At 58.2% G+C, this 97,251-nt stretch carries 80 protein-coding genes and 1 pseudogene (1 of these 81 only partly in view); 41 read left to right on the forward strand and 40 right to left on the reverse strand.

From position 1 onward, the window contains the following. The 3 genes from ACSQ13_RS19135 to arsJ all read left to right on the forward strand — a co-directional run. On the forward strand, positions 1–126 hold the 3' portion of the coding sequence (locus tag ACSQ13_RS19135; protein WP_435988135.1) for a metalloregulator ArsR/SmtB family transcription factor. It extends 729 nt beyond the left edge of the window; 126 of the gene's 855 nt are visible here — the last part of the coding sequence; the start codon falls outside the window, past its left edge; the stop codon is at positions 124–126. A 5-nt stretch (positions 127–131) separates the two neighbouring features. Beyond that, on the forward strand, positions 132–1,139 hold the full coding sequence (locus tag ACSQ13_RS19140) for an ArsJ-associated glyceraldehyde-3-phosphate dehydrogenase (protein WP_435988136.1): 1,008 nt from the start codon (positions 132–134) through the stop codon (positions 1,137–1,139). Positions 1,140–1,217: 78 nt separating this feature from the next. Then, positions 1,218–2,462: an organoarsenical effux MFS transporter ArsJ gene (arsJ, locus tag ACSQ13_RS19145; RefSeq protein ID WP_435988137.1), complete on the forward strand. Its 1,245-nt coding sequence runs from the start codon at positions 1,218–1,220 to the stop codon at positions 2,460–2,462. 188 nt (positions 2,463–2,650) lie between these two features. Here arsJ and ACSQ13_RS19150 read toward each other — a convergent pair whose 3' ends face one another. The 5 genes from ACSQ13_RS19150 to ACSQ13_RS19170 are packed head-to-tail and all read right to left on the reverse strand — an operon-like array spanning position 2,651 to position 5,256. Then, complete coding sequence (locus ACSQ13_RS19150) at positions 2,651–3,319, reverse strand: hypothetical protein (RefSeq protein ID WP_435988138.1); 669 nt, start codon at positions 3,317–3,319, stop codon at positions 2,651–2,653. Continuing rightward, a complete protein-coding gene (locus ACSQ13_RS19155; RefSeq protein WP_435988139.1) occupies positions 3,316–4,326 on the reverse strand; it encodes a helix-turn-helix domain-containing protein in 1,011 nt (336 codons plus the stop codon). Before ACSQ13_RS19155 ends, ACSQ13_RS19150 begins: the two co-directional genes overlap by 4 nt. Then, on the reverse strand, positions 4,323–4,748 hold the full coding sequence (locus ACSQ13_RS19160; protein ID WP_435988140.1) for a VRR-NUC domain-containing protein: 426 nt from the start codon (positions 4,746–4,748) through the stop codon (positions 4,323–4,325). The genes ACSQ13_RS19155 and ACSQ13_RS19160 overlap by 4 nt, the downstream gene beginning before the upstream one ends. Further along, the gene (locus ACSQ13_RS19165; protein ID WP_435988141.1) at positions 4,745–5,014 is read right to left on the reverse strand and encodes a hypothetical protein; all 270 of its coding nucleotides are present in this window, start codon (positions 5,012–5,014) and stop codon (positions 4,745–4,747) included. The genes ACSQ13_RS19160 and ACSQ13_RS19165 overlap by 4 nt, the downstream gene beginning before the upstream one ends. Then, the gene (locus ACSQ13_RS19170) at positions 5,011–5,256 is read right to left on the reverse strand and encodes a transcriptional regulator (protein WP_416914247.1); all 246 of its coding nucleotides are present in this window, start codon (positions 5,254–5,256) and stop codon (positions 5,011–5,013) included. The genes ACSQ13_RS19165 and ACSQ13_RS19170 overlap by 4 nt, the downstream gene beginning before the upstream one ends. Positions 5,257–5,857: 601 nt before the next feature. Here ACSQ13_RS19170 and ACSQ13_RS19175 point away from each other — a divergent pair. Further along, entirely contained in the window at positions 5,858–7,123 is a 1,266-nt protein-coding gene (locus tag ACSQ13_RS19175; RefSeq protein WP_435988142.1) for a tyrosine-type recombinase/integrase, read from the forward strand. Positions 7,124–7,137: 14 nt separating this feature from the next. Here the strand turns inward: ACSQ13_RS19175 and ACSQ13_RS19180 are convergent, their stop codons facing one another. After that, the gene (locus ACSQ13_RS19180; protein ID WP_375568456.1) at positions 7,138–7,734 is read right to left on the reverse strand and encodes a hypothetical protein; all 597 of its coding nucleotides are present in this window, start codon (positions 7,732–7,734) and stop codon (positions 7,138–7,140) included. A 239-nt stretch (positions 7,735–7,973) separates the two neighbouring features. On the opposite strand from ACSQ13_RS19180, the gene ACSQ13_RS19185 reads away from it, so the two are divergent. Then, complete coding sequence (locus tag ACSQ13_RS19185; RefSeq protein WP_435988143.1) at positions 7,974–8,966, forward strand: helix-turn-helix transcriptional regulator; 993 nt, start codon at positions 7,974–7,976, stop codon at positions 8,964–8,966. Positions 8,967–9,210: 244 nt separating this feature from the next. Here the strand turns inward: ACSQ13_RS19185 and ptuB are convergent, their stop codons facing one another. The 7 genes from ptuB to ACSQ13_RS19220 all read right to left on the reverse strand — a co-directional run bounded on the left by ptuB (position 9,211) and on the right by ACSQ13_RS19220 (position 17,425). Next, positions 9,211–9,861 (reverse strand): retron Ec78 anti-phage system effector HNH endonuclease PtuB, encoded by a 651-nt coding sequence (gene ptuB, locus ACSQ13_RS19190; protein ID WP_435988144.1) that lies wholly within the window; start codon positions 9,859–9,861, stop codon positions 9,211–9,213. 4 nt (positions 9,862–9,865) lie between these two features. Continuing rightward, entirely contained in the window at positions 9,866–11,218 is a 1,353-nt protein-coding gene (locus ACSQ13_RS19195; protein ID WP_435988145.1) for an AAA family ATPase, read from the reverse strand. Positions 11,219–11,653: 435 nt separating this feature from the next. Then, positions 11,654–13,339, reverse strand: coding sequence for a recombinase family protein (locus tag ACSQ13_RS19200; RefSeq protein ID WP_295511673.1), 1,686 nt, complete (start codon positions 13,337–13,339; stop codon positions 11,654–11,656). Between the two features lie 28 nt (positions 13,340–13,367). Then, on the reverse strand, positions 13,368–13,640 hold the full coding sequence (locus ACSQ13_RS19205) for a hypothetical protein (protein ID WP_295511672.1): 273 nt from the start codon (positions 13,638–13,640) through the stop codon (positions 13,368–13,370). Between the two features lie 713 nt (positions 13,641–14,353). Further along, a complete protein-coding gene (locus ACSQ13_RS19210; protein ID WP_295511670.1) occupies positions 14,354–14,932 on the reverse strand; it encodes a TRAP transporter small permease in 579 nt (192 codons plus the stop codon). Between the two features lie 64 nt (positions 14,933–14,996). Then, positions 14,997–16,268, reverse strand: a complete 1,272-nt coding sequence (locus ACSQ13_RS19215; RefSeq protein ID WP_295511669.1) for a TRAP transporter large permease — start codon at positions 16,266–16,268, stop codon at positions 14,997–14,999. 116 nt (positions 16,269–16,384) lie between these two features. Next, the gene (locus tag ACSQ13_RS19220) at positions 16,385–17,425 is read right to left on the reverse strand and encodes a TRAP transporter substrate-binding protein (protein ID WP_295511667.1); all 1,041 of its coding nucleotides are present in this window, start codon (positions 17,423–17,425) and stop codon (positions 16,385–16,387) included. Positions 17,426–17,601: 176 nt separating this feature from the next. Between ACSQ13_RS19220 and ACSQ13_RS19225 the strand changes: the two genes are divergently transcribed. The 5 genes and pseudogenes from ACSQ13_RS19225 (at position 17,602) to ACSQ13_RS19245 (ending at position 23,819) form a co-directional block, all read left to right on the forward strand. Beyond that, entirely contained in the window at positions 17,602–19,062 is a 1,461-nt protein-coding gene (locus tag ACSQ13_RS19225; protein ID WP_295511665.1) for a PLP-dependent aminotransferase family protein, read from the forward strand. A gap of 13 nt (positions 19,063–19,075) precedes the next feature. Then, a complete protein-coding gene (locus ACSQ13_RS19230; RefSeq protein WP_295511663.1) occupies positions 19,076–20,404 on the forward strand; it encodes an epoxide hydrolase family protein in 1,329 nt (442 codons plus the stop codon). Then, entirely contained in the window at positions 20,401–21,885 is a 1,485-nt protein-coding gene (locus ACSQ13_RS19235; protein WP_295511661.1) for an aldehyde dehydrogenase, read from the forward strand. The genes ACSQ13_RS19230 and ACSQ13_RS19235 overlap by 4 nt, the downstream gene beginning before the upstream one ends. A 130-nt stretch (positions 21,886–22,015) precedes the next feature. Next, positions 22,016–23,044, forward strand: a complete 1,029-nt coding sequence (locus ACSQ13_RS19240) for a YeiH family protein (protein WP_295511660.1) — start codon at positions 22,016–22,018, stop codon at positions 23,042–23,044. Positions 23,045–23,186: 142 nt separating this feature from the next. Beyond that, positions 23,187–23,819, forward strand: a pseudogene (locus tag ACSQ13_RS19245) (tyrosine-type recombinase/integrase). A 204-nt stretch (positions 23,820–24,023) separates the two neighbouring features. On the opposite strand, the gene ACSQ13_RS19250 reads toward ACSQ13_RS19245, so the two are convergent. Next, a complete protein-coding gene (locus ACSQ13_RS19250; protein ID WP_295511659.1) occupies positions 24,024–24,572 on the reverse strand; it encodes a hypothetical protein in 549 nt (182 codons plus the stop codon). Positions 24,573–24,587: 15 nt separating this feature from the next. After that, entirely contained in the window at positions 24,588–25,148 is a 561-nt protein-coding gene (locus tag ACSQ13_RS19255; RefSeq protein ID WP_295511657.1) for a TetR/AcrR family transcriptional regulator, read from the reverse strand. A 70-nt stretch (positions 25,149–25,218) separates the two neighbouring features. On the opposite strand from ACSQ13_RS19255, the gene ACSQ13_RS19260 reads away from it, so the two are divergent. Beyond that, positions 25,219–26,268, forward strand: a complete 1,050-nt coding sequence (locus ACSQ13_RS19260) for an alcohol dehydrogenase family protein (protein WP_295511655.1) — start codon at positions 25,219–25,221, stop codon at positions 26,266–26,268. Between the two features lie 264 nt (positions 26,269–26,532). On the opposite strand, the gene ACSQ13_RS19265 is transcribed toward ACSQ13_RS19260, so the two are convergent. Together ACSQ13_RS19265 and ACSQ13_RS19270 are read right to left on the reverse strand one after the other, a co-directional pair. Then, positions 26,533–26,970 (reverse strand): hypothetical protein, encoded by a 438-nt coding sequence (locus ACSQ13_RS19265; RefSeq protein WP_295511653.1) that lies wholly within the window; start codon positions 26,968–26,970, stop codon positions 26,533–26,535. Next, a complete protein-coding gene (locus ACSQ13_RS19270; RefSeq protein WP_295511651.1) occupies positions 26,967–27,527 on the reverse strand; it encodes a hypothetical protein in 561 nt (186 codons plus the stop codon). Before ACSQ13_RS19270 ends, ACSQ13_RS19265 begins: the two co-directional genes overlap by 4 nt. Positions 27,528–28,375: 848 nt before the next feature. Here ACSQ13_RS19270 and ACSQ13_RS19275 point away from each other — a divergent pair. The 6 genes from ACSQ13_RS19275 to ACSQ13_RS19300 all read left to right on the forward strand — a co-directional run bounded on the left by ACSQ13_RS19275 (position 28,376) and on the right by ACSQ13_RS19300 (position 35,115). Next, complete coding sequence (locus ACSQ13_RS19275) at positions 28,376–31,033, forward strand: SMEK domain-containing protein (RefSeq protein ID WP_295511650.1); 2,658 nt, start codon at positions 28,376–28,378, stop codon at positions 31,031–31,033. An 11-nt stretch (positions 31,034–31,044) separates the two neighbouring features. Then, positions 31,045–31,407: a hypothetical protein gene (locus tag ACSQ13_RS19280; protein WP_295511648.1), complete on the forward strand. Its 363-nt coding sequence runs from the start codon at positions 31,045–31,047 to the stop codon at positions 31,405–31,407. Further along, positions 31,391–31,789, forward strand: a complete 399-nt coding sequence (locus ACSQ13_RS19285) for a hypothetical protein (protein ID WP_295511646.1) — start codon at positions 31,391–31,393, stop codon at positions 31,787–31,789. The genes ACSQ13_RS19280 and ACSQ13_RS19285 overlap by 17 nt, the downstream gene beginning before the upstream one ends. 134 nt (positions 31,790–31,923) lie before the next feature. Further along, entirely contained in the window at positions 31,924–32,829 is a 906-nt protein-coding gene (locus ACSQ13_RS19290) for a radical SAM/SPASM domain-containing protein (protein ID WP_295511686.1), read from the forward strand. Positions 32,830–33,139: 310 nt separating this feature from the next. Beyond that, on the forward strand, positions 33,140–34,486 hold the full coding sequence (locus ACSQ13_RS19295) for a plasmid recombination protein (RefSeq protein WP_295511645.1): 1,347 nt from the start codon (positions 33,140–33,142) through the stop codon (positions 34,484–34,486). A gap of 152 nt (positions 34,487–34,638) precedes the next feature. Then, the gene (locus tag ACSQ13_RS19300; protein WP_295511644.1) at positions 34,639–35,115 is read left to right on the forward strand and encodes a hypothetical protein; all 477 of its coding nucleotides are present in this window, start codon (positions 34,639–34,641) and stop codon (positions 35,113–35,115) included. Between the two features lie 497 nt (positions 35,116–35,612). Here the strand turns inward: ACSQ13_RS19300 and ACSQ13_RS19305 are convergent, their stop codons facing one another. Further along, positions 35,613–37,028, reverse strand: coding sequence for a sensor histidine kinase (locus tag ACSQ13_RS19305; protein ID WP_295511642.1), 1,416 nt, complete (start codon positions 37,026–37,028; stop codon positions 35,613–35,615). Positions 37,029–37,196: 168 nt separating this feature from the next. On the opposite strand from ACSQ13_RS19305, the gene ACSQ13_RS19310 reads away from it, so the two are divergent. Then, entirely contained in the window at positions 37,197–37,904 is a 708-nt protein-coding gene (locus ACSQ13_RS19310) for an acyl-homoserine-lactone synthase (RefSeq protein WP_295511640.1), read from the forward strand. A 139-nt stretch (positions 37,905–38,043) separates the two neighbouring features. Here the strand turns inward: ACSQ13_RS19310 and ACSQ13_RS19315 are convergent, their stop codons facing one another. The 9 genes from ACSQ13_RS19315 to ACSQ13_RS19355 all read right to left on the reverse strand — a co-directional run bounded on the left by ACSQ13_RS19315 (position 38,044) and on the right by ACSQ13_RS19355 (position 47,146). Further along, positions 38,044–38,496 (reverse strand): CoxG family protein, encoded by a 453-nt coding sequence (locus ACSQ13_RS19315; RefSeq protein WP_176251264.1) that lies wholly within the window; start codon positions 38,494–38,496, stop codon positions 38,044–38,046. Positions 38,497–38,606: 110 nt separating this feature from the next. Next, entirely contained in the window at positions 38,607–39,218 is a 612-nt protein-coding gene (locus tag ACSQ13_RS19320) for a nucleotidyltransferase family protein (protein ID WP_295511638.1), read from the reverse strand. Next, positions 39,211–39,990 carry an XdhC family protein gene (locus tag ACSQ13_RS19325; protein ID WP_295511637.1) on the reverse strand — a complete coding sequence of 260 codons (780 nt, stop codon included), beginning with the start codon at positions 39,988–39,990 and terminating at the stop codon, positions 39,211–39,213. Before ACSQ13_RS19325 ends, ACSQ13_RS19320 begins: the two co-directional genes overlap by 8 nt. Then, on the reverse strand, positions 39,987–41,174 hold the full coding sequence (locus ACSQ13_RS19330) for a vWA domain-containing protein (RefSeq protein ID WP_176251267.1): 1,188 nt from the start codon (positions 41,172–41,174) through the stop codon (positions 39,987–39,989). The genes ACSQ13_RS19325 and ACSQ13_RS19330 overlap by 4 nt, the downstream gene beginning before the upstream one ends. After that, entirely contained in the window at positions 41,171–42,046 is an 876-nt protein-coding gene (locus tag ACSQ13_RS19335) for an AAA family ATPase (protein WP_176251268.1), read from the reverse strand. The genes ACSQ13_RS19330 and ACSQ13_RS19335 overlap by 4 nt, the downstream gene beginning before the upstream one ends. A 52-nt stretch (positions 42,047–42,098) precedes the next feature. Further along, a complete protein-coding gene (locus ACSQ13_RS19340) occupies positions 42,099–44,525 on the reverse strand; it encodes an aerobic carbon-monoxide dehydrogenase large subunit (protein ID WP_176251269.1) in 2,427 nt (808 codons plus the stop codon). After that, positions 44,522–45,016: a (2Fe-2S)-binding protein gene (locus ACSQ13_RS19345; RefSeq protein ID WP_176251270.1), complete on the reverse strand. Its 495-nt coding sequence runs from the start codon at positions 45,014–45,016 to the stop codon at positions 44,522–44,524. The genes ACSQ13_RS19340 and ACSQ13_RS19345 overlap by 4 nt, the downstream gene beginning before the upstream one ends. Before the next feature lie 13 nt (positions 45,017–45,029). Further along, the gene (locus tag ACSQ13_RS19350; protein ID WP_176251271.1) at positions 45,030–45,884 is read right to left on the reverse strand and encodes an FAD binding domain-containing protein; all 855 of its coding nucleotides are present in this window, start codon (positions 45,882–45,884) and stop codon (positions 45,030–45,032) included. 134 nt (positions 45,885–46,018) lie between these two features. After that, complete coding sequence (locus tag ACSQ13_RS19355; protein ID WP_176251272.1) at positions 46,019–47,146, reverse strand: MHYT domain-containing protein; 1,128 nt, start codon at positions 47,144–47,146, stop codon at positions 46,019–46,021. A gap of 311 nt (positions 47,147–47,457) precedes the next feature. On the opposite strand from ACSQ13_RS19355, the gene ACSQ13_RS19360 reads away from it, so the two are divergent. Beyond that, positions 47,458–49,236 (forward strand): CHASE domain-containing protein, encoded by a 1,779-nt coding sequence (locus ACSQ13_RS19360; protein ID WP_295511633.1) that lies wholly within the window; start codon positions 47,458–47,460, stop codon positions 49,234–49,236. A 13-nt stretch (positions 49,237–49,249) separates the two neighbouring features. Continuing rightward, positions 49,250–49,666 carry a response regulator gene (locus ACSQ13_RS19365; protein WP_176251273.1) on the forward strand — a complete coding sequence of 139 codons (417 nt, stop codon included), beginning with the start codon at positions 49,250–49,252 and terminating at the stop codon, positions 49,664–49,666. Positions 49,667–50,154: 488 nt separating this feature from the next. Here the strand turns inward: ACSQ13_RS19365 and ACSQ13_RS19370 are convergent, their stop codons facing one another. Then, positions 50,155–51,348, reverse strand: a complete 1,194-nt coding sequence (locus tag ACSQ13_RS19370) for an ROK family transcriptional regulator (protein ID WP_176251274.1) — start codon at positions 51,346–51,348, stop codon at positions 50,155–50,157. A gap of 181 nt (positions 51,349–51,529) precedes the next feature. Between ACSQ13_RS19370 and ACSQ13_RS19375 the strand changes: the two genes are divergently transcribed. From ACSQ13_RS19375 to cysG, 14 genes are all read left to right on the forward strand, one after another. Further along, positions 51,530–52,549 (forward strand): sugar ABC transporter substrate-binding protein, encoded by a 1,020-nt coding sequence (locus tag ACSQ13_RS19375; RefSeq protein ID WP_176251275.1) that lies wholly within the window; start codon positions 51,530–51,532, stop codon positions 52,547–52,549. Between the two features lie 129 nt (positions 52,550–52,678). Beyond that, on the forward strand, positions 52,679–53,764 hold the full coding sequence (locus ACSQ13_RS19380) for an ABC transporter permease (RefSeq protein WP_295511628.1): 1,086 nt from the start codon (positions 52,679–52,681) through the stop codon (positions 53,762–53,764). 29 nt (positions 53,765–53,793) lie between these two features. Continuing rightward, positions 53,794–54,555: an ATP-binding cassette domain-containing protein gene (locus tag ACSQ13_RS19385; protein ID WP_176251312.1), complete on the forward strand. Its 762-nt coding sequence runs from the start codon at positions 53,794–53,796 to the stop codon at positions 54,553–54,555. 228 nt (positions 54,556–54,783) lie between these two features. After that, positions 54,784–55,368 carry an ANTAR domain-containing response regulator gene (locus ACSQ13_RS19390; protein WP_176251277.1) on the forward strand — a complete coding sequence of 195 codons (585 nt, stop codon included), beginning with the start codon at positions 54,784–54,786 and terminating at the stop codon, positions 55,366–55,368. Continuing rightward, entirely contained in the window at positions 55,365–56,540 is a 1,176-nt protein-coding gene (locus ACSQ13_RS19395) for an ABC transporter substrate-binding protein (protein WP_295511625.1), read from the forward strand. Before ACSQ13_RS19390 ends, ACSQ13_RS19395 begins: the two co-directional genes overlap by 4 nt. 270 nt (positions 56,541–56,810) lie before the next feature. Then, on the forward strand, positions 56,811–58,178 hold the full coding sequence (locus ACSQ13_RS19400) for a CmpA/NrtA family ABC transporter substrate-binding protein (RefSeq protein WP_176251279.1): 1,368 nt from the start codon (positions 56,811–56,813) through the stop codon (positions 58,176–58,178). A 91-nt stretch (positions 58,179–58,269) separates the two neighbouring features. Continuing rightward, on the forward strand, positions 58,270–59,352 hold the full coding sequence (locus ACSQ13_RS19405; protein ID WP_176251280.1) for an ABC transporter permease: 1,083 nt from the start codon (positions 58,270–58,272) through the stop codon (positions 59,350–59,352). A gap of 5 nt (positions 59,353–59,357) precedes the next feature. Next, positions 59,358–61,061, forward strand: a complete 1,704-nt coding sequence (locus ACSQ13_RS19410) for an ABC transporter ATP-binding protein (RefSeq protein ID WP_176251281.1) — start codon at positions 59,358–59,360, stop codon at positions 61,059–61,061. A gap of 68 nt (positions 61,062–61,129) precedes the next feature. Further along, positions 61,130–62,074, forward strand: coding sequence for a GAF domain-containing protein (locus tag ACSQ13_RS19415; RefSeq protein WP_295511620.1), 945 nt, complete (start codon positions 61,130–61,132; stop codon positions 62,072–62,074). Positions 62,075–62,086: 12 nt separating this feature from the next. Beyond that, complete coding sequence (gene nirB / locus ACSQ13_RS19420; protein ID WP_176251283.1) at positions 62,087–64,531, forward strand: nitrite reductase large subunit NirB; 2,445 nt, start codon at positions 62,087–62,089, stop codon at positions 64,529–64,531. After that, positions 64,528–64,860 carry a nitrite reductase small subunit NirD gene (gene nirD, locus ACSQ13_RS19425; RefSeq protein ID WP_295511618.1) on the forward strand — a complete coding sequence of 111 codons (333 nt, stop codon included), beginning with the start codon at positions 64,528–64,530 and terminating at the stop codon, positions 64,858–64,860. The genes nirB and nirD overlap by 4 nt, the downstream gene beginning before the upstream one ends. After that, entirely contained in the window at positions 64,860–67,490 is a 2,631-nt protein-coding gene (locus tag ACSQ13_RS19430) for a nitrate reductase (protein ID WP_295511682.1), read from the forward strand. Before nirD ends, ACSQ13_RS19430 begins: the two co-directional genes overlap by 1 nt. Further along, the gene (locus tag ACSQ13_RS19435; RefSeq protein WP_295511616.1) at positions 67,487–68,461 is read left to right on the forward strand and encodes a glycosyl transferase family protein; all 975 of its coding nucleotides are present in this window, start codon (positions 67,487–67,489) and stop codon (positions 68,459–68,461) included. The genes ACSQ13_RS19430 and ACSQ13_RS19435 overlap by 4 nt, the downstream gene beginning before the upstream one ends. Beyond that, a complete protein-coding gene (cysG, locus tag ACSQ13_RS19440) occupies positions 68,458–69,894 on the forward strand; it encodes a siroheme synthase CysG (RefSeq protein ID WP_295511613.1) in 1,437 nt (478 codons plus the stop codon). The genes ACSQ13_RS19435 and cysG overlap by 4 nt, the downstream gene beginning before the upstream one ends. Positions 69,895–69,985: 91 nt before the next feature. On the opposite strand, the gene ACSQ13_RS19445 is transcribed toward cysG, so the two are convergent. The 6 genes from ACSQ13_RS19445 to ACSQ13_RS19470 all read right to left on the reverse strand — a co-directional run bounded on the left by ACSQ13_RS19445 (position 69,986) and on the right by ACSQ13_RS19470 (position 80,403). Continuing rightward, positions 69,986–73,348, reverse strand: a complete 3,363-nt coding sequence (locus ACSQ13_RS19445) for a Hint domain-containing protein (protein ID WP_295511610.1) — start codon at positions 73,346–73,348, stop codon at positions 69,986–69,988. A 385-nt stretch (positions 73,349–73,733) separates the two neighbouring features. Next, the gene (locus ACSQ13_RS19450; RefSeq protein WP_176251288.1) at positions 73,734–75,161 is read right to left on the reverse strand and encodes a DUF6880 family protein; all 1,428 of its coding nucleotides are present in this window, start codon (positions 75,159–75,161) and stop codon (positions 73,734–73,736) included. Between the two features lie 63 nt (positions 75,162–75,224). Continuing rightward, a complete protein-coding gene (locus ACSQ13_RS19455) occupies positions 75,225–76,172 on the reverse strand; it encodes an alpha/beta hydrolase (RefSeq protein ID WP_176251289.1) in 948 nt (315 codons plus the stop codon). Positions 76,173–76,236: 64 nt separating this feature from the next. After that, positions 76,237–77,229 (reverse strand): hypothetical protein, encoded by a 993-nt coding sequence (locus tag ACSQ13_RS19460; protein ID WP_295511607.1) that lies wholly within the window; start codon positions 77,227–77,229, stop codon positions 76,237–76,239. After that, entirely contained in the window at positions 77,226–78,293 is a 1,068-nt protein-coding gene (locus ACSQ13_RS19465; protein WP_295511604.1) for a phosphatase PAP2 family protein, read from the reverse strand. The genes ACSQ13_RS19460 and ACSQ13_RS19465 overlap by 4 nt, the downstream gene beginning before the upstream one ends. An 85-nt stretch (positions 78,294–78,378) precedes the next feature. Then, complete coding sequence (locus ACSQ13_RS19470) at positions 78,379–80,403, reverse strand: BTAD domain-containing putative transcriptional regulator (protein ID WP_295511602.1); 2,025 nt, start codon at positions 80,401–80,403, stop codon at positions 78,379–78,381. 226 nt (positions 80,404–80,629) lie between these two features. Between ACSQ13_RS19470 and ACSQ13_RS19475 the strand changes: the two genes are divergently transcribed. From ACSQ13_RS19475 to ACSQ13_RS19490, 4 genes are all read left to right on the forward strand, one after another. After that, positions 80,630–81,133, forward strand: coding sequence for a hypothetical protein (locus ACSQ13_RS19475; RefSeq protein ID WP_176251293.1), 504 nt, complete (start codon positions 80,630–80,632; stop codon positions 81,131–81,133). A 67-nt stretch (positions 81,134–81,200) separates the two neighbouring features. Beyond that, a complete protein-coding gene (locus tag ACSQ13_RS19480) occupies positions 81,201–82,217 on the forward strand; it encodes a trypsin-like serine peptidase (protein ID WP_176251294.1) in 1,017 nt (338 codons plus the stop codon). 202 nt (positions 82,218–82,419) lie between these two features. Further along, complete coding sequence (locus ACSQ13_RS19485) at positions 82,420–84,084, forward strand: phosphoethanolamine transferase (protein WP_295511597.1); 1,665 nt, start codon at positions 82,420–82,422, stop codon at positions 84,082–84,084. Next, positions 84,081–84,482, forward strand: coding sequence for a diacylglycerol kinase (locus ACSQ13_RS19490; RefSeq protein WP_295511594.1), 402 nt, complete (start codon positions 84,081–84,083; stop codon positions 84,480–84,482). Before ACSQ13_RS19485 ends, ACSQ13_RS19490 begins: the two co-directional genes overlap by 4 nt. 31 nt (positions 84,483–84,513) lie before the next feature. Here ACSQ13_RS19490 and ACSQ13_RS19495 read toward each other — a convergent pair whose 3' ends face one another. The 5 genes from ACSQ13_RS19495 to rfbC form a co-directional block, all read right to left on the reverse strand. Beyond that, positions 84,514–85,317 (reverse strand): DUF2189 domain-containing protein, encoded by an 804-nt coding sequence (locus ACSQ13_RS19495; RefSeq protein ID WP_373028515.1) that lies wholly within the window; start codon positions 85,315–85,317, stop codon positions 84,514–84,516. 76 nt (positions 85,318–85,393) lie between these two features. After that, the gene (gene rfbA / locus ACSQ13_RS19500; protein WP_295511676.1) at positions 85,394–86,296 is read right to left on the reverse strand and encodes a glucose-1-phosphate thymidylyltransferase RfbA; all 903 of its coding nucleotides are present in this window, start codon (positions 86,294–86,296) and stop codon (positions 85,394–85,396) included. 17 nt (positions 86,297–86,313) lie between these two features. Continuing rightward, the gene (rfbD, locus tag ACSQ13_RS19505; RefSeq protein WP_295511591.1) at positions 86,314–87,180 is read right to left on the reverse strand and encodes a dTDP-4-dehydrorhamnose reductase; all 867 of its coding nucleotides are present in this window, start codon (positions 87,178–87,180) and stop codon (positions 86,314–86,316) included. Then, a complete protein-coding gene (rfbB, locus tag ACSQ13_RS19510) occupies positions 87,177–88,214 on the reverse strand; it encodes a dTDP-glucose 4,6-dehydratase (protein WP_295511588.1) in 1,038 nt (345 codons plus the stop codon). The genes rfbD and rfbB overlap by 4 nt, the downstream gene beginning before the upstream one ends. After that, positions 88,215–88,781: a dTDP-4-dehydrorhamnose 3,5-epimerase gene (gene rfbC, locus ACSQ13_RS19515; protein ID WP_295511585.1), complete on the reverse strand. Its 567-nt coding sequence runs from the start codon at positions 88,779–88,781 to the stop codon at positions 88,215–88,217. It abuts the gene before it with no gap. Positions 88,782–89,023: 242 nt separating this feature from the next. On the opposite strand from rfbC, the gene mnmH reads away from it, so the two are divergent. Next, positions 89,024–90,070, forward strand: coding sequence for a tRNA 2-selenouridine(34) synthase MnmH (gene mnmH, locus ACSQ13_RS19520; protein WP_295511583.1), 1,047 nt, complete (start codon positions 89,024–89,026; stop codon positions 90,068–90,070). On the opposite strand, the gene selD is transcribed toward mnmH, so the two are convergent. Next, entirely contained in the window at positions 90,063–92,231 is a 2,169-nt protein-coding gene (selD, locus tag ACSQ13_RS19525; protein ID WP_295511581.1) for a selenide, water dikinase SelD, read from the reverse strand. The two genes, mnmH and selD, sit on opposite strands and share 8 nt — an antisense overlap. Before the next feature lie 141 nt (positions 92,232–92,372). On the opposite strand from selD, the gene ACSQ13_RS19530 reads away from it, so the two are divergent. Beyond that, positions 92,373–93,602: a metallophosphoesterase family protein gene (locus ACSQ13_RS19530; protein ID WP_295511579.1), complete on the forward strand. Its 1,230-nt coding sequence runs from the start codon at positions 92,373–92,375 to the stop codon at positions 93,600–93,602. Then, positions 93,599–97,033 carry a YhaN family protein gene (locus ACSQ13_RS19535; RefSeq protein WP_295511577.1) on the forward strand — a complete coding sequence of 1,145 codons (3,435 nt, stop codon included), beginning with the start codon at positions 93,599–93,601 and terminating at the stop codon, positions 97,031–97,033. The genes ACSQ13_RS19530 and ACSQ13_RS19535 overlap by 4 nt, the downstream gene beginning before the upstream one ends. The last annotated feature ends 218 nt before the right edge of the window (positions 97,034–97,251 follow it).

The following is a 97,251-nucleotide window of genomic DNA, read 5'->3' on the forward strand; positions in this document are numbered from 1 at the left end:
CAGACCTACGCTGGCCTGCGGCGGCGCATCATGACCTTCGTCGAGTTGCCTTTTGAGTCCCTCAGCCGGATATCTCTCCAATCCCGTGTTGATGCTATCGGCACTGACGCACAAGCAAAGGCCTGACCCTCATGACCCGCATTGCCCTTAACGGCCTTGGCCGCATTGGAAAGCTTGTCCTGCGCGACCTGATCGACACCGGTGCTGGCGGTGAGATCGTGCTGCTAAACGATCCCGTCGGCGATGCCGAACAGCATGCCCTGCTGATGGAATTCGATTCCGTCCATGGCCGCTGGCGCACGCCGGTTGACCATGCCGATGGCGCCCTCATCCTGAACGGTCAGACCATCCGGCTAACGCAAGAGAAGTCCATCGAAGCGCTGCCATTGGCGGAATTGGATGTCGATCTGGTCATCGACTGCACGGGGGTCTTCAAGACCGCCGCAAAGGTGGCACCTTACTATGCCGCCGGGGTCAAGAAAGTGGTCGTCTCGGCCCCTATCAAGGATGGTGGCGCACTGAATCTGGTTTATGGCGTCAATCATCACCTTTACGATGGCTCGCAGTCTCTTGTCACGGCGGCCTCCTGCACGACGAACTGCCTCGCTCCGGTGGTCAAGGTGATCCACGAGGCGCTTGGCATCCGTCATGGGTCCATCACCACGATACATGACGTGACCAACACCCAGACAATCGTGGACCGCCCCGCCAAGGACATGCGCCGCGCGCGGTCGGCGCTTTTGAACCTGATCCCGACCACCACCGGATCAGCCACAGCCATCACCCTGATCTACCCCGAACTCAAGGGCCGTCTGAACGGCCACGCCGTGCGGGTGCCGCTCTTGAATGCCTCGCTGACCGATTGCGTCTTCGAGGTGGAGTGGGCGACCACGGTCGAGGAAGTGAACGCGCTGTTCAAAGCCGCCGCAGAGGGTCCGCTCAACGGCATTCTCGGCTATGAAACGCGGGCTCTGGTGTCATCTGACTATACCAACGATCGCCGGTCTTCGATCATAGACGCGCAATCAACCATGGTCATCAATGGCACGCAGGTAAAGATCTACGCATGGTATGACAATGAATGGGGCTATGCCTGTCGTCTGGCCGATGTGGTCCGCATGATGTCGACCCCTGTCTGATCCCTTCATCTGTTCATAAATATCCCGGGGGGTCCGGGGGGCTGGCCCCCCGTTCCTCACACCGGACAGGAGCCGAACATGTCCGCCCCAAACCCGATCCGCGCCTATGCCGCTGTCACTGCGGCCTATTGGGCCTTCATGCTGTCGGACGGTGCGCTGCGGATGCTGGTGCTGTTGCACTTCAACAGCCTTGGCTTCACGCCTGTCCAACTGGCCTGGCTGTTCCTGCTGTATGAAGTGGCGGGGATCGTGACAAACCTTGCAGCAGGCTGGCTGGCCGCCCGCTTCGGGCTGGCTGCAACGCTCTACGGCGGTCTCGCACTCCAGATCGCGGCGCTGGTCGCGCTCGCCCAGCTAGATCCCTCGTGGGGAGTTGCGGCTTCCGTCGCCTTTGTTATGGCGGTACAGGGTATTTCGGGCGTGGCCAAGGACTTGGCCAAGATGTCGTCAAAATCCGCCGTGAAACTGCTCGCGCCAAAGGAGGACGGTGGCCTTTTCCGCTGGGTGGCGGCTCTGACTGGGTCGAAAAATGCGGTAAAGGGTCTGGGCTTCTTCCTCGGCGCGGCGCTTCTGGCGTTGGCAGGTTTTCAGACAGCGGTCTGGGGCATGGCGGCGGTGCTTGCGGTCATCCTGATTGCGGTTGTTCTGTTCTTGCCAGCGGGCTTGCCCGGACGGATGAAATCCGACGAAGCCTGGGGCGGCTGGCGGTCGAAGGACTCCAAAGTGAACCGCCTGAGCCTCGCCCGCATGTTCCTTTTCGGTGCGCGCGATGTGTGGTTTGTCGTTGGCATCCCGGTTTACTTCCAATCCGTCCTGTCCGACGGCACGGCCGAGGGGCGGCGCGAGGCGTTCTTTCTGATCGGCAGCTTCCTTGCGCTCTGGATCATCGCCTATGGCGCGGTGCAGGCTTTTGCCCCACGGCTTCTGGGTGGCAAAGGGCAACCCGAGGCCGAGACTACCCGCAAGGCCATTCTCTGGGCCGGACTTCTGGTGCCGATCCCATTCCTGCTGGCAGGGGCGGCTTGGGCGGCCGACGGACCCGCGCCTTGGCTTACCGCCACGCTGATCGCGGGCCTTTTGCTGTTCGGCTTTGTCTTTGCGGTCAATTCTTCGGTCCATTCCTATTTGATCCTCGCCTTCGGATCGGCGGAACGGATCACAAGAGATGTGGGGTTCTACTACATGGCCAACGCAGCGGGCCGGCTCATCGGAACGTTTCTATCTGGACTGAGCTATCAGGTCGGTGATTTGCCGCTTTGCCTCACCACAGCGGGCTTGATGGCACTCGCCTCCTGGCTGGCTGCAAGGCGCCTCAGCGCGTGAGGAGTATCAGTGCGGCCGAGGCTAACACCTCGCTCGCTGCCCTCAGTCAGATCGCGTTTTGCCAACATAGCAACTCATCATAGCCTGTAAGTTCGAACATGGTGAGCGAAAGGTTGGACACTATCACTGAGGTGGAGAGGCCATCTACGACGGCAGCAAACGTACGCTCCCCACCTCGCTTATTGTGATCACCGCGGCACCCATGGAGCGGCCTTTGGCAACCCGCTGGACAATACAACCTCGATAAGCATGCCGCCACCGACAAGCCCGTCCAGTATCCACACCAGCGCGTGCCACCATTCCTGATACGCGCGCCTTGCTGCCTCGATCTGCCTTGCATCAGGCCGAAACGTCACCGGGCAGGCGCGAACCTCCACGCTGCGCCATTTCCCTTTGATCAGCACCCGCTCGGTGCCGACAACCACGCTGACAGCGCGATCGCCATGCCGGTTGCGCTTGATGTCGGCCGGCACGCAGCGAGGCACAGCGCCCGGCATCCAGTCCGGTGTCAGCCCTGCGCGTGCGAGCTCGGCCACGCGGATCGCCATGCGTTTGCCGCCAAGGCTGTCGGGCAAGCCTGCCACTGTGGCAGCGATCACCTCTGCGTCCTCGTGGGTGTAGCCACCGATCTTATGCTGGCCGCCGTCCACTTTGCATCCGAGGGTTGCCCGCTGTAGCAGCACGTATTCCAGCCCGAAGCCAAATCCGTGCACACGCTCGGGATCGGGTGGCATGGGCAGTTCAAGCTGGGCATGTTCAACGCGGAAGGCCCATTCCAGCGCCTGCTGGACAGACATGGTACGGCGCGGGCGTCCGGTCCTACCGGCGTTCGCGTTCAGTTTACGGTCATGGTTCATCGGATTCCTCGCTCACGGAGGCGCTCAACTGTTGCCAGCCCACGGGCAAGCATGGTGTCGCGCATCGTGTTCGAAATTGCGCTGACGGGCAGGTAGCGATCGGAGTTGACGATCTCGGCGTAAAAGGCTGGCAAATCGATGATTGGCTTGGCCACAGGTGCAGCGCCTTGCTTTGGCTTTCGCCGTTTCCTTGCCGCATCACCCACCTTGCGCTGGGCGGCGCGCTGCATGACGCGGTCTAACGCCTTGGGTCCATCGGGCGGTTCAGGGTGTTTCTGTCTTGACGCTTTCGCCGCTTCGAGCAACTCCGCTTTGGTGAGCCCGAGTTCGTCGCACCAGCGCTGAACATGCTTGCGTGGTGGCCAGCCTTGCCACCAGCCGGGCAGGGCGCTGTCGGGGGCAAAACCGAGCACGGCCAGCAACTCTTCGAAAAATCTCTCGCTGATGCCGTCGCGCGCCTGCGCGTCCTCCTCCTCCTTTACTGGTTTACTTAAGGGTTCTCTTACAAGGTTAGTGTCCGGATTCCGGACACGGCTCGGGTCATTTTCCGGACACGGGTCGCGGTCAAAATCGGACACGGCTCGCGCCTCGCTCCCGAGTCCGGATTTCGGACACGGCTCTAGGCGTTCCGGGCTTTCAACCTCAGAAGTTGCTGTATCCAAACAGCTTTCTTCGACGTCTGTCGCACCGTGTCCGGTTTCCGGACACGGCTCGCCCTCATCCTGTGTGAAGCCGGGCTCGAACCCCAGAATATAGCGGGTGGGCATCTGGCGCTTGGTGACGGGATGCAGGCGCGGGACACGGCGCAAGAGGCCTGCCGCTTCGAGCTGGCCGAGATGTTCATTCAGGGTCGATCGGCTGATCTCGCAATCCTCGGCCAGCCGGTCTTGCGAGGGGAAACAGCCATAATCCGGGTTGTAGCGGTCACATAGATGCCAGAGCACGATCTTCGTTGCGGGTTTCAACCCCCGCTGCTTGATTGCCCAGTTGGTGGCGGCATGGCTCATGGAGCGGCCCTCCGCGCTGGGCTGGAGCCGTTGCCTTGTGCCGCTTCTGGTCGCGAAACACGGCTGGTGAAGCCATGGTCGGCGAGCGCGCCCAGCGCATCGTCCAGGGACCGCACCAGTGCCCAGCAAAAACCCTGCGCCAAGACGGCATCGCGAAACGCCTCCTGCGCAGGACTGAGCCTGCCCTTGAGGGATTTCAGCTCCAGAAAGAGTACGCGCCCTTCGCAGAGCAGCATCAAATCGGCAAAGCCGGGATGGAGGCCCATGCCAACGAGGATAGCCTGGCGCTTGGCCCCGCGAGGCCCGGGCTCAGTCACTTCATTGGCGCAATGATGAATGATGGCCGTACGGGGCAGTGCAAAGCCCAGGGCTGTGACCACAGCGCGTTGCAGATCAGCTTCGGGTGTGCCGCGGCGTTTCATGACCGACCCTCCGGCTCTGATCGCGTGCGATCGCTGCGCCCAGGGGATTTGGCTTCAAGAACCACCAACAGGATCCGCGCGTCCTCGCGCTCTGCCTGGGTCTCGCCATGCTGGACCAGAACATTGCAGGCCAGCCGGATCAGATGATCCGAATGGTTCACCACATCGGCGACGACAATGCGCGCCTCGCGCCGTCTTTCGTCAATCCAGTCCTGACGGACCTGATCGCGCCTTGGGTGCTTGCGGAAGGGCAGGGGGATGCTCATCGCCGCGCCCCCATGCGACGGGGGGCAGGTGCTTCCTGCTGCATGAGCCAGTCCTGCACAGCATCGCGGCGATAGTAGATCTTTCGCCCAGCGCGCACACAGGGCGGCCCGAAGCGCAGCTTTTCCCAACGATGCAGGGTTTCGACGGTGACCTCGAGTTCAAGGGCGAGGTCGAGGCGGCTAATCCAGCCGCACATCAGGCGGGTCGTCCCAGATCGGGGGGAGGTGCCAAGTTCTGTCATCCGGTCTCTCCTGGTTATCGCCCGACACGGGCGGAGTTCAGGTCTTCAGAAGCGCAGAGACGGAGGGGTGGCGGGAAGGCAGTGACCGGCGGTGATGCTCCAAAAGCTTGCCGGTCACTGATATTGCTGGATTTTTCCGGAGAGGTGGGGTGGTGACACCAATAGTAAGCAATTGCCCGGAAGGCACGTGCGCACCGTGAGATGGCGTTCGAGGGCGTGTCACGCAGCCGATTTACAAGATTTCGCAGTGTTTCCCTGACATTGACGCGCAATCGCGTGGATTGAACCAACCGGCAAGGGGTTCGGACCCTTGCCGGTCATTGATTTAAAACGAAATTTACAGATTTGGCGGTCGCTGAGAGCGGATCCCAGCGCTCAGATCGTCTCTGGCACTGTCCCCACGACGCTCGTGCCGCGGATTCTGCCACAGATTCGCAGGGCGCGGGCTGCGGTTGCCCGGGATATTTGCTTTGATTTCAACGACCGGCAGCCTTTTGGCGCATCAATGCCGGTCACCGCCTATGCGCCGGTCTGGTGCTTATGCTTCGCTTGATAAGCCTGCGTATCTACGCCTGTGTCATGCGCAAAAGGAGACGATAACATGGTCAACCGATTGCGATTGAATGATAAAATTGTGCGTGAGCAGATTCCGGAAGAGGATCGTGACTTCCAGGTCTTCGACACGGAAATCCGCGGGCTGTCCATCCGCGTCATGCGGTCGGGCGAGAGGTCCTTCGTTCTGGACTATCGCTTCGCAGGGCGGCAGCGCCGCATGGTGATCGGACGCTGGCCGGAATGGAGCGTGACAGCAGCCCGCGAGCGGGCGCGCGAACTGCGCCGCGTCATTGACGAAGGAAGCGATCCTCTGGGTGAACGTGGCGCTCTGCGCGAGGCACCTCGGTTCAAGGACATGATCGAACGCTATCTGGCCGAGCATGCATCGACATTGGCCCCCTTAAGCGCATCCGATCAGAAATCATTCCTGACCAAGCTGGTGGCACCGCATTGGGCCAACAAGCTGGTGACGGAAATTACCCCGCAAGACGTCGTGAAACTTCTGAACATCATCGCCCAGGGTCGAGCGCGCCCATCGAAGGCGAAGCCCAACAACCGTGCGCGCAAGCTGCAAGGCAAGAAGCCCACCCCGATCCGGGCCAATCGCGTCGGAGAGACGCTGCGCAAGATGTTCAACCTTGCCGTCCAGTGGGGCTGGCGGACCGACAATCCGGCGTCAGGGTTCAAGAAACGCATCGAGACGGCGCGGGAGCGCTTTCTGTCTCATGAGGAAATCGCGCGGCTGGCCGAGGTTCTGGATGCGGCCGAGGATCAGCGCGCCGCCAGCATTATTCGGATTTGCATGCTGACCGGCGCCCGCGTCGGCGAAGTGCGTCAGGCACGGTTCGAGCAATTCAATCTCGAACTCGGGATCTGGTCAAAGCCAGCAGCTACCACCAAGCAGCGCAAGGTCCACAGGGTTCCAATCTCGGCCGATGTGGCCGCGATCGTGCGGCAACGGGCACTGGTCGTGCGCAAGAAGAACCCATGGCTGTTTCCGGGCGATGTGCCGGGCCAGCCCGTCAAAGAAATTCGCCGCTTCTGGATCAACGTGCAACGAGAGGCAAATCTGCCCGACGTTCGCATCCACGACCTGCGCCACACCTTCGCGTCGCTTCTGGTCAGCGGTGGAGCCTCGCTCGAAATGATCGGTAAACTGCTCGGGCACAGCCAGATCCAGACGACCCTGCGCTACGCGCATCTGATGGACTCGCCCCTGCGCGCAGGCGTCGATGCCGTGGCCGGTATGTTCCGGCCGCGCCCGAAGATCGTTCATGATGCGGATGCCGCGGTGGAAGAGAAGTGCGCCTGAGATATCTGGGCTGCTTACTTCTCGTCGCGCAGGGCACGCCAGAAAGGCCGCAGGCGGCGGCGGATGGTGCTCTCGTCTGGCACGTCGCCGTTTTCGGCAACATCGGCAAACCAGTCCTGCAGTTCTCCAATCAGTTCCGCCTGAGTGTCGGGGATGCCATGCTCGTGGATCCGCTTTAACAAAGTCACATACATGCCCTCCCAATCATAGGGTGAGAGCGCGCCGGTGCCGCCACCAATGCGGCGCAACAGATCGTACTCGTCCTCGAAGCGCAGCACGTCTTGGCCGCTGATCAGCAGGTCCGCGATTGAGACTTCGACGCCATCGGCAGGTTCGGTGATGTAACACCACTCGTCTGAATGCTCTGGCTTGATCCGCTGCAGCTTGATGACCGTTGGCCCAGTTCCTGTGCGGCGAAAGAGGGGCAACATGTCCATCGGCGAGATCGTGATCTTGCCGGAGACCTTTTCGTTTTCGCAGGTCGCGATCGGAATGCCCGTCACGATGTCCAGCTTGCCCTCGGTGGCCCAGCCGCCAATGTCAGCAATGGTGCAGCCCCAACGCGAGGCGGTTTCGTGAAGGGTGAAAAATGCTCTGGGTGGTAACGCCATGTAGACTCCTTTTCTCGTTCTGAGCTGACGCGGCATGCCGCCATGGGATGATGGGGCACCGTCAGGGGGTGATGTGAGGAAGGAGGCGTCCAAGCAGTCGAGTGATGAAGGCGTGCTTTGACCAAGGTGCTCCAGGCACCTGTCAAATTCTTCAATCGTTCAGCATGATTACGACGAATCGCCCTCAAATACTCTATAACGCAGGTGCTACGTCAAAAACTGTCGGGGAGGCGCGCGCCATGTCGTTTCAGAAGGCACAAGACTTGTTGAAGCTGGCTGGTATGTCAGCCGGAAGGCATCGGGGCATCAGCGTGAAGGAGGTCGCCGAGGAATTCGGCGTCAACGAGCGCACGGCCCAGCGCATGATCTATGCCCTGAAAGAGGTGTTCCCGAGTATATCGCACCAGACCGACACTGAACGGCGCCGAAGATGGAAGCTGCGTGACACAAGCATGCTGGGCATGCAGGGCATCTATGAACGTGAACTGATCGCGCTCGAGATGAGTATCCGGCGGGCTGAGCGTGAAGGGGCCCCGGTAGATGCCAGCGCCCTGCGTACTTTGCGCGACCGATTGGTGGCGACGCTACCTTCCACCCATGCGCGAAAGACCGAAGTGGATGCAGAGGCGATCCTCGAGGCAAAGGGTTATGCCTGTCGCCCGGGACCGAAGGTAAAAACCTCCTACGACGCTATGCTGGTCATCGCGTCAGCGCTGAGAGGACCCTTTCGACTCGTCATACGGTATCAGAGCGCGCAGGATCCTGAGCCGCACCGCCGTGTGATCGAACCCTATGGTCTTCTCCTGGGGACGCGGCATTACCTGATCGCGCGTGACACGGCAAAGGATGGGCCATTGCGCCGTTTCCGTTTAGACCGGATCGCGCACGTCGAGATCACGAATGACTGGTTCGAGAAAGACAAGGATTTCAACCTCGAAGCCTATGCAGCGCAATCCTTCGGGTCGTTTCACGCGGATGCAGAGGTTTCCCGCGTCGTGTGGCGTTTTAGCCCGGCCGCCGCGGCCGCCGCGCGTGAGTTCGAGTTCCACCCGAAGCAGGAGATTGTCGAACAGGACGATGGCGGCCTGCTTGTAATTTTCGAGGCCAGTGGACTGGTTGAAATGGCCTGGCATCTCTACAAGTGGGGCGATGCGGTCGATGTGATCGAGCCGGCCGTGCTGCGGGAGATGGTGGCGAGTTTTCAGAACAGTAGGATTACCGTGTTGCCTTGAGTGGATTGGCTGTGCTTCGTCTGGTGGGCCGCCACGTGTATGGTCGCAGAGGGCGGTGAGCTGCCCTTTGCTGCGGCGGCTACAGACGGCGGCTGTGTGCAGGTAACGGAGTTTGCAAAGTCAGAAAGATGCACTTTCACATTCGGAGGTTTTCCGCGTCGTCAATCCGTCTGTGGCCCACGGCGCGGCGTTATTACGTGGATGCAAGGGTTAGCTCTCCCCAAAAGCAAGTCTCACCACCCAATTAGCAATCCACAAACGACTGAAACATATGCCTTATGGCGGTTGAAAACGGAAGGTCAGCTACTTTGCTCAACTCTTTATCCAGCTCTTCTCGCCATTCATACTCATTTTCAGGATCCTCATCAGCAATCGCCGCAATGCCTTCTGCCGTTTGGATATATCCCAATACCGCCTGCCTTCGCATGTTGCGCAGCTGACCATTTTGATAATGTAAACCCAGAACCGCTAGAGTAGTTTTTGCTCTCACTTCTTGCTCAGCAGTCAGACCTTCCAAAGGCTTGATTGTTCCGTCTAAAACAAACAGTAGAAAAGCGTCAGGATCATCAATATCCGGTTTGAGAACGTGCGCGTGAACATATGCGCCGACTCGATCCTTAAGGCTTCCACAAGTACCGCTTATGCAGCACGATCCAAATAGGTTTTCCCAGTTGAAGGTCTCCGACGGAAATCTTCCCTTCTGAATGAAGTGCTCGATATGGCGGTCGCAGTTTTCAATATTACATTCACAATATGCACAACGGTTCCCCTGCATTGCCAGAAGGCTCTCCCAAATATCGGCCTTCTGCTCAGCGCTAACATTGTTCCAATTGTCTCGACCGTGTCGAAAGGAGCTCAAACAAGCTGGGGCTACCCCTCTAGTTAGTTTTTTCAATGGTCTACTCCGAAATACGCGTTGCCTTTTTCATAGCAAGGCGTTCTTTCATTTCCCAAAGTCTGATCAAACGGTCAACCTCAAGGATGACAGGATGATCCTCACCAAAATGATTGATCAACTCGCGACGCAATTCCTCGCCTGTCGGTGTTTTCCCTAGCCCCTGTTGCACCAACGCAGTGTACTCGGTTAATTGCTCGGCTGGTTCAACTTCAGGTATAGGATCAACGGCAAAAACATTCGCCAAAATTTCAGAGCTTGCGACACCCTGCGTTTGCAGTGAGGGCATTTCGGCTTTGCCATGTCCGCCAGTCAAAATTCCGTCGTTCTGCCATGTTATCACTCGAATTTGATCGTTCTTAATCGTAGACACTACTTGCGGGCTATGAGTGGTTACTATGAACTGTATCTCGGGAAATGAGCCCAGAAGTGTATTTAAGATGCGCTGCTGCCAAGCGGGATGTAGATGGAGATCAACTTCATCAATCATCACGATTCCGGGTGTTTTTGTTGGAGCTTCAGCGCCTAATGGGCTGTTCAACTGGGCACACCGTAGCGCGAGATCAGCAACAAGCATTACAGTCGCACGAACTCCGTCACTAAACAGTGATGCTGGCAGTATACCGTGATCATCGTGGAACATTGCCAGTTCGTCGAGCGTTACACTGAAATGAAAATTGCGCCAGCCTTCGTCCTCAAGTACGGTTTCTACCGCAGTTGATATGCCTCTCAAAGCATCGGCAGTTCCAGCATGTCCGTAACCTTCTTGTTGGCTTTGCTGAATGGAAGCATAGGTGGCAGTCTTGATCCATTGTTCCACCTGCCCAAAATTTGAAAGATTGGATAGGCAGTCGCTGTACCCTGCTGATCTGCTACGGGTTAGATCCTGCCGTCGAACTGTTTTCCTGTGCGTGTTCCAAAGTCGGCTGGACGCATAGTAACAGATGACAGGCAGTGTTGTTTCCGTTCTATCCTTTAGGCATTTTGAAAGAGTGGCCCCATATTCGGAAAGCGGTTTCGCTTCCCTAATAGTTGTTTTGCTTTTTGTCGAATTTAATGAACGGCTCCAATCCAGCTGTGGGGTAAATGAGGAAGCCGAAACAGTAACGGGAAATGCTTGCTCATTTTCAAATCCTGATCCGACTCTATAGTATCTAGCGTCGCTTTTTTGGATATGCTTTGAGCTAGAACTATCAAAACTTCCCACGAACGGCCCGAGGGCCGAAACGACCCCCTCCAATACAGTCGTCTTACCGTGCCCATTTCTGGCGGCGATAACTGTGAGGCGTTTGTCGAATTCAATTGAAAACGAGGTGAACCGCCGAAAGTTCTCCAATTTTAAACTAGATATCTTCATTTCGTTTCACCTGCCCATAGTGCTTTTTTGAAGTCCTCGCACTCAAATGGCCAAAGCTGGAGGGGCTCGACTAATGGGGACTAGATTCTCAGTGTACACCTTACCGCTAACTGATCCTGGAGAGAAGAGCACTCTAACAAAGCGTCCGGTTCGGGTTGGCTGCGGCCCTCCGCTGCGCCTTGCACGAAGGTTGGCTCTGGGCCGATTTCGACATCAGAGCGATCATCATTTTCGCTCGGCGGTGGAAGTCCATGTCAACGCCATGTCAACGAGCGTACGTCATTTTGCGCCGATCTGTGACGACGAATGCATGTCAATGTCGGCCAGTGTAAGTATTGAAAATTTGTAAAATCAAAGGCTTGTCGGATAAGCCATTGGTTTCCTTAAGCTATTGGAATCGTGGAATTTTAGGCTCATAACCTGAAGGTCGTAGGTTCAAATCCTACTCCCGCAACCAACTGAAACGAACTTTGTTAAACCAACATAGCCCGCCCTTCCGGCGGGCTTTGTTTTGTCCAGCATCTCCAGGAACTTACCTTCCAGCGTGATGGTGTGCCCTCCCGCCTTTGCGGGGTGGACGTTCACGGCGGAAATGAGTTCTCGCAGCTCCAAACCGGCGCGTCCGACGACATCCTCCTGTGACAGCATCCCCACCAGGTCATCGACATACTCCCGATAAAGCTCCGGCAGGTTGTCCGGCAAATCCACGGGCGCGGGCGTAGCTGCGACTCGTTGCGCTGTCATCTGCGTCAGCTCCACCTCCACATCATTAAGGAACTTGATGACTGCGGACGAGTAGTCTCCGTCGGCAACGGCCTTCAGGAGGTTGTCCCGCTTGCGCTCCTGCTCCGCGATCATCTTGTCCCGGTGCTTCAGCTCCTCGCCGACGGACTTTCCCTGCGCGTGGGTATGCCGCTCGAAATCGACTTTGAACTTGGCGAACGCGGCGTCCTGCATCAGTCCATCGCGCAACTCCGTCAGCGTGATGTGCTCGACATCGGTTTGCAGGATGCCCTTCATCCCCGCGCAAATGGACACGCCCTTCTCACGGGCATTGGCGCAGTAGTAGCGTCTCTTCCCAGCCGTGGCGTTGCCGCCGGCCACGGTCATTGGGCCGCCGCAAAGTCCGCAGCGAACAAGCCCCGACAGCAGATACTTCCGGCGCTTGTTCTGTCGTGTCACGGCGAGCGTACCGCCGTCGGCAGCGACGGTCTTGCGCTCCTTCGACATCGCCTCCTGGCGCGCCTTGGCCGCATCCCAGAGCGCTTGGTCGACAAGCCGCAGCTCTGGAAGTTCGGTCAGCGTCAGCTTCTCAGATGGGTTCAGCCGCGACACGCGGCGCCCCGTTTTCGGGTCCTTGGAATACCGCAGTCGGTTCCAAATCCGCCGACCGACATAAAGCTCGTTGTTGAGAATGCCGGTGCCGCGTTCGCGATTCCCGTTGATCGTGTTCTGCTTCCAATGCCCACTCGTCTTGCGCTTGGTGCCGACTGCCGGGGAGGGAATAAGATCCTGGTTCAGCCCTGTGGCGATCTTCAATGGCGATTTACCTTCGGCATACTCCTTGAAGATCCGCCTTATGATGATGGCCTCATCCTCGTGAATCACGAGGTCGCCTTTCTCTGCGCCAGGACGGTAGCCATACGATATTCCGCCCGCACTCTTGCCCGCTGTGATGCGACCGCTCAGTCCCCGCCGCGTCTTGAAGGCCAGCGCCTCCAGAAAGGCGGCTGCCATCGTCGATGAGAAGCCCAGCTTGATGGCGTCGACGTAGCCACTGTCGAGCGCGTAGAGCTCGACCTCGTTGTGCGTCGCAATTTTGTAGAAGCGCGCCGAGTGCTCCTGATCGCGCGACAGACGGTCGACGCTCTCGAAGAGCACAAGGTCGCAGCGCCGTTGCTCAAGATCATTCATGAGCGCTTGGTAGCCTGGCCGGTCGTCCCGGGTGCCGGTGATACCTTCGTCCGATCGCACATCGACGACGGTCCAGCCGTTGGAGATCGCCTCTCGTTGACACTGGTCGATCTGGTCTTTGACCGATGTTGGGCTCTGCATGTCTGACGAATATCGCGCGTAGATGATGACCTTGCGATGTTGTGGAAATGTAGCGTGTCGGGTCATTGGTCATCCTCCAGTCTTCATAGTTGGATCAAATAGATGACGCCGGGCCTTCTGGCGTCAAACAAAGGTGTTGGGCAGGGTTAATCGTACTCCGTTCTTTGAAATCTATTCGGTGAAAAAGCATACCGCCAACTATCTCAACGAAATATAAACGATAAAGACGAAAAAAGCGTGACCAGACAAAGGCATAAGGGTAGCCTGAACATCCGTCGTCAGGCGTCGCCGTCTCTGCCTCCCGCTTCTGCGAGAGCTTCCGGACTGCGGCTTCTGCGAGGAGGTCGATCAGTTTGTCGAGTGGCATTGGCGGTTCCTTTCCTGTTGGGCATCAAGCAACCGGCAGCGTGGAACCCCCGAGACCCCGCACAAGGGTGACCATAACGCCCGCAGGGAAATCCCTGCGGGCGTCTTTACGTCAACGGATGCAAAATGCAGCGGAAATACACAGGCATATTGATGCCGACCGCGTCCTCAAAACGCAGACCAAGCGTCGTAGGGCTACCCTCACGCATAGCAGACACTGAAGCCTGTCGCGGCGAAAGGCAGGAACGAGCCCACACCGGACCTGTTGATTTTGTGCTGCGTGCGCTCGCAGCGTAGTAATTGCTGCGGCAGCGTAAATTACTACGCCGCTGCGCGGCAGGAAAACCGGTCATTCATGCGAACCGCAGTGGAAACGACACGCTCAAGGATCAAGTCGCGGACTTTGTTGCCGTTCGTCCTGAAAACCCAATGACTGCTTCATTTGTAGACCCCATCATCGAGGCGTAGTGGAAAAGTTGAAACACAGTTCTGGGACCTGATCCTCCGCTTACTTGGTGGTCACCTGTTTGATCACTTAAATCAGCCTACAGTGAACTGGATTGAGTGCTGCAAATCAAACCAGTGTCAGTTGTTTCTGGTCCAATTTTGTGGCGACCTGCAGCTGTGCAATCTCCCTCCAGTAGCTACAAGCGCGATGGTTTCCTACGTACGATCATCGCGGAAGCAGTCGGACACTCCCCAAAAAGCGGCAAGTCAACTGGGGTCGGGCGCTTCGGAGGCATCGAAGTCGCTGGCGTGTTCATAGGTACCAGCCTTTAATCGAAGGCTATCCTCCAAAATGGATGCCAAGGCCGCGACGCTGACAAGGAACCCTGAGATTGGGACAATGCTGATTGCATAGCTCTTTGGCATGTAATTCGGCTTGTAGACAAAGCTGCCATCTTCCCAAGCGAAGTACCACATTTCCCAATATTTGCCGCCCATCGTGGAAACAGCTTCAACCCCGTAGATGATCATCACGATACCCAGCCCGAAGATCACCACAGACCAAAACTGTTGAATGACGAAGGCGACTCTGATCGGTAGCCAAGAATATATCAAGTCTAGGGCGATATGGTCCCTGTCGCGAACTGTCAGCGCAAGGGCGATGAAAACCAGCCAGATATTGCTAAGAACCGTCAAAAGGTCCCCCCAGACAGGCGGATTTTCAAATACATAACGCATGACGACGGTGTAGACCGTGAAAGCAACCATCAGCAGCAGCAGAACAGCGCAGAAAGCAGTGAGGGTTTTCTTGACAGCGCGGTCGATGAACTTGAAGGCGGTTAGCATCGGGAAGCCCCCAAGATCAAAGCTGTGATGGCGATAATGGTGGGCATATAGACGTGATTAAGTGTCATTTCACGAACCCCAAAGCTTTCGGCAGGAACATCGTAATGTCGGGTACAACAATCAGCACGAATAGCAGCGCGAAGAGCGCCACGAGGTAAGGCAGCATCGCAACTGCGACCTTCTCAAGTCTGACGTTCGCGATTGCTCCGGCCGTGAAGAACGCCACTCCGACAGGAGGCGTCACCGAGCCGATCAAGAAACCGACAACCACGACCAGTGCCGCCTGCACATCCGGATAACCTGCCTTCACCATGACATCTACAAGCACCGGCCCTACGACGATGATATTAGCCGCTGAGTCCATAACCATGCCCAAAAGACAGATGAATAGAACCAGGACGAGCGCGAACAATAGTGGGTTGTGAGTATAACTCAGAAGCCATTGTTCGAGATCGTTGATCGCCCCCATTGAGGTCAGCAACCAGCTGAATGGACCAGAGGCCGCGATGATGATAAACACCATTGCCGAATTGCGAAAGGCTCGGACAAAGGCGCTCTTGCAATTTGTCCAGGTAATAGTGCGATAGACGAAAAGCCCAACAGCCAGCGCAATGGTTGCCGTCAGTGCACCTGCTTCGACCACCCCCGCAATACCAAACACGACAGATCCGACCAGAACAACCGGAATAAGCAGCGCAAAAGAGGACTTGTAGCCCACGACCATCACCGCTTTGAGGCTGAATGGCTCCTCGCTCCGCTCAAAATTATTGCGGCGCGCGATGATGTAGTTGATGACCATCAGCAGCGCGCCGATCAGGAGGCCCGGAATGATTCCAGCCGCAAAAAGGGCACCTACGGAAATGCCTCCCGCATTCGCGAGCACGATCATCATGATCGAGGGCGGGATAATTCCACCGATGGTGGAACTGACCGCCGTGATCGCCGCGGCAAACGCTGGAGGGTAGCCTGCCTTTTTCATCGCGGGCACCAGCAGGGACCCGACGGTAGCTGTGTCAGCGACGACCGATCCGTTCATGCCTGCAAAAAACATGCTGACCAGGACATTGACTTGCGCCAAGCTACCCCGTGCACGCCCGATCAGGCGACGGCTTAGCTCGACCAACCTGTCCGTGATCGTAGCACTGGTCATTAATTCACCAGTCAACATGAAAAACGGAATGGCTGTAAGTGGAACCGAGTCGATAGCGCTGAACATCTGACTGGGGATAAGGATCATCGGCGCTGCGTCGGTGAGCAGGATGTAGACCACCGGGATCATGATCAGTGTGAATCCAACAGGTGCACCGAGCAATATCAGCATCACCAGAACGATCATGAGCACTATGCTTTCCATCGGGGCCTTGTTCCTGTTCAGTTTGGCGAATTGAAATGTGGTGAGCGAATTTCGCGGCGCAGAATTAGGGTCCCACGCCGCGTTTATTGTGGAATGCCCTAGAGCGCCCCGGCTTCTTTCAATTGAGCGATGAAATCATTCATCCCCTGCTCTTCGAGAACACGAGTGGCCGTTTCAGGATCGAATGTGCCTTTGGCATTGATCCAAGCATCGACTGCACCTGCGCGCCACAACGCGATTTCTTCCTCGGTTGGAACATACCACTCCGTAACTGCTGCCTTGATTATGGCCTCGCCGTCGGCAACCCACTTGCGGTCAAGTTCCTGCTGGCTTTGACCAAATGCATCAGCGGCGGTGTGAAGCCATTCGCGCTCTTGATCGGTCAGCGCGTCATACTGGCGTTTGTCCATCGACAACTGGTTGCCAGACCACGAACCATTGATTTCGGTAAAGAACTTGGCAACTTCGTGTAGCTTCGCGATTTCCTGCCAAGGAGTCGCCACATACTGACCCGAGACAACACCGGTCTGAAGGCCTTGATAAAGTTGGGTCCAGTCATATGGGACCGGCACGGCACCCCAATTGCTGATCAGAGTGTATTCAATCGGGCTTTTGGTGACGCGCCATTTGATGCCCTCCATGTCCGAGGGCACATGCACGGGACGCAGGGCATTTCCGAGCTGACGAAATCCACCGCTTGAATAGACTGTCAGGCAGACATGGCCTGACTCTTCAGCGGCGATTTCACATTGCTTCTTTGCCAACCACTCGGAAGAAATTCTGTCTGCGTCTTCTGCGGACTTAAAAATGTAGGGCAAATCAAAGATCGACAGCGAAGTACCAAAGCTTTGAAAGTTGGCGGTCGAGCTGGTCCAGAGTTGTATCAGCCCTTGATTGGCCTGCTCGCCACAAGTCTGCTCACCGCACAGCGAACTGCGATAGTGTGGCTCAATCCGCATCTGACCGCCGGACACTTCTTCCAGTGTCGGCATCAGCGCCTGTTCGATCCCATCGCCGATGGGCATGCCCAACTGACCAACGGTGCCCAGCTTCAACACCATTTCTGCGCTAGCACCCTGCGCCGATACAGCCATGGCAGTTGCAATTGCAAAAAGTTTTCCTACGGTTTTCGTTTTCATGTTTTCACCTTCCTTTGACAGAGATTTCTTGGGTGCACTGTTTACCGCCGCGGTCTTCTTTGAAAGTGACAGATGAAGTGAATGAAGAGGACAGAGCGGCGTAAATTTGAGCGGAAGCCAGAAAGTCGGGTAAGGTGCAAAGCCATGGTAAGCCACTTTGTCAGGGAGTCGCCTCGTTGAGTTTAACCGCCCCAAAATTTCTAAGGCTACCGAAGAGTTCGACGCTGAGCCTGCGCGATCAAATTTGCGAGGTAGTGAGCGCCGCGATTACCGCTGAGTCGTTGGCACCGGGGCGTCCACTTCCCTCTTGCCGCGAACTCGCAGAGCAGTTTGGTGTTTCACGAAACACGGTTTTCGCGGCTTACAACCGTTTGATCGACTTGGAGCTTCTGATTTCCCGCGACCGCTCTGGCTATTTTGTGAATCCGCAAATGGTCTCTTTGAAAAAGGCAAGCGAGATCAAAGCAGACGACAACACTGCCGCTCTCTGCCCAGTTGTTTTTCAGCCCAATAACCTGATGCCGGTGGTCAATCCTCTGGACTGGAACAGCTATCCGTACCCATTTATCTATAACCAGATCGACCCTGAACTGTTCCCCGTCGATAGCTGGCGCGAGTGCACAAGACAGGCTTTGGGACGCAAACAGATGCCTACTTGGGCCAACGATTCTGTCGAAAGTGACAGCCCCCAACTTATCCAGCAACTGCGGCAAAGGTTGCTGAACACACGTGGCATCTATGCCGAAGAGGACGAGATCCTGATAACGCTTGGCTCGCAAAATGCACTCTTCATACTTGGCACCATATTCGCGCCGAACAGGAAGCCCGTGGCGCTCGAAGATCCCGGCTTCTTTGGCGCGCGCAACGCCTTCCGTTTGTCTGGCAACGAATTAATTGGCGTTCCTGTCGACAAGGATGGGCTGATCCCATCGGCCATCCCCAAGGGATGTCAACTGGTCTTCACCACACCAAGCCACCAGTTCCCGACCATGGTAACCATGAGCCAAGGACGTCGCGAAGAACTGATTGCATCGGCGACAGAGAAAGACTTCATGATCATCGAGGACGATTACGAAGCAGAGATGAACTATGTCACCAAATCTTCACCGTCCTTGCGTTCGATGGATCAATCCGGCCGTGTTATCTACGTCGGTAGCCTGTCAAAAACTGTATCTCCTGGTCTCAGGCTTGGTTTCATAGTCGCCCATCGGGACATTATTCGCGAGGCACGCGTTGCACGCGGTGTAATGATGCGGCACCCGCCGACCATCGTTCAGGAAATCCTAGCTCTGTTCTTCCGATTGGGCCACTATGATGCCCATCTGCGCAATATCGAGCGGCGTTATGAAAAACGCTGGCACGCAATGACCACAGCCCTGAGCAATCATCTTGGCATGTTGCAGCGAACCGCGTCCAAGGGTGGGACATCGTTCTGGCTGACGGGTCCTGAGGGGTTTGATGCAGCGGAATTGGCTCTGCGCCTGCGCGCACGCGGAGTCTTGGTTGACAGGGGGCGGGACTACTTCCTCAACTATGACAATAACAGAAGCTTCCGCTTGGGATTTGCCTATGTCCCGGTGTCAAAACTTGAAGCGGGCGTCCGGATTATCGCTGATGAAGTTCTGGCTGCACTGTAGCTTCCTTTTTTAGGTGAAATCCAACTGTCCCTTCGAAAGGCCGCACCTGTCTCTCGTGGCAAGTCCTCGTTTCCAGTTAACTGGGTTTCTATATGCAAGGGCAAAAAAGGCCTTTGACCTAATTAACTCGGTTCTAGGAGGCAGCCTTTTGTTGGATCGAATAAAGACCAATCCCAAGTTGATACCGTTCACCTTCCAAGTCTCAGATGAAGCTCTTGAGAGCATCCTTAAGCGGGTCGCTAATTATCCATGGCACTACATGCCGGAGGATGGCGGTTGGAACTACGGTACCAACATGAACTATCTCAAAGAGCTTTGCGCCTATTGGGTCGATGGCTTCGACTGGCGCGCGCAGGAGGCGCGCATCAACAGCTTTTCGCATTTCAAGACTCCGGTCGACGACATCGACATGCATTTTATCTGTGAGCCGGGCAGCGGGCCTAACCCGATGCCCCTGATGATCAGCCATGGCTGGCCCGGGTCAGTGGCCGAGTTCTTTCATTTAATAGAACCGCTGGCCCATCCTGAACGGTTTGGTGGCGATGTCAGCGATGCCTTCACCGTCATCGCGCCATCCTTGCCCGGCTTTGGTTTTTCCGAACGCCCCCAGCGCCCCTACGGCCCGCGAAAAATGGCGAGCGTCATCAATTCCTTGATGACCGACACTTTGGGCATCGACGGCTATCTCGCACAGGGCGGTGATTGGGGCGGCGCGATCTGTTCCTGGCTGGGCTATGATCACGCGCCAGCCTGCGCGGCTATTCACATCAATGTCTTGACAATGCGCCATCCCGACGGGCCGCAAACGCCCGAGGAGGTGGCTTGGGAAGAACAATTCGACCGTGATCAGATCATGCAGAACGGCTATCGCACTCAGCAGGCGACCCGTCCGCAAACGCTAAGCTATGCGATGATGGACAGTCCGGTGGGCATTGCGGCTTGGCTGGTGGAAAAGTTCCATGACTGGTCGGATGTGCCGGTAGGAGACATTGAAAACGCGCATTCCAAGGATGAGCTCCTGACCAATATTATGATCTATATCGCCACGCGCACATTCAATTCCGCATCCTGGATCTATTATGGTCGGCGCGAAGAAGGCGGGCGCATTCTCTCGCCCGATGGTGCCCGCGTCGAAGTGCCGACCGGCTGTGCCGTCTTCCCGAAGGAAATGCTGCGCTGGCCGCCAAGGTCCTACGCCGAGCGCATTTATAACATCCAACATTGGACAGAAATGCCCCGCGGCGGCCATTTCGCAGCGATGGAAGAACCCGAAATGCTGCTCAACGACATTCGCAAATTCGCGCGCAGCCTGCGCAAACAAGACAACGGAGCCACCCGATGACCATGACACATGCCGACTTCCAAGCCATCGCCGCCAAGCTGAACCCTAACGGGCGGGCCTATATCGACGGCAAATTCTGCGATGCAGCCGATGGCGACAAATTCGAGACGATCAATCCGGCAACCGGGAAGGTTCTGGCCGAGGTTGCGCATTGCAAAGCGGCGGATGTTGACCGTGCCGTTGCCGCTGCCCGCCGGGTGTTCAACCAAGGTACCTGGTCGCGGGCAGAGCCGGAACATCGCAAGGAAGTGCTGTTGAAAGTCGCCGCCCTCGTACGCAAACACACTAATGAACTGGCGGTTCTTGAAAGCCTTGATACCGGCAAGACCATCACCGACTGCCTGCATGAGGTGGGCACCGAAGTGCCGAAGTTTTTCCAGTGGTACGCAGAACTTGCGGACAAGACCTTTGGCAAGATCGCACCCACCGGTCCGGGCGCGATGGCGCTGATCACCTATGAGCCTGCCGGTATTGCAGGCGCGGTTCTACCCTGGAATTTCCCGCTGGTTATGGCCGCCTGGAAAATTGCGCCTTCGCTTGCGGTCGGATGTTCTGCAATAATCAAACCAGCCGAACAAACACCGCTGACCACCCTTCGTCTGGCTCAGTTGATGGAAGAGGCCGGCGTTCCGTCGGGCGTCATCAATATCATTCCGGGCTATGGCCATACCGCAGGCCAGGCAATTGGCTTGCACAATGACATCGATACCTTGTCCTTCACTGGCTCGACCGAGGTGGGCCGGATGTTCATGCGCTATTCCGGCGACAGCAACCTCAAAGGCGTTGGTCTTGAGATGGGCGGCAAGAGCCCTTTTATTGTGTTGGATGATGCGCCGATCACCGATGATCTGATCGAACACGCCGCCATGTCGGCGTTTTGGAACGGTGGGCAGAACTGCTCGGCTAATATGCGCCAACTTATCGCAGCACCTCTGGTCGAAGAATTTACTGCCCGCGTCTGTGAGAGGGTCAAAACCTTCCGTCTTGGCGATCCGCTGGACCCGTCAACCGATATCGGCTCGATGATCACCAAGGATCACAAGACCATGGTGATGGATTATATCCAGAGCGGTATGGACCAGGGCGCGCGCAAAATCATGGGCGGCAACAGCGACCTGCCCGGCTTTTTCATTGAACCGACCGTGTTTGAAGCTGTTACACCCGACATGAAAATCGCTCGCGAGGAAATCTTTGGCCCGGTGCTTGGGATCATGTCGGTCAGATCGGATGCCGAAGCGCTCGCGATTGCGAGCGACACCGAATACGGCCTGCACGCGACTGTATTTACGCGCGATATCGACCGAGCGCTACACATGGCCCGTTCGCTGCCTTGCGGCACAGTGTCGGTCAACGGCTTTTCCGAAGGCGATATCAAAACACCGTTCGGCGGCTACAAAATGTCAGGTTCGCTAGCCCGCGACAACGGCACCGAAGCATTGGCGCAATATATGCAGACCAAGACGATCTGGATCACTACTTAGTAGGAACCTGCTTCCAAGATTGTTTTGTCCAACTATTGGGCTGCCTCGCAGATCGAGGTGGCCTAATTTCTCATTCTAAACCATGTGCCTTCAGCCTTGGGAAAACGCACACTAGACAAAGGTTTTACCAATGCAGCCCGTTGTTCCTGCCCTTAAGCTTCTTCAGCGATTTAGCGCCTTTACGCGTGAGAATGGCCAAGGGTTTCTTGTGTCCTTTGTCGTCGCCGCGGCCGCCCAATTTCTGTCAGAGCACTACGGCGCGCCCGCCATGCTCATGGCGTTGTTACTGGGGATAGCATTCAACTTCCTGGGCGAAGATGGAGCCTGCAAAGCCGGGGTCGCATTCACCTCCCGCACGGTGCTGCGCCTTGGCGTAGCGTTGATGGGCGCTCGGATCAGTCTCGACCTTATGGTCGGGCTCGGATTTGAGCTGATTGCGCTCGTTGTCGTAGGGGTAATCGTGACCATTTTCTTCGGACTCCTCGGCGCGCGGCTTCTGAATCGCGGTTGGCGCTTTGGCCTGCTGACAGGTGGGTCAGTGGCAATTTGCGGAGCCTCCGCCGCGATGGCAATCTCGGCAGTTTTACCCAAAAACGAGCAGTCCGAACGCAACCTGATCTTTACCGTTCTGTCAGTTACGGTTCTGTCAACCATCGCAATGATCGTCTATCCGATCCTGTGCGAGCTTTTTGCGTTCAGCCCCGAGGTCGCGGGCGTGTTCCTTGGCGGAACCATTCATGACGTGGCACAAGTGGTTGGCGCTGGTTTTTCTGTTTCGGATCAGACTGGCGAAGTCGCCACTCTGGTCAAGCTGATCCGCGTGGCCATGCTTGCGCCAGTTGTGCTTGTCATTTCCGTTCTGGTCCGCCGCAGTGCTGCTGCGCAGGAGAGTGACGAGAAACGCCCGCCCATCCTGCCCCTGTTCGTCATCGGGTTTCTGATCTTCGCGGCGATGAATTCGGCGGGTCTGATCGCAGCATCTATCGTTAACGCCATGTCCAGTTTGTCTCGCTGGGCACTTTTGGTTTCGATTGCTGCAGTGGGCATGAAAACCTCACTCAAGCGCATCCTTGATGTTGGCAGCCAAGCCATTATTTTGATTGTCGCTGAGACGATTTTCATAGTTGCATTCGTGTTACTTGGAGTATTATCGCTCTGAACGTTGTCGATTAGCCGCCTTTTGCTTTCGCAGAAACGCATGGTGGTGCTTCAGCGGCGAAGCCGACCTTCGTTTTCAAGCTATAATACTTCGTCAGCGCTACGTTGATGTTTGGGCTGGAGGGTTGGATGGAGGGCAAACCATGCCGAGAGTCTAACTTCCCGCCGTCACCCCGAAACGCAGAGCTTGGAACAAGGGGCGCCTTGTCGGGCAAAAGCGACCGTTGCTTCCCAAGCAGGTCTGGGCCATCCGCGCGCGCTTAGAACTCGCGGGCAATCTTCGCGATCTAGCTTTGTTTAACGTCGCAATCGACAGCAAATTGCGCGGTTGCGACTTGGTCGCGCTCAAGGTCGATGATCTTATCAGGGATGACAGAGTGCGGGAACGCGTGTCGGTCGTTCAAAGCAAAACGAAAAAGCCCGTGCAGTTTGAACTGGTTGAAAACACGCGAGAAACTGTGACCAACTGGATCGATTCTCCGGAAATGATGGGATGCCAATTTATGTTCCCCAGCCGTTTTCATGATCGCCCGCACATATCAACACGCCAGTATGGGCGCTTGGTTCAGGATTGGGTTGTTTCGATCGGTCTAGAACCAAGCGGCTATGGCACCCACTCCATGCGCCGAACGAAGGTGGCGGAAATCTACCGCAAAACTGGTAACCTACGTGCTGTTCAGCTTTTGCTTGGCCACACCAAGGTCGATAGCACAGTCCGTTATCTGGGGGTCGAATTGGAAGACGCCTTGAGTATAGCTGAACGGATCGACATCTAAGAAACTTGACGAACGGTAGGAGCCGTTCGTCATTTCGAAGCGGTCGTGATCGTTTGATACTGACAACGGCAGCGCTGAGCCCACTTTACCGACTTTCTGCATCGCGGCGAATGCCTGCTATGTAGCCAGAGGCCAAAACCGAACGTTATTTAAAAGAGACTCATCTACGTACATGGGCGGTAGTATGGCCAATTATACGATGCGTCAGCAGAATTCATCCATATCCACTTTCCGGCGGGCCATGGCGTAAAAGTTCTCCATGCTAAACTCTACCTCCTCACCGGTAGTCCAGTCGAAGAGCGAGCGTTCTATTTGCGTCAGTGGGCCTTCATAGACGTGAATGGCGATGCTTTGTTCACTACCATCCGCCGTGATCGCATGGATGGCATCGGGGCCAAGGCGCACGACGTCTCCGGCTTTGACCAGTGTGTTACCGCCGTGGCGTAGCTTGCCGGGCGCGCGTTTGTAAAGCACCTCAACCTCGGTGCCGCGGTAGACTGCAATATGCACGCCCATGCCATGTTCATGCGGTGCAAAGACGACATTGGGGTCATACCGGCAAGTCCAGATCGAGCAGGTCTCGTCTTCGAAGAACATGACTTCATCCTCCTCCAAGGCGGCGATTGCGTCTGCCATCAGAACCTTGCGGGACTGGCTATCTTGCAGCAGTTCGCGAATGGCCGATTTGCGATCCTCGGCTGCCGCTGCTTCACGAATCTGCACGACAAAGTCTTTCAGTATTTTCTGCGTCATCTTTACTCTCCCGTATCAGGTTTGGTGCCAGCTCTCTAATTCAGAATGTTGCTGGCCATCGCCTCGGCAAATGAGCGCGCCCAGTACTTTTGCCGCTCTCACAGCCTCTTCGCCACGCAGGGGCCAGCTTTGCATCAATCCCTCTACAATGACCGAGATTTCGCCTTCGCGGCCAATCAACCCTGATGCATTGGCGGCGCGGTCGGCCATCTCTGCCTTATGACGATTCAACAGCCTAAGCAGATCTTCATCTTGAGGTGAGGAAGCGACAGCTGCGTGGAACAAACAGCCGTGCGTTGTTTCCGTCTTCATCCACTGCGCAACGCGATCAACGATGGTTGCTAAGGGCAATCGGTCCGCGTTCTCGGTTTCGGAGAAAACATGCGCCATATACCGGCAGTGCCGATGCTGCAACGCCCGAAGGATCATCACGTCGCGCGAGGGAACATATTTATAGAGTGTGCGAAGGCTTACCCCCGTCGCTTTGCGAAGGGTCTCGATATTGGGTTCGGCGAAACCATGCCTTGCGAAAGCCTGCTCCAGCCCGGCATCTATCTGGTTTTGAATATCCGTCATCCTTGACTTAGTAGAGTGATCCCTCTACGTCAGCAAGTAGAGTTATCATTCTACCCAGAGGAGCCCACCCATGTCATTGCCTTCCAAAATGAGCGGCGTCGTGTTGACCGGACACGGCGGACCGGAGAAACTGGAATGGCGTGACGACCTGTCCGTGCCGACGCCAGGTGCGCGGGACGTCGTGGTCAGGGTCAGTGCCGCCGCCGTCAACAATACCGACATCAACACCCGATTGGCGTGGTATTCAAAGGGCGACGGCGAAACCGACGATGCAAGTTGGTCGGGCAAGGCGCTGTCCTTTCCCCGCATTCAGGGTGCGGATATGTGCGGGCACATCGTCGCCGTGGGCGATCAGGTCGATCCTGCGCGTGTCGGTGAACGGGTGTTGATCGAACCCTGCATTCGCGAGGCTGACGGCGAAATTTTGCAAACTCCCTGGTATTTCGGGTCCGAATGCGATGGCGGTTTTGCCGAGTTTACACGGGTCGCGGCGCGGCACGCTTACCGCGTTGAAAGCAACCTTAGCGACCTCGAGTTGGCTTCGTTCCCTTGCTCCTATTCCACCGCCGAAAACATGCTGACACGCGCCGCCGTCAAGTCAGGCGAAACCGTGCTGGTGACAGGGGCTTCCGGCGGAGTGGGATCGGCGGCTGTGCAACTGGCGTCGGCCCGTGGCGCGCGGGTCGTAGCGGTCACGAGCGCCAGCAAGGCCGACAAACTGAAAGCTCTCGGCGCGGATCAGACTCTTGACCGGGATGCGGATTACCTGTCCGCCCTTGGCGCGGGACAGGTCGATGCGGTAATTGACCTTGTCGCCGGCCCGAAATGGCCGTCGCTTTTGGACGTACTGCGCCCCGGCGCCCGCTACGCCGTCGCCGGGGCGATTGCAGGACCGATTGTCGAGTTGGACGTGCGCACGCTCTATCTCAAGGATTTGAGCTTCTTCGGTTGCACTGTTCTGGAACCGGAGGTCTTCGGAAACCTTGTCAAACTGATAGAACGCGGCGACATAGCCCCGCTGGTCGCCGAAACCTATCCACTCCGCGAGATCAATGCTGCTCAGGACGCCTTCGGCGAGAAGGGGCACATCGGTAAGATCGTTCTGAAATTGGACCAATAGACCGCCGTATCGGTAAAGCCGACCTTGGCGGTTGGTTGCTGAACGGCAGTTAAGTCCCGCACACTCGCCGTCCAGATCGTCCGCAGCGGACGTCTGCAATTTTCGCTTGTCTCCCATTTCTATTGCAGCTTGTAATTCGGACGCGCCGACCTCTGTAGCAGCAGAAGGGTCGTCGGCGCGTCCTGACTTTGCTTGATCCGGGCAAAGCCGGGGCCGGTGTGTCCAGCCTCAAGGGGCGGCGCGCGGGATGCGCGCCGTCCAGGCTCAGGGTTTTCGCTTGCTGAACGGCAGCACCTTACCGATGGTCTCGACGTCGAGGACCGCGTCGATCCGCTCGCACAACGTAGTCAGCTCGGTTCGCACGGCCGCCATGTTGACGGCGTCCTGCGTCCAGACCGTTTCGACCCAGCTGTTGCCCGTCACATCGCAATCGTGATCGGACCACAGTTCCACGCTGACAGTTGCGTCGTCGATCTCGGCGTCGAGATGTCTGATGAGATCGGACAGGTCCCAGGATACGCAGGACTTGAGAATATCCCGACGTTCGATGGAGCCGATGATCGCCTGTGCTTGCGCCTTGGCGTCGCCGAAGAGTAGATCCTGCGTGATCTGGCGGAGTGCCGGCAACGCCAAGCGGCTTTGGGCCAGCGCGTCGGCAGCGAGCGTCTCCACCGACAGGTCAGTTTTCGCCAACGCGGTCATGTCGCGGCCCCTTTACGAACTGTCCGCGGTGGCAATTCCCGATACTCAACCGTGACCCCGCGCATCGGGCGGAGGCCCAGCCGCGACCGGCGTCGCCGGGTGCTGAGCCGCTCGGTCGCGATGTCGCGCAGGGCGTGGATGCGACCGCGCACGGTGTTGAGACGCTCCAACTCGCTGCCCACCAGGCGGCCCATCACCGGCGATCCGCTGTCGGCGATGGTCACGAAAGCTGAGTGCGTCAGCGGCACCAGGAGACGTCGCGCGCCGACGAACCGGGTGGGCTCATCGAGGCCGGCGGCGACGTAGGCGTCGCGTCTGCGGACGTGGATCTCCTCGCCGACATTGGCTTTCCGACGCGACGTCGTGCCGTAGGCGATGACGGCGTAGCGCGCACCTGCGATGGTTTCGATGTCGAGCACAAGGCAGGGCCGCGCCTTGACCTCGGCGTCCTCGCCGCCCTCGGACAGCGGAAAGCGGAACAGGACGATGTGCCCGTGGCTGAGGTGATCGCGCCAGGCGTCGGTCATCACGGCGGGGAAAGATACTGAATCAAGCATTGGAAGCTCCTTTGGATTTGGGTTTGCGCCGCGCCCGTTTCCGATCCCTTCCGTCTCCGGCCGAGGTCTTTCGTCGTGCGCGCCACCCGGCACGCGCACGTCGAAAGAGCCTTGGCCCCTTTCCTGAATGCTCCCGGTCTCGATCATTCCCCACGCGTCATCGGGAAGAGCGTCGAGAAGGGTGTCCCGTCTCGACCCCTCGCGCGGGCAGCGTGCGCGAATGGGGGTCCCGGGGGAGAGGTGCGCAACATCTCCCCCGGGTCGTCGGGGCCTTGGGGGTGGGCGAAACCACCTTCCCAAGTCCGTCGGAAGACGCCGGCAATGATAATGGGGGGTGGAGGGGGAGTGGCGAACGGTCCCCTGCCGCGAGGGGATGCAAGGGGGCGTGCGCAGCGCTCTCTTGCTCGGGCTGAAAGCCTCCCGCGGAAGGCGCCCTCGGAGAGCGGGGTTCGGGGCGGCGCCCCGACGAACGACAGCTGGAATGCAGGGGCCGCAGGCGCCGGAATGCCAGCTAATTAGTGAGTACGTACCTGTGCGGAAGTTTGAACGGTTTTAAGTTCGGACGTTCGATGCGTCTCACTTGCGCAAGCCATTTCCGGCCCATTGCTGCCGTTGAACGCCCAGCTTAGATGCCGCAGTTGCAGCCCGCATTGCAGCCATTCGCAAAACACGCGACTTTTTTGTACCTCGGTAACGTATAGTTGCTGCCAGAGGTTCCGAACTCCACGATTGGAAATTGACGTTTGCCGACCAGTGATGTTCCCTGAGACAGGATGACGGAGCGATCTGAGACCAGACCCTCGCTCAAATTGCTAAGTGCCTTAATTTCGAAAGGTAATTATCCCCCCATGAGAAGACAGGAACTCCTGATAAAATCAAGCGGACTACTAGCGCGATTCGCCTATGATGTGCGCGTGAAAAACTCGATGGGCCTTTTTGACATAAACACAATAGCAGAAGACCTGTTGGTACCAGTCTTTTCTGTCGTGTTCGATTGTCCAAATCTCCAGAACCAAAATAAAATCCAGATGAATTTTCCGGCGGTTGATCTGGGCTGTTCAAAAAGCAGAGTTTCGCTGCAAATTACTTCCGACGGCTCGAGTGGAAAGGCTCTGAAGACGGTGGAGAAGTTTGAAGAGCACGGCTTGGGAAGTGAATTTGACCGCTTGCTAGTCTACGTTCTGACAGAGAAGCAGGCGAGTTATTCGTCTAAAAAGCTAGCAAAAGCTGCAAGAGATTGCTCCATAGATTTTAGCCCTGAGCGGGATATACTGGATCATCAAAACCTATCTAATCTATTGAGCGAACTTCCGGAAGAAAAATTGGAGGCCGTCGCAGACATTCTGGACCGCTTTTTTGCCGCCGAAGATACTGGCCGCAAATTTCGGGCAGAACTGAACGCCTTCTTAGAAGTCAGCGTAAAAAAGATCGAAGATGAAAAAATCTCCAAAAAGTATATTCCATCTGTTTTTGTCGAAACCACGAAGACAAAGGAAGAGATGAGATACTTCGCAAACCCGTTGTTTTTTTGCGAGAAAATCGACGATGCCCTGTCTGACTTCAATTTGGCAGAATACAATAGAATTCTTCAGCTTTCGCACCTGAAGCCAATTAATTTCGACCTAGCAACTACCATTTCATCTCCTTATCCAAACACGCTCTCGGATCTTTTTGGACGTCTGGCAACTCAGCTTGATGGCATTTCCCAGATGAAGGCGCACTTGCTTCCATACACTCACGAAGGACAAGCAGAGAAAACGTTCGGATCGCATGACTACTTGAGTGGTTATTGGGAGGTATTTAGGCACAGTCTGACATATGGCAGTATGGGCTTGGTTCGGTCCCTCGAAGGCATCCAAAAGATGGTTGAACTTGCACACGCAAAGATTTTCCTGGTCACAGGTATGGCGGGTCAAGGCAAAACGAATTTTATTTGCGACCTAGTTGAAAACCAATTCCGAAAGTTTGAAGTCCCAACGATATTTATACCCGCAAGAAGGCTGAACGATTATCCTGGACCAAATCGTCTGCTGTCCTACATCGCAAATAATCGTTATTCTCCTGAGTTCGGTGACCCGCATGAGCTCTTTCAACTACTTAATGCTGTCGCCGCCGACTTTGGAAAGCCATTCATAATCGCTATAGATGGTATCAACGAGGTTGGTGACCTGGATGGGTTTGTGTCTGAGCTCAGAGTCTTTTTGGAGGCCCTATGCCAGTACGAGTACATAAAGGTTATTATTTCCTGTCGAAGTGAATTCTTTGATCATAAGTTCTCAGGCCTATTTGAACCTCAGTTCTTAGGATTCATGCACCGTGTGCGAGATCTGAGAAGCAAAATGTCTGACGAAAACAAACTTCAGCTGCTTGCGTCCTATTTGGAGCACTTTAAGGTACGTGGTCGTTTGTCGACTTACGCTGAAAGGGTGCTACAAGACGACCTAATCTTGCTAAGGATTTTCTGTGATATCAACGAAGATCAGAAGGTTGGTTTCGTACCGGATATTTATAAGGGCGAAATCTTTGAGCGATACCTTATGACAAAGATTCAGGAGTTCCCCAAAGACAAGCAACAAGAGGCTATTTCAACACTCTACCAGGTCTGCGCGAAAATGTTGTCGGTAGGGGACTTCGCCCAAATTGCTCTGGACGGCTTTAGTATGGAGCAAAGGCAGATCATTGACGCTTTTGTGGGAGAAGATATCGTTCTCCGGAGGGAAGTTCCTCCGACTGGGCTCTCCTCTTTGGGCCTGTCCAACATCTCATTCACTTACGATGAGATGAGGGATTTTTTGTTGGCCCACTTTGTGATCAACCAATTGTCAAAGGACGACCCAGATGCAGTCACTACCATGTTTGGCAATATCAAAAAATGGCCGATCTACGAGGGCTTCTTTCGGTACGCGTATATTTTATCTCGCAAGGAGCTCAACGACCATGTGATAGCTCTCTGCGAAGCTAACGACGATTTCCAAACCCACTACCTTAACAATCTGCCAGTTCTGTCACCGGACATACAGTCTGAATCCGACGTCTCGACGGTGCATGAGCTGCTTGCCAAACCAGCCGCAGATCGTCAGCTTCGGAGACTGTTTTGGTTCCTTTTCAGGAAACGCGTCCTAACTGATCCTATAAATATTCAGATACTCTTGGATCATTTAGCTGGCCTCGAAGACGCGGGGCTAGAGGCATTTGCAAAGGCAGCTTTCTCAAGATCTGAAGGCTATCGAGATGATGAATGGCGGGATCAAATCGGCAGTTTATTGAAGTCTCTTCTTGGTTTAAGTCGCGAGGAACAAATCGGCGTTGGCGAGGCGGCCCTTGCAGTGTCGCTGTTCTTTGCTCCTCATGCGCGTTGGGACGAAAGAGAAGCGGTCAAGAACCTATTTTCCGAGAGATCCGAAGTACCAGAGTTTTCTGGTGCGTTAGACCGATGCGCTAAAACAAGTTCAGTGCGTGTCCGCGAATGCCTCGCCGAGATAGCAGAAGGCATCAGTTCGCAATGAGGGATCATGTATTGTTAGTATTACCCACCTCTTGGGAGCCAAACAGGCAGGCATTTCTTACGCAACTTGGGGTATCGGAAGGAGGTCTCGGCGAACAACTTTTCGGAAAGGTGTACAATGCTCTTTTTGTACACTCGACAGAGATGAGACGGGAGTTTGAACGCTACTACGCTGTCGAGTATGGCTCACCTGAAAACTATGCTCGAATTGTGCACGGGCTCGAGTTAGATGACGAAGAACTGGCCCATGATCAGATTTTTTTGGTTACCTGGTTGCCGCAGATTGTCGATGGAGATTATGAAGAGAACCAACTAGACACGGTTCTCGCCTGCATTGAAGAGCTTGAAAGGGCCAACAATGAAGCTAAAACTTGATTTTGTTTCAAATAGTTCGTCGACGTCCTTCGTCTATATCTCAGATAACGACTTCACTGAGGAGGTTTTCATGAAGGCCGTAGGTGTTGATCCGAACGGTCCTTTGGGAGAACTTTTCCGCGAAATGCATTATGAGATAATCTCCGGAATGCAATACGGTGAGACTATCGCGACGCCCGATCAAGCAGAACAGCTGGCAAACAAACATGAATTCACACCAGACGTAATTGACCGAATGAAAGAGGCCATAGCCCAAGGAAAATCGGTCTACACAGGCTCTCTCAGCAGCGATGGTCCGTTCGCAGAGTCCTTATTGTGTATGGAAATGTTTGAAATCAGATCTGATGAATTTTTCATTAACGCATTCAACAACTATTGGTAAATAAGATGCTCAAGTCTGTTCGTTACAGTAGTTTAGGCTACACGTCGTTCTTCAACCCAGAGACCGGATTCTTTGCAAGAATGCCCGACAAAGGAGAGCCTGATCCATTTTGGTCACCTCACGGCCCAGAGCTAATGGACATATCGATAACCAATTGGTGCGATAAGGGTTGTGTCTTCTGTTACAAGTCGTCGACTAAACACGGGCAGCACATGGCGCTGTCAGACTATAAAAACATCATCGATCAAGCTTCCGAAATGGGTGTCTTTCAGGTTGCCTTGGGAGGCGGAAACCCAAACCAACATCCTGATTTTATCGAGATATTAGAGTACACTGCTTCAAAGGGAGTTGTGCCGAACTATACGACCAACGGGCGCGGTCTAAGTCGTGAAATCCTGGAAGCGACCCGCAAACACTGCGGTGCCGTTGCTGTATCTGCCTACGAACCGTTCAATGAAACAGCTGAAACCATTGAGACGCTGACAAAGTGCGGTATCAAGGTCAACGTTCACTTCATTTTGGATTCGGAGAGCATTGACCTTGCAATTGCATGGCTTCAGGAGCCGCCAGCTTTTTTGTCAGGCATCAACGCCATAATTTTCCTAAACTACAAACCGTCTGGCCGGAAAGTCTTTGAAAAGAAGATGTTGCGGAACAGTGATCGTTTGGATGAGTTTTTCAAGCTGGCAACTTCAAGCCAGCGAAAATTAAAAGTTGGTTTCGACGCTTGTTGCGTAAGCGGGGTCTTCGCTCGAACTAATTCTAATACCAGCATGGTGGACGCATGCGATGCCGGGCGTTTTTCTATGTACGTCTCTGAAGACCTTTCGGTTCATCCATGCTCCTTCCAGAGCGGCCTTGCAGAGGGCGATAAGCTGACAGATAGCACTTCACTGCTAGAGATCTGGACGAAGTCAGAGAACATGTCATCATTTCGTAGTTACTTCGCTTCTGAACGCTGCGGCGGTTGCTCTCATCGCTCCACTTGCATGAACGGATGTCCCTTGTTCGACGACCTAGTTGTGTGCGGCAACCGTTGAGCTAGGACTTCGCGGCCAAGCCAAAATCTTGCAGTCGATGAACGTCAGCATATTTGTTTGTCGGAAGTTTCTTCGCACCTGCAGCTAATGACCGCTTCCCGCCCGCTCTGGTCATTTGTGCCGGGCGCTGCGCTTGTTTCATATTGGGCCGCAACGCATTCCAAACTTACCATCCTGTTCTGCTCCTTGGATTCAATCTTACGAACCATGAACGCTCCATCGTCACGACGCTATCCAAGTTCAGCTCCGGCGTTTCCCGATCCGTCGACATCCACCCAACTTCTGATCTCACATTTATTGGAGATCAAAGATGGATGGCTCAAGTATCAGGACAGACTACCCTGTCGTGCTTCGGTTCGAAGGGCTCTACCCGCATCAGCTTGCGGGCTACGAGAGCCACAGACTGAGAAAGGGGGGAGACCTCAGCCATATCGACCGGTCGCGGACGAAGCTGAACGGTCCGCCGCTGATCGGATCAGAGGATTGGGCGGCGCGGGCGCTCGCAGAGATCCGGGAGATGACGGCCGAGAACTTCGCCGCCGAGCTCGAGTCGCTCGAGAAGCGTAAGCGGAAGAAGGACGTCGAGCGGCGCCTTGTGGAAGGGCCGAAGCAACCTTGGCGGGCCACGCGGCACGGGCCAATGCGTGAAGTGATCCTCACGGTCAACAAGGATTGGTTCGACGGCGACGCTGTGTTCTTCGGCGACAATCAAGGCCAGCGCGAGGAGGATTTCGGCAGCCGGGCCATCACGTGGCTGAAGAAAAACTTCGGCGACGATGTGATCCACGCCCGAGCCGACCGGGACGAGGCCGCATACCATATTCACGCGGTGATCATGCCGCGGGCGACGGTGGAAATTGCCAAGCCGAAGGCGAAGATACCGACGGCGACGGCGACGCGACAGATGCTTCAGCCCTCGATCCATCCACTTATAAAGGATTACGAGGCCGCTCAGGACAGTGTCGGTCAGTGGTTCTCCGACCTCGGTTTGGTGCGGGGGGAGCGCCGTGCGGCCGCCATAAGAGAGGCCCGAGAGAACGGAGAGGAGCCGCCGAAACGTCGGTATCACGCGAAAACCTGGAAGTGGCGAGCCGAAGAAGAGCTTCGCCTGAAAGCCGAAGCAGAGGCGATGGAAACGGATAGGACGGCTCTGGATGATCGTGCCGTGCAAGTTGCCGAGAGAGAGGCTGAGGCAGAAACCGTGCTCGCAGTCGCAGAGGGCATAACGTCTGGCGCGTTCGTGGCAGGCGTCGATGGCAGCAAACCAGAACTCATCGACGCAGTCGAGCATCCGGCGTCCCCGACGCCGCATCCGACGCTCGAAGATCTTCGGAAGAAGTCGTCCAAGGGCGTCGCGAGGGCGTCAAACGCGTTTGCGCGCGCGTGGCAGCGTCTGTTCGGGGACGCCCGTGAGAGGGCGGAGGCCAAGGCGCGGGAGGGTGTGGCGACTGCGATGATGGAAATCGCCGAGGCCGACGACGTAATCGTCGAGGCGGCACTTCATCTGCCGAAAAAGACTCGATCGCTGGTGGCAGGCATTCGGCGGACGATCCCATCCATACTTCGCCGGTTGGAGCGTCGGACAAAAGGGTGGTCTGAAGGCTCGGAACAGACCCACAGCGAACTCCCAAAATCGGGAGATGAAGAAAAGTTTTGAGCTGTATCAGTCGGATACGCGATCACTGGAAAAAAGTTCGCGAAAACGACGACTCGATCAAAACGGGTCGCAACATATTCGGGTCAGCCCGAGAGGGTGCCCTCGAAACCCGGACCTCTGCGGAGGCCATCAAACCAAAGAAAGACACTGCCATGACCAAGTTTATCAATTCCGAATTCGCCGCCTCCAAAGCCACGCGCAACGAGCGCAAGCAGATCGCCCGACCCGAGGAATCCTCGGCGACGGAGCGCGCCGTAGCGTCTCTGAGACGATCCCTGGGGAAGGACCTCAAAAAGTCCGACAACAAGGAGCGCCAGATCACGAAGGCCATCAATGACACGATGCCCGAGTTCATCGCGGCAATGGAGGAAGAGGTGTTGGCCCCGTTCTTCTTTTCTTTGGAGCGTCTTGCGACATCGGCGAACCGCCGTCGCATCGCGTCGCACCCGCTTCGTTCCGACATCGTCGACGAGATGCACGAAGAGGCGGACGAGGAAGACGCTCTTGCCGCGGAAGAAGCGGAGCGGGTAGCCGCCGAGGAGGAAAAGCGCAATGCTGCTCACGATGAGAAAAAGACCGTGAAACCTACACCGCAAGCTGAAGCATCGGATGGCTCTTCCTCAGAGTGAGCGACACAGATGCGTCGGGACGCGCTCGGCGCCCTCTCCACAGGCCCCGTGGATCACTCAGCCAAGGAAAAGTTCGTGTGAGTCCAAATCCCCCTCCCGCAACCAAATACAGAAACACCCGCAGCTGAAACGCTGCGGGTGTTCTTGTTTGTGCCAGACGCAATATACAGCCGGTCCGAATGGTGAGCCGTCGAGGTCGAGCCGGATACTGGATATTCGTGTTTTATGAATCAAAACCGACAGCGCCCCGTTGAGGCAGAGCCTCGCAATGACCTGCTTTGGGAGAATGCTGCCGACAATCAGGCAGACCGGATCATCAACGGCAGATATCCTCGGGGGCAGCATATTCACCTTTGGTGACGGCCCGCGCCTTTTGCCATGACCGATCATTCTGACACGCCACCAACCTGACCTTCACAATTTGCCCGGGCGGCCCCTTAGCTCTGAGGGCAGGAGCCATACAGGCATAGCGTATCCAACTTGTATCGAGGTCGGTGTCACGCGGCTGTATGATAGGCTTCTGTTTCAGGTTCTTCGGCCAGTTCCTCTGCCATTGACTTCACAGTCACCTTAAAGGTCGTGCCGACGCCAAGCTCGCTCTCATAGCAGATCCGGCCTCCGTGCCCTTCGACGATACGTTTTGAGATGGCGAGACCCAAACCCGTCCCTTGGAACTTTCGCTGATCGCTTGAGTCAATTTGACCGAACTCTTCAAAAATCTGACGCTCACTGCCTTCTGGAATCCCGATGCCCTGATCCGCAACCGAGAGAACCAGGTTCTCGTCTTCACGTGTCAGCGTCACCCTGACAGTCCCGCCGGAGTCGGAAAACTTGGCCGCATTTGAAAGCAGATTGGTGATGACTTGCCCCAGCCGGTTTCCATCCCCTTTGACAAAGAATTGCTCTTCGTCAATTTTTGCTTCGACATCGACGCCCAAGGTTTTTGCATAAGGCTGGAAATTGTCGATAGCACCCGTCACGACCGAACCCAGATCAACGGGGGCGAGTTTTAGGGTGAATTTGCCTGCTTCCGAAGATTGCAGCAAAAGCAAATCCCCGACCAAATCAATAAGCCGGCTGCTGTTGCTGCGTGCAATGCCAAGAAGCCGGGCCATTTTTTCAGGAACTTCACCGATGGACCCTGCGTGAATAAGGTCAAGCGCGCCCTTGATCGATGTCAAAGGGGTGCGCAGTTCATGGCTGACCGTAGACAGGAAGCGCGTTTTTGCCTCGCTTGCTGCCAATGCGTTCTTGTTCTCTATCTCCAAGGCAATCTGGTTGTTGAGAAGGACGGAATACCCCTTGATGAAATTGCGGGCGAGTTCAACGATAAAGCCCAATACGAACACCACGGTGAACAGATTAAGCCACGTCTCGGATGCCAGAGGGGGGCGCAAAATCCAGACGTCACGGACGGCGATAAACATGATTGCGCTGACATAGATCGCCAGACGCATACACAACACAGGGATGAATTGATGGTTGTTCATGGTTGCGAAAATGGAGGCCGAGACGAGCAGGAACAGCGGAAGAAAGTGCCCGCCGTCCGTCCCTTGTTGAACTGCGATTGCGATACAGAAAAGCGATATCGTTACCGCGCTCAGGAAGGTCGTGGCATAGATCTGGTGCAACATCTTGCGTGGTTTGATCGTCCTTGCCTGACCCGTCGCGAGCATATGACGGAACAAAAGAAGGTCATAAACTTCACACAATGCAATTGCGCCAAGGAAAAACAGCGCGACGTATGTGTTATAGTAAAACCCTGCAAGGCTAATGGCCGCCAGATAAATGACCGCCCTTTGAACGAACAGGCTCTGTCCGACAGCGGCGTAGTCCTGCAAGCGCTTTAAAATCGAGCGCTGCTCTCCCAGACCGCTTGTCTTTATCGAAACGATGTTTTTCAAATTTTTCATAACGTGACGTCCCATCAGCCAACTTGGGCCATGCCGAGATAAGGTTCGATTTCATACTACTATGAGTGGAAAATTTGTTGCTATCATGGCAAAAGCATGTCTGAATACAAATTGTTAACCTTTGTTAACACTCTAAAAATTTGTGATTAAGGCACTGGGCAGCAACTGATGGGTTTCCAAACAATAAAAGCGTCACAAGGGACATCTTCCGTACAAAGTGGCGTCTCATACGAAGAAAACGTGAAGTCGCAAAATGCAATACCTGCGGTTCCGGCTGTTTCCGGCCGGATAGAAGAGACTGTTATCTCTGTGGGGAATCAGCATCGTTACGGTCAGCTTTTTATTGATAATCTGAAAGCCCGTAAAACGGTGTTCATCGACCAGAAGTCCTGGGATCTACCCCATACCGAAGGCATGGAATTCGACCAGTACGACACCCCCCAAAGCCGATCCGTCGTGATCCATGAATATGGTCGCGTTCTGGCGGGCGTCCGGCTGTTGCCGACAACAGCGCGCTGCGGGTGCTATTCGTATATGCTTAGGGATGCCCAGCTAGGTATGCTGCCCGATATTCCCGACTATGTTCTTTATGAAAAAGCCCCGGTTATGCCGCATGTCTGGGAAGCAACATGGCTGTTCGTCAACCACAACGAACCCGCCGACCGGCGACTGGTCATTCAAACCAAACTGATCAAGGCAATGGCGCGGGCAGCCACTGAGCAGGGGGCAACCCATGTGATCGGCATCGTCCCGGCGGTTTTTCAACGGTGGATGAACAGGCTGGGGCTCAGTGCTTTGCCGATGGGCCCGAAGCTTAACATCAGCGGCGACAACACCCAGGCTGCGGTTATGCATGTCGCAGGGCAGGTCGGTTAGGCTAGGTCGGGTGGCGCAAGGGAATGCCGTGTCGGGCCCCTAAAAACTGGCCTTTGAAATTACATCAAACCGCCGCGTTCTGCCAAAAGCCTGAGCCTTTGCCAGAACGTCGGTGTCGTGATGCGAGTCGTGGCCCCGCTTAGCCGACTTTCTCGGCATCCAGTACATCTGCAAAGCTCTTGAAGAATTTCGCCGCCAGCTTTTTGGCCGTGCTTTGGATCAGGCGGCTGCCCAGTTGAGCAAGTTTTCCGCCGATCTGCGCCTTGGCATCATAGGTCAGGATGGTTGTGTCACCATCTGCGACCAGCGTGACATCCGCCCCGCCTTTTGCATGTCCGGCAGCCCCGCCATTGCCCTGTCCTGTCAGCGAAAACGCATCGGGGGCGCCGCTTTTGTCCAGTTGAACGTCCCCGCTGAACCGCGCCTTTACCGGCCCGACCTTCAGCACGATCTTGGCCTCCAGCTCGGTGTCGGAATGCTGGATCAGCTCTTCGCAGCCCGGAATGCACTGGCGCAGGATTTCAGGATCGTTCAGGGCCGCATAAACCCGTTCTTTTGGTGCATTGATTACGATTTCGTCTTTGAGTTCCATGGTCTTACCTTTTTAACAGCAGGGAAATTTAATGGTTGCAAGCGTTTCGGCCTGTTCGGGTGTCAGCTTCCATTTTTGACGCAAAGCGCCAAGGTAGATGCGCAATCTTCTCATGTTGTGGCCCCTTGTGGTGTCATCCGCTCGAATGCCGCAAAGGCATCGGGCGTATCAATGTCACTGAAAAATCCGGGGGTCGGCATGGGGATATACGCTGACAAGTCTGGGTTGGTGCGGGTGAATTTCCCGCAACCGGGGTTCACATCATCCGCCAGCAAGCGGGCCCGCATATGCGCGGGAACCACGATGGGATTGCCACGTGTGGCGTCCCGAAGGGGAATGGATATTTTCGCGGGGTTCGCCTCCAGATGCGCACGGATGAATGCGCGCAGATCGTCGGCTGTCAGCTCCGGCTGGTCACCAAGCCCGATCAGCAGATGGTCGGTCAACGGGGCCTCAAGCAGCCCTGCCTTTACCGAAAATGCCTGACCTTTTTCAAACTCCGGATTGTGGATCAGCCGGATTGGCAGGCCCGCAAGTGCCGCTTTGATCCGGGCGGGTTCAAACCCTGTGACAACGCAGACCTCGCCTGAAATGGCCGCGAGGTAGGTTTGCACCACGTGGCGGATCATCGGGGTGCCTGCGATGGGCAGCAACAGTTTGTTGCGGTCCGGCATGCGCCGCGACAGGCCTGCCGCCAGAATGATCGCACCGACACTATCCATTTTGCGCCGCCTGCACCAAAAGGCCGCGCTTTACTTCGGTCAGCTCTGCCAGGATCGACAGCGCGATTTCCGAAGGGGTGACAGCCCCGATATCCAGACCGGCAGGGGCTTTCACAGCCGAAATGCGCGCAGGGTCCACACCCGCCGTCACCAGCTTTTCCGACAGGCTGGCGTATTTCTTGGCGCTGCCCACAAACGCAACATAGGACGCCGTGTCGGCCAAACCGGTTTTAAGGGCGGCCAGATCACCTTGGCCTTGGGTTGCGATCACCAGATATCTGGCGCGGCCCGGTGCGCGGGGGGGCAGGGGGGTATCTGTCGCGGCAGCGGCCACGGCCCATCCGAATTGCGGGGCGAGTTCTTGCAGTTTTACGGCAACGGGGGATTCCCCAAAGATCAACAGGTCAGGCTTGGGCAGGTAGGGTTCGATAAAAATGTCGATCGTCCCCTTTGACGGGCACCCGTTGCGGGCAAACCGGATACCGTCTACATCATCGCCCGCCTGCACGCCTTTGCCGGCCAGATCCTCTTCGGGCGCGACCGAGATGAACTGCGGCTGGCCCGTGGCATAGGCCCGAAGGGTCGCGTCCCTGATCGCCCCGCGCACGCAGCCGCCGCCCAGCCAGCCCTCAAGGATTGTCCCGTCTTCACGCAGCAATGCCTTTGCACCCGGCTTGGCAGCGGTGGTTCCTGCGGTGCGCACAATTGTGGCGATGGCGAAACAATCCTCGCCTTCCTGCAAGCCGTTTTCCATGAGTTGTTTGGGTGTCATAGGCGGGCAAGCTCCGGCTCTAGGGCCGCCAGATCATCCAATGTGTTAGCAGCGCGAAACAGGTCAAGATGCGGCAGGGCGGCGGCCATTGCGTCGGCTGTGGGTTCATAGCCGTCCCAGCCCTTGAGCGGGTTCAGCCAGATGATCTTGCAGCCGCGTTTTTTCAGCCGGACCAGCGCATCTGAAATGCCGTCGGGCGAGGTGGTGTCATAGCCGTCGGACAGGATCATCACGACGGTGCGGTTGTCCACAAAGCGGCGTCCATAGGTGCCGGCAAAATGGCTCAGGCTGTCGCCAATTTTGGACCCGCCGGCAAAGCCATCGGCAAGCAGGGACAAGCGGGCGAGGGCGCGCAAGGCATCCTTGTCGCGCAGGGCCTCGGTGATCCGGACCAAGCGGGTGTGAAATAGATAGGCGTCGGCACGCGGGTCGGCGCGCATCAATCCGGCGAGAAAGGCCAGAAACACCCGCGAATAGACGGTCATCGACCCTGACACATCGCAAATCGCGGTGATCCGAAGGCTCCGGTCGGGCCGCTGGCGTTTGGGCAGGGCAAACGGTTCGCCGCCGGTGGCAAGGCTTTGCCGCATGACCTTGCGAAAGTGAATCCGGTCGCCTTTGCGGGCGGCCTTGCGGCGGCGGGACCGGCGGTCGCGCAGGGCAGCGCCAAGGCGTAGCGCCACTTTTTCGGCCTCGGCGATGTCCTCGGGGCGCACGATATCGCGCAGGTCTTTCTTGAACAGGTTGGTGACATCGGTGGCGACAAGCTTGCCTTCGCCGTCGCTTTGCGCTTCGCCATCGCCGCCATCGGGGGCGGTGATATCACCCGCGCCGCCATTCGACTGGCCCTCGACGCTGGTATCGCGGGACGAATGGACGTTTTTATTCGGGCTTTGCGGGGCTGTTGGTGTGATGCGGGTTTTCACACGCCCGCCGTTCATCCAGAAGCTGTTGAACAACCCGTCAAATTGCGCGGCCTCTTCGGCGCAGCCAGCAAAGACGGATTTCAACGCGCGGCGTGCATCTTGCGGGTTTGCGGCATCAATATGGGTCAAGGCATCCAGAGCGATACCGGTTTCGCCCACGCCAAGCCGCAAGCCGTGATCGCGCAGATGCGCCACGAAACCGGCCATGCGGGCGGCAGGCCCCGGATCGCGGGCCGCGAATTTGGTGACAAGGCTCATGCGGCTTTACCCGCCAGACGCTGCGCGATTTCCGTGGGGATCGCATCGCGGTCCATTTGCGTTTTCAGCAAGGTGGTCAGGGTCGCCTGCAAGATCGCGGGATCATCCGTCAGGTCGGCCACGCCAAGCCCCATCAGGGCTGCGGCGAAATCAAGCATCTCGGCAATGCCGGGCTTCTTTTCCAGCTCTTGTTTGCGCAATGCCTGCACAAAACCAACGATCTGGGCGCAAAGCCGGTCGGTGATGTCAGGATAGCGGGTGACCAGAATAGACAGTTCGGTCTCGTGATCGGGATAGGGGACATGGGCATAAAGACACCGGCGCCGCAACGCATCGGACAGATCGCGGGTGCCGTTCGCCGTCAGGATCACGATTGGCCGGGTGGTCGCGGTGATTGTGCCCATTTCGGGTATCGTGATTTGGAATTCCGACAGGATTTCCAGCAGATAGGCCTCGAACTCCTCGTCTGCGCGGTCGATCTCGTCGATCAGCAAGACCGGTGACTTGTCTTGCCGGATCGCCTTGAGCAACGGGCGCTCGAGCAGGAATTCATCGGAAAAGATACGTGCCTCAACGGTCTTGCCGGTTTCACCATCCTCGGATGCAGCGCGGATCGCCAGCAATTGCCGTTGGTAGTTCCATTCGTAAATCGCTTGGGCGGCATCAAGCCCCTCATAGCATTGCAAGCGGATCAGTTGCGTGTCCTGCACCGCCGCCAGCACGCGGGCGACCTCGGTCTTGCCGACGCCTGCGGCCCCTTCCAGCAGCAGGGGGCGGCCCAGCGAAAGCGACAGATGCAGCGCCATCGCCAGATCGGCAGACGCAATATAGCCTTGTTCGGCCATTGCCGTTTGCAGCGTAGTCCAAGTCATGAAATCCCTCCCGGATGTGACAGGCCACAAGGCGCGGCCTGTCACAGATGTTTTAGTCGTGCATGCCAAGGTTGTTGGCGGTCTGCCAAATGCGCCAGTGGTCATGGGGCATATTGGTGTGACGGTTGCCAAAGGGCCGGAACGCATCCTGCACCGCATTCGAGAAACACGGAACACCGCCCACATGCGGGCTTTCGCCGACGCCCTTGGCACCGATCGGGTGATGCGGGCTGGGGGTGACGGTAAAGTCGGTTTCGTAGTTGGGCACTTCCCACGCAGTAGGCAGGAAGAAGTCCATCAACGTACCCGTCTTGACGTTGCCCATGTCGTCATAGGCAATTTCCTGACCCAGGGCGACAGCGAGGGCTTCGGTCAGGCCGCCGTGAATTTGGCCTTCGATCACCATCGGGTTGATCCGCGTGCCGCAGTCATCCAGCGCATAGAAGCGGCGGATTTCCGGAACACCTGTATCGACGTCGATGTCCATAACGCAGACATAGGCCCCGAACGGATAGGTCATGTTGGGCGGATCGTAATAGCTGACCGCTTCCAGACCCGGCTCTAGCCCCGGAATGGCTTGGTTATAGGCGGCATAGGCGATTTCCTTCATCGTCTTGAACCGCTCGGGCGCGCCTTTGACCACGAAACGGTCCACGTCGAATTCAACGTCGTTGTCGTGAACTTCGAGCAGGTAGGCGGCGATCATCTGTGCCTTGGCACGGATTTTGCGACCCGCCATCGCCGCAGCAGCACCCGCAACCGGCGTTGAGCGCGACCCGTAGGTGCCCAGACCGTAAGGCGCTGTATCGGTATCGCCTTCTTCGATCGTGATGCTTTCTGCGGAGAGACCGATTTCGGTCGCAAGGATCTGGGCAAAGGTCGTGGCATGGCCCTGACCCTGGCTGATCGTCCCCAAACGCGCCACAGCCGACCCGGTGGGGTGGATGCGGATTTCGCAGCTGTCAAACATGCCCATCCCAAGGATGTCGCAGTTTTTCACAGGGCCGGCACCGACGATTTCGGTAAAGAACGAAAGACCGACACCCATGATCTTGCGGGTTTTGCCTGCTTTGAAATCCTCGACCCGTTGCGCCTGTTCAGCGCGCAGACCTTTATAGTCGACGGCTTCCAACGCTTTGTCCCACGCGGTGTGATAGTCGCCGCTGTCATATTCCCAGCCAAGTGCCGCGGTGTAGGGGAACTGCTCTTTCTTGATAAAGTTGATCCGGCGCAGCTCTGCTGCATCCATGTTCAATTCGATCGCGAGGACTTCGATCATCCGTTCGATGAAATACACCGCTTCGGTCACGCGGAACGAACAGCGATAGGACACGCCGCCGGGGGCTTTGTTGGTATAGACACCATCGACGCCCAGATAGGCGACCGGGATGTCATAAGACCCCGTGCAGATGTTCATGAAACCCGCAGGGAACTTGGTCGGGTCTGCACAGGCGTCAAACGCGCCGTGATCCGCTGTGACGTGGCAGTGCAGGCCGGTGATCTTGCCGTCTTTGGTGGCGCTGATCTTGCCCTTCATCCAGTAATCGCGGGCAAAGGCGGTGGACATCAGGTTTTCCATCCGGTCTTCGACCCATTTCACAGGCACGCCTGTCACAATGGAGGCGACGATCGAACAGACATAACCGGGATAGACGCCAACCTTGTTGCCGAAACCACCGCCGATATCGGGGGATACCACGCGGATGTTGTGCTCTTCGATGCCCGACAGCAGCGATGCGACGGTGCGTACCACGTGGGGTGCCTGAAACGTGCCCCAGAGGGTCAGCTTGCCATTCACCTTGTCCATCGACGCCACCGATCCGCAGGTCTCAAGCGGGCAGGGGTGGGTGCGGTGGTAATACATCTCTTCGGTTGCGACGACTTCGGCGTTGTCGATCACCTGTTCCGTGGCCTCCAGATCGCCCGCTTCCCATGTGAAGATGTGGTTGTGGTGCTTGCGTGGGCCATGCGCGCCGTTGGGGATCGAGCCGTCTTCGGCCACCAGATCCTCGCGCAGGACGACATCGGATTGCAGCGATTTGAAGGGGTCAACGATCACTTCAAGTTCTTCGTATTCCACCTCGACCAGTTCGACCGCGTCAGCGGCAACATAGCGGTCAGACGCCACGACAAAGGCAACTTCTTGCCCTTGGAACAGCACTTTGCCATCGGCCAGCACCATTTGCTTGTCGCCAGCCAGCGTCGGCATCCAGTGCAGGTTCAGCGGCTCAAGGTCTTTGGCGGTCAGGACCGCGACAACACCGGGCAGTGCCATTGCAGCGTCGATGTTGATCGACTTGACCCGCGCATGGGCATAGGGCGAGCGCACGAAGTCGCCGTGCAACATGCCCGGCAGTTTGATGTCATCAACATAGTTGCCCTTGCCTTGGGTAAAGCGCGCGTCTTCAACCCGCTTGCGCGAGCATCCCATACCCTTGAGATTGGCGACCCGGTCTTCGCGTGTGATTTCGTCCTTCATTGTGCCGCCTCCTTGGCCGCATTCAGTTCAGACGCTGCTGACAGAATGGATTTCACGATGTTCTGATAGCCCGTGCAGCGGCAGATATTGCCAGCGATGCCAAAGCGAACTTCTTCTTCGGTCGGGTTCGGGTTTTCCTCGAGCAGTTTGGCCGCGCGGGTGATCATGCCGGGGGTACAAAAGCCGCACTGCAACCCGTGATGTTCCTTGAAGCTCTCTTGAAGCACATGCAGTGCATCGGGGGTGCCAAGACCTTCGATGGTTGTCACCTCTGCGCCATTGGCCTGCGCCACAAAGACGGTGCAGGATTTGACCGATTTGCCGTTCATCGTGACAGTGCAGGCACCACAATGCGAGGTTTCACAGCCCACGTGCGGGCCGGTGATGTTCAGTTTTTCGCGCAGCGCATAGATCAGCAACTCGCGGGGTTCTGCCAGGAACTCGTGGTCCTGGCCGTTCACGTTCAATTTGACGTGCATTTTATTCGACATGGTGTTCTCCTCCCTATGCCCGTGACCAGGCGCGCAAGATGGCGCGGCCAAGGACGATGCCCGCAGCGTGACGCTTGAATGCGACCGGGCCACGGTTGTCTTCTGTTGGATCAATATCGCCAAGCATGGCGGTGACTGCGGCCTTGACGGCGGCTTCGTCACAGGCGGTCCCGACCAGCGCATCTGCGGCGGCTTCGGACCAGACGGGCGTATCGCTCAGGTTTGTCATCGCGATCGACGCGGCAGCGACTTTGCCACCTTCTTTGGAAATCTGCACTGCGGCGGCTGCCGTCGCATAATCCCCGATCTTGCGCTTTTGCTTTTCGTAAGCATAGCCGCCCGTGGGTGCCGCAAAGGTAATTGCGGTCAGCACTTCCTCGTCTTCGCGTTCGGTCATATAGGCCGCCTCGTAGAAGTCGCGGGCATCAACAGCGCGGTCCCCGTCAGGACCCGTCAGGTGGAACTGCGCGTTCAGGCATTGCATCAGGCCGGGCATGTCGTTGCCCGGATCGCCATTCGCCACATTGCCGCCAACAGTCCCCATATAACGCACCTGAGGGTCGGCAATCTGCAAGGCCGCCTCTTTCATGATGGGGGCAGCTGCCGCCAAGGCGTCCGACACGATTACTTCGTGTTGCGTTGTCATTGCGCCGATGCGCACAACGCCATCGGTCACCGTAATGCCGCTTAGTCCTTCGATGCCTTGCAGGTCGATGAGATGCGGCACGTCGGCCATCCGCAGCTTCATCATGGGGATCAGGCTGTGCCCGCCCGCGATTACGCGCGCATCGTCCCCGTGTTCTTGAAGCAGGGCGATTACGCCTGCCATGTCTGTCGGCCTATAGTACTCAAACGCCGCTGGTATCATTGCTTAGCCTCCCGTTCCGCAAAATCTGTCAGAAGCAAAGGATGTACGCAGCGGTATGCCGACGCTTGTGCTATTCAACGAAACGATCGTGATTTTGCACGAGATGCGCCTGGGGCTGCACGAAATGCGAAAGCCTAAAGGCCCAGTGTATCGCGCACGAGTTTGAGATTCGAACGGCTGACCGGAACAGGTGGCAAATTCGGCGCGGCAAAGCGACACACGCCATTATCCTTGAGCCGTTCAAAGTGTTTCACCTGTGTCGGGTTCACCAGATAGCTGCGATGGGTCTTGATGAAACCGGCTGCATTCAGCCGCGTGACGGCTTCGGTGATGGGCCAGACACAAAAGTGCTTGGCGTCGTTGGTGTAGACGTTTGTGTAATGGCCTTCGGCGCGCACAAAGGCGACCTGCGCGGGATCAATCAGTTGCGTGACCCCGTTGCGTTCGCAGGGTATGCGGACGGCGACAGGCGCGGGTTTTGGTGCGTCCGGTTTTGGGGCCGGCTTGTCGGCTGCGGCTGGTGCATCTTGGGGCCGCGGCATCGGCGCGGCGGGCACAAAGAATGTCACCCCCATCCAAAGGAATGCGCCAAAGATGATAAAACTGGAAATGATCACGCCCATCGCGAGGGTCTCGTTGCTCATGACCGGTCCGAATTCATGCAACGTGGGAACCGGTACGAAACGAGTGCCGGCAATGGCAACAAAATGCACGGTGCTGACAGCGGCCCCAAAGCAAAGCGTGCCCAGCAGAATGCTGCGATTGGTCCGTCGGCCATAGGCAATCCAGAACGCGCCGATGCACAGCCCGATCGCCGAAACCACGGCCAGAACAATGCCAAAAGGCGTGTAGACAGCGCGGCAAAGTTGAAGCCCCGCCATGCCGACAAAATGCATCGCAAGAATGCCGCATCCCACCAACGCCCCCGCCGCCGACAAGGTGGCAGGGGTGCGTTCGCGAAAATGCAAAAGCAGCAACGCAGTGCCAACAATGAGAATCGCCAGCAAGGCAGAGGCGAGCGTAATCGCGGCATCATAGTAAAACAAAATCGGCATCTGAATGCCAAGCATGGCGACGAAATGCATCGACCAAATGCCGCCTCCCAAGGCGATTGCCGACACGGCAACCGATCCTTTGCGGCGTGAAACGCTTTGTTTTGAAAGGTCTTTAGACAGCGTCAACCCTGTGAAGCCCGCCGCAATGGCGATCACAATAGACGCGATAACAAGCGCGGTGTTGTGGCTGACAACCAAAAATTCCATGCCGTTTGATGGCATCAAACTTTGTACAAATCAAATGGGTATAAATACACTAAACATGATCCCGCCGCCGGGACGCCATGGTTCAAGCGGCGTTAATGGCGCTTTCATCTTCTTGCGGTTCCTTTGGGCGTTGACGGGGACCGGTACCGAACTCTCAAAATCTCTTATCTATTTCCATTTAGTAACAAGTTCGAAATTCTAAATCTCAGTGCGCTGGATTGGCAGGGACTGATTTCATCAAACATTAACAGATTTGCCCGATTGATAGGCCATTCGGCGAGATTTTGGAATCTACCTAGAGGGGCTGGACTGTGACGTCTTTGAGATCTCAGGCAGGGGGGGTAACGTTACTGCATATCGCTGTTGTCGGTATGTCGCTAGCGATGACGCTTGGCGCTTGGCTGTATTCAAAGCATCAGGTGGATTTGCAGATTGAAAACCGTTTCGAAACAGCCAAAAAACGAACCATCAACCTGATCATCGACCGGATGTCGCGCTATGAGGATGCGTTATGGTCTGGGGTGGCACACCTCGAAACACGCAAGAGTGAAACGACCCCCCAGGATTGGAGTCTTTTTGCCAACGCATTGAAAATAGAGAAAAAATATCCCGGAGTGAACGGTATCGGGGTCATCTATTATGTCGATCAATACAACCAATCCCAGTACATTGCCGCGCGGGCTGCAGAGCTGCGCGAATTTTCTGTCTATCCGCCCCATAACCAAGAATTCATGCTTCCGATCACCTTCATTGAACCCATCGACATCAATGCACGGGCCGTGGGCCTGGACGTGGCGCATGAAGCCAACCGCCGCACCGGACTATTGGCAAGCCGGGACAGTGGTACAGCGCAAATCACGGGTCCGATCGTATTGGTGCAAGACAGTAATCACACCCCCGGTTTTTTATTCTACACGCCCTTCTACAAAGGGCCGAGGCCGGACAGCTTGCAAGAAAGGAAGGACCGCTTTGCCGGTGCCGTCTATGCTCCGTTTGTCGTGCACAAATTGGTCGAAGGTTTGTTCCTTAAGGAGTTTAGCGAAGTACTGCTGAGCATTCGTGATGGTGATCAGGTAATCTATGACGAGCAAGACAGTAACAATCCTTTGTACGATAACGACCCGATGTTCTCGGACACGGTCGAGCTTGATGTTTACGGGCGCAAATGGACGCTGGATATCCGCACAAACAAGATATTCCGGTCCCAAAACAGCGCCGAGCAACCGATGCTGATTTTGATTGGCGGGTTAATCATCGAGATATTGGTGTTTTCCTTGCTTGCCACATTGGCGCGGTCCAACAGCCGGATCCACACCTATGCGTATCAGCTTACCGAAAACCTTCGTGCGAAAACGGAACATCTTGAACAGGCAAACGCCGAAATCCAGCAGTTTGTCTACATTGCCTCTCATGATCTGAAGACCCCGGTACGCGGGATCGGTTTTCTGGCCGAGGTGATTGAAGAAGACCTTGAGGAAATCTTTGGGTCCCTTGAAAGTCACACCGAAATCAAGGCGCAATTCAAGATGATCCGCGAACGCGTCAACAGGATGAATGATCTTACGGACGGGATTATGGCCTTCTCGCGGATCGGGAATTTCGAAGTCGAAACCGACCCGGCATTGCGTCTCGACACTCTGATCGAGGACTGCGTTACGGATTTCAGAATTGCGCCCTCACAAATCCGGCTGTCTTCTGATGTTTCTGAAATTTCTTGCGACAGCCATAATTTCCGGCGTGTCATCGAGAACTTGATTGGAAATGCGTTCAAGTATCACCCCGACCCGCAATCGGCGCTTGTCGACCTTACGCTTGTTGATCTGGGGAACCGGATAAAGGTTTCAGTAAGGGACAACGGCAAAGGCATAGCGCCAGAATTCCACGAGAAGATATTTCAAGTTTTCCAGACGCTTCGCAAAGGGGACGATCCGGAAAGCACAGGTATCGGACTGGCCATCGTCAAGAAAGCGGTACAGCGTCACGGCTATACGGTCTGGGTTTCGTCATCCGAGAAAAATGGTGCTGAATTCACGTTCTATTGGCCCAAAACATACATGTCTGAGGACAGCCAGACAAAGAAAGTAGCGTAGATTGAAACGTCAAATGAACATTCTTCTGGTCGAGGACAATCCGCTTGATGCCATGATCGTCTTGCGGACTGTTTCCAAAATGGCACCGGATACGCATGTGGTCCGCGCGCAGGATGGAATTGAAGCTTTGGAACTTATTAAACAAGGCAAGGTTCCTGCGCCCTATATCGTTTTGTTGGACATCAATATGCCCCGGATGAACGGCCACGAGTTCCTTGAAAAACTTAGAGTGACGAGCGATTTTTCTAGCAGCATTGTTTTTATGTTCACGACTTCAGATCATGTCGAAGATATTGAAAAAGCTTACAAGAAAAGGGTGAACGGCTATATTGTGAAACGCCAAAATACGGAGGGTATGAAGTCGGTTCTAGTAATGCTGCAAAGCTTTTGGACAACGTGTGAACCGCCGTTAATTATTACAGGGCCATAACCGGCTGGGGGGCGAAGACCCAGTCTTACGCAGTTTTCCAGTGGTGTCTTCAGCTTTGGCCACAAGTAAGGCTTACCTGCTTTGCCAGGAAAAACCCGAAGGGGGTATCTGCGGAATGGGTCGGAAAATAACGATTTCCTTATGTAATAAACCGAATGGGGCAGACTAAAAGGGCACAGCATGTGAACCCGCCCTTCCTCACAAGCTGAATGGATCAGGTGAGTTGGCACCGTATTCGGGCTTTGATGCTCGAGCTTCACTGTCACTTCGAGCTTCACTTCGTCCTGATCGGGGTGACCTATGTGCATCAAGCGACCAGACACTTATAGCTGCAAATTAATCCCTCTAATCGCCGTGGGATATTGCTGTTCATTCATCCTCCTAGCCGTCGCATGACATTCATCATGCGCCTTCGCACATGCCTTGCCATCCGGCCGTCTGGGATTAAAGCGCACGTTCGTGCCCTCAAGACCAAGGGGAATGATCCGTCAGGTTTCGTCCAGCCGGGCGTTCAGCATAAACTGCGCACCGATCGGGCGTGTCGCGGCACCGATGGCACGGGCCTTGCCGCCGATACTGCCCGCCTCGATCCGCGGGGGGATCAGCCCGCGGGTATCTTGCGTGACAAGATAGCGTCGAACCCGCGCGACCAGATCGTCGCGCACGCTGGCGGGAAATGCGCCGTCGATAAGAATGGCCTCAAAATCAATGACGGAACAGGTCGACAGGGCGGCTTTGGCCAGCTCTTGAGCCGTCTGACCCAACCAGGGGTCCACATAGCGCGACAGGCGATGCCAGCTGTCTGGATCGGACCAAAGCTGTTGCGGGTCCAGATCGACTTCGCGCAGGCGCAGTTCAAGCTGGTGTATGGATGCGGTGTCGACCAGTTGCATGCTTTCACCGTTTGGCCCGATGCTGCGCAGCGACCCCAATGCGCCGGCATTGCCCTGACGCCCTTCGAAAACAGCGTTGTTCAGCACGATGCCGCCGCCGATAAACGCCCCCAGAAAGAAATAGGCATAGTCGCGAAACGCCTTGCCGCGACCATAGGTGTGTTCCGCCTGACAGGCCGCCGTTGCATCGTTCATCAACATGACCGGCAGTCCGGTCAACGCATGGGCCTGCGCTTTGATATCGATGTCCTTCCATGTGGTATAGGCACCATTCTGGGTATCGGATGTTTCGGGCCAGTTCCACATCTCGAAGGGGGCGGCGATCCCGATGCCGCAAATATGCGATACGTCCCGGTCCGACATCTCGCGGGTGATGCTTTGAACACCCTCATCCAGAAAATTGAAAATCTCAGACGGAACGGGGCTGGCATAGGTCAATTGCCGCAATTGCCGGGTTTGCCCTGTCAGGTCCATCAACACCAAATCCGCCGACCTGCGCCCGATTTTCACACCAAAGGAAAACGCCCCGTCAGAGGCCAGCCGCATGGGGATCGACGGTTTGCCGACCTTGCCGCGCACAGGGTCGCCGCGTTCAAGGATGCCTTCGCCTTCGAGCCGGCGCAGAATGCCCGACACCGTTGGCGGCGACAGGTTTGCCAGCCGCGACAGATCGCTGCCCGGCATCGCGCCGTGCCTTTGCAGCAACGACAACAGCAGGCGTTCGTTGTGATCCCGAACGCCTTTCTGGCTTAAACCCGTACTGATTGATCTTACAAACCCGTCATCCATGCGTGCAACCTAGCGGCCTCCCTTGGGAATGGATATACCCCATCTCGATTAATAAAGAAAGTTAACTAATTAATTGACAGACGCCGTCGAATCGCGTCATTTGGGGCGCAACGGCGATGATGAAACTCGTCGATGACGCAAGGTGGAGGCCTTGCCATTTAACTGTTCTTGGGAGGACAACATGAAGAAACTTCTAATCGGAACTGCGATTGCTGCCATCACAACCGCGGGCGCTGCCATGGCTGGCAGCCACGGTGTATCTGCGTGCTTGATCACCAAAACCGACACCAACCCGTTTTTCGTTAAAATGCGCGAAGGTGCCGAAGCCGCCGCCGCCGAGGCCGGTATCACCTTGCGCTCCTATGCCGGTAAGGTTGATGGCGACCATGAAACACAGGTTGCGGCAATCGAAACCTGCATCGCCGATGGCGCGTCGGGCATTTTGCTGACGCCATCCGATACGTCTTCCATCGTGGGTGCGGTTTCGCAGGCCCGCGAAGCAGGTCTGTTGGTGATTGCGCTTGATACACCGCTGGACCCGATCGAAGCTGCTGATGCGACATTCGCGACAGACAACTTTCTGGCCGGTGAGCTAATTGGCCAATGGGCTGCTGCACAACTGGGCGACGATGCGGCGAACGCGCGTATCGCGATGCTGGATCTGGCCGTGTCGCAGCCGACTGTCGGCGTGTTGCGCGATCAGGGTTTCTTGCAAGGGTTCGGCATTGATCTGGGTGACCCCAGCAAATGGGGTGACGAAGACGATGCGCGCATCGTTGGCAATGACGTGACCGCCGGCAACGAAGAGGGTGGCCGCAAGGCGATGGAAAACCTGCTTGCCGTCGACCCGACCATCAACGTGGTTTACACCATCAACGAACCTGCCGCCGCAGGGGCCTATGAGGCGCTGCGTTCCATTGGCCGCGAAAAGGACGTGCTGATCGTTTCCGTCGATGGCGGCTGTCCCGGTGTGCAAAATATTGCAGACGGGGTGATTGGGGCGACATCGCAGCAGTACCCGTTGCGCATGGCATCCTTGGGGATCAAGGCCATCGCGGCCTATGCCGCAGATGGCACATTGCCAAAAAACACCGAAGGCAAAGACTTCTTTGACACAGGTGTGGCGCTTGTGACCGACCAGCCAGCCGAGGGCGTCGAAAGCATTTCGGTTGCCGAAGGCAAAGACCTTTGCTGGGGCTAAGCCGCTTGGGTGAATGATATTCTGGGGCGGGTTTTCCCGCCCCATTTTCCAAGCTAGGACATTTCCGGAACTGGGGTACTCTACCCCCAGACCGAGCCAACAAATCATAATTCCAAGGGGGGACGCGCAATGTCAGGCAATGCTGATGACTATGAGGCCGCTATCAAACCGGCAAGTATCGATAGTGTGGCGGCCTTCGCTGAACGCAAAGGCTTTCTGGCACGGCTTCAACATGCCTTGCACGTCAACCCTGCGTTGGTTCCCCTGTTCGTTCTTGTGGCGTCAATTGTCCTGTTCGGGATGTTGCTGGGGTCCAAGTTCTTTTCTCCCTTTGCGCTGACCCTGATCCTGCAACAGGTGCAAATCGTCGGCATCGTTGCTGCGGCACAAAGCCTTGTAATCCTGACCGCCGGGATCGACCTGAGCGTTGGGGCCATTGCGGTTCTGTCCAGCGTGATCATGGGGCAATTTACGTTTCGCTATGGGGTGCCGGTTGAACTTGCCGTGATCCTTGGCCTTGCATTCGGCACGGCGATCGGGGCCGTCAACGGCTGGCTGGTGGCGGTGATGAAACTGCCGCCGTTCATTGTGACCCTTGGCATGTGGCAGATCGTGCTGGCCGCGAATTTCCTGTATTCCGCAAACGAAACCATCCGCAGCCAAGAGATCGAGGCCAATGCGCCCTTGCTGCAATTTCTGGGCTCGACCTTCAAAGTCGGCGCAGACGAAACCGGTCGCGGTGGGGCCACCTTTACCTTTGGTGTGATCGCGATGGCGTTGATCTTTGCGGTGCTGGCCTATGTGCTAAGCCAGACCGCATGGGGGCGGCACATCTATGCTGTGGGCGATGACCCCGAGGCGGCACAGCTGTCCGGCGTAAACGTCAAACGGACGCTGATTTCTGTCTATGCCGTCACCGGGTTTATCTGCGCCATTGCCGGCTGGGCCTTGATCGGGCGCATCGGATCGGTCAGCCCGACATCGGGGCAGTTGTTGAATATCGAAAGCATTACGGCGGTGGTGATCGGGGGCATTTCCCTGTTCGGCGGGCGCGGGTCGATCATGGGGCCGCTGTTCGGGGCGCTGATCGTTGGCGTGTTTACCCTTGGCTTGCGGTTGTCCGGTGCCGATACGCAATGGACCTTCCTTCTTATCGGCGCGCTTATCATTGGTGCTGTCGCTGTGGATCAATGGATCAGAAAGGTGTCGGCATGACTTTGGCAGATAACATCGCAGCAGGCGCGATCGAACCCATCCTCAAGGGGCGTGGTCTGGTCAAACGCTATGGCAAGGTGACCGCGTTGGATCATTGCGACTTTGATCTGTATCCGGGCGAAATTCTGGCCGTGATCGGGGATAACGGGGCTGGTAAATCATCGCTGATCAAGGCCGTGTCGGGCGCGATTGTCCCAGACGAGGGCGATGTGTTTCTTGAGGGCAAAAAGGTCCGGTTCACATCCCCCACGGACGCCCGCAAAGAAGGGATCGAGACGGTCTATCAAACCCTCGCCATGTCGCCAGCCTTGTCGATTGCGGATAACATGTTCATGGGTCGCGAATTGCGCAAACCCGGTTTTCGCGGGAAATTCCTGCGCCAGCTGGATCGCAGCCGGATGGAACAGATCGCCCGTGACAAGCTGTCTGAACTGGGGCTGATGACGATCCAGAACATCAATCAAGCCGTCGAAACCCTGTCGGGCGGCCAACGGCAAGGGGTGGCTGTCGCCCGCGCTGCGGCTTTCGGATCAAAGGTCATTATTCTGGATGAACCGACTGCTGCCCTTGGCGTCAAAGAATCCCGCCGGGTGTTGGAGCTGATCCTTGATGTGCGGTCGCGTGGCATTCCGATCATCCTGATCAGCCACAACATGCCCCATGTTTTCGAAGTCGCCGACCGCATTCACGTGCACCGGCTTGGCAAGCGGCTTTGTGTGATTGACCCCAAAGATTACACCATGTCCGACGCGGTCGCCTTTATGACCGGTGCAAAGGACGCACCTGAATAACGACATCAGCCGATGCGGGGCGGCATCGGGTTCTATGCAAACAGCAATGAGGCGGTCCTTCGGGGCCGCTCTTTGCGTTGGGGGCAGATGCCACCGCAAATCTCCGCCCAATAGAACTGCACAAATATTAGGCGGACCGGGGTAAATTCGAGCGTTCTTTTCATCCGTTAGGCTGCTCCAGTGTCCGGCAACTTGTAGCGTCTTTCGTTTCACCCCAAGGCTATAGCCATGAATCTAAAGCTTACAATTGTTGTCGTAGAAGAAGACCGGGACAGGGCCGTCGCGATTGTTGACGCGCTGACCCAAAGCGGTGATTGCGAGGTCTTCGTGATCGGCACCACCATTGGTCTGGCCCGCAAGATTGCCGCCCATGCCCCTGACGTGGTGTTGATCGACATCGACAACCCGACCCGTGACATGCTCGAGGAATTGACCCTTGCCTCTGGCCCGTTGGAACGGCCTGTGGCGATGTTTGTGTCGGGGGCCGCAGGGTCGCTGGCGCGGGCGGCAGTCGAGGCGGGGGTATCGGCCTATGTGGTCGACGGGCTGACACCCGAGCGGCTGAAACCTGTGATGGACACGGCCATCGCGCGGTTCCAGATGGTCCGGCAAATGCGCAATGAACTGGCCGAAACGCGGCGCGCATTGGAAGAACGCAAAGTCATTGACCGCGCCAAGGGGTTGCTGATGAAGGCCAAGGGGCTGGACGAGGTGCAAGCCTATGCATTGCTGCGCAAGGCGGCGATGGATCAGGGCCGCAGGGTGGCCGACGTCGCCGAAGCCCTGGTCACGGCATCGGGGTTGCTGTCATGAAAACGGTAACCTTGCCCGTCGCCTATATGCCCCTTGTCGATGCCGCCCCGCTGATCATCGCGCAGGAAATGGGCTTCGCCGAAGCCGAGGGGCTGGCCCTTGATCTGATCGCCGCGCCGTCCTGGTCGTCGGTCCGGGATATGCTGGCCGTCGGTCGTGTGGACGCCGCGCATTTGCTGTCACCCGTGCCCGTCGCGATGGCGATGGGGTTGGGGGGCGTGACAACGCCACTTTCGGCGGTATCGGTCATGTCGGTAAATGGCGATGTGATCGGTGTGGGCCGCGAGCTGGAACAGCGGTTGCGCGATATCGGCTACGGTTTCGATTTCGCAGATGCCCTGAAGGCCGCACAGGCCCTTGCTCAGGTCACCAAAGATACATTGGTCTTTGGCGCGCCGTTCCCCTTTTCCATGCATGTTGAATTGCTGCGCTACTGGTTCGAACGGTCCGGCCTGTCGGAAAAACAGATCAAGATACGCACCATCCCGCCGCCCTTGATGGCCGAAGCACTGTCCACGGGCGAGGTTGACGCATTCTGCGTGGGCGAGCCTTGGGGGTCGGTGGCTGTCGATCAAGGGGCAGGGGCGCTGTTGCTGCCCGGCACGGCGATCTGGCGCTTTGCCCCCGAAAAGGTGCTGTCCGTGCGTCAGGACTGGGCGGAAACCGAACCGGAAAAACTGGGCCATCTGATCCGCGCGGTGTGGAAGGCCGGACAATGGCTGTCATTGCCCAAAAGCAAGACGACCGCCGCCGAAATCCTGTCGCGGCCCAGCTATCTTGATGTCTCGTCTGAATTGATTGACCGCGCATTAAGCGGGCATTTCACCATTTCTTCGCGGGCCGAACAGCGCACGGTCGATGATTTCATCGGGTTTCATGCGGGCACCACCAATTTCCCCTGGCGCAGTCAGGCCAAATGGATCGCCCACCGGCTAAGCCTTGAAAACGGTCTTTCATCCTCCGAGGCGCAAAGACTGGGCGGGGCCGTGTTTCGCAGCGATCTGTACCGCAAACACATGATCGGCACAGATGCGGATTTGCCCGGTGCCTCGGAAAAGCTTGAGGGTTCGATTCTTCACATCACGGCGGTCGCGTCCCAAAAAGGCGAGCTGAGCCTGCCCCCCGACACGTTCTTTGATGGCCAGATTTTTGACCCAGACGAAGCGCACTGATTAATTTCTGTGCAGTTTTTCCCGGCCCGGCCGCGATTTTTAAAATTATTGCCGCATTGCAGCGAATTCTTTTGATCTCAGCAAGGGCATCATCACAAACTTGAGTATCGGGACACAATGGCGTGCCCTGATACGAAATTCTCCCAATGATCGGGATTTCCGAGCAAGGCCGCTCGCTGTTGACCAGTTCTCTGGAGAATAGCGTATGCGGTCTTTTTGCGTTTTTTGATGCCAGCCTCCCCAGCATCGAAGCTACCGAAAGGATTGAAAATGAAAAGTTTTATTCTAGGTTTTGCGATTTCTGCAACCTTGGCCACCACGGCATCGGCCCAACTGCTGGAGCTGGAAAAAGACGAACTGACCTTCGGCTTTATCAAGCTGACAGACATGGCCCCCTTGGCTGTTGCCTACGAGCAGGGCTATTTTCTTGACGAAGGTTTGTTTGTCACGCTCGAAGCGCAGGCGAACTGGAAGGTGCTGTTGGACGGCGTTATCGACGGCCAGTTGGACGGCGCGCATATGCTGGCAGGGCAACCTTTGGCCGCGACCATCGGCTATGGCACCAAGGCCCATATCATCACGCCCTTTTCGATGGATCTGAACGGAAACGGCATCACCGTATCGAACGAGGTCTGGGACCTGATGCGCCCGCATATCGCGTCGATGGAGGACGGCCGCCCCGTTCACCCGATCAGCGCCTCGGCTTTGGCCCCGGTGGTGGATCAGTTCCGTGCCGAAGGAAAGCCGTTCAACATGGGGATGGTTTTCCCCGTCTCGACCCATAACTATGAATTGCGCTATTGGCTGGCCGCTGGCGGGTTGGAGCCGGGATATTACAGCCCCGACAACGTATCGGGCCAGATCGCCGCTGATGTGTTCTTGTCCGTGACCCCCCCGCCGCAAATGCCCGCCACGCTCGAGGCCGGAACGATCAACGGCTATTGCGTGGGCGAGCCGTGGAACCAGCAAGCGGTGTTCAAGGGCATCGGCGTTCCGGTCATCACCGATTACCAGCTGTGGAAGAACAACCCCGAAAAAGTCTTTGGGATGAACGCCGATTTTGCCGAACAATATCCGAACACCACAATCGCCGTGACCAAGGCGCTGATCCGCGCGGCAATGTGGCTGGATGAAAACGACAACGCCAACCGCGCCGAGGCGGTATCGATCCTGAGCCGTCCTGAATATGTGGGGGCGGATGAAGAAGTGATCGCAAACTCGATGACCGGCTTTTTCGAATTCGAAAAAGGCGACCGCCGCGACATCCCCGACTTTAACGTGTTCTTCCGCCACAATGCGACCTACCCGTTCTATTCGGACGCCGTGTGGTATCTGACGCAGATGCGCCGCTGGGGCCAGATCGCCGAACCGCAAACCGATGCGTGGTATGACGAAACCGCCCGCAGCGTGTACCGCCCCGACATCTACCTCAAGGCCGCCCGCCTGCTGGTCGACGATGCCTTGGCTAACGAGGCGGATTTCCCCTGGGAAAGTGACGGCTACAAGGCCCCGACACCTGCCGAAGATATCATCGACGGCATTGTCTATGACGGTCGCACGCCAAACGCATATCTCGAAAGCCTGCCCATCGGCCTGAAAGGCGACCAAGTGGTCGTTGGCAGCGAAGTCAAAGGCTGATGACCCGATCGGGGCGGTCATCTGCACCGCCCCGTACCTTCAATCCTAACTCTGAAATAACCCGCACCACCGCACCCGAACGGAGACACCCATGACAACCGTCGACCCAGAATTCACCCGCGATCAAGCACGGTCCGCACGAAAGGCCCGCCTTTTCACCCGGATCGGTCAGGCCGACAAATGGTTTCAGGTTTTGGGCCTTGGCTGGATAACCCCTCTGCTCAAGGCCGCCGCCGGCGATAACCCCAAGGCACAGCTGGGCGAAATCTGGCGGCTGTTGGGTGTGCCTTTGCTTGCGATTGCCGCGTTCTTGCTGATGTGGGCCACGCTTGCCCCCACCGTGCAAACGTCACTGGGGGCGATCCCCGGGCCTGGGCAGGTCTGGTCCGAAGCGGTCAATCTGCATCAGGACGCCGCCGCGAAATCCGCCAAAGAGGCGCAGTTCATGGAACGCCTTGACCTGCGCAACCAGCGTCTGATTGATGCGGGCCGCGGTGACGAGGTAAAATCCATCGCCTATACCGGCGCGCCCAGCTATTACGACCAGATCGGGACGTCGGTGCTGACCGTGTTCTTCGGTTTTCTGGTTGCTTCGGCTGTGGCCATCCCTTTGGGCATCGCGGCCGGTCTGTCGGCAACGGCAAACGCCGCGTTGAACCCGTTGATCCAGATTTTCAAACCCGTCTCGCCGCTGGCGTGGCTGCCGATTGTGACCATGGTGGTCAGCGCGGTCTACACCACCAACGACGGGATGTTTTCCAAGTCGTTCCTTGTGTCGGCGATCACCGTGACCCTGTGTTCGCTGTGGCCGACATTGATCAACACATCGCTGGGTGTCGCATCCATCGACAAGGATCTGGTCAATGTGTCCAAGGTTTTGAAGATGAACACCTGGACCAAGATCACCAAGCTGGTTCTGCCCTCGGCGCTGCCATTGATCTTTACCGGATTGCGTCTGTCGCTGGGCGTGGGCTGGATGGTGCTGATTGCCGCAGAAATGCTGGCCCAGAACCCCGGCCTTGGCAAATTCGTCTGGGATGAATTCCAAAACGGCAGCTCGTCCAGCCTGGCCAAGATTATGGTGGCGGTTCTGACAATCGGCATCATCGGCTTCTTGTTGGACCGGGTCATGTTCGCCCTGCAATCGCTCTTTACCTTCACGAATAACCGGTGATCGACATGGATATTCTCAGCTTCAAAAATGTCTCGAAACAGCACGGCCAAGGGACCCATACGACCCATGTGCTCAAGGATATCGACCTGACGGTGAAAGAAGGCGAGTTTCTGGTGATCCTCGGGTTTTCGGGAACCGGCAAGACAACGCTGATCAACCTGATGGCGGGGCTGGACCAGCCGACCAGCGGCAGCGTCACCTTCAAGGGCAAGCCGATCACCGGCCCCGGCCCGGAGCGCGGCGTGATTTTCCAAAGCTATTCGCTGATGCCGTGGCTTACGGTCAGCGGCAATGTCGGGCTGGCGGTGGATACGGTTTTCCCGAACCTGTCGCGGGCGCAAAAGGCTGAAAAGGTCGCGCATTATGTGGGCATGGTTGGCCTGACCGCAGCAGCGGCGCGCCGTCCGGCCGAACTGTCCGGCGGGATGCGCCAGCGGGTGAACGTTGCGCGTGCCTTGGCGATGAACCCCGAAATGTTGCTGCTGGATGAACCGTTGTCAGCGCTGGATGCGCTGACCCGCGCCAATCTCGCGGACGAAATCGAACATATCTGGGAAGCCGACAAAAAGACCTGTGTGCTGATCACCAATGACGTGGACGAGGCGATCATCCTTGCCGACCGGATCATTGCGCTGAACCCCGATGGCACGCTGGGCGCGGAATTTGCGGTCACGATCGACCGCCCGCGTGACCGGATCGCGATGAACAGCAACGACGACTTTAAGGCCCTGCGCGCGGATGTGACCAAATACCTGATGGATGTGGGCATTGAATCCCGCGTCGAAGGCACCCGCCTTTTGCCTGGCATCACGCCCATTCACGGGATGTCCGCCCCGGTCGAGGATGTGCCCGACGTGGTCGCAAGCGCCCAAAAAGGGTTGATCGACGAACGCTTTATCGATTTCTCGCAACTGCACAAAGTTTACCCCACGCCCAAGGGTCCGCTGACCGTGGTCGAAAATTTCGACCTCAAGGTTGATCGCGGCGAATTCATTTCCCTGATCGGCCATTCGGGCTGTGGCAAATCCACCGTGCTGACAATGGCCGCAGGTCTGAACGAGATTTCCAAAGGCGCGATCAAGCTGGATGGCCGTCACGTCGAAGGGGCAGACCCCGAACGCGCGGTGGTCTTCCAGTCGCCCAACCTGTTTCCCTGGCTGACCGCCAAGGAAAACGTCGCCATCGGTGTCGACAAGGTCTATCCCCGTGCATCGCGGGCCGAACGTCAGGATGTGGTTGAATATTATCTTGAACGTGTCGGGTTGGGCGATGCGATGGATAAAACCGCGTCTGACCTGTCAAACGGCATGAAACAACGCGTCGGCATTGCCCGTGCCTTTGCCCTGTCGCCGAAACTGCTGCTGCTGGACGAACCCTTTGGGATGCTTGACAGCCTGACCCGCTGGGAACTGCAAGAAGTGCTGATGGAGGTGTGGTCGCGCACCAAAGTGACCGCGATTTGCGTCACCCATGACGTGGACGAGGCGATTTTGCTGGCCGACCGCGTGGTGATGATGACCAACGGGCCGCAGGCGACCATCGGGCGGATCGTGAATGTCGATCTGCCGCGCCCGCGCACCCGCAAGGCGTTGCTCGAGCATCCCGATTATTACCGCTACCGCCAGCAGGTTCTTGATTTTCTTGAGGAATATGAACACGGCGCAAAGCCCGCTGCGAAAACGACCAGCAAGGCTATCGCGGCAGAGTAGCGCCGCTGACCCCCATGTTGCCAACCGAAACCCAAGGCGCGCCATGCGCCCCACAGGAGAAGCCCTAAATGGACGGCATTCCCGAACCGCAAATTGATACGTTTATTCAGGTGGCCGAAGTCTGGATTCCGAAAGACGGCGTGCTTGTCTATGCCGGCGGCGATTACAACGGGCTCGACAGCTTTGAGGCGGCATCGCGCCAAAGCCAGTTCGCCAAGGGCGAGGGGCTGCCCGGCAGAGCCTGGGCCGAAGCGCGGCCGGTGGTTCTTCGGGCCTTTGACGGCAGCTATTTCAAGCGCACGCAAGCCGCCCGTGATGCGGGGCTGACATCTGCCGTGGCGGTGCCGGTCTTTGACGGGGAAACCCTTAAGGCGGTGCTGGTGGTTTTATGTTCCAGCGACGCTGCCCGCATCGGTGCGATCGAGGTCTGGACCGATGACAAAGACGGTTTGCTGATGCTGGATGACGGGTATTACGGCGCGGCCGAGGAATTCGAATTCGTTTCGCAGCACACGTATTTCCCCAAAGGGCAGGGCCTTCCGGGCGGTGTCTGGGCGGCCAAGGCACCGATTTTGATGCGCGATCTGGGTTCCGGCTACAAGTTCATCCGCGCCTCAGCGGCGGGCAAGGCGGGGCTGACCACGGGGCTTGGTTTGCCGGTGCCTGTACCGGGGATGCGGACCTATGTGCTGGCGCTGCTGTCGGCGCTTGGCACCCCGATTGCACGCCGGTTCGAGATTTGGGCCACACCCAAAGGCCAAGCCGGCAAGGCCCAGTTGATTGACGGGATTTGCGAACGCGAGGGGGCGCTGTGGCGCGACAATGGCGACGGTGTCCATGACGAGGCCCCGACCGCGACCGCCTGGAAGGGTGTCGTGGGGCAAGTGTTGGGCTCGGGCCTGCCCGTGGTCGCGCGCAGCACGGCGGGGCTGCCTGCCGGTTACACCACCTTTATCGGCCTGCCGATTTATCAAAATGGCGCGCTGTCTCACATCGTCGCCTGCTATAACTAAAGGACCAGAACCATGAGCAAGAAAAAACTTGTTGTGATCGGGGCGGGCATGGCGTCTGGCCGGGCACTGGAACATCTCTTCGAGGCCGAACCGGGCGTTTGGGACGTGACCCTGTTCAACGCGGAACCCCGCGGGAACTACAACCGCATCATGCTGTCGCCGGTTCTGTCGGGCGAAAAATCCTATGGCGAAATCGTGATCCATGATGATGCCTGGTATGCCGAGAATGACGTGACCTGCCGTTTCGGCGAAAAGGTGGTCAGCATCGACCGCGCTGCGCAAATCGTGACCGGTGAAAACGGTGCGGTGCCGTATGACAAGCTGCTGATCGCAACGGGGTCTGCACCGTTTATCATTCCCTTGCCGGGCCATGATCTGGACGGGGTTATCGCGTATCGCGATCTCGAAGACACCAACCGGATGATTGACGCCGGTGCCACGCCGGGTGCGCGCGCCGTGGTGATCGGTGGCGGTCTTTTGGGCCTTGAGGCGGCAGCGGGTCTGCGCCTTCGCGGCATGGACGTGACCGTGATCCACATCATGGGCCACCTGATGGAACGGCAACTGGACGAGGCGGCAGGATATCTTCTGCGCCGCGAGCTTGAAGGGCGCGGGATCAAGGTGATGGTGTCGACCAACTCTCAGGAAATCCTGGGCAAAGGCGGCAAGGTCAGCGCCTTGCGGCTGGATGACGGGACGGAACTGCCCTGTGATCTGCTGGTGATGGCCGTGGGCATCCGCCCGAATGTGGCACTGGCCAAGGACAGCGGTCTGGCGGTGGGTCGCGGTATTCATGTGGATGACCAGATGGTGACCTCTGACGAAAATATTCTTTCTGTCGGTGAATGTATCGAACATAACGGCGCGGTGTTCGGTCTGGTTGCCCCGCTTTACGATCAGGCCAAAGTGGTCGCCAAAACCCTGACCGGCGAAGCCGCGCAATTCGTCGCCAAGGAAATCTCGACCAAGCTGAAGGTCACCGGGTGTGATCTGTTCAGCGCGGGTGATTTTGCCGATGGCGAAGGGCGCGAGGATATCGTGTTCCGCGACCCCGCGCGCGGCCAGTACAAACGTCTGGTGATCCAGAACGACCGTCTGATCGGGGCCGTGCTTTATGGTGATACGGCGGATGGCAACTGGTTCTTTGGCCTGATCAAGGACGGCACCGATATCGCGGATATGCGCGAAACGCTGATCTTTGGACCGGCCTATCAGGGGGGTGCCGCGTCGGACCCGCTCTCAGCCGTTGCAGCCTTGCCGGATGATGCAGAAATCTGCGGCTGCAACGGCGTTTGTAAGGGAACAATCGTTTCGGCAATTCAGGGCGGTGCGGCCGATCTGCCATCGCTCAAATCGGCCACCAAGGCCAGCGCGTCTTGCGGGACATGCACGGGGCTGGTCGAACAACTGCTCGAGGTGACGCTGGGCGATGCCTATGCCGCGCCCGCGTCGCTGCCGATCTGTGGCTGCTGCGATCTGACCCACGAAGACGTGCGGCGGCTGATCAAATCCAAGCCGCTGAAAAGCCAACCGGCGGTCTGGCAGGAACTGGGATGGAAAACTCCGAACGGCTGTCACGTCTGCCGCCCGGCGGTCAATTTCTATCTGCTGGCCGACTGGCCGCTGGAATATCGCGATGATCCGCAGTCGCGTTTTGTCAACGAACGCAAACACGCCAACATCCAGAAAGACGGCACATTTTCCGTCGTGCCGCGCATGTGGGGCGGGATCACCAATGCGGGCGAATTGCGCGCAATTGCTGATGCCGCCGACAAATACAACGTGCCCACGGTCAAGGTGACGGGCGGCCAGCGGATTGACCTTTTGGGCGTCAAAGGGTCGGATCTGCCCGCGATCTGGGCTGATCTGAACAAGGCGGGGCTGGTCTCGGGCCACGCCTATTCCAAGGGGCTGCGCACGGTCAAAACCTGTGTCGGCACCGATCACTGCCGCTTTGGCACGCAGGATTCCACGGGTTTGGGCATCAAGTTGGAACAAATCCTCTGGGGGTCGTGGACGCCGCATAAGGTCAAGCTGGCCGTGTCCGGTTGCCCGCGCAATTGCGCCGAAGCGACCTGCAAGGATGTGGGCATCATCTGCGTCGACAGCGGTTATCAGATCAGCGTTGGCGGTGCTGCGGGCATGGACCTGAAAGAAACCGAACGTCTGACCGATGCGGCAACCGAAGCCGAAGCGATTGAACTGACCACGGCCTTTGTGCAGCTGTACCGCGAGAATGCAAAATATCTGGACCGCCCCTATAAATGGGTGGCCAAGGTCGGGCTGGACTGGGTCAAGGCGCGGGTCGTCGATGATCTGGCCGAACGCGCCCGTCTTGTTGCTGCATTCGAGCTATCCCAAACCATCTATCGCAACGACCCCTGGGCAGAACATGTCAGCCAGCAGGCCGACAGATACGCGCCCCTTGCAGACCTGACATTGGAGGCAGCAGAATGAGCTGGACTGATATTGGCCATATCGAAGACGTGCCCTTGCGCGGGGCAAGATTGTTGAAAACCGCGCTTGGCTGCATTGCCGTATTCCGCACGGATGCGTCCGAGGTCTTCGCAACATCAAACACCTGCCCGCACAAGGGCGGCCCCTTGGCAGACGGTATTGTGCACGGTCAAAGCGTGACCTGCCCGCTGCACAATTGGGTGTTCGACCTAAACACCGGCAAGGCCCAAGGCGCGGATGTGGGGCAAATCGCCACCTATCCGGTGCGGGTCCAGAACGGGCGGATCGAGATCGACGCTGCAACGCTGAAACAGCAGAGCGCTGCGTGATGGACGGCGCGGGTCTGCCCGAGACGCGGTCGACTTGCCCCTATTGCGGGGTGGGCTGCGGTGTGTTGCTGCGCGCTGACGGGCAGGGCGGGCTGACGGTGCGGGGCGACCCGGATCATCCGGCAAACTTTGGCCGGCTGTGTTCCAAAGGCTCCGCATTGGGTGAAACGGTGGGGCAGGCAGGGCGTCTGCTGGCCCCGCACATCAACGGCAAGCCCGCCGATTGGGACAGCGCATTGCAACTGGTCGCTGACCGTTTTCGCGACACGATCCGCGACCACGGCCCCGACAGCGTGGCATTCTATGTGTCGGGCCAATTGCTGACCGAAGATTACTATGTCGCCAACAAGCTGATGAAAGGTTTCATCGGGTCCGCCAATATCGACACCAATTCGCGCCTGTGCATGGCGTCTTCGGTTGCAGGGCACCGCCGCGCCTTTGGCACAGACACGGTGCCTGGCACCTACGAGGATCTGGACGAAGCGGATTTGGTCGTGCTGGTCGGGTCCAACCTTGCCTGGTGCCATCCGGTGTTGCACCAGCGTGTGCTGGCCGCGAAAAAATCGCGCGGCACCAAGATCATCGTCGTCGATCCGCGCCGTACCGCCAGTTGCGACAGCGCCGATCTGCATCTGCCCCTTGCACCGGGCAGTGATGTGGCACTGTTCAACCAGTTGCTGGTCGCGGCCCAAAAGGCCGGCGCGCTTGACCCCGCCATGATCGCGCGCAGCAACGGGTTTGACGAAGCGCTGCACGCCGCCACGGCCGGTGATGTCTCTGTCACCGGGCTGGACCCTGCGTTGATCGACCAGTTTTGTGCAATGTGGCTGGGCCACGAAAAGGTCGTCACGGTCTTTAGCCAAGGGGTCAACCAATCCTCAAGCGGGACCGACAAGGTCAACGCGATCCTGAACTGCCATCTGGCAACGGGTCGCATCGGCACTAAGGGCTGCGGGCCGCTGTCGGTGACGGGCCAGCCCAATGCGATGGGTGGCCGCGAGGTCGGTGGCCTTGCCAATATGCTGGCCTGCCATCTGGATCTGGAAAACGCCGACCACCGTGCGGCCGTGCGCGGCTTTTGGGATGCGCCGCATATGCCGGATGCCCCCGGTTTGAAAGCTGTCGACATGTTTCGCGCCGTGGCCGATGGCACGATCAAGGCGATCTGGATCATCCACACCAACCCCGCCGTTTCCATGCCCGATGCCAAGGCCGTGCGCGACACGATTGCTGGCTGTCCCTTTACCGTGGTCAGCGACATAACCCAGGCCACAGACACCGCGCGGCTTGCCGATGTGCTGCTGCCTGCCACTGCATGGGCTGAAAAAGACGGCACCGTTACCAATTCGGACCGCACGATCAGCCGCCAACGTGCGGTGCTGGACGCACCCGGCGAGGCCCGCCCGGACTGGGCCATTCTGGCGCAGGTCGCGCAGCGGATGGGCTGGAAAACCGCGTTTGACTACACTACCCCGGCCGAGATTTTTCGCGAATTTGCGGCGCTGTCCGGTGTCGCTGGTAAATTCGGGCGCGACTTTGATATCTCGGGCCTGTCGGATTTGACCGACGCCGAATTCGCGGCGTTTGACCCCACACGCTGGCCCGTCACCGCGACACGGCAGGGGGGGCGGTTCTTTGCGGACGGGCAGTTCTACCATCCCGATGGCAAGGCGCGGCTGGTGCCGGTGACCCATCGCCCACCTGTTGCCCGCACCGGCCCGCGCTATCCGTTCCGGCTGAACACCGGGCGGGTGCGCGACCAGTGGCACACCATGACCCGCACCGGCCTAAGCCCGCGTTTGTCGGCGCATATGGCGGAACCGTTTTTGGAAATTCACCCCGATGACGCGGCAACGCTTGGCGTGGTGCCCGCCGATCTTGTGGCCGTCACCGCCCCCCAAGGCAGCGCCATCCTGCGTGCACGGATCACCGATACGGTGCAGCCGGGGCAGGTGTTTGCCCCCATTCACTGGACTGGCGAAACCGCGCCCTCGGCCCGGATTGACGATCTGGTCGCAGGGGTCACAGACCCGGTTTCAGGCCAGCCGGAAAGCAAGGCTGCCGTGGTCGCGGTGCAACGGTTCAAGGCGCGCTGGTACGGGTTCGCGGTCTCGCGCGCTCCGATCAAACCTGATCTGCCCTATTGGGCGCTGGCGACAACGGCGGCAGGATACCGTGCCGATCTGGCTGGCTCCGAACCGGTGGGGGATTGGGCCGACTATGCGACCACACTTTTCGGCATTCACGATTGCGAAATATCGTCGATCATTGACATGTCGCGGGGCATGGCGCGTGTCGCCTTGATGAAAGACGGAAGGGTCGAGGCGGCGCTATTCGTGTCGCCCGAACCGGTCGCGGTGATGCGCGATTATCTGGCGACGGTGCCGGGCATGGATGTGCCCGACGTGCTGATCGGCCGCCCTGCTGCCGACATGCCCAACCCCGGCCCGATGCTGTGTTCGTGTTTCGGGGTGGGGGTAAACACCATCGTCCAGGCGATCGAGGAACAGGGGCTTATCACTGTCGACGCCGTCGGCGCTGCCTTGCAGGCCGGAACCAACTGCGGATCGTGCCGCCCCGAAATTGCGGCCCTGATTGGCAAGCTTAACCTGCGCGAGGCGGCGGAATGAGCTTGGCCGAATATGTGCGCATTCTGGGGCGGGGGCCGGGGCGGTCGCGGTCTTTGACGCTTGAGGAAGCCACCGGTGCCATGCGCCTGATGTTGGACGGCACCGCCGCACCCGAGGCGATTGGTGCGCTGTTGATGCTGCTGCGGATGAAGGGCGAGACAGCGCAGGAAATCGCAGGTTTTGCGCAGGCCGCCCAAGGGGTTTTGCCCCCCATCAGCAGTGTCGATCTGGATTGGCCCAGCTATGCCGCAGGGCGGACGCGGGGGCTGCCGTGGTTTCTTTTGTCGGCGCGGCTGGTTGCGCAGGCAGGGCACGGGGTGCTGTTGCACGGCTGGAACGGCAGCGATCCGGCGGTGCGCACGGGCTTGCAGGACGCGGGGATCGACCGCGCCGAAACGATCGCGGAGGCGGAGACGACCCTGCGTCGCGATGGCATCGCATATCTGCCGTTGGAAAATTTTCACCCCGCCCTGTTTGCATTGCTGAACTTGCGCGATGTGCTGGGGCTTCGGTCCTGTATCAACACGGTGTGCCGGATGCTGAACCCTGCGGGTGCCAGCGCCAGCGTGCAGGGTGTTTTCCACCCCTCATACCGCCTGCTGCAAAGCGATGCGGCCCAAGTCATGGGCTTGCAATCGCTTTGCGTGATCAAGGGCGGCGGTGGTGAATTTGAACGCCATCCGGGCAAGGCCGTGACCGTTTTTGGCGTCCAGAATGGTGTCGCCTTCGAAAGCCCGTCAGCCGCAGTTCTGGACGGTCACACGCGGCTGGGTGACGGGCCGGATGCCGCGACGACACTGGCGGGGCTGTGGTCCGGCGATCAGGCCGATCCCTTTGCCCAAGGGGTCGTGACCGGCACCGCAGCTTTGGCGCTGGCTGCGTTGGGATACCCGGACGCCGGGGCCAAAGCAGACGCGCTTTGGGCCGACCGCGCAGCACCACGCACCACACAAAAGGAGACAGCCGCATGAAAAGCTTTCCGATGTTTATCCGCACCACCGGACGCCGTGTTGTTATCGCAGGCGGCGGCGAACAGGCCGCGCAGAAATCCCGGTTGATCCTGAAAACCGATGCGCAGATCGTCTTGGCCGCGCCGTCGCTGGATGCCGAGCTTTCTGCACTGGTCGCCCAGAACCGCGCGGTTCATCACGCGGGCACGATTACCCCGGCGTTGTTTGACGGTGCTGCGATGGCGTTTATTGCCACCGGTTCACCCGCCGCTGATGCCTGCCTGCACCGCTTGGCGCAGATCGCGCGATGCCCCGTCAATGTGGTCGATCAACCCGACCTGTGCGAGATCACCACCCCGTCGATCGTGGACCGCGATCCGGTTGTTGTGGCCATCGGGACCGAAGGCACAGCACCGGTTCTGGCACGTCAGATCAAAACGCAGGTCGAACAGATGTTGCCTGTCAACATCGGCGGGTTGGCCGCTTTGGCGGGGCGTTTGCGGGGGGCCGTGTCGGCCCGCGTAGCCCATGCGCAGCGGCGGGCGTTCTGGGCTTGGGTGTTCTCGGATACGCCGCGGATGACCTGGGTACGGGGCGGTGAACGCGAAGCGGCCGAAACCATCAAAAGCGCTATCGCTTCTGGCGGTCGGCCGCAGGGTGACACCGCGGGGTCCATCGCACTGGTTGGTGCAGGCCCCGGTGCGCGTGATCTGCTGACCCTGCGCGCGGTGCAACGGCTGCAAGAGGCTGATGTGATCTTTTATGACAGGCTGGTCGAACCCGAGGTTCTGGAACTGGCCCGCCGCGATGCGGAGCGGGTGTTTGTCGGAAAACATGTGGGTGCCCACGCCTGGCCCCAAGACCGGATCAATGATGTCATCGTCGCAGAGGCCCGCAAGGGCCGCCGTGTGGTGCGCTTGAAATCCGGCGATCCGGGTATTTTCGGCCGCGCCGGAGAGGAACTGGACAGTGCCCGCAAGGCAGGCATCGCCATCGAGATCGTTCCCGGTGTGACTGCGGCCTCGGCTGCGGGGGCCGCAATGGGGCAAAGCCTGACCGAAAGGGGCATATCCGATACGCTTGTTTTGGCAACCGGAACCGGCAGCGCCCAAGACCCGCTGCCCGATTGCACCCGCTTTGCCGGGCCGGGCACAACCACCGCGCTTTATATGTCTGTGCGTCAGGCCGACCGTATCAGCGCCGCATTGCAAGCGCGCGGATTGCCCGCAGATACGATCGTGCAGGTGGCTGTCGATGTGTCCAAACCGACGCAGGCCTTTCATTCGGCACCGGTCAGCGATCTGGCCGCTCTTGTAACTGACACAGGTATTTCGGGCTGCGCGATCTTGTTGGTGACCTGGCCCATGACGCTCGAACGCAATGCCCCGGTCCCCTTGGTGCAACCGGTTGCATCATTGCGCGGGGCGCAAACTGCGCTGGTTGCGACAGCGTGACAGCGTGACAGGCCATGCGACATCACATGAGGGGCGGCCCAACTGTCAGTGAATTCAGGACAGGTGGGGGTTTGCGGGCAGGGCTGAACCCTTAACCGGCAGAGGCCAGATGGATGGGCGCATTGATCAACGCCTTGCGTCCGAAACCGGACTGCACCAATTCGGCGCTGGCTTGGATCAGCTTCGCAGAGGGTATCTTGATCTGGGCAGGTTTTGGCGTGGGCACGATGTTATGCGCCGCCAGCAACGCGCTTCGACCGATAAATTTACGCGCGGTTTGGCCATAGACGTCGACGACCTGCGCGCGGGTGACAGCCCCCCTGCCAAGACCCGGCAAGACCTTTGAAAAAGCCTTGCGATCATGCCGCTGCATGGCTTTCAACGCCATCGGTCCGGGGAAGAAGCTTTCGGAGGGGACGTTTTCGGCAAAGATCACCTGATGGCTTTCAAACATGAGGTGAATATAGGTCACCTGCTTTTTGCCATGGGCAATCCGCACACCGCGCGTACATTCGGCCAGATGCTTGGCACGCGCGAAATGGTCGTCGTTGCGGCCGGTCAGAATGCCATGCTGCTGGGACACGATAAAGTTCCGCTCGGCCCCGAATACGCCGCGGCGGATCACAACAGGGCGCAGATGCTCGTGTTGCTCAAGCGCGGCAGCATCATAGCTGCGGCGGTTGATCCAGCGAATGCGCTGCGGGCCGTTGTCCATTGTCGTGACCAGATCGCCGACCTTAAGGTCCTGCACCAGCACATCGCCGGATGGCGTGCGAATGGCGGCACCCTCGCCAAAGCAGATGACGCCGGTGTTATCGGTGGTCAGACCCGAAGCGGAGACGCCGAAGAATTCAAGCGAACCGCCTGCGAATTGCGTTTTTCCGGTGTAATCGGTGGTCGCGAAATTCGACTGGTTGAGGATGCCATCGTCGGCAAAGTCAGCCCGCAGATCAAAGATGTTGCCGTAGTAGGTGCCCAGATCGATGAAATCATTGTTGGTCTCGATACCGTCGTTCAGCGCACCGGTGTTGCCGGTGTTGAAATCGGTGATCTGGTCGTTGCCGCCGGAATAGACAAAGGTGTCGTCGCCAGCACCACCGGTCAGGACGTCATTGCCGGTACCGCCATCCAGCGTATCGTTGCCGTCGCCGCCCAGCAGCGTATCGTTGCCGATGCCACCCGACAGGCTGTCATTGCCGATGCCACCCGCCAGCGAATCCGCGCCATCGCCGCCCAGCAATGTATCGTTGCCGTCGCCGCCCAGCAGCGTATCGTTGCCAGTGCCGCCGTCCAGTGAATCGTTGCCGCCGCCCGCATCAATGTAATCGTCGCCGCCGCCACCGAACAAGACGTTGTCGAAATTGCCAGTGGCGGTGATGACGTTGTTGCCTGCATCACCAATGACACTGGCCGAGCTGTCAACGAGGGAAACATTTTCAAAGTTCAGCAGGGTACCACGGCTTTGGCCGAGATATTCAAGCTGGTTGTTCTCAAGGTTGATGGTCGCGGCACCCAGCCCGCTGCCAGCCACATAGGTATCCGTACCCGAGCCACCATCAATAACCGACCCGACATCGCCTGCCGTTGGAAGGGTATTGCGGATGATCGTGTCATCGCCGCTGCCGGCGTTGATGTTATAAACGCCGGACCCTACGGTAATCGTATCGCTGCCGCCGCCGGTATCAAGGGTGACACCACCTGCCAACGCGTTCACGGTATCGGCAGAGCTGGTCAGAACCGTATTTTCGATCTGGCTAAAGCTCAGAGAGTTGGCACCATTGGTCACGGTGCCGGCTTCTGCACCGCTATAGTTCAGGGTGACGCCGCTGCTCAACGTGCTGAAGGTCAGGGTATCGGTATCGGTCCCGCCTTCGCCGCCGGTAATAACATCGGTGCCATAGCTGTTTTCCATGACAAAGCGGTCGGCACCGTCACCGCCCGACATGGTATCGTTGCCAGTGCCACCCTTGATGGTATCGTTTCCGGTACCGCCGCTGATGCTGTCATTGCCCGTTCCACCGGTCAGTGAATCGTTACCGGCCTCGCCTAAGATGGTGTCATTGCCGTCGCCACCATCGATGGTGTCATTGCCAATGCCGTTATTCTTGATCGTGGTAAATTGCAGGTCGCCAACGTTTATCGCATGGTTCGCATCACCCGGATCGATGTTGTTATAATCGATTTCAATCCGCGCGACGGGGCCGGCGATTTCGACCTGAAGAAAGCCGGTCTTTGAATCTGTGAGGCCCTCACCAGCGCCGGTCGTTACCGCCCGACCTGTCGCGTCATTGACGGAAATGGTGCTTGAATCACCAGCCGTCAGATCGACTGGAATGAGGTTATTGTTGGCGTCATAGGCCCGAATGAAAACTTCGTCTTTGAATCCGGCCGCCTGGTCAAGATCGAAGATTCCGAAGCTGACGTTGGCCACTTCGTTTGACACAGTGGAGTTCAACGACGAGAAATTGACCCTCATCGTTACCGAGTTAACATCGGACCCCGGCGCGCCGCCTTGCAGGCGAATGGATGAAGAGTCGTTTGCACTGTTATAGTTATAAAGCGGGTCGGTCCGCTCCATCGTGGCAGAATTAAAGTTCTGCTCTTGCTGGATGGTCATGGCGACGCGAATGTCGCCGGACGCAGCATTTCCTGTGATGCCGCCAGTTATACTGGTGCCGTCGCTGATACCCTGGTTCGCCCAGGAATAGGTTGTTTGCGTCCCTAACGAGGAATCGCCGCGAATGACGTCATTGCCGCTGCCGCCATTGATGACGTCACTGCCTGCGCCACCCAGAACAGTATCGTTGCCGCCGCCCGCGTTGACAGTGTCGTTGCCTGAACCGGCGTTGATTGCATTCGCGTTTTGGTCGATCCCGTCTGCCTGAGTATCGACATAGGTTTCGGTCATGTTGTCGTTGCCGGTCGTGCCATCGACCCAGCCGTCGGGCTGGACATAATTGCCGTCAACGCGGCTACCGGAGAAGTTCGAGGTGTCCGTTACAACGCTGTTGATCTGGATCGACTCCAGAGGACCGGCTTCCAACGCCGCCTGATAGGAATTCGAGGTCGGGGCTGGTGCGAGATACAGATTGCCGTTGGTGTCTTGAATGATAATCGCAGTGACAACGACAGGCGGCAGCCCGTTGGCATAGGTAATCGTCGCTGTATAGCTGACGATCGTATCAAATATCTGGTCCGCGCCGTCATCGATCCGGAAACTGTCGGGCTGCTGAAAAAACCCGAGAGAGTTGTCAGAGCTGTAGACCTCGGCCGCATCATTGCCATAGCCAGTGCTGCCGGGGGACAGTTCCTGAAGGTCATCATACAGCGGATCGGTCGCGGAGCCGAAAGTCTGGTTAACAAGGGCACCTGCGTTCTCAGCGGTGTTGTTTCCTTCGGTAGGGTCCAGCGACGCAAAGTTGCCTAGGTAGAATACACCAAAAGTATCAGCCATTTCAGTTCACCCCCTGCGATGTAAACTGCGGGCATGATGTCAGCGCGGGCATACCGTCAAAATCCGCAAAAATCGGGCTGTGCTCGTGGCGTGCCAAACAGGTATTATAATCCGACATCATCAGGTGCTCGATCTCACTGCTCTACGTCTTGCTGGGGCTGCTCAGCGCCCCGGGGTCTGGTGTTTATCAAGCAATCAAAAGATTACTCGACCGCTAATTCAGGTAAGTATCGACGAAATGAGGCCGGAATTGGGCGAGAAACAGAAACATTGTGGCGGCGGGTTCTGTGACGTTTCTAGAAAAAGTGGCGCGGCGCGTTGATCGCGACGGGGGCGGTCATGTGGCACCGTGCTGTCCGATTTCAGGCAAACGACAGCGCTGATCCTAAAATACGCGTGTCCAGAAAGATGTTTTTTGTTTATATTGTCTCTGTAGGGCATCCAGATAGGCCTGATGGGACGGAAACGTACCATAGTCGGCGATATCTTGGTCTGCCGCAGCGCAATCCATCAGATGGTCGGCGATATGCCCGTAACGTGCGCTTTGGCCATACCACAGGACGTAATCAATCATCGCGCGCCAGGCCAGCACAGCCGCCAAAGGATATCTGCCGCGCAAGGCATCGGCAGCAGCTGTCAGGGTTTCTGTCTGGTCACCGTCCATCGTATTGGCCCGCTCTTCGATCAAACGCGCGGCCATCGCAATGTCCGGCCACGCCAGAAAGAACCGCAGCGCGGCCATCGGGTCCTCAACCGTCAAGGCATGGGCTTTTGCGGCATCTTCCGCGTCGATGTCATCAAAGTCGGGTAGCACCTTGAGGTAGTCCCGCAGCATCTGGGGCGCGAGCGTTTCGCAAAACCGTTCCCAGCGGTGGTGTTGCGCGTCCGCTAGGCGGTCCAGTGCCAACAGGCTGGTGATATAGGCCGTATCCCAATCCGCCACGGCTGCGTCATGTGGCTCTGGGGGGGCGGCCTCCAGCCGGTCCAGCGCGTCTTGGGGGCGACCTGCGTCAAGCAGCAGTTTGGCGACCTCGGCCGCGATGCGCGGGCGGGCCAGATCATGTTTGGTGTATTGCGCGATGAAGGTGTCGGTATCACCCTGCGCTGTCGCGATGTCTTGCAGGCTGGCTTTGATCAGGCGGGCCTTTCGCGTGGCAGCCGGAGAACCGCGGGTGCCCCGCAAGTCGCGCAAAAACTGCAAGGCAGCGTGGTCTTCGCCTTCGTTCAGTGGCCGGTCCTTGTGGGCCAGCACAAGCGTCTTGAGATGGGCCAGCCCGTCAGCCCCCATCGCAGGGGCAAGCAAGCCGATGATGCCGTCAAATTCCCCATAATCGTTCGCCTGCACCGCGTCCCAGACCCGGCGCGCCAGATCAATCGGGTCCAGCACCGCATTGGGGGCGATGTCGGCGAAATGGGTGCGGGCGGTATGAAACACCTCTGCGATCTCGCCGCGGCTGTCGTCCGTGCGCTCGAACACCGACGGGGCAAGTTCGATGAACTGCCACAGCAGTTCAAATGCTTCTGTCGGGGCATCGGGGGCGATCTTGGCGGTTATCATCTCGGCCTGGGTGCCGAGGTCTTTGACCAACGCCTTGCGCTTGCGCCATCCGACAAAGCTTTTTGACCGCCGGATCGACACCAGACGCTTGCGCACGTCCCGCGCCAGTTCCTCGGGGCCAAGGTTGTGGCTTAGTTCCAGACGCAGGCGGCGTTTGATGTCGGCACTGCCGGTGCTGACCTCGATCAACAGCTCGGCCAGACGGTCCGCGCCCAGTGCCTCCAGATTTGCTTTGTTCAGGGTCTTTTTCGACATCCCCTGTTTTCGCACCAGTACCGGCAGAAGAAAAGGGCACCCGTAAGGGCCGGTCTGCCAAACCTACTTTGGTTTCACCAAAGCCAGATTGCCCTTGTCCGTCGGTTCGCGCGTCGGGATCGCGGCGCGGTCCAACCGACCAGAGATGGTATGGAAAACGTCCAGCATGAATATCCGGTCGTCAAAATACCAGATATGGCCGGAACAGATGTCTTTTGTCGGGACGTTTTGGTCGTAATGGCGGCCACAATAGACATTAACGGATTTTTCATGGCGGGGCTGGTCCATACCGTGACGCCCTGCGCGGGGGGCCACGCCGATGCGTTTCACCGCCGAGATCGACAGAACATCATCGAAGGGATTGTAGTAATTGGTCAGCCGCACGCAATGCCGGTACAGCGACGAGGATTTGGGATTGCCCGCATTCAATGAACTGACCGATATATCTGCCCCGACCAGCATGATCTGGCTGACGGCCCAGCTTTTGCCAGCAATGCGCGCGCGGTCATCTGCGTCATCGAATGCTTCGCGGACCACATAAGACCCCATCGAATGCGCCAGAATATGCATGTCGATCCGGCAATCGGGGCTTTGCAGGGCTGAAAACGTGGCAACCCCGTCCTTGACCAGCCGGAAGGCCGACAGCTTTGCATCCATACGGTCTTCGAGGTAGTTCAACGCCGACGATGCACTGGGCCAGTCAAAACTGACCACAGCGCCCTTGAACCCGTGCCACTCAAGACCCTTTTTCAGCTTTCGATGCCGCTCCAGCACCTTGGCTTGCGAATTGTTGTAGCCATGAACATAGAACAGGATATCGCCTTCGGTATTGGGGTTTGGCGTTCCGCCCTTTGCTTTGGCCAAGATGGCGCGGGTCCAGTCGGCTTTGCTGATCCGGTGTGAATAAAGCATGTCGGTTGATGTTTCGGGTATGGCCAGAAAATGGCTGGCAGAGGGTTCATTGCTGAACCCGTCACCCTTCTTGCCGCGTGCAACAAAGACATAGTCCATGGGGGTCGTCCTTGGTTTCTTGGTTTCTTGGATTAACGGAGGTCAGATACCGCATTGCTGCGGGTCACGAGGTTGTTGGCAGCGCTGTCGCCGGTTGATCGTCGCGGCCTGGTCCGGGTACCAGATATTCCCAACAATATGCGTTCACATGGGTCGCCGAGAGGATCCCGTTGCCACGGCCCGCCGATCCGACGGGGGCTGCATCGCCAAGGGCGCGCGCGGCGAATTCGGTTCCCCAACTGTTGCGAAAGGTAAACCAGCCGCCCAAGGGCTCGGCCGCATCCGGAATGAAACCGGTCAGGCAAATCACATGCCCGTCGTCGCGCGGCCCCTCAAGGGCGGGGGCATCTGCATCATCGGGGCAATGCACGCGTCCTTGGGCCAAGACCGACGGCAACGTCCAGTTGGTCAGCCCGCTGGGATGCAAAAACAGCGGAATGCCGATCACCACCGGATAGCCATCCTTGAGATAGTTCAGCAGCGTCAGCGCGATTTCGTCACCCGACGAAAAGAAAACGGTGCGCGGGTCGTCGCCGTCTTTGGGGTGGCCGACCCTGCCGTAGCTCAGGCAGGTAAACCGTTGCGTATCCGCTGCCGCCTCAAGGTCAGCCGCAGCGCGCGGACCGCTGGGGCCAATGCCATGTGCCGCGGGGCGGTAGGGCTGTTTGTCGGCGTCCAGCACACCGCGGTTTTCGATCACCTGCCACGCCTGCCGCAGCAGCGATCCGCCTTCGGGCATCGTATCAATTTCGGCAAGCGCCAGCGGAAATTGCGACAACATCTGTTCGTGCAAGAACTGTTCGGACAAACGTTCGGGGGGCATATCCATTTCGCGGGCGCGTAACAGTTCGATGGCGGCAATCGTGCCAAAGGCCACACAGGTGCCCCGCCCGAACTGGTCGCGTGTCGGCCACAGATAGCGCCACGGCTCGTCCAGCGAGATCGGGCCGTCAACCTCGAGCCGCAGCGGGGCCGCGCGGGTGATCTTGGTGCCAAGGTCTGCTTGGTAGGCGTTCTTGTCCGGAACGACAGCGCCAAAGGATGGGCGAATGCTCATACCGTTTCCTCCGTCTTGGGGGTGTTTGTTGAGCCCTGAAAGCTGTTCGCGTAGGAAATGCCGTTCAGGTAGGGCAGGTTGCGCATGGCGCTGTGGCCGGTGACATGCCATTCGGACCGGGCCTCGGCCAGAAGCGCCTGCATCGTATCAAGATTGCGCAGATACGATGTGTCCAGCCAGCGGGCGATCTTGCGCCCCGCGTCCGTGTCCTGCGAGAAATGCAGCCCGCCGATCTCGCGGTTTTCGGCCAGTCTGAACGCCATCGAATTGATCGCGTCGCTATAACAATGTTTCAATGAATCCGGCAGCAAGCGCACCAGCAACAACGCCACCAGTTCGTTTTGCAACGCGTGATTTGATGGATAGGACGGATGATTGGGCGTGGGCACGACCGTCATCAGGGTCGGCAACAGATGCGCAGGGCGGGCGCGGGCAAAGAAGTCTTTGAAATACATCCCGACCATCTGCCCCACGGTATAGGCGCAGGCGATCACGGCCATGGTGGCCGGCTTGCTGGCGCTGTCGATTGACAAAAGCGTGGTCCAGTAATCGGCAGGGCGGTCTGCTTGCCATGCGATTTCCGCCATCCGCGCGCCGTTGCGTTGGGTGTCGCGCTTTTCCAGCAGGGCGGCGATTTCGGCCTCGGCGCTGCCCACGTGATCCAGCGGGGCAGGTGCCAGACTAAAGCCGTCGCTATGTTCCCACCGCTCGAGCGGGACGGTGCCGGCGGGGTTGGTATCGCGCCAACCGCTGCTGCCGAATTCGCCCAGCACCAATTGCGCGCGCAGATCGGGTGACCAGGATGCGGTCGGGAAATTCAGCCCCGTGGGCAGGCAGGCCACGTCAATGTCTTCAAGTGCGACGACACCGTCAAAAGGCAGAACCCCCGCAGTGCTGCCGATCCCTTCAGCGGGGACGGAAAACCCTGCGCTGCCGCCGTTTGATCCGCCGTTCGACCCGCCATTGGACCCACCGTTTGATCCGCCGTTGGACCCTCCATTCGATCCGCCGTTGGAGCCACCATTGCTGCCCCCGTTGCTGCCACCATTCATAAAGCCAAACAATTGCCGTCCCCCTTTTTCGCGTGGATGCGTTAAGGGAAAGATGCAATCTGCGCCGTCAAGCTATCGTCAAGACGGGGAGGGCGGGCTAATTCGGCAAGCCGGCCTGCCGCAGCAGATCGCCAAAATCGGCGCGGCGGGCAGGGTCGCGGAACGCCTGTCTGCTGATGAAATTCGACACCCGGAACCGGGGTTCCAGCAGCATGATCCGCGTCGCCAATTCGCGGGCCTTGTCCATATCACCGATGGCGACGCAGGCACCGGCGGTGATGCGCAAGTTCGACGTATAGCGGCTGTTGCGCGCCATGGAGGCGAGGCCGATCCGGGCGGCTTCCTTCATGTCGCCCGATGCGAAATGCGCGATGCTCAGGAAATGGTCATAGCGAAACCGCAACGGATCATCGAGCGTCAGCCTGCTGGCCTGCATCAACCGCTCGACTGCATCACATTCGTGATCCGCATAGGCCAGCGTGGGGCCTGTCCAAAGCAGGGTTTCGGCATCACCGGGGGTGGCGCGCAAGGCATCGTCGAACAGGACAAGCGCTTCGTCATAGCGGCGTTCATAGATCGCAATGTTATGGCCCAGCATCGCCATCGCGCGACCGCTGCGCCCGTCCAGCGCAAGCGCCTGTTCCAGCGCGTTTTTCAAGGCAGCCATATCGGCGGCCGGTGTGTCCGACAGGCCCTGGCCCACCCGCAGGCTGTACCAATCGGCCAATGCCACCCGCGCGGGCACGTATCCGGGCCAAGTTGCAACCGCATCATGCAGCAGGTGACCGGCGGTATCGAGCTGGGGGGCGGACAGGGTGTACACCAGTTCCTGCGCCTTGAGCAGCTTTTGATAGGCCGACAGATTGCTGATGTCGCTGACGCGGATGTCGCTCAGCTCCGAGCGGTGCAATTGCGGGACCAGCATGTGCACCACCTGTTCGGCGGTGTCGCTGTTGGCGCGAAACAGATCGTCCTCTGATACTTCAAGGCTGTGCGCCCATAACAGCAGCCCGTCATCGGTGCGCGACAGTTCGACGTTCAGATGATAGCCACCGTCGGTCAACCGGATGGTCCCGCTGAGCAGATAACGCACGTTCATCTTGTCGCGCAACACGGCGGCGACGTCGGGGCGGCTGGCAAGATGCCGGACCGACACCCGCGAGATGATCGAAATCTCGCGCTGGCGGGCAATTTTCATCACCACATCATCCACCAGCATTTCCGTCAGGCTGTCCTTCAGATCCTGCGGGCCGATCGCCCTGAGCGGAAGAACCGCCAGAACCGGCCTGCCGTGCCTCGAGTGCGGGTTTGCGGCGGCAGGCGGGGCGTCTTGGAGCGGGGCGGGTTCTGCCAGCGGTGCCGGTACAGGGGCCGTCATGCTCCGTTCGGTCGCACCCATCTTGATGGCCGCTGCAAGGTCTTGGGTCAGCAGCGACGGCTCCATGTCCAGCTCGGCCTCCATCCGGGCGTAAAACGCGGCATAGGTCTGCAACGCGCGCCCGATATCGCCCAGATCATTGGCCAGTTGCATCGCGAACCGGCAATGGTTTTCACCCAGCGGATCAAGGCCAAGGGCCGCATCGGCCATGTCCATGCGCAACGTCGGGGCAAGGTCTGCGCGTGCGGCGGCTTGGGTGATGCACTCCAGGTATCCGCCCGCAATCTGCCGCCGCGTATCGGCCAGCCAATCGGCAAAACGGCTGCCCATCGTCTCGAACCCGTAAAGGATGTCATTCACCAACTCGCTGCCGGACCGTATTGCGGCGGGCAGGTGGCCGGCCTTCAATTCGTCCAGCAACTGAACCGTGTCGATCTCGATCCTGTCGGGATCAAGAATGACATTGGCCCGGTCGATCCTGAGGGCATCGCGCAGCACCGGGTGGGCCGCGCGCAATTCCGACAATGCCTGTCGCAGCGATGCGCGCGCCTTGGCATCGGGCACATCGCCCCAGAGCAACCCCGCCAAAAGGTCACGCGACGCGCTGAAACGGTCCAGCGCCAGATAGGCAATGACGGCGACTTGCTTGCGCGCGGTGATGCGCACAGGCGTCCCCGGCAGTTCAATCCACGCGCCACCCAAGGCACGCAACACAATCCGATTCTCACAAGCTGGTTTATTCATCCACTGGCCCCTCGGCCTTCAACCTAGCCGAGTGATTGACGTTTGTCTTGTCCCGCATTGCGCCAGCCTGACGGTGCCCTGATGCCAGCATGGCGCTGCACTGATGGGTCGCCGTCATGGTTGTCGTCAGGTGATCACCGGTCACCCCCGCAAGCCACAGCATGTGGATGCGGTGAACCCCGCCTCCGACAAGAGAGGCACCCAACCTGATAAAAGGAAGACCAACATGGACAACGAAGTCGTAAGCAACACCGCAAGCACCACAGCAACATCCGCTGGCACATCTGCCCCCAACACCGGCGCACAAAACGCCGAGATCGCGGAAATCATGGCGGAGTTCGAGCAGCTGGAAAGCGATTTTGGGATCGAGCTGACTGGCCGTCTTGGCGCTGCTGCGGAGCACGACATACTGGATGACGCGATTTCCGGGACGGTCTTTGCCGCCCCGTCCGCCGAAACCGGTGGCACGCTCAGCCTGCTGGATATCGCGGATGGGAACACCGGCGGCCAAGAGGGTTTCTTTGATATCTTCAATCCCGTTGTGAATGCCCTCAAAAAGCGTGCGCAAAAGATCATCGCCAAAATCGTCAAGCTGGTGCGCAAGGCGGCCAAATTCGCGCCCTGTGTCCCGCTTGTTGCAAAGGCTGTCCGGTCCTTTGCGGCCAAGAAATACGGCACCGCACTAAAGGAAGCTTTGGCGGCTTTCTCCTGCATCCGGTCCAAAGCCTGATCCGGGTCTAAAGCGCAATCGCGCACCGGGCCCTGTGTCCGGTGCGTCTTAATCCAGAGGACGTGATATGACCGCGAAGAAATCAAAACCACGCATCAAGAAGGGTGTGAAACCACCGCCGCCTGCACCAACGGCAGAAGATTATGCAGCGCTGGACGGCTTTTTGGATCAGCCCGATGCGGAAATCGCCGAAGCGGCTGAAACAGATGAGGCCGCAGGTGTGGCCTTGTTGGAAGACGGCCATGACCTGCTGACCCACGGCGGCGGCAGCCTGGAAAGCGCACCGGGGTTTTCCCTGCTGGAACCGATGGTGCACGGGCTGGGTGAATCCGCGCCTTGCGGTCTGCCAGAGGCATTCGACCAGATGCCCGTCGCGGCCTCTATCCACTATGGGGGCGGGCCGACCGAAGCGGTGTGCGGGCGCGACGACCGGGTTCAGATCGGCCATGACGGCACACCGCCCTGGCGGATGATCTGCCAGTTGCTGATCACCATGTCCAACGGTGCGCGCAGCCGCGGCACGGGGTGGCTGATCTCGCCCCGAACGGTGATGACAGCGGGGCATTGCGTGCATTCCGCCCCCAATGGCGGCTGGGTCAAATCCATCGAGGTGGTGCCGGGCATGTCGGGCCAGTTGCGCCCCTATGGGTCTGGCATCAGTCAGGAATTCCACAGCGTTTCGGGATGGGTAAACCGGGGTGAGGTCGCAGACGACTATGGCTGCATCATCCTGCCCGAAACCGCCCGCTTGGGGGACAAGACCGGATGGTTCGGCTTTGCCTCCCTGCCGGACGCCGAACTGAAGAACCTGCTGGCCAACAACTCCGGCTATCCCGGGGACAAGGCGTTTGGCACCCAATGGTATAACGCGGGTCGCATCACGGGAGTGGAACCCGACCGGCTGGCCTATATGTTCGACACCGCACCGGGCCAAAGCGGCAGCCCCGCGTGGCGCTATTCAAAGATGCTGGCCAAGCGTCATGTGGTGGGCATCCACAATTATGGCGGCTGCGCAAACAGATCGACCCGCATCACCGAAGATGTCTTTCGCCGGATGCAGGCGTGGAAGGCGATGGGGGCCTGACCATTGCCGTGCTGAATTGCCCATGACCGCAAGACCGCATGCGTGTCTGTCACCGCTATTGGACAGGCACGCATCGGGGCGTTTCAGGTCTGTATGCGTCACTTCCGGCTCACAGATATATTTTTGCATCAGGTCGAAATTATAAGGTTGCCGTAAGCTTCGGATGGTCAAAAGCGCGCGACCCCCTAGCGCCAAAGAACTCATGACCCTCTCCAAAACCCTGACATCCCGCATTGCAGACCTTCGGGATGCATACCCCGTTTCGCCGCTGGTGCTTAGCATCGCGACGCTTGTTTTCGTATTCTACATTGATAACGACACGTTCTGGTCCATCGGGTCGGATGTGTTCGCGGGGCATCCGCTGTCCTTTGGTGCCTATATCCTCGCGGTGTTCACCCTGATGCTGTCGTTTTTCAGCGTCTTTGCATTTCCGTGGGTGGTGAAACCGTTTCTGGCATTCATCGTCATCCTCAGCGCCATCACATCCTATTATATGGATAATCTGGGCGTCATTATCGACCGCGACATGATCCAGAACGTGATGGTGACAACGGTCACTGAATCAAAACACCTGATCACAGCCAGCTTTGTCTTGCATAATCTAGTGTTTGGCGTGCTGCCAGTGCTGGTGATTTTTGCCGTAAAAATCAAACCGCACGGCCGGACCAGAACCCTGCTAACACCCGTCGTCAGCACCTTGTTGTGCCTTGGGCTGACGGTCGGGCTGTTGTGGTCAGACATGAAAGCCTATGCGTCGATCCTGCGCGAACGCAAGGATTTCATGAGCAGCTTCCAACCCGGGATGCCCATTGTCGGCGCAATCCGTTATGCCAAGATGATGCGCAGGTCTGCGAATGTGACAGTGGCGAAATCGGGGGAGGATGCCGTCAAGGGCCCGGCCTATGGCCCGGATGCAAAGCCGGTGCTGACCATTGTCGTTGCCGGTGAAACCGCACGCGCCCAGAACTTCAGCCTCAATGGCTATGGCGTGGAAACCAACCCCGAACTGGCCAAGCTCCCGGTTGTCAGCTTTACCGATGTGTCGTCTTGCGGGACGGCAACGGCGGTTTCCCTGCCGTGCATGTTCTCGAAATTCACCCGCAGCACCTATTCTTTCGAAAACGGCATCGCGACTGAATCCGTGCTGGACGTGATGGCCCACGCAGGGTTTCACGTTGAATGGTGGGACAACAACACCGGCGACAAAGCCATCGCAAGCCGCCTGACCAAGCGGTCCCTCACAAATACCCCGAACACCGAATTCTGCGCCGCAGGTGAATGTATGGACGGTATATTCCTCAAAGAGGTTGAGGATTTCGCGGATGCCATCACGCAAGATACCGTACTTGTCCTGCACCAGATCGGCAGTCATGGCCCGACCTATTATCTGCGCTATCCCGAAACATTCGAGAAATTCAAACCGTCCTGCCGGACCGCAGAGTTCAAAAGTTGCACCCCGCAGGAAATCGCCAATGCCTATGATAATACCATCGCCTATACGGACAAGGTTCTGGCCGACATCATCAGGGTTTTGCAATCCCGTGACGCTCTTGCGACGGCGATGATCTATATGTCCGATCACGGTGAATCGCTGGGCGAGGGCGGGATGTATCTGCACGGGGCACCCTATTTCATGGCCCCTGACACCCAAACCAAAGTACCTGCCATCTTGTGGATGTCGCAGAACTTTGAGGACCAGCTTGGCATTGATCGGCGCTGCATGGCCGCAAAAGCCGGCGAAGCGCTGTCGCATGACAATCTGTTCCATTCCCTGCTGGGAATGCTGGACATCCAAACCGCCGAACGGGACAATGCGCTGGATATTTTTGCGACCTGCAAGAATGCGACCAAAGGGTTAAGCAATTGATCAACAGCACCGAGCCCCCCCGCGAAAAACCTGCCCGCGTCACAGGCATTGCGCATCTGTTCGCAGCGGCGGGGTATTCCATCGGCGGGGTGCGCCGTCTGTGGCAGGAAACGGCCTTTCGCCATATCATGCTGGCCTTGCCGATCTGCTTGATTGTCTTAGCCGTTTGCGGCGCAAGCCTGATGGAATTCTGCGCCTTGCTGGTGTTGTTTTTCGTCCTTGTCGCAGTCGAGGCATTGAACACGGCGATCGAATGCATTGTCGATCATCTGGCCCCGCAATGGGCGGAATTTGCCCGCGATGCCAAAGACCTCGGATCGCTTGCCACCATGTGTCTGCTGTTTGCGAATGGCGTCTTTATCGCGTCGATCATCTATCGCGCAATCGTTTCAGGCTAGGGTCGGCTGCGGTAGGCTACATCGATGCCGGTCACTCTGTCTGGGGGGCGCTCAGCAGGTGATACAAGTGCCATGTGGCGTGCCCCAGCAAGGGCAGCACGATAAACAGGCCCAGAAACAGCGGCACAAGTGACACCAAGGTCACCACAGCAATGAACACAGCCCACCCCAGCATCACGGCCGGATGCGCCGCCACATAGCCAAAGCTGGTCGCCATTGCCGTGACAAAATCCACCTCACGGTCCAAGACCATCGGGATGGCCAGCACGGTGATCATGTATAAAAGCAGGGCAAAAATTGCGCCGACGACACTGCCCACCGACAACATGGCCAAGCCGTTCGGGGTCAGGAATACTTCGGCCGAGGACGAGATATTGGACATGGGGGACAGGCCCAGAAACAACGCGAAAATCATGTGGCCCAGAAAGAACCAGAACAGGAATATCACGATGCTGATCGCGCCGATCATCGGCAAGGATCGTTTGCGTTGCAGCACAACCACCCCCAGAATTTCAGCCCAGCCTAGCGGTTCTTTTGCCTGAACACGGCGCGACACTTCGTACAGGCCGACCGCGATAAAGGGACCAAGCAGGGGAAAGCCGAACACCGCCAGCACCAGCCAGAAGGTCGTGCCAGTTTGCCATGTAATCCATGCCATTGCCCATGCCGCGATCACGTAAACAGCGGCGAACCCCAATCCGAACATCGGTGCGCGTTTCAGGTCGGCCCAACCCAGCCCAAGCGCCTTTGAAAGATCAGCCACTGTGACAGGCTTGAACTTGGGGGCCCCGTGCGATGGCTGCCCCGTGGTCTGATCGCTGTTCACTTCATCCAAGACTTAGCGCTCCCCTTCACGTCGGTGCTCCAACTATCAAAGCGAGACTATGCGATGGTCCTTGACGTGGATCAACTTAAAACGGACCGCGATTGCCCGGCTTCAACAACCCTTCCAGATAGTCACCATAGTCGTTCTTGGCGAAGAGCTTGGCGCGTTTTTCCATGTCAGCGACAGTGATCCAGCCTTGGTTGAACGCGATTTCGTCGGGGCTGCCGGTTTGCAAACCCTGGCGGGTTTCCAGCGTGCGGACAAAGTTGCCGGCGTCCAGCAGGCTGCCGTGGGTGCCGGTGTCGAGCCAGGCATAGCCGCGGCCCATGCGTTGGACGTTGAGCAATCCGTCGTGCAGATAGGTTTCCAGCAGGGTGGTGATTTCGAGCTCGCCACGCGGTGAAGGCTTCACGGTCTTGGCGCGTTCGGACGCGGTGTTGTCTAGGAAATACAGGCCCGTAACGGCGTAGTTCGACGGCGGCACGGCGGGCTTTTCGATGATCTGGCGGGCCTGGCCCGTCTCGTCAAAATCCACCACGCCATAGCGTTCGGGGTCGGACACGCGGTAGCCGAAGACGGTGCCGCCGGTTTCCTGCGCATCGGCGGCGGCCAATATCTCGGGCAGGCCGTGGCCAAAGAAAATGTTGTCACCCAGAACCATCGCGGATGCCGCACCGTCGAGGAAATCCTCGGCCAGCAGATAGGCTTGCGCCAGACCGTCGGGGCTGGGTTGGGTGATATAGCTCAGCGACACGCCCCACTGGCTGCCATCGCCAAGCGCGCGTTTGAACTGTTCGGCGTCTTGCGGGGTGGTGATGATCGCGATCTCGCGGATGCCGCCCAGCATCAGGACCGACAGCGGATAGTAAATCATCGGTTTGTCATAGATCGGCAGCAGCTGTTTCGACACGGAAATGGTGATCGGATAAAGCCGTGTGCCTGAACCTCCGGCGAGGATGATACCTTTGCGTTTGGGCGTCTGGGGCATGGTCTGCGTCATGGAAATCAGTCCTTGGAAACATCAAGTTGGGCAATAATCCGGTTCAGGCTTTCGCGCCAGTCAGGGCGCGTGATGCCGAATGCGGTATGCGTGGTGCCGCAGTCCATCCGCGAGTTCAGCGGGCGTTTGGCGGGGGTCGGGTAATCGGTCGAAGGAATATCGGTGACAGCGCAGGTGATGCCTGCCTGATCAAAGATCGCGCGGGCGAAATCGGCCCAGCTGGTGTCGGGCGCGCCGGAGAAATGGTAGATCCCGGATTTTTCCGGATCTGAAACAAGCGTTTGCGCGATGGCTACGCAGGCCTGTGCGATTTCGGCCGCCCCTGTTGGCCCACCGATCTGGTCTGCAACGATGGTCAGCGCATCACGTTCGGCCCCGAGGCGCAGCATGGTTTTGACGAAGTTATTGCCATGGGCCGACACCACCCAGGATGTGCGCAACACGGCAAAACGGCCACCGGCTGCTTCAACCGCGACCTCTCCGTCGCGTTTGGTGGCACCGTAAACCCCTTGCGGATCAGTGGGATCATCGGGCTGCCAAGGGGCGGTGCCTGCGCCGGAAAACACATAATCGGTGGAGATCGAGACAAAGGGAATATCACGCGCCGCACAGGCACGCGCCATGGCCGCCGGTGCCTGCGCGTTGATCAGATCGGCAGTGGCGCGGTCACTTTCGGCCTTGTCCACCGCGGTATAGGCCGCGGCGTTGATCACCGCATCAGGCGTGTGCGCGTCAATCGCGGCGGCGCAGGCGGCGGGGTCGGTCAGATCGGCGGCAGCGCGGTCAAGCGCGATGATCTGGATGCCGTTGCCATCCAGCGCGCGCAATTCCGTGGCGACCTGGCCGCTGTGGCCGAATACGAGGACCTTCATGCTTTGCCCAACCGTTCGCCGACGCCATGGCGGTTTTGCAAGGCGCGCCACCAGTCTTCGTTCGCGAGGTACCAGTCGACGGTCCGCGCCAGCCCTTCCTCGACCGTGACCGACGGCTTCCAGTTCAATTCCGTCCGGATGCGCGTCGGGTCGATCGCATAGCGCTGGTCATGGCCGGGGCGGTCGGTGACAAAGGTGATCAGATCGGCATGGGGTGCACCGCTGGGGTGACGGTCATCCAGCAAGGCGCAGATCATCTTGACCAGCTCCAGATTGCTGACCTCGTTTTCCCCGCCGATGTTATAGCTGCGGCCCAACGCGCCCTTCGTCAGCACGGTCAGCAACGCGTCGGCGTGGTCTTCGACAAACAGCCAGTCGCGCACATTGGCCCCGTCGCCATAAACCGGGATCGGCTGCCCGGCGAGCGCCTTGAGGATCACCACCGGCACCAGTTTTTCCGGAAAGTGGAACGGCCCGTAATTGTTCGAACAGTTCGTCATGATCACCGGCAACCCATAGGTCTCGCCCCAAGCACGGACCAGATGGTCGCTGGCGGCTTTGGACGCCGAATAGGGGCTGCGCGGATCGTAGGGCGTGTCTTCGGTGAATTGCCCAGTGGGGCCGAGCGAGCCGAAGACCTCGTCAGTGGAGATATGGTGGAAGCGGAAACCGTCCGGCTTGCCCGCAGTCAGCCAATAGGCGCGGGCCGCTTCCAGCAGGGTATAGGTGCCGGTGATATTGGTCTGGATAAACGCGCCGGGGCCGTCGATGGAGCGGTCCACGTGGCTTTCCGCCGCCAGATGCATCACAGCGTCAGGCTGGTGATCGGCAAAGACCCGGTCCAGTGCCGCGCGGTCGCAGATATCGGCCTGTTCAAACGCATAAAGCGGGCTGTCGGCCACATTGGCGACATTCTCAAGACAAGCCGCATAGGTCAGCGCATCAAGGTTCACCACGCTATGGCCCTGCGCCACTGCAAGCCGCACCACGGCCGAGCCGATAAACCCCGCGCCGCCTGTTACCAATAGCTTCATCTATGCACCCTCAAACGTAAACGGGCTGTTAAGATCCGCCAGAGAGGGCGCATTTGCGTCTTTATCTGACAAAACCGCCGACAGATCGCCCATATCCCAGTCGATCCCGATATTGGGATCATCCCAGGCAATCGCCCCCTCGGTCGCCTGCGCATAATAGTCCGAACATTTATAGATAATCTCGGTCTCCGGGCTGCGCGTCACAAATCCATGTGCAAAGCCGGCCGGTACCAACAATTGCTTGCCGTTCTCGAAGCTCAGCTCAACCCCGAACCACTGCCCGTAGGTGGGCGAGCCCTTGCGGATATCGACCGCGACATCAAACAAAGCCCCACGCCCGCAGCGCACCAGCTTGTCCTGCGCATGGGGCGGTGCCTGAAAATGCAGCCCGCGAACCGTTCCGGGCGTCATCGACAGCGAATGGTTGTCCTGCACGAACGGAATGGTGATCCCGTGCTCTGCCAACGCCTTCGCGCTGTAACTTTCCGAGAAAAACCCCCGATGATCCCCAAAACGCGCCGGTGTAATCACCAAAACACCCGATAACGGCGTCTGTTCAATCTGCATTCGAATAATACCTTCGCACTTTATATTCCTTGCAGGTTGACTACCCAAACTTGCCCATCCTGTCGATTGCTTGTGGGGATAGTGACACTATTTGTCGCGAGTATGGCATCAAATCCGGCGTGATCAAAAATTTGCAGGGCGTGCCGCGACCCTCCCAACGGCAGATCGGCCACATATGCTTCGCGCTGGACGCCAGCATTTGAGCGGGTAGAACAAGGACACCCCATCTTGGAAAGCGCGTCATGACACTTCTTCACCTCAATGCCCTGTCCGATATTGCGGCCTGTGGCGCGGATACGATCATTGACGTGCGATCTCCGGATGAATTTGCCGAAGATCACATTCCCGGCGCGATCAACCTGCCGGTTCTGTCCAATGCAGAGCGCGCAAAGGTCGGCACGATTTACAAGCAAGACAGCAGCTTTATGGCGCGCAAGATCGGGGCGGCCTTGGTGGCGCAAAACGCGGCGGTGCATTTGATGGGGCCGCTGGCGGACAAGCCCGGTGGCTGGCAGCCCATGGTCTATTGCTGGCGCGGCGGGCAGCGGTCGGGGTCGTTTGCGACAATCCTTGAACAGATCGGCTGGCGGGTCCAGTTGCTGAAGGGGGGGTATCGCAGCTATCGGCGGCTGGTGGCCCAGACCGTGTATGACACCCCGCTGCCTCACAAGCTGACCCTGATCGAAGGCGGGACCGGCACGGCGAAAACGCGTTTACTGGAACATCTGGCGCTCGCGGGCGAGCAGGTCATCGACCTTGAGGGGTTCGCAAACCACCGCGGATCGTTGTTTGGCGCGCGCGGGGACGGGCAGCCATCGCAAAAGATGTTCGAGACGCGGCTGGCAGCGCAATTGGCTAAAATGGACCCGACCCGCATGACCTGGGTGGAGGCGGAAAGCAGCAAGATCGGCGCACGTGTGGTGCCCTCGGGCCTGTGGCACGCCATGCGCGATGCCCCCCGGATCGAGGTTCAGGCACCGCTTGCGGCGCGGGCACGGTTTCTGGCCACCGCCTATGCCGATCTGACCGAAGACAGCGCGCGTTTGCATGGCCGGATTGACATGCTGCGCCCCTATCACGCGAGCGATGTGATCGCTGCATGGCATTCACTGGCGGATGAAGGCGCGTGGGAAGAACTGGCCACAGGGCTGGTGTCGGCCCATTATGACCCGCGCTATGCCAAGTCGATGGGGCGGTCCGAAAAGGCGACGCAAGTGATCGCGCTGGCGGATCTTGAGGACAGCACACTTGCCCAAGCAACACGGGATCTGGCGCGGCGCGTTACCTAAGGGTGAGGGACGGCGCACCGGTTTGAAGCGTTCCGATGATCCATCCTTGCAATCCTTTGCTTTCCAGCTGCCTCAGGGCGGTTTCAGCCGCCTTTGGGGGGAGTGCGGCCAGCAATCCACCGGCTGTTTGCGGGTCATGGATCAGCGGGTCGTCGATCCCTGCGGTGGGTGCATTGTCGCGGTTCGCCTGCAAGAGCGAGGACCCGACCCCGGCATCAGACAAGGCGCGTGCACCTGCGTAGACGGGAATGTCGGCGTGCCTCAAGGTCGCGCAGAGGCCTGATGCCTTGCACATCGCCAGCACATGACCCGCCAGACCAAATCCGGTCACGTCTGTCATCGCATGGGCATCGCGCAGGATGTCGGCCTGCTGTGATTGCGGTTGCTGCATGATCGCCAAAGTGTTCGCAACATCGCGACCTTGGGCGGTTCCCTCCATATGGGCGGCCATCATCACGCCAGACCCGATGGGACGGGTCAGCAGCAAGACATCATCCGGTTGTGCGCCGGCAATGGTGATGGGCATCGTGTCACGGGTGCCCGTCACGGTGAACCCGATCGTCAGCTCGGCCCCCATCGTCGTATGCCCGCCGACCAAACTGGCCCCGGCGGCGTCAAAAACCGCGCGGGCCGCATCAGTGATTTCGCGCAGGGTGCGCGCCTGAAGGGGCGGGGACATGCGCGGCAGGATCAGGCTGGACAGCGCGACCTGAGGTGCGGCCCCCATCGCCCAGACATCGCCCAAGGCATGGACCGCCGCGATGCGGGTCATTTGAACGGGGTCGTGGACCATTGCGCGCAAATGATCGGTGCTGAGCACCTGAAAACCGCCCCCCGGCATTTTGACCACCGCAGCATCGTCGCCTACGCCCGTCACCACCTGCGGGTGGGCGCGGGTATCGAGGTTTGACAGCGCATCGGCCAGCAGCGCCGCGCCTACCTTGGCCCCGCAGCCACCGCACAGGGGCTTTTCCTGCATGATCTCGCGTGCGCCAAGCGCCGAGGTTTCGGGGATCCGGGCGGCTTTCATCGGGGGCAGGTGATCCAGCTTGTCCATAAACGCCCGGTCAATGCGGTCTTTCCAACGCCAAAGTAACGGGCCGGAAACCGCGAAGCCGAATTTCTCGGCCATGGCGGATTTGCCGCCGAACGAGATCAGCTTGAGGTAGTTCTTTTGCGGTTTGAATATCTTGCGGGCACCGCCCGTCAATGCGGCACGCAGGTTGTGGTGCAACACAGGTGCCGCGCGCACGGCAAAGACACCGGCCTTGGGGCGCGGGGCAAAGGGCATGGCGGCACAGTCGCCCACGGCAAAGACCGATGTATCGCCCTTGATGCTCAGATCGGGGGTCGTCTCAATAAACCCGTCGATCAGGGGCAGGTCGGTCCGGGCCAGCCAGCCGTGTGGAAATGCGCCCGCCGCACCAACGGTCAATGCGGCTTGCACGGGCTCTTGCCGATCAAGCAGCACCTGTGACGCCGTGACCTGCGTGACACGGGCATCGGTGCGCAGGGCAATGCCGGCCTGTGACATCGCGCTGAGCAATTTGCGCCGCGCAGTGTCGCCAACCCCTGATATCTGCGGGCCTGCCTCGATCACTGTAACGGCCGGTTTGACGCCCGCCTGCTGCAACGCGTGTGACATCGCCAGCGCCAATTCGCATCCGGCAACACCGCCGCCGATCACGGCAACGGTGGGGGTGGCGGTGCCTTGGGTGGTCGCGGAAACAAAATCGCGCCAGCGCTGCGCATAGATATCGAGCGGTTTGGCCCCGACGGCGTGGTCGGCAAAGCCCGCAATCGACATTTCTGCGGTGATGCCGATGTCGATCGACGCGACATCATAGGCAATCGGGCCTTGCCCCTCGACCGTGATCAGGCGGGCGGTCCGGTCGATATCTGTGGCATGGGCAAGGATCAGCCGCGCACCGGCGAAACGGCACAGGCGCACCAGATCAATCTCCAGCGTGTCGCGGCTGTAATGGCCCGCGACATGTCCGGGCAGCATGCCGGTATAAGGCGCGGTCGGGCCGGGGTTGATGACCGTCAGCCGCGCCCCCGGCAACGGGTTCATCCCCCATTTGCGCAGGACCAAGGCATGGGCATGCCCGCCGCCAACCAGCACAAGGTCTTGGGTCAGGGGGACATCAGGCGAATTCATTGGCGTGCTTTCTGGAACAGGGATATCGGTGTCATACCGCGTTGATCCCAAGGATCAAAGCAGCAGCCAGTGGTTGCAACCGAAAGTGAACTGCGTGACAAAGAATGCACAGCTGATTTTCCTGCCACAAGGCCCGTTTGTTTGACACTTCGCATTTTGCACACTGCCGATCTGCATCTTGATTCACCTTTGCGCAGTTTGGCGCTAAAGGACGACAGGCTTGTCGCACAGGTTCGTAATGCCAGCCGTCACGCGCTGGAAACGATGGTGCAATACTGTATCGACGAAGATGTCGCGGCGTTTCTGATCGCGGGTGATTTGTACGACGGTCAGGAACGCAGCGCCAAGACCGCCGCCTATCTTGCCGGGCAAATGCAGCGGCTGGCCGAGGCGGGCGTGCAGGTCTTCTATATCAAGGGCAATCATGATGCGGAAAACCCCGTCGCCGGTGAAATCGCATTGCCCGCCAATGTGCATGTGTTCGATGGCAAGGGCGGCATGGTCCAGCTTGGCGATCACCCCGTCTATATACACGGCGTCAGTTTCCGCGACCGCTATGCGCCCGACAGCCTGCTGCCCAAGTTCAAACCCCCTGTGCCATCGGCGGTGAACATCGCCATGATGCACACGTCGCTGACGGGGGCGGCGGGGCACGACCCCTATGGGCCCTGTTCGGCGGCTGATCTGGCACAGGCAGGGTTTGACTATTGGGCGCTTGGGCATGTCCACACAAGGCAGATCCACAGCGAAAACCCGTGGATCGTGATGCCGGGGATGCCCCAAGGGCGCGACATTGGCGAGGCAGGGCCGAAATCTGCCAGCATCCTGACCGTGCAGGACGGCAGGATCGAGGTATCTGAACTGCCGACATCTTTGTTGGAATTCCGCGCCTGCGATTGTGTGCTGGAGGGGGCGGAAACTGACGATGATGTGCGCGACGCCCTGCGAGACTGCTTGCGGGCGCAGGCGGGCAGGGGCGCTGCGATCTTGCGGCTGCGCTTGGTGGGGCAAACGGAACTGGCGTGGCGGTTGCGGCAACTGGCCGATTACTGGCAGGCCGAAATCACCCAGATGGCCGAAAACATCGGCGGGCTTTGGCTCGAAAAACTGACCTTTGATGTCGCCCCGGTATCGGCTGTGGCGACGGATAGTGCGGTGGGCGAAGTCGAACAGTTGATGCATGACATTGCCGCGTCGCCTGCGTCGCTGGACAGCTTGGGCCGCGAATTGGAACAGATGTTGGCGCTGCTGCCCGCAGACCGTCGCCGCGATCTGGTGCCCGATGAAGCGGCGCAAGACGACCTGCTGACCCGTCTGACCGAAGATGCCATCCTGTCGATGGTCGCCAGAATGCAGGGGCAGGGCACATGATGCGCCTGCGCCAGCTTGATCTGGCTGCCTTTGGGCATTTCACCGACCGGACCATTGATTTTGGCGCAGCCCCGGCAGGCGGCTCGGATTTCCACATCGTTTTTGGCCACAACGAGGCCGGTAAAACCACTCTGATGGAAGGGTATCTGCGGCTGTTGTTCGGCTTTCCGGCGAAAGACGCCTATGCGTTCAAACATCAACGCGCCAATTTGCGGGTGGGCGGTGTGCTGGAAATCGACGGCAGGGCCCATAGCCTGACCCGTTTGTCCAAACGCGCGCCCAATTTGCTGGACGGGCAGGGGCAGGTCACGCCCGACACCATACTCACATCCGCGCTGCGCGATTTGACGGTCGAAGAATACCGCAAGCTTTTGTGTCTGGATGACGAGACGATCGAGGCAGGCGGCGAGGAGATCACCAAAAGCAAAGGCGAGATCGGCAAGCTGTTGTTTTCAGCGGCGGCCGGGATCAGCGATCTGTCGCAGGTGCTGGAAGACGTGAACGCCAGATCGCTCGAGATTTACCGCAAGGGCGGCACGAAGTCGGAATTCGCGGGGCTAAAAGCCGAACTTGCGCAGGTCAACAAGCAGATCAAAGACCAGGACGTCAGCGCGCAGGCCTACCGCGGATTGCGGTCGGACCTTGAAAAGGCCCAAGCGGCTGAAGACAGTTTGCGGCAGGAGAAGACCGACCTTGCCCTGCGCAAGCTGGAGCTTGAAAACCTGCTGAAGGCCTATCCCTTGGCAGCGCGGTGGCACGAGCTGGATCAACAGGTGCAGCCGCTTGCGCATTATCCGGCATCCTTGGACATAGAGCCTGAGGACCTGTTGGCCCTGATGACGCAACGGGTGGCTTTGACGTCGGCGTTTGAACAGGCGACCCGCGAGGTCGAGACGATTGACGCGCAGCGCACGGCACTGGCCGTTGATCCGCAGGCGCTGGCCGCCGCAGACCAGTTGCAGGCGTTGGAAGAACTGAAAAGCCGCGCGCAGACCGGGCTGTTGGATTTGCCGCGCAGGCAGGCCGAGCTTGAACATGAAAAGGCGGAGTTGGGCCTGCGCTTGTCGGGGATCGGGCTGCCGACAGACGATCCCGACCAATATGTGCTGGACGAGGCCGATCTGGCCACGCTTGAACGGCTAAGAACCGCGATGACGGATGCGGATAAAGCCCATGCAGCCGCGATCGGGGAAACCCAAGGCGCGCGGTCAAAGCTGGAAGGTGCCACATTGCAGGCCCAAGAAGCCGCACAAACGGTCGAGGGCGATCCGGCACTGGAGCGGGTGATTGCCAGCGCGGATGCCGAAGATATCGTAGCGCGCTTTACCGCAGCCGAGCATGCGTTTGCCACAGCGCGGCAAAATGCGGATGCCGCCTTGCGCAAACTGGCCCGCCCCGGCGTGGTTTTTGACGCCGTTCCTGATTTGCAGGTGACCCCAGCCCAGGCGGCCCAGCTTGGCCGGGATATTGCAGCGGCAAGCCAGGTCGCTGCCACCGCCGCGCAACAACAATTGGCCGCGCAAACGCGCTGGCAGCAGGCGCAAACCCAGATGAAGCTGTCGCAAGCCTCGCCGGATATGATTGACGATGAAACGGCTGTCGCAACGCGGGACGCGCGGGACAGCCTGTGGACAGCACATAAAGCCACGCTGGACGCCGCATCGGCCAACGCGTTCGAGGTCGCCATGCAGACCGATGATGCCCAAACCAGATTGCGCGCGACCCAAAGCAAGGAAATCGCCGAGCACCGTCAGGCGCAGCGCCGCGAGATCGAGGCCGCGCAAGAACATGCTCAGGCCAGCGCCCAGCATGACGCCGCAGCCGCTGCCCTAACAAAGCTGACCGCGCAATTGGCGGACCATCTGGTTGCCCATCGTTTGCCCGACAACATGACTGCCGAAGATTTCGCAGGCTGGACTGCGGACGCATCTGATGCAGCCGAGGTCGCGGCCACGTTCAACGCCGTTAAGGCCACGCAGACCGATCTGCGCGCCGAGGTCGAAACGCTCAAATCAACTCTGTCTACTATATTAGACATTGAAAGCGGATCACTTGCGGGTTTGATGAAGCTGGCCAAGGCGCAATTGGCAGGGCAGCTTGCGCAAAAACAAGTGCTGACATTGGCCGAAACAAGTGTGAAATCCGCCAGGATCGAAGTGGACCGTCGCACTGCCGCCCAAGACATCGCGCAAAGCACTGCAAAGGCCGCAAGCGCCGATTGGGTCAATGCGATCACACACTATATACCACACCTAAAAACCGACCCGCTTGTCTGGGACGGTCTGCGTACGCTGCACCGCATCCGCGAGAGCGATACCATCATCCGCAAACTTGCCCGTCAGGTCGAGACGATGTCGGCCAATATCGCCGCTTTCGAGCGCGGTCTTGACGACATCAAGCTCGACCACAGCGGCAGTATGCCCGCGCTTGATCGCTATGCGGCGTATCTTTTGCAGGTGAACCAGGCGGAGGAAACCGCACGCCAACGCAGGGATCTGGACGCAAGATACGCCCATCATCAGGACGTCGCGCAAGATGCGGCGCGGCAGATCGAGGTTCTGGATGAACAGGTCCGCCTGATCGCATCGGTGTTCGACCCGGCGATCCCGACAGATAGTCTGGATGATTTGCGCAAGGCGACAACCCTTGCCAAGGATGTCATCGCACTTCGGGCGCAGGCACAGGAAACACAGACGCAGCTTTTCACTCTGCTGGCCGTGCCATCATGGGCGGCAGCCGATGCCCTCTTGAATGACCAGACGGCACAGGCCGCTCAGGTGGAACTGGAAGCGGTTACACAAGATCTGACCCGGCTTGATGCTGCGCTGGAGGTGGCCATTGAAACGCGGGCACGTGCGCAAATGGCCCTTGATGCTGTGGGGGGAGATAACACGGTTGCCGCCCTAGTCGCGCAAAAGCGGACCCTCGAGGCACAGCTCGAAGATGCCGCGCTGCGCTATCTTCAAGGGCGCTTTGGCCATGCCTTGGCAGAGGAAGCGATCCGCCGGTATCGCGATGCCCATAGAAGCGGCATGTTGGCAGCGACCGAACAGGCCTTTCACGACCTGACCAACGGGGCGTATTCCCAGCTCAAGACGGTGCCGACATCCGCAGGCGATATCCTGCAAGCTGTACAGGCGTCGGATATGACCCTCAAAGAGGCCGCCGACATGTCAAAGGGGACGCGGTTCCAGCTTTATCTGGCTTTGCGGGCGGCGGCCTATGACCAGATGGCACAGAACGGGCGCATCCTGCCGTTCTTTTGCGATGACGTGTTCGAGACCTTCGACGAAGACCGCACGCGGGCTGCATGTCGGCTGATGCAGCGGGTCGGACAGAGGGGGCAGGCGATCTATCTGACGCACCACCAGCATGTGGTCGATATCGCCCGCGAGGCCTGTGGGGATCAGGTGCAGGTCCATCATCTGTAAGGTGCGACCGATTCCACCCGAACCGTGGGGCCGAGTCGCCAATCGAGGATGATTTAGGCCAACCCGAGGTGGATCAGTCCACGAGAACACCCTAAAAAGTTGAAAATAAGGGCATCAAGCTTGTTGGCTTTTTACCTTGGCGGAATTCCGCAGGCTCAAAACGCCAATAAAACAGGCGTTTATGAAGGTTTTTTGACTAACCGTGAAAATTCCCAAAA

The organism is Sulfitobacter sp. SH22, from assembly GCF_965641905.1.
In the GTDB taxonomy this organism is placed as follows: domain Bacteria; phylum Pseudomonadota; class Alphaproteobacteria; order Rhodobacterales; family Rhodobacteraceae; genus Sulfitobacter.

Bases quoted from the DNA above. Each gene is read 5' to 3' on its own strand.
- ACSQ13_RS19445 (WP_295511610.1), bottom strand. From the start codon at position 73,348: ATGGCTGATACTTTTGGTGTATTCTACCTAGGCAACTTTGCGTCGCTG.
- ACSQ13_RS19380 (WP_295511628.1), top strand. From the start codon at position 52,679: ATGTCAGGCAATGCTGATGACTATGAGGCCGCTATCAAACCGGCAAGT.
- ACSQ13_RS19250 (WP_295511659.1), bottom strand. From the start codon at position 24,572: ATGACGCAGAAAATACTGAAAGACTTTGTCGTGCAGATTCGTGAAGCA.
- rfbC (WP_295511585.1), bottom strand. From the start codon at position 88,781: ATGCAGATTGAACAGACGCCGTTATCGGGTGTTTTGGTGATTACACCG.
- ACSQ13_RS19180 (WP_375568456.1), bottom strand. From the start codon at position 7,734: ATGGCGTTACCACCCAGAGCATTTTTCACCCTTCACGAAACCGCCTCG.
- rfbD (WP_295511591.1), bottom strand. From the start codon at position 87,180: ATGAAGGTCCTCGTATTCGGCCACAGCGGCCAGGTCGCCACGGAATTG.
- ACSQ13_RS19315 (WP_176251264.1), bottom strand. From the start codon at position 38,496: ATGGAACTCAAAGACGAAATCGTAATCAATGCACCAAAAGAACGGGTT.
- ACSQ13_RS19185 (WP_435988143.1), top strand. From the start codon at position 7,974: ATGTCGTTTCAGAAGGCACAAGACTTGTTGAAGCTGGCTGGTATGTCA.
- ACSQ13_RS19345 (WP_176251270.1), bottom strand. From the start codon at position 45,016: ATGTCGAATAAAATGCACGTCAAATTGAACGTGAACGGCCAGGACCAC.
- ACSQ13_RS19265 (WP_295511653.1), bottom strand. From the start codon at position 26,970: ATGACCGCGTTGGCGAAAACTGACCTGTCGGTGGAGACGCTCGCTGCC.
- ACSQ13_RS19370 (WP_176251274.1), bottom strand. From the start codon at position 51,348: ATGGATGACGGGTTTGTAAGATCAATCAGTACGGGTTTAAGCCAGAAA.
- ACSQ13_RS19165 (WP_435988141.1), bottom strand. From the start codon at position 5,014: ATGAGCATCCCCCTGCCCTTCCGCAAGCACCCAAGGCGCGATCAGGTC.
- ACSQ13_RS19350 (WP_176251271.1), bottom strand. From the start codon at position 45,884: ATGATACCAGCGGCGTTTGAGTACTATAGGCCGACAGACATGGCAGGC.
- ACSQ13_RS19305 (WP_295511642.1), bottom strand. From the start codon at position 37,028: ATGAAAAATTTGAAAAACATCGTTTCGATAAAGACAAGCGGTCTGGGA.
- ACSQ13_RS19220 (WP_295511667.1), bottom strand. From the start codon at position 17,425: ATGAAAACGAAAACCGTAGGAAAACTTTTTGCAATTGCAACTGCCATG.
- ACSQ13_RS19480 (WP_176251294.1), top strand. From the start codon at position 81,201: ATGACCGCGAAGAAATCAAAACCACGCATCAAGAAGGGTGTGAAACCA.
- ACSQ13_RS19275 (WP_295511650.1), top strand. From the start codon at position 28,376: ATGAGAAGACAGGAACTCCTGATAAAATCAAGCGGACTACTAGCGCGA.
- ACSQ13_RS19390 (WP_176251277.1), top strand. From the start codon at position 54,784: ATGAATCTAAAGCTTACAATTGTTGTCGTAGAAGAAGACCGGGACAGG.
- selD (WP_295511581.1), bottom strand. From the start codon at position 92,231: ATGAATTCGCCTGATGTCCCCCTGACCCAAGACCTTGTGCTGGTTGGC.
- ACSQ13_RS19410 (WP_176251281.1), top strand. From the start codon at position 59,358: ATGGATATTCTCAGCTTCAAAAATGTCTCGAAACAGCACGGCCAAGGG.
- nirB (WP_176251283.1), top strand. From the start codon at position 62,087: ATGAGCAAGAAAAAACTTGTTGTGATCGGGGCGGGCATGGCGTCTGGC.
- ACSQ13_RS19235 (WP_295511661.1), top strand. From the start codon at position 20,401: ATGACCATGACACATGCCGACTTCCAAGCCATCGCCGCCAAGCTGAAC.
- ACSQ13_RS19215 (WP_295511669.1), bottom strand. From the start codon at position 16,268: ATGATCGTTCTGGTGATGCTGATATTGCTCGGTGCACCTGTTGGATTC.
- ACSQ13_RS19450 (WP_176251288.1), bottom strand. From the start codon at position 75,161: ATGTCGAAAAAGACCCTGAACAAAGCAAATCTGGAGGCACTGGGCGCG.
- rfbA (WP_295511676.1), bottom strand. From the start codon at position 86,296: ATGCCCCAGACGCCCAAACGCAAAGGTATCATCCTCGCCGGAGGTTCA.
- arsJ (WP_435988137.1), top strand. From the start codon at position 1,218: ATGTCCGCCCCAAACCCGATCCGCGCCTATGCCGCTGTCACTGCGGCC.
- ACSQ13_RS19155 (WP_435988139.1), bottom strand. From the start codon at position 4,326: ATGAGCCATGCCGCCACCAACTGGGCAATCAAGCAGCGGGGGTTGAAA.
- ACSQ13_RS19355 (WP_176251272.1), bottom strand. From the start codon at position 47,146: ATGGAATTTTTGGTTGTCAGCCACAACACCGCGCTTGTTATCGCGTCT.
- ACSQ13_RS19535 (WP_295511577.1), top strand. From the start codon at position 93,599: ATGATGCGCCTGCGCCAGCTTGATCTGGCTGCCTTTGGGCATTTCACC.
- ACSQ13_RS19485 (WP_295511597.1), top strand. From the start codon at position 82,420: ATGACCCTCTCCAAAACCCTGACATCCCGCATTGCAGACCTTCGGGAT.
- ACSQ13_RS19290 (WP_295511686.1), top strand. From the start codon at position 31,924: ATGGACATATCGATAACCAATTGGTGCGATAAGGGTTGTGTCTTCTGT.
- ACSQ13_RS19375 (WP_176251275.1), top strand. From the start codon at position 51,530: ATGAAGAAACTTCTAATCGGAACTGCGATTGCTGCCATCACAACCGCG.
- ACSQ13_RS19455 (WP_176251289.1), bottom strand. From the start codon at position 76,172: ATGGACTATGTCTTTGTTGCACGCGGCAAGAAGGGTGACGGGTTCAGC.
- ACSQ13_RS19210 (WP_295511670.1), bottom strand. From the start codon at position 14,932: ATGCTAACCGCCTTCAAGTTCATCGACCGCGCTGTCAAGAAAACCCTC.
- ACSQ13_RS19365 (WP_176251273.1), top strand. From the start codon at position 49,250: ATGAACATTCTTCTGGTCGAGGACAATCCGCTTGATGCCATGATCGTC.
- ACSQ13_RS19335 (WP_176251268.1), bottom strand. From the start codon at position 42,046: ATGACTTGGACTACGCTGCAAACGGCAATGGCCGAACAAGGCTATATT.
- ACSQ13_RS19475 (WP_176251293.1), top strand. From the start codon at position 80,630: ATGGACAACGAAGTCGTAAGCAACACCGCAAGCACCACAGCAACATCC.
- ACSQ13_RS19160 (WP_435988140.1), bottom strand. From the start codon at position 4,748: ATGAAACGCCGCGGCACACCCGAAGCTGATCTGCAACGCGCTGTGGTC.
- ACSQ13_RS19415 (WP_295511620.1), top strand. From the start codon at position 61,130: ATGGACGGCATTCCCGAACCGCAAATTGATACGTTTATTCAGGTGGCC.
- ACSQ13_RS19300 (WP_295511644.1), top strand. From the start codon at position 34,639: ATGACCAAGTTTATCAATTCCGAATTCGCCGCCTCCAAAGCCACGCGC.
- ACSQ13_RS19200 (WP_295511673.1), bottom strand. From the start codon at position 13,339: ATGACCCGACACGCTACATTTCCACAACATCGCAAGGTCATCATCTAC.
- ACSQ13_RS19320 (WP_295511638.1), bottom strand. From the start codon at position 39,218: ATGGATAGTGTCGGTGCGATCATTCTGGCGGCAGGCCTGTCGCGGCGC.
- ACSQ13_RS19140 (WP_435988136.1), top strand. From the start codon at position 132: ATGACCCGCATTGCCCTTAACGGCCTTGGCCGCATTGGAAAGCTTGTC.
- ACSQ13_RS19175 (WP_435988142.1), top strand. From the start codon at position 5,858: ATGGTCAACCGATTGCGATTGAATGATAAAATTGTGCGTGAGCAGATT.
- ACSQ13_RS19255 (WP_295511657.1), bottom strand. From the start codon at position 25,148: ATGACGGATATTCAAAACCAGATAGATGCCGGGCTGGAGCAGGCTTTC.
- ACSQ13_RS19205 (WP_295511672.1), bottom strand. From the start codon at position 13,640: ATGCCACTCGACAAACTGATCGACCTCCTCGCAGAAGCCGCAGTCCGG.
- ACSQ13_RS19460 (WP_295511607.1), bottom strand. From the start codon at position 77,229: ATGAGCATTCGCCCATCCTTTGGCGCTGTCGTTCCGGACAAGAACGCC.
- cysG (WP_295511613.1), top strand. From the start codon at position 68,458: ATGAAAAGCTTTCCGATGTTTATCCGCACCACCGGACGCCGTGTTGTT.
- ACSQ13_RS19285 (WP_295511646.1), top strand. From the start codon at position 31,391: ATGAAGCTAAAACTTGATTTTGTTTCAAATAGTTCGTCGACGTCCTTC.
- ACSQ13_RS19340 (WP_176251269.1), bottom strand. From the start codon at position 44,525: ATGAAGGACGAAATCACACGCGAAGACCGGGTCGCCAATCTCAAGGGT.
- ACSQ13_RS19405 (WP_176251280.1), top strand. From the start codon at position 58,270: ATGACAACCGTCGACCCAGAATTCACCCGCGATCAAGCACGGTCCGCA.
- ACSQ13_RS19330 (WP_176251267.1), bottom strand. From the start codon at position 41,174: ATGAGCCTTGTCACCAAATTCGCGGCCCGCGATCCGGGGCCTGCCGCC.
- ACSQ13_RS19395 (WP_295511625.1), top strand. From the start codon at position 55,365: ATGAAAACGGTAACCTTGCCCGTCGCCTATATGCCCCTTGTCGATGCC.
- ACSQ13_RS19270 (WP_295511651.1), bottom strand. From the start codon at position 27,527: ATGCTTGATTCAGTATCTTTCCCCGCCGTGATGACCGACGCCTGGCGC.
- ACSQ13_RS19435 (WP_295511616.1), top strand. From the start codon at position 67,487: ATGAGCTTGGCCGAATATGTGCGCATTCTGGGGCGGGGGCCGGGGCGG.
- nirD (WP_295511618.1), top strand. From the start codon at position 64,528: ATGAGCTGGACTGATATTGGCCATATCGAAGACGTGCCCTTGCGCGGG.
- ACSQ13_RS19325 (WP_295511637.1), bottom strand. From the start codon at position 39,990: ATGACACCCAAACAACTCATGGAAAACGGCTTGCAGGAAGGCGAGGAT.
- ACSQ13_RS19260 (WP_295511655.1), top strand. From the start codon at position 25,219: ATGTCATTGCCTTCCAAAATGAGCGGCGTCGTGTTGACCGGACACGGC.
- ACSQ13_RS19430 (WP_295511682.1), top strand. From the start codon at position 64,860: ATGGACGGCGCGGGTCTGCCCGAGACGCGGTCGACTTGCCCCTATTGC.
- ACSQ13_RS19295 (WP_295511645.1), top strand. From the start codon at position 33,140: ATGGATGGCTCAAGTATCAGGACAGACTACCCTGTCGTGCTTCGGTTC.
- ACSQ13_RS19240 (WP_295511660.1), top strand. From the start codon at position 22,016: ATGCAGCCCGTTGTTCCTGCCCTTAAGCTTCTTCAGCGATTTAGCGCC.
- ACSQ13_RS19195 (WP_435988145.1), bottom strand. From the start codon at position 11,218: ATGAAGATATCTAGTTTAAAATTGGAGAACTTTCGGCGGTTCACCTCG.
- ACSQ13_RS19400 (WP_176251279.1), top strand. From the start codon at position 56,811: ATGAAAAGTTTTATTCTAGGTTTTGCGATTTCTGCAACCTTGGCCACC.
- ACSQ13_RS19470 (WP_295511602.1), bottom strand. From the start codon at position 80,403: ATGAATAAACCAGCTTGTGAGAATCGGATTGTGTTGCGTGCCTTGGGT.
- rfbB (WP_295511588.1), bottom strand. From the start codon at position 88,214: ATGAAGCTATTGGTAACAGGCGGCGCGGGGTTTATCGGCTCGGCCGTG.
- ACSQ13_RS19150 (WP_435988138.1), bottom strand. From the start codon at position 3,319: ATGAACCATGACCGTAAACTGAACGCGAACGCCGGTAGGACCGGACGC.
- ACSQ13_RS19310 (WP_295511640.1), top strand. From the start codon at position 37,197: ATGGGTTTCCAAACAATAAAAGCGTCACAAGGGACATCTTCCGTACAA.
- mnmH (WP_295511583.1), top strand. From the start codon at position 89,024: ATGACACTTCTTCACCTCAATGCCCTGTCCGATATTGCGGCCTGTGGC.
- ACSQ13_RS19170 (WP_416914247.1), bottom strand. From the start codon at position 5,256: ATGACAGAACTTGGCACCTCCCCCCGATCTGGGACGACCCGCCTGATG.